This window comes from Spirosoma humi (genome assembly GCF_054776575.1).
Genome location: NZ_BAAHBR010000017.1, coordinates 293593 through 408935, shown reverse-complemented (window position 1 = coordinate 408935; position 115343 = coordinate 293593). Strand labels below are relative to the sequence as shown.

The 115343-nt window shown below is 50.5% G+C and carries 102 protein-coding genes, 1 tRNA gene and 1 riboswitch; of the genes, 46 read left to right on the top strand and 57 right to left on the bottom strand.

The window, feature by feature from the left end:
* Positions 1–81: 81 nt before the first annotated feature.
* Positions 82–1395 (bottom strand): O-acetylhomoserine aminocarboxypropyltransferase/cysteine synthase family protein, encoded by a 1314-nt coding sequence (locus ACYU8Y_RS23915; RefSeq protein ID WP_460940670.1) that lies wholly within the window; start codon positions 1393–1395, stop codon positions 82–84.
* Between the two features lie 210 nt (positions 1396–1605).
* Positions 1606–1709, bottom strand: a riboswitch (SAM riboswitch).
* 189 nt (positions 1710–1898) lie between these two features.
* Here ACYU8Y_RS23915 and ACYU8Y_RS23910 point away from each other — a divergent pair.
* Positions 1899–2225 (top strand): DciA family protein, encoded by a 327-nt coding sequence (locus ACYU8Y_RS23910; protein ID WP_046375863.1) that lies wholly within the window; start codon positions 1899–1901, stop codon positions 2223–2225.
* 71 nt (positions 2226–2296) lie between these two features.
* Here the strand turns inward: ACYU8Y_RS23910 and ACYU8Y_RS23905 are convergent, their stop codons facing one another.
* The 3 genes from ACYU8Y_RS23905 to ACYU8Y_RS23895 all read right to left on the bottom strand — a co-directional run bounded on the left by ACYU8Y_RS23905 (position 2297) and on the right by ACYU8Y_RS23895 (position 5846).
* On the bottom strand, positions 2297–3109 hold the full coding sequence (locus tag ACYU8Y_RS23905) for a polysaccharide deacetylase family protein (protein WP_460940669.1): 813 nt from the start codon (positions 3107–3109) through the stop codon (positions 2297–2299).
* Positions 3064–4041, bottom strand: coding sequence for a glycosyltransferase family 2 protein (locus ACYU8Y_RS23900; protein ID WP_460940668.1), 978 nt, complete (start codon positions 4039–4041; stop codon positions 3064–3066). The genes ACYU8Y_RS23905 and ACYU8Y_RS23900 overlap by 46 nt, the downstream gene beginning before the upstream one ends.
* A 203-nt stretch (positions 4042–4244) precedes the next feature.
* Positions 4245–5846: a Na+/H+ antiporter gene (locus ACYU8Y_RS23895; protein ID WP_460940667.1), complete on the bottom strand. Its 1602-nt coding sequence runs from the start codon at positions 5844–5846 to the stop codon at positions 4245–4247.
* A 103-nt stretch (positions 5847–5949) separates the two neighbouring features.
* Between ACYU8Y_RS23895 and ACYU8Y_RS23890 the strand changes: the two genes are divergently transcribed.
* The 3 genes from ACYU8Y_RS23890 to ACYU8Y_RS23880 are packed head-to-tail and all read left to right on the top strand — an operon-like array spanning position 5950 to position 8695.
* A complete protein-coding gene (locus tag ACYU8Y_RS23890; RefSeq protein WP_460940666.1) occupies positions 5950–6942 on the top strand; it encodes an ion channel in 993 nt (330 codons plus the stop codon).
* A gap of 31 nt (positions 6943–6973) precedes the next feature.
* Positions 6974–7885 (top strand): S66 peptidase family protein, encoded by a 912-nt coding sequence (locus ACYU8Y_RS23885; protein WP_460940665.1) that lies wholly within the window; start codon positions 6974–6976, stop codon positions 7883–7885.
* Between the two features lie 6 nt (positions 7886–7891).
* Positions 7892–8695 carry an SDR family oxidoreductase gene (locus tag ACYU8Y_RS23880; RefSeq protein WP_460940664.1) on the top strand — a complete coding sequence of 268 codons (804 nt, stop codon included), beginning with the start codon at positions 7892–7894 and terminating at the stop codon, positions 8693–8695.
* An 85-nt stretch (positions 8696–8780) separates the two neighbouring features.
* Here the strand turns inward: ACYU8Y_RS23880 and ACYU8Y_RS23875 are convergent, their stop codons facing one another.
* The gene (locus ACYU8Y_RS23875; protein WP_460940663.1) at positions 8781–10118 is read right to left on the bottom strand and encodes an amidohydrolase; all 1338 of its coding nucleotides are present in this window, start codon (positions 10116–10118) and stop codon (positions 8781–8783) included.
* Positions 10119–10406: 288 nt separating this feature from the next.
* On the opposite strand from ACYU8Y_RS23875, the gene ACYU8Y_RS23870 reads away from it, so the two are divergent.
* Together ACYU8Y_RS23870 and ACYU8Y_RS23865 are read left to right on the top strand one after the other, a co-directional pair.
* Entirely contained in the window at positions 10407–13577 is a 3171-nt protein-coding gene (locus ACYU8Y_RS23870; protein ID WP_460940662.1) for a SusC/RagA family TonB-linked outer membrane protein, read from the top strand.
* A gap of 13 nt (positions 13578–13590) precedes the next feature.
* Positions 13591–15186, top strand: coding sequence for a RagB/SusD family nutrient uptake outer membrane protein (locus tag ACYU8Y_RS23865; protein WP_460940661.1), 1596 nt, complete (start codon positions 13591–13593; stop codon positions 15184–15186).
* Positions 15187–15286: 100 nt separating this feature from the next.
* Here the strand turns inward: ACYU8Y_RS23865 and ACYU8Y_RS23860 are convergent, their stop codons facing one another.
* A complete protein-coding gene (locus ACYU8Y_RS23860; RefSeq protein ID WP_460940659.1) occupies positions 15287–16018 on the bottom strand; it encodes a sulfite exporter TauE/SafE family protein in 732 nt (243 codons plus the stop codon).
* Between the two features lie 104 nt (positions 16019–16122).
* Here ACYU8Y_RS23860 and ACYU8Y_RS23855 point away from each other — a divergent pair, with 104 nt between their 5' ends.
* Complete coding sequence (locus ACYU8Y_RS23855; protein WP_460940658.1) at positions 16123–18105, top strand: S8 family peptidase; 1983 nt, start codon at positions 16123–16125, stop codon at positions 18103–18105.
* 160 nt (positions 18106–18265) lie between these two features.
* On the opposite strand, the gene ACYU8Y_RS23850 is transcribed toward ACYU8Y_RS23855, so the two are convergent.
* Positions 18266–18979, bottom strand: a complete 714-nt coding sequence (locus tag ACYU8Y_RS23850) for an SDR family oxidoreductase (protein ID WP_460940657.1) — start codon at positions 18977–18979, stop codon at positions 18266–18268.
* A gap of 157 nt (positions 18980–19136) precedes the next feature.
* On the opposite strand from ACYU8Y_RS23850, the gene ACYU8Y_RS23845 reads away from it, so the two are divergent.
* Positions 19137–19937: a porin family protein gene (locus tag ACYU8Y_RS23845; RefSeq protein ID WP_460940655.1), complete on the top strand. Its 801-nt coding sequence runs from the start codon at positions 19137–19139 to the stop codon at positions 19935–19937.
* Between the two features lie 188 nt (positions 19938–20125).
* Here ACYU8Y_RS23845 and ACYU8Y_RS23840 read toward each other — a convergent pair whose 3' ends face one another.
* The 5 genes from ACYU8Y_RS23840 to ACYU8Y_RS23820 all read right to left on the bottom strand — a co-directional run bounded on the left by ACYU8Y_RS23840 (position 20126) and on the right by ACYU8Y_RS23820 (position 24591).
* Positions 20126–20968, bottom strand: a complete 843-nt coding sequence (locus ACYU8Y_RS23840; protein ID WP_460940654.1) for an SDR family NAD(P)-dependent oxidoreductase — start codon at positions 20966–20968, stop codon at positions 20126–20128.
* 149 nt (positions 20969–21117) lie between these two features.
* Positions 21118–21333, bottom strand: a complete 216-nt coding sequence (locus ACYU8Y_RS23835) for a hypothetical protein (RefSeq protein WP_460940653.1) — start codon at positions 21331–21333, stop codon at positions 21118–21120.
* 54 nt (positions 21334–21387) lie between these two features.
* On the bottom strand, positions 21388–21846 hold the full coding sequence (locus ACYU8Y_RS23830) for a MarR family winged helix-turn-helix transcriptional regulator (RefSeq protein ID WP_460940652.1): 459 nt from the start codon (positions 21844–21846) through the stop codon (positions 21388–21390).
* Positions 21847–22009: 163 nt separating this feature from the next.
* A complete protein-coding gene (gene ctlX / locus ACYU8Y_RS23825; RefSeq protein WP_460940651.1) occupies positions 22010–22939 on the bottom strand; it encodes a citrulline utilization hydrolase CtlX in 930 nt (309 codons plus the stop codon).
* Positions 22940–23085: 146 nt separating this feature from the next.
* Positions 23086–24591, bottom strand: coding sequence for an arginine deiminase family protein (locus ACYU8Y_RS23820; protein ID WP_460940650.1), 1506 nt, complete (start codon positions 24589–24591; stop codon positions 23086–23088).
* A gap of 294 nt (positions 24592–24885) precedes the next feature.
* On the opposite strand from ACYU8Y_RS23820, the gene ACYU8Y_RS23815 reads away from it, so the two are divergent.
* From ACYU8Y_RS23815 to ACYU8Y_RS23770, 10 genes are all read left to right on the top strand, one after another.
* The gene (locus ACYU8Y_RS23815; RefSeq protein ID WP_460940649.1) at positions 24886–27444 is read left to right on the top strand and encodes a hypothetical protein; all 2559 of its coding nucleotides are present in this window, start codon (positions 24886–24888) and stop codon (positions 27442–27444) included.
* A gap of 246 nt (positions 27445–27690) precedes the next feature.
* Positions 27691–28446 carry a Fe-S cluster assembly ATPase SufC gene (gene sufC, locus ACYU8Y_RS23810; RefSeq protein WP_460940648.1) on the top strand — a complete coding sequence of 252 codons (756 nt, stop codon included), beginning with the start codon at positions 27691–27693 and terminating at the stop codon, positions 28444–28446.
* Positions 28447–28513: 67 nt separating this feature from the next.
* Complete coding sequence (gene sufD / locus ACYU8Y_RS23805) at positions 28514–29839, top strand: Fe-S cluster assembly protein SufD (RefSeq protein WP_460940647.1); 1326 nt, start codon at positions 28514–28516, stop codon at positions 29837–29839.
* Positions 29840–29900: 61 nt separating this feature from the next.
* Positions 29901–30818: an esterase-like activity of phytase family protein gene (locus tag ACYU8Y_RS23800; RefSeq protein WP_460940646.1), complete on the top strand. Its 918-nt coding sequence runs from the start codon at positions 29901–29903 to the stop codon at positions 30816–30818.
* Positions 30819–30915: 97 nt separating this feature from the next.
* Positions 30916–32154: a SufS family cysteine desulfurase gene (locus ACYU8Y_RS23795; protein WP_460940645.1), complete on the top strand. Its 1239-nt coding sequence runs from the start codon at positions 30916–30918 to the stop codon at positions 32152–32154.
* Between the two features lie 22 nt (positions 32155–32176).
* The gene (locus ACYU8Y_RS23790) at positions 32177–32368 is read left to right on the top strand and encodes a hypothetical protein (protein ID WP_460940644.1); all 192 of its coding nucleotides are present in this window, start codon (positions 32177–32179) and stop codon (positions 32366–32368) included.
* Positions 32347–32643, top strand: a complete 297-nt coding sequence (locus ACYU8Y_RS23785; RefSeq protein WP_460940643.1) for a type II toxin-antitoxin system RelE/ParE family toxin — start codon at positions 32347–32349, stop codon at positions 32641–32643. Before ACYU8Y_RS23790 ends, ACYU8Y_RS23785 begins: the two co-directional genes overlap by 22 nt.
* A gap of 2 nt (positions 32644–32645) precedes the next feature.
* The gene (locus tag ACYU8Y_RS23780) at positions 32646–33074 is read left to right on the top strand and encodes a SufE family protein (RefSeq protein WP_460940642.1); all 429 of its coding nucleotides are present in this window, start codon (positions 32646–32648) and stop codon (positions 33072–33074) included.
* Positions 33075–33082: 8 nt separating this feature from the next.
* Positions 33083–33394: a DUF59 domain-containing protein gene (locus ACYU8Y_RS23775; protein WP_460940641.1), complete on the top strand. Its 312-nt coding sequence runs from the start codon at positions 33083–33085 to the stop codon at positions 33392–33394.
* A gap of 70 nt (positions 33395–33464) precedes the next feature.
* The gene (locus tag ACYU8Y_RS23770) at positions 33465–33896 is read left to right on the top strand and encodes a BrxA/BrxB family bacilliredoxin (protein ID WP_460940640.1); all 432 of its coding nucleotides are present in this window, start codon (positions 33465–33467) and stop codon (positions 33894–33896) included.
* A 65-nt stretch (positions 33897–33961) separates the two neighbouring features.
* Here ACYU8Y_RS23770 and eboC read toward each other — a convergent pair whose 3' ends face one another.
* Together eboC and ACYU8Y_RS23760 are read right to left on the bottom strand one after the other, a co-directional pair.
* The gene (eboC, locus tag ACYU8Y_RS23765) at positions 33962–34837 is read right to left on the bottom strand and encodes a UbiA-like protein EboC (protein ID WP_460940639.1); all 876 of its coding nucleotides are present in this window, start codon (positions 34835–34837) and stop codon (positions 33962–33964) included.
* A 95-nt stretch (positions 34838–34932) separates the two neighbouring features.
* On the bottom strand, positions 34933–35865 hold the full coding sequence (locus tag ACYU8Y_RS23760) for a TatD family hydrolase (protein WP_460940638.1): 933 nt from the start codon (positions 35863–35865) through the stop codon (positions 34933–34935).
* 238 nt (positions 35866–36103) lie between these two features.
* Between ACYU8Y_RS23760 and ACYU8Y_RS23755 the strand changes: the two genes are divergently transcribed.
* Both ACYU8Y_RS23755 and ACYU8Y_RS23750 read left to right on the top strand, forming a co-directional pair.
* The gene (locus ACYU8Y_RS23755; protein ID WP_460940637.1) at positions 36104–36775 is read left to right on the top strand and encodes a DUF4136 domain-containing protein; all 672 of its coding nucleotides are present in this window, start codon (positions 36104–36106) and stop codon (positions 36773–36775) included.
* A gap of 6 nt (positions 36776–36781) precedes the next feature.
* Positions 36782–37444, top strand: coding sequence for a porin family protein (locus ACYU8Y_RS23750; protein WP_460940636.1), 663 nt, complete (start codon positions 36782–36784; stop codon positions 37442–37444).
* A 69-nt stretch (positions 37445–37513) separates the two neighbouring features.
* Here ACYU8Y_RS23750 and ACYU8Y_RS23745 read toward each other — a convergent pair whose 3' ends face one another.
* The 3 genes from ACYU8Y_RS23745 to rpsU all read right to left on the bottom strand — a co-directional run bounded on the left by ACYU8Y_RS23745 (position 37514) and on the right by rpsU (position 39705).
* Positions 37514–38188: an EboA domain-containing protein gene (locus ACYU8Y_RS23745; RefSeq protein ID WP_460940635.1), complete on the bottom strand. Its 675-nt coding sequence runs from the start codon at positions 38186–38188 to the stop codon at positions 37514–37516.
* Positions 38189–38343: 155 nt separating this feature from the next.
* On the bottom strand, positions 38344–39264 hold the full coding sequence (locus ACYU8Y_RS23740; protein ID WP_460940634.1) for a tyrosine-type recombinase/integrase: 921 nt from the start codon (positions 39262–39264) through the stop codon (positions 38344–38346).
* A gap of 243 nt (positions 39265–39507) precedes the next feature.
* On the bottom strand, positions 39508–39705 hold the full coding sequence (gene rpsU, locus ACYU8Y_RS23735) for a 30S ribosomal protein S21 (RefSeq protein ID WP_046576296.1): 198 nt from the start codon (positions 39703–39705) through the stop codon (positions 39508–39510).
* A gap of 58 nt (positions 39706–39763) precedes the next feature.
* Between rpsU and ACYU8Y_RS23730 the strand changes: the two genes are divergently transcribed.
* Positions 39764–40690 (top strand): Ppx/GppA phosphatase family protein, encoded by a 927-nt coding sequence (locus tag ACYU8Y_RS23730; RefSeq protein WP_460940633.1) that lies wholly within the window; start codon positions 39764–39766, stop codon positions 40688–40690.
* Positions 40691–40842: 152 nt separating this feature from the next.
* Positions 40843–41847 (top strand): bile acid:sodium symporter family protein, encoded by a 1005-nt coding sequence (locus tag ACYU8Y_RS23725; RefSeq protein WP_460940632.1) that lies wholly within the window; start codon positions 40843–40845, stop codon positions 41845–41847.
* 51 nt (positions 41848–41898) lie between these two features.
* Here ACYU8Y_RS23725 and ACYU8Y_RS23720 read toward each other — a convergent pair whose 3' ends face one another.
* From ACYU8Y_RS23720 to ACYU8Y_RS23680, 9 genes are all read right to left on the bottom strand, one after another.
* Complete coding sequence (locus ACYU8Y_RS23720) at positions 41899–43986, bottom strand: PAS domain-containing sensor histidine kinase (RefSeq protein WP_460940631.1); 2088 nt, start codon at positions 43984–43986, stop codon at positions 41899–41901.
* Between the two features lie 384 nt (positions 43987–44370).
* Positions 44371–44667: a hypothetical protein gene (locus ACYU8Y_RS23715; protein WP_460940630.1), complete on the bottom strand. Its 297-nt coding sequence runs from the start codon at positions 44665–44667 to the stop codon at positions 44371–44373.
* Positions 44668–45240: 573 nt separating this feature from the next.
* Positions 45241–45603, bottom strand: coding sequence for a hypothetical protein (locus ACYU8Y_RS23710; RefSeq protein ID WP_460940629.1), 363 nt, complete (start codon positions 45601–45603; stop codon positions 45241–45243).
* A 567-nt stretch (positions 45604–46170) separates the two neighbouring features.
* Positions 46171–46686, bottom strand: a complete 516-nt coding sequence (locus tag ACYU8Y_RS23705; protein ID WP_460940628.1) for a hypothetical protein — start codon at positions 46684–46686, stop codon at positions 46171–46173.
* A 190-nt stretch (positions 46687–46876) separates the two neighbouring features.
* Positions 46877–47431, bottom strand: a complete 555-nt coding sequence (locus ACYU8Y_RS23700; RefSeq protein WP_460940627.1) for a hypothetical protein — start codon at positions 47429–47431, stop codon at positions 46877–46879.
* A 39-nt stretch (positions 47432–47470) separates the two neighbouring features.
* Positions 47471–48874 carry an alkaline phosphatase family protein gene (locus ACYU8Y_RS23695; protein WP_460940626.1) on the bottom strand — a complete coding sequence of 468 codons (1404 nt, stop codon included), beginning with the start codon at positions 48872–48874 and terminating at the stop codon, positions 47471–47473.
* 46 nt (positions 48875–48920) lie between these two features.
* A complete protein-coding gene (gene eboE / locus ACYU8Y_RS23690) occupies positions 48921–50159 on the bottom strand; it encodes a metabolite traffic protein EboE (RefSeq protein ID WP_460940625.1) in 1239 nt (412 codons plus the stop codon).
* Positions 50160–50170: 11 nt separating this feature from the next.
* A complete protein-coding gene (locus ACYU8Y_RS23685; RefSeq protein WP_460940624.1) occupies positions 50171–51358 on the bottom strand; it encodes a 3-dehydroquinate synthase in 1188 nt (395 codons plus the stop codon).
* 145 nt (positions 51359–51503) lie between these two features.
* Positions 51504–52493 carry a glycosyltransferase family 2 protein gene (locus ACYU8Y_RS23680; protein WP_460940623.1) on the bottom strand — a complete coding sequence of 330 codons (990 nt, stop codon included), beginning with the start codon at positions 52491–52493 and terminating at the stop codon, positions 51504–51506.
* Positions 52494–52802: 309 nt separating this feature from the next.
* On the opposite strand from ACYU8Y_RS23680, the gene ACYU8Y_RS23675 reads away from it, so the two are divergent.
* Positions 52803–53555 carry an SDR family NAD(P)-dependent oxidoreductase gene (locus ACYU8Y_RS23675; RefSeq protein ID WP_460940622.1) on the top strand — a complete coding sequence of 251 codons (753 nt, stop codon included), beginning with the start codon at positions 52803–52805 and terminating at the stop codon, positions 53553–53555.
* A gap of 242 nt (positions 53556–53797) precedes the next feature.
* On the opposite strand, the gene ACYU8Y_RS23670 is transcribed toward ACYU8Y_RS23675, so the two are convergent.
* On the bottom strand, positions 53798–54223 hold the full coding sequence (locus tag ACYU8Y_RS23670) for a response regulator (protein WP_460940621.1): 426 nt from the start codon (positions 54221–54223) through the stop codon (positions 53798–53800).
* 286 nt (positions 54224–54509) lie between these two features.
* Here ACYU8Y_RS23670 and ACYU8Y_RS23665 point away from each other — a divergent pair, with 286 nt between their 5' ends.
* A complete protein-coding gene (locus tag ACYU8Y_RS23665) occupies positions 54510–55397 on the top strand; it encodes a sugar phosphate isomerase/epimerase family protein (RefSeq protein ID WP_460940620.1) in 888 nt (295 codons plus the stop codon).
* A 76-nt stretch (positions 55398–55473) separates the two neighbouring features.
* Here ACYU8Y_RS23665 and ACYU8Y_RS23660 read toward each other — a convergent pair whose 3' ends face one another.
* Together ACYU8Y_RS23660 and ACYU8Y_RS23655 are read right to left on the bottom strand one after the other, a co-directional pair.
* The gene (locus tag ACYU8Y_RS23660; protein WP_460940619.1) at positions 55474–57015 is read right to left on the bottom strand and encodes a YifB family Mg chelatase-like AAA ATPase; all 1542 of its coding nucleotides are present in this window, start codon (positions 57013–57015) and stop codon (positions 55474–55476) included.
* A gap of 249 nt (positions 57016–57264) precedes the next feature.
* Entirely contained in the window at positions 57265–59682 is a 2418-nt protein-coding gene (locus ACYU8Y_RS23655) for a PAS domain S-box protein (protein ID WP_460940618.1), read from the bottom strand.
* A gap of 280 nt (positions 59683–59962) precedes the next feature.
* Here ACYU8Y_RS23655 and ACYU8Y_RS23650 point away from each other — a divergent pair, with 280 nt between their 5' ends.
* On the top strand, positions 59963–60439 hold the full coding sequence (locus ACYU8Y_RS23650; RefSeq protein ID WP_460940617.1) for a low affinity iron permease family protein: 477 nt from the start codon (positions 59963–59965) through the stop codon (positions 60437–60439).
* Between the two features lie 25 nt (positions 60440–60464).
* On the opposite strand, the gene ACYU8Y_RS23645 is transcribed toward ACYU8Y_RS23650, so the two are convergent.
* From ACYU8Y_RS23645 to ACYU8Y_RS23630, 4 genes are all read right to left on the bottom strand, one after another.
* Positions 60465–61190, bottom strand: a complete 726-nt coding sequence (locus ACYU8Y_RS23645; RefSeq protein WP_460940616.1) for a DUF72 domain-containing protein — start codon at positions 61188–61190, stop codon at positions 60465–60467.
* A gap of 117 nt (positions 61191–61307) precedes the next feature.
* Positions 61308–62231, bottom strand: a complete 924-nt coding sequence (locus tag ACYU8Y_RS23640; RefSeq protein WP_460941208.1) for a YihY/virulence factor BrkB family protein — start codon at positions 62229–62231, stop codon at positions 61308–61310.
* Positions 62232–62405: 174 nt separating this feature from the next.
* Complete coding sequence (locus tag ACYU8Y_RS23635) at positions 62406–63329, bottom strand: SMP-30/gluconolactonase/LRE family protein (protein ID WP_460940615.1); 924 nt, start codon at positions 63327–63329, stop codon at positions 62406–62408.
* A gap of 91 nt (positions 63330–63420) precedes the next feature.
* The gene (locus ACYU8Y_RS23630; protein WP_460940614.1) at positions 63421–64491 is read right to left on the bottom strand and encodes a glycosyltransferase family 4 protein; all 1071 of its coding nucleotides are present in this window, start codon (positions 64489–64491) and stop codon (positions 63421–63423) included.
* A 256-nt stretch (positions 64492–64747) separates the two neighbouring features.
* Between ACYU8Y_RS23630 and ACYU8Y_RS23625 the strand changes: the two genes are divergently transcribed.
* Positions 64748–65803: a glycosyltransferase family 4 protein gene (locus ACYU8Y_RS23625; RefSeq protein WP_460940613.1), complete on the top strand. Its 1056-nt coding sequence runs from the start codon at positions 64748–64750 to the stop codon at positions 65801–65803.
* A 75-nt stretch (positions 65804–65878) separates the two neighbouring features.
* The gene (locus tag ACYU8Y_RS23620; RefSeq protein WP_460940612.1) at positions 65879–67717 is read left to right on the top strand and encodes an ABC transporter ATP-binding protein; all 1839 of its coding nucleotides are present in this window, start codon (positions 65879–65881) and stop codon (positions 67715–67717) included.
* 164 nt (positions 67718–67881) lie between these two features.
* Here ACYU8Y_RS23620 and ACYU8Y_RS23615 read toward each other — a convergent pair whose 3' ends face one another.
* The 4 genes from ACYU8Y_RS23615 to ACYU8Y_RS23600 form a co-directional block, all read right to left on the bottom strand.
* The gene (locus ACYU8Y_RS23615; protein WP_460940611.1) at positions 67882–69063 is read right to left on the bottom strand and encodes a Shedu immune nuclease family protein; all 1182 of its coding nucleotides are present in this window, start codon (positions 69061–69063) and stop codon (positions 67882–67884) included.
* A 457-nt stretch (positions 69064–69520) separates the two neighbouring features.
* Entirely contained in the window at positions 69521–70750 is a 1230-nt protein-coding gene (locus ACYU8Y_RS23610) for a glycosyltransferase family 4 protein (RefSeq protein WP_460940610.1), read from the bottom strand.
* A 69-nt stretch (positions 70751–70819) separates the two neighbouring features.
* Positions 70820–71470: a glycosyltransferase gene (locus ACYU8Y_RS23605; protein WP_460940609.1), complete on the bottom strand. Its 651-nt coding sequence runs from the start codon at positions 71468–71470 to the stop codon at positions 70820–70822.
* Positions 71463–72650 carry a glycosyltransferase gene (locus ACYU8Y_RS23600; RefSeq protein ID WP_460940608.1) on the bottom strand — a complete coding sequence of 396 codons (1188 nt, stop codon included), beginning with the start codon at positions 72648–72650 and terminating at the stop codon, positions 71463–71465. The genes ACYU8Y_RS23605 and ACYU8Y_RS23600 overlap by 8 nt, the downstream gene beginning before the upstream one ends.
* A 271-nt stretch (positions 72651–72921) precedes the next feature.
* On the opposite strand from ACYU8Y_RS23600, the gene ACYU8Y_RS23595 reads away from it, so the two are divergent.
* From ACYU8Y_RS23595 to ACYU8Y_RS23555, 9 genes are all read left to right on the top strand, one after another.
* A complete protein-coding gene (locus ACYU8Y_RS23595) occupies positions 72922–74094 on the top strand; it encodes a glycosyltransferase (protein ID WP_460940607.1) in 1173 nt (390 codons plus the stop codon).
* A gap of 415 nt (positions 74095–74509) precedes the next feature.
* On the top strand, positions 74510–74956 hold the full coding sequence (locus ACYU8Y_RS23590; RefSeq protein WP_460940606.1) for a cold-shock protein: 447 nt from the start codon (positions 74510–74512) through the stop codon (positions 74954–74956).
* A 120-nt stretch (positions 74957–75076) separates the two neighbouring features.
* Positions 75077–75256 carry a hypothetical protein gene (locus tag ACYU8Y_RS23585; RefSeq protein ID WP_460940605.1) on the top strand — a complete coding sequence of 60 codons (180 nt, stop codon included), beginning with the start codon at positions 75077–75079 and terminating at the stop codon, positions 75254–75256.
* A gap of 113 nt (positions 75257–75369) precedes the next feature.
* Entirely contained in the window at positions 75370–76065 is a 696-nt protein-coding gene (locus ACYU8Y_RS23580) for a response regulator transcription factor (RefSeq protein ID WP_460940604.1), read from the top strand.
* Entirely contained in the window at positions 76062–77429 is a 1368-nt protein-coding gene (locus ACYU8Y_RS23575) for a sensor histidine kinase (RefSeq protein ID WP_460940603.1), read from the top strand. Before ACYU8Y_RS23580 ends, ACYU8Y_RS23575 begins: the two co-directional genes overlap by 4 nt.
* Before the next feature lie 99 nt (positions 77430–77528).
* Positions 77529–78779 carry a TolC family protein gene (locus ACYU8Y_RS23570; RefSeq protein WP_460940602.1) on the top strand — a complete coding sequence of 417 codons (1251 nt, stop codon included), beginning with the start codon at positions 77529–77531 and terminating at the stop codon, positions 78777–78779.
* Between the two features lie 42 nt (positions 78780–78821).
* Positions 78822–79904 carry an efflux RND transporter periplasmic adaptor subunit gene (locus ACYU8Y_RS23565; RefSeq protein WP_460941207.1) on the top strand — a complete coding sequence of 361 codons (1083 nt, stop codon included), beginning with the start codon at positions 78822–78824 and terminating at the stop codon, positions 79902–79904.
* Between the two features lie 20 nt (positions 79905–79924).
* Positions 79925–83029 carry an efflux RND transporter permease subunit gene (locus ACYU8Y_RS23560; protein ID WP_460940601.1) on the top strand — a complete coding sequence of 1035 codons (3105 nt, stop codon included), beginning with the start codon at positions 79925–79927 and terminating at the stop codon, positions 83027–83029.
* A 224-nt stretch (positions 83030–83253) separates the two neighbouring features.
* Complete coding sequence (locus tag ACYU8Y_RS23555) at positions 83254–83652, top strand: LytR/AlgR family response regulator transcription factor (protein ID WP_460940600.1); 399 nt, start codon at positions 83254–83256, stop codon at positions 83650–83652.
* 49 nt (positions 83653–83701) lie between these two features.
* Here ACYU8Y_RS23555 and ACYU8Y_RS23550 read toward each other — a convergent pair whose 3' ends face one another.
* On the bottom strand, positions 83702–84706 hold the full coding sequence (locus ACYU8Y_RS23550) for a YpdA family putative bacillithiol disulfide reductase (protein ID WP_460940599.1): 1005 nt from the start codon (positions 84704–84706) through the stop codon (positions 83702–83704).
* 200 nt (positions 84707–84906) lie between these two features.
* Between ACYU8Y_RS23550 and priA the strand changes: the two genes are divergently transcribed.
* On the top strand, positions 84907–87438 hold the full coding sequence (gene priA, locus ACYU8Y_RS23545; RefSeq protein WP_460940598.1) for a replication restart helicase PriA: 2532 nt from the start codon (positions 84907–84909) through the stop codon (positions 87436–87438).
* A gap of 130 nt (positions 87439–87568) precedes the next feature.
* On the opposite strand, the gene ACYU8Y_RS23540 is transcribed toward priA, so the two are convergent.
* Entirely contained in the window at positions 87569–87871 is a 303-nt protein-coding gene (locus ACYU8Y_RS23540) for a winged helix-turn-helix transcriptional regulator (RefSeq protein WP_460940597.1), read from the bottom strand.
* 262 nt (positions 87872–88133) lie between these two features.
* Between ACYU8Y_RS23540 and ACYU8Y_RS23535 the strand changes: the two genes are divergently transcribed.
* Both ACYU8Y_RS23535 and pyk read left to right on the top strand, forming a co-directional pair.
* The gene (locus tag ACYU8Y_RS23535; protein WP_460940596.1) at positions 88134–89078 is read left to right on the top strand and encodes a ClpXP adapter SpxH family protein; all 945 of its coding nucleotides are present in this window, start codon (positions 88134–88136) and stop codon (positions 89076–89078) included.
* Positions 89079–89338: 260 nt separating this feature from the next.
* Entirely contained in the window at positions 89339–90775 is a 1437-nt protein-coding gene (gene pyk, locus ACYU8Y_RS23530) for a pyruvate kinase (protein WP_460940595.1), read from the top strand.
* A 152-nt stretch (positions 90776–90927) separates the two neighbouring features.
* Here the strand turns inward: pyk and ACYU8Y_RS23525 are convergent, their stop codons facing one another.
* Positions 90928–91437: a DUF5606 family protein gene (locus tag ACYU8Y_RS23525; protein WP_460940594.1), complete on the bottom strand. Its 510-nt coding sequence runs from the start codon at positions 91435–91437 to the stop codon at positions 90928–90930.
* A gap of 116 nt (positions 91438–91553) precedes the next feature.
* The gene (gene yihA / locus ACYU8Y_RS23520) at positions 91554–92156 is read right to left on the bottom strand and encodes a ribosome biogenesis GTP-binding protein YihA/YsxC (RefSeq protein WP_460940593.1); all 603 of its coding nucleotides are present in this window, start codon (positions 92154–92156) and stop codon (positions 91554–91556) included.
* A 184-nt stretch (positions 92157–92340) separates the two neighbouring features.
* Here yihA and ACYU8Y_RS23515 point away from each other — a divergent pair, with 184 nt between their 5' ends.
* Positions 92341–92817 carry a thioredoxin family protein gene (locus tag ACYU8Y_RS23515; RefSeq protein WP_460940592.1) on the top strand — a complete coding sequence of 159 codons (477 nt, stop codon included), beginning with the start codon at positions 92341–92343 and terminating at the stop codon, positions 92815–92817.
* Between the two features lie 30 nt (positions 92818–92847).
* Here ACYU8Y_RS23515 and ACYU8Y_RS23510 read toward each other — a convergent pair whose 3' ends face one another.
* The 13 genes from ACYU8Y_RS23510 to tgt all read right to left on the bottom strand — a co-directional run bounded on the left by ACYU8Y_RS23510 (position 92848) and on the right by tgt (position 109437).
* Positions 92848–93846, bottom strand: coding sequence for an MraY family glycosyltransferase (locus ACYU8Y_RS23510; protein WP_460940591.1), 999 nt, complete (start codon positions 93844–93846; stop codon positions 92848–92850).
* Positions 93843–94760, bottom strand: coding sequence for an NAD-dependent epimerase/dehydratase family protein (locus ACYU8Y_RS23505; RefSeq protein WP_460940590.1), 918 nt, complete (start codon positions 94758–94760; stop codon positions 93843–93845). The genes ACYU8Y_RS23510 and ACYU8Y_RS23505 overlap by 4 nt, the downstream gene beginning before the upstream one ends.
* Before the next feature lie 8 nt (positions 94761–94768).
* Positions 94769–96022: a glycosyltransferase family 4 protein gene (locus tag ACYU8Y_RS23500; RefSeq protein ID WP_460940589.1), complete on the bottom strand. Its 1254-nt coding sequence runs from the start codon at positions 96020–96022 to the stop codon at positions 94769–94771.
* On the bottom strand, positions 96019–97641 hold the full coding sequence (locus ACYU8Y_RS23495; RefSeq protein WP_460940588.1) for a heparinase II/III domain-containing protein: 1623 nt from the start codon (positions 97639–97641) through the stop codon (positions 96019–96021). Before ACYU8Y_RS23495 ends, ACYU8Y_RS23500 begins: the two co-directional genes overlap by 4 nt.
* Positions 97634–99841 (bottom strand): bi-domain-containing oxidoreductase, encoded by a 2208-nt coding sequence (locus ACYU8Y_RS23490; RefSeq protein ID WP_460940587.1) that lies wholly within the window; start codon positions 99839–99841, stop codon positions 97634–97636. The genes ACYU8Y_RS23495 and ACYU8Y_RS23490 overlap by 8 nt, the downstream gene beginning before the upstream one ends.
* Before the next feature lie 74 nt (positions 99842–99915).
* Complete coding sequence (gene wecB, locus ACYU8Y_RS23485; protein ID WP_460940586.1) at positions 99916–101010, bottom strand: non-hydrolyzing UDP-N-acetylglucosamine 2-epimerase; 1095 nt, start codon at positions 101008–101010, stop codon at positions 99916–99918.
* Between the two features lie 185 nt (positions 101011–101195).
* On the bottom strand, positions 101196–102326 hold the full coding sequence (locus ACYU8Y_RS23480) for a glycosyltransferase (RefSeq protein ID WP_460940585.1): 1131 nt from the start codon (positions 102324–102326) through the stop codon (positions 101196–101198).
* On the bottom strand, positions 102323–103345 hold the full coding sequence (locus ACYU8Y_RS23475; protein ID WP_460940584.1) for a glycosyltransferase family 4 protein: 1023 nt from the start codon (positions 103343–103345) through the stop codon (positions 102323–102325). The genes ACYU8Y_RS23480 and ACYU8Y_RS23475 overlap by 4 nt, the downstream gene beginning before the upstream one ends.
* A gap of 7 nt (positions 103346–103352) precedes the next feature.
* The gene (locus tag ACYU8Y_RS23470) at positions 103353–104684 is read right to left on the bottom strand and encodes a hypothetical protein (RefSeq protein ID WP_460940583.1); all 1332 of its coding nucleotides are present in this window, start codon (positions 104682–104684) and stop codon (positions 103353–103355) included.
* Entirely contained in the window at positions 104681–105718 is a 1038-nt protein-coding gene (locus ACYU8Y_RS23465; RefSeq protein WP_460940582.1) for a CgeB family protein, read from the bottom strand. Before ACYU8Y_RS23465 ends, ACYU8Y_RS23470 begins: the two co-directional genes overlap by 4 nt.
* Before the next feature lie 13 nt (positions 105719–105731).
* Positions 105732–107024 carry a nucleotide sugar dehydrogenase gene (locus ACYU8Y_RS23460; RefSeq protein WP_460940581.1) on the bottom strand — a complete coding sequence of 431 codons (1293 nt, stop codon included), beginning with the start codon at positions 107022–107024 and terminating at the stop codon, positions 105732–105734.
* Positions 107025–107037: 13 nt separating this feature from the next.
* On the bottom strand, positions 107038–108153 hold the full coding sequence (locus ACYU8Y_RS23455) for a lipopolysaccharide biosynthesis protein (RefSeq protein ID WP_460940580.1): 1116 nt from the start codon (positions 108151–108153) through the stop codon (positions 107038–107040).
* Positions 108154–108306: 153 nt separating this feature from the next.
* On the bottom strand, positions 108307–109437 hold the full coding sequence (gene tgt, locus ACYU8Y_RS23450) for a tRNA guanosine(34) transglycosylase Tgt (protein ID WP_460940579.1): 1131 nt from the start codon (positions 109435–109437) through the stop codon (positions 108307–108309).
* Between the two features lie 167 nt (positions 109438–109604).
* On the opposite strand from tgt, the gene ACYU8Y_RS23445 reads away from it, so the two are divergent.
* From ACYU8Y_RS23445 to ACYU8Y_RS23430, 4 genes are all read left to right on the top strand, one after another.
* Positions 109605–110807: a glycosyltransferase gene (locus ACYU8Y_RS23445; protein ID WP_460940578.1), complete on the top strand. Its 1203-nt coding sequence runs from the start codon at positions 109605–109607 to the stop codon at positions 110805–110807.
* A 68-nt stretch (positions 110808–110875) separates the two neighbouring features.
* On the top strand, positions 110876–111505 hold the full coding sequence (rsmG, locus tag ACYU8Y_RS23440) for a 16S rRNA (guanine(527)-N(7))-methyltransferase RsmG (protein WP_460940576.1): 630 nt from the start codon (positions 110876–110878) through the stop codon (positions 111503–111505).
* A gap of 105 nt (positions 111506–111610) precedes the next feature.
* Positions 111611–111913, top strand: coding sequence for a hypothetical protein (locus ACYU8Y_RS23435; protein WP_460940575.1), 303 nt, complete (start codon positions 111611–111613; stop codon positions 111911–111913).
* A 97-nt stretch (positions 111914–112010) separates the two neighbouring features.
* Positions 112011–112084 (top strand) — tRNA-Asn (locus ACYU8Y_RS23430).
* A 123-nt stretch (positions 112085–112207) separates the two neighbouring features.
* Here the strand turns inward: ACYU8Y_RS23430 and ACYU8Y_RS23425 are convergent.
* Positions 112208–112615 carry an IS1 family transposase gene (locus ACYU8Y_RS23425; RefSeq protein ID WP_460940574.1) on the bottom strand — a complete coding sequence of 136 codons (408 nt, stop codon included), beginning with the start codon at positions 112613–112615 and terminating at the stop codon, positions 112208–112210.
* Positions 112616–112672: 57 nt separating this feature from the next.
* Positions 112673–112957: an IS1-like element transposase gene (locus ACYU8Y_RS23420; RefSeq protein ID WP_460940573.1), complete on the bottom strand. Its 285-nt coding sequence runs from the start codon at positions 112955–112957 to the stop codon at positions 112673–112675.
* Positions 112958–113187: 230 nt separating this feature from the next.
* On the opposite strand from ACYU8Y_RS23420, the gene ACYU8Y_RS23415 reads away from it, so the two are divergent.
* Together ACYU8Y_RS23415 and ACYU8Y_RS23410 are read left to right on the top strand one after the other, a co-directional pair.
* Complete coding sequence (locus ACYU8Y_RS23415) at positions 113188–113451, top strand: hypothetical protein (RefSeq protein ID WP_460940572.1); 264 nt, start codon at positions 113188–113190, stop codon at positions 113449–113451.
* Between the two features lie 266 nt (positions 113452–113717).
* A complete protein-coding gene (locus ACYU8Y_RS23410; RefSeq protein ID WP_460940571.1) occupies positions 113718–114113 on the top strand; it encodes an SdpI family protein in 396 nt (131 codons plus the stop codon).
* 312 nt (positions 114114–114425) lie between these two features.
* Here ACYU8Y_RS23410 and ACYU8Y_RS23405 read toward each other — a convergent pair whose 3' ends face one another.
* Positions 114426–115322: a 1,4-dihydroxy-2-naphthoate polyprenyltransferase gene (locus ACYU8Y_RS23405; RefSeq protein WP_460941205.1), complete on the bottom strand. Its 897-nt coding sequence runs from the start codon at positions 115320–115322 to the stop codon at positions 114426–114428.
* Positions 115323–115343 lie beyond the last annotated feature (21 nt).

The following is a 115343-nucleotide window of genomic DNA, read 5'->3' as shown; positions in this document are numbered from 1 at the left end:
TTTGTCGTTTGTGATTTGCCGTTGCCTATGCTGCTGATCAATAGAGCCGCTAAGCGCAGGCAACGGCAAACCACAAACGGTTTAACCAAGAACCGGTTCGGCAATTTTGGCGAAAGCCTGCTCGAAGTCAGCTTTAATATCGTCGATATGTTCAATACCCGCCGACACGCGCAGTACTCCTACCGCAACGCCCGCACTAGCCTGCTCCAGTTCACTTAACTGTTGGTGCGTCGTAGCGGCAGGGTGGATAATCAACGTTTTCGAATCTCCGACGTTGGCCAGGTGGCTCACCATTTTCAAATTGTTTACAAACTGATCGGCGGCCTCGCTGCTTCCTTTCACTTTAAAAGAAAAAACACCCCCGAAACCGCGCTTCAGGTATTTTTTAGCCAGATCGTGGTAAGGGCTGCTTTCCAGACCTGGGTAGTTGACGGCTTCGACCTGCTCATGCTGTTCGAGCCATTGCGCCAGCGCCAGCGCGTTCTGCACCGTACGATCGACCCGCAGGGACAGCGTTTCGACACCCTGCAACAACAGGAACGAGTTAAATGGACTAATGGCCGGCCCCCAGTCACGCAGCCCTTCTACACGGGCCCGAATAATAAACTGGATATTGCCAAACGGGCCACCAACCCCAAAAACATCGCTGAATACCAGACCGTGATAGCCTTCTGACGGCTCACTGAACTGCGGGAACTTACCGTTGCCCCAATTGTAGTTTCCACTGTCGATAATAACGCCCCCAATGCTGGTACCATGACCACCAATCCACTTCGTTGCCGATTCGACTACCACGGCCGCTCCGTGTTCGATAGGCCGGAAAAGGTAACCACCCGCCCCAAACGTGTTATCCACGATCAGGGGCAGATCGTGCTCTTTTGCCAACGCAGCAAACGCATCGAAATCGGGAATATTGAATCCTGGGTTACCAATTGTTTCGAGGTAGATCGCTTTGGTTTTTTCATCGATCAGCCTGGCAAACGACTCGGGTTTGTCTCCATCCGCGAAGCGGGCTTCGATACCAAGCCGTTTGAATGAAACCTTGAATTGGTTGTAGGTTCCCCCGTACAGAAATGAGGTCGTCACAAAGTTGTCGCCCGCACTAAGAATGTTGCTCAGGGCAATAAACTGAGCCGCCTGACCCGACGCTACCGCCAACGCAGCCACCCCGCCTTCGAGAGCTGCAATACGCTTTTCAAATACGTCGGAGGTAGGATTCATGATCCGGCTATAAATGTTGCCGAATGCCTTCAGCGCAAACAAATCGGCACCATGTGCCGAGTCATTAAAGACAAAAGAGGTGGTTTGATAAATGGGAACAGCACGAGCGTTGGTTGTCGGGTCGACCTCTTGACCAGCGTGCAGTTGAAGGGTATCAAAATGTAGTTCAGCCATGGTTTTAGAAATAGGTTTGATTTATCGATTGTGGTTCGCAGCAGGCTAGCCGCACTGGCGCTGCATTCCGGCAACGTCAACCGACAACCTGTCGACCATCAAGGTAGTGTTGAACACGACAAACCCTCCCGGTTTTCGTGGCGATTGGTGAAGATTGCTTAGTAAGCCCCGGAGGACATACAGTGCTGCAGATAAAGCATGTGTATTACCGATTTATAGTCCCTAAATAACTTTAGGCAGGAGTTAGCACCTTGCCATGCGGTAGGTTGCCAGCGGTTCACAGAGCCTGATCTCTCCTCGCTTCTTTATAAATCAACGCGCGTCGTAAGGCATAGAAGCGACGCGTTGCTATTGACTTGATGGCGCAAGTATACTAGCCAAACGGCGTGAATCCAAACACCACTTCTTTTTTCTGCACGATTAACTTTTTTTAATACAGCACGCTTACCGCTGCTCAATTAAGTCGATTCATTGTTTACTTTTGTAGTACGAACCCCTCCATCATGAACCAGACGTACCGCTATAATCGTGAAAATGCCACCCGTGTGGCCGGAGTTACGTCTTTAAAAGATGCGATCGGGCAATTGTTGAAAGCCTATCAGCTTCAAACCCGGTTCAACGAAACGTACCTTGAAGCCTTCTGGGGGCGTATGATGGGGCCATCCATTGCCTCCCGTACAAACCGGCTTTATGTTCGGGATCGTAAGCTCTATATTGAAATTGCGTCAGCCCCTCTTCGTAACGAACTCGTCAACGCCAAGCAGAAACTCATTCAGCTGGTCAATAAAGATATGGGTACGGAAGTGATCGACGATGTCATTTTCATCTAGATAGCCATCCCAAACGCAGAAGGGCGCACAGTGTCAATGCTGTGCGCCCTTCTGCGTTTTTATACTTTGCACTACATTACTTTCCCAACGGATGTGTGCAGGCTTAGCGTTTCGGCAAATTCACCCATCGTCATGAACTGGCCGAGCGGTTTCAGGTAGCGCAGCAGTTTCTCGACCCGATCGAGCAATTCGTCCCGCGAATGCCGGCGAACATAGGCCGGAATTTTTTCGTAAGCCGACAAATCCGTAAACTCCCAGGGGTGAACATACAGATTCAGAAAGCCGTCGGAACGGAGCGTTTGGCGGCAAAGCTGTTTGTAATAGGCAAACGGAAAATTTTTCAGGCTTAACCAGAACAGCGGCAAGCGGAGTGTGGGGGTTACCGAAGCTGGAATTTGCCAAACTCCCGATTCGCGGAATGGGTGACGGGGCTCGCCCCAGTGGTTGTATCGACCAGGCAACCAGGTAGGATGCAGGGACGAGTTGTAGCGGTAGCCAGCTTGGTGCACGTCTTCCGGGTCAACGAACCCCATTCTTGCCCGACGGAAACCCGTTACGGGTTGTTTTAGTAAGGCTTCCAGCGCCAATCGGGACTTCAGAAGATCGGCGGGCTCGAACGTCGTATGAAAATAGCCGTGCGAGGCAATTTCGTGTTTTCGGGCCAGGGACCGAATCAAAGCAGGCTCGTGAAGGGCGTAATTAGCCGTTGTAAACAGCGTTGTTCGGGCACCAACTTCTTCGAACCGCTCGGCCAGGAGGGTTAACCCACGCGTTGAAACGGCTACTTGTTCACGTAAAGGAATCGCGTGGCCAAATTCAACGGCGGTGTCAAACTCTTCTACGTCAACGGTGAATAAAATACTTCCTGAATGGGGGCTTGCCATGTTGTTACACTCTCCTCTATCTCGCTCGTGTCGCCGATGATGTAAGCGGGTCGGCCTTTGACTTCTACAAACGTTTTGCCCAAATATACGCCGATGATCCCAATCATAATAAACTGCACCCCGCCAATAAGCACCATCAGCAAAACCAGCGTTGTCCAGCCGGATACCGTTGCATTCGTAAAATAATGTTCATACAGCGCTTCGGCACCGAAGAGAGCAGCCAGAAAAAACATCCCAAAACCGAGTAGCACAGACATGTAAAGCGGCCTCGTGGAAAAAGAAGTGATTCCCATAGCGGCCAGTTGCAGCATTTTCCGGAATGAGTATTTCGACCGGCCAGCGTACCGGGCCGCGGGTTCGTAAAGAATACGGCACTGCCGGAAGCCGACCCAGGAAATGGCACCCCGCAGGAAAAGGTCGTTTTCTTTGAACTGCTTCAGGGTATCTACTACTTTGCGATCGAGAAGCCGAAAATCGGCAGCCCCATCTTCAATCTGTAAGTTGGAAACACTACGCAGTAATTGATAGAAGTATTTCGATGTTTTTCGTTTAAACCACGACAGTTTGGGGTCAGGCTGCCGAACGGTGTAGACCACTTCGTATCCTTCGCGCCACTTGTCAATCAGGGTTGGAATCAGCTCCGGTGGATGCTGCAGGTCGGCATCCAGACAAATAACGGCTTCGCCACGCGCATTGTCGTAGCCGGCCCGTAACGCCATCTGATGGCCAAAATTTCGGGAAAACGACAGGAACCGAACGACAGGATAAACTTGACTCAATTGCCGGAGTACATGGCGTGTCTGATCGGAGCTACCGTCATCAATGATCAGAATTTCGTAAGAATTGTACGGCTTCATGACAGCCATGAGCCGATGAACCAGTACAGATAAGTTTTCTTCTTCGTTGAAAGCGGGTACGATTAAACTGATCATACCTGAAAGACATTTCATATTCTTTTGTGCAGTTAAGGATCGTTACGGACGAGTTCCCTTATTTTCGCACCAAATTAAGTAGTATTACCTAATTGATTGCTACTATATCTATTATTTTTAATAGCAAACTAACATCATTATTTCGCGGGCTGTTCCAAGTATACGATAAATAGAATTTAACATAATAAAGGATACAACTTTTTTCATATAACAGGTTGCACCAGTGAGAGTCGGGCGGCTTCCAGGTCCAGTTCCTGTTCCAGTTTTCGAAGGGTGTCATCATCCAGCAAACTATCTTTACGTTGCTCACTCAACACAGCCCGTTCTACAGACAGCAACTCCAGCTGCAATCGGATAGCTTCCTGGTAAAGTTCGGCGGGCCGATCTGATCCGTTATTGGCCCGAAGCATTCCATTTAGCTCGTTAATGCGTAACTCATACGTGTTTTTCACATAATTCAGCACATCGTCATGAACCGACCCTGCCGAATGGTTGGCTTCCAGATGCGTAATAACCTGTTGCGCCATCTTACGTCTGAGTTTACGCTCTTCCAGCTTTTCATCAACTGGTGCGCGCACATTCAGCTCATCAATCAGGACGGGTAATGTGAGCCCCTGCAACACCAGGGTGCAAAAGATAACACCGAATGTGATGAACAGGATTAAGTCACGACCCGGAAACGGCTGGCCATTGGGCAGCGTAAGTGGTAAAGCCAGCGCGCCAGCCAGGGAGACAACACCGCGCATACCGGCCCAGCTCACGACCGAAACCTGCTGCCAGCTCGGTTTCACTTCCCGCTGGCGAATGCGTTTGCTAAACCATCGGGGCAGGTAAGCACCCGGAAAAACCCAGACAATCCGGCAAACAATAGCTACGGCACTGATAAGCAGGGCGTAGTTGAGCGCCTGCGTGAGCGTATACCCATTTAACTCCGACACAATCGTAGGCAGTTGCAGGCCAATCAAAATAAAGACGAGGCCATTCAGCAGAAACACGACGGTTTCCCACACCGAGCCTGTTTGTAATCGGCTCTGGTAGGTGAAGACGTCTACACTACGGACCGATACATACAGGCCAACCGTTACGACCACCAAAACGCCGGAGATATGCAGTTCTTCGGCTACCAGATAAGAGCCATAGGGAATCAATAACGTGATAGCGGTATTGATAACGGTGTCCCGGCTGATTGCCTTGTGGACAAGGATAGCCACCCAGCCGATAAATAACCCTAACAACACACTAGCCAGCGCAATGCCAATAAACTGCAGTCCAGCCTGCCATAACCCAAACTGGCTGGTCAGAATAGCAATCAGTCCGTAGCGGTAAATTATTAAACTGCTGGCATCGTTTATCAGGCTTTCGCCTTCCAGCACGGTTGTAATGCGCTTAGGAACGTTAAGTCCTTTCATCACCGAGGAGGCCGCAATGGCATCGGGCGGGGCAATGATCGCACCGAGCAAATAGCCCTGTGCCAACGAAAAACCCGGAATGAACAGGTGGGCAACCAGCGCCACAACGGTGGACGTGAACAGGACCAGACCGACCGCTAGAAATGACACGGAGCGGCTATAAAGCTTCAATTCTACATTGTCGATCTGCCAGGCGGCATAGTACAGCAGTGGCGGTAAAAACACCAGAAAAACAGCATCGGGCGATAATATTACGGGGGGCAGGCCGGGAATCCAGCCAATAACTAATCCGGTAATAACCAACAATATAGGATATGATATGCGTAGTCGGCGAGCAATTACCGCCAGTAATGTTGTTACACCGAGTAGCCCGGTTACAATTTCAATTGGGTGCATACGTTGGACAGAATTTCAGCCTGAGCAGTGAAGACCAGGGCAAATTTGCAATAACTTTGTTAACCAGCCTACCTGGCTACTTTCGCAGCCCGACCGATCCAGCATGAATACTGCAAATCAACGTCTTTTCAATCAAACAACTAAAGAAAGCAAATTAGTTGAACAGGAAGTTCGGCGCGACGATATCGGCTTTGGCACTAAATTAACTGATTCACGTTCACGGCTCATTAATCAGGATGGCACATTCAATATTGTTCGGATCAATAGCTCGTTGTGGGATCGCCTGAATGTATATAACCGGCTGATCACGATGGGCTGGGTGCAGTTCCTGAGCTGGCTGCTCGTTTTTTATTTAACCGCCAATACGCTGTTCGCGGGGGTTTACATGCTGGCCGGAGCAGATACCCTTGAGGCCGCCGACAAGAAGGAACTCTACGGTCCTTTCTGGAAATGCTTTTTCTTTAGTTCACAAACGCTCACTACCGTTGGCTACGGCCATATATCACCGGATAGTTTCCTGACCAGTTCCATTGCGGCCTTTGAATCCATGATGGGCTTACTGGCTTTCGCGCTGGCCACAGGGTTGCTTTACGGGCGATTTTCCCGTCCAATGGCCCATATTCGATTTTCGAAACAAGCGGTGATTACGCCTTACCTGGACGTTAATGGCTGGATGTTCCGAATTATCAATACCCGGGCCAATCAGCTTATCAACCTGGAGGTTTCGGTCTCCATGTCGCGGGTAGAACCGAAAGCCGATGGCTCACCATACAGGAAGTATTATAACCTGAGTCTCGAACGGAACAAAGTGTCTTTCTTCCCAACAAACTGGACGCTGGTTCACCCCATTACGGAACACAGCCCCTTGTATGGATGCACCCCCGACGATCTTGAACAATCGGACACGGAGTTTCTCGTTTCTGTACAGGCCCTCGACGACACCTTTATGCAGAATGTTCATACGCGCTTCTCCTACCGATATAACGAAGTAAAATGGGGTCAAAAGTTTCGCCCTATGTTCGACGTCAACGAGCAAATGCCGGTACGGCTTGACCTCAACAAACTCGACGAGACTGAAGAGGCTCCTTTAAATTAAAAACAGTATCGTACAAACCAGACACCGTAACGTGATTTTACCTCCTTTTCTGTCGCCCGGCGATACAGTCGGCGTGGTGGCCCCAGCCAGTTGGTTTCCTTATGATGAGCTTGCGGAAGGATTACATATCTTACGCCATCGCTGGCAACTGAATGTGATTGAAGGCGCTAGTTTACACGCCACGGAAGGTCCCTTTGCGGGTTCGGATGACCTTCGCCGGGCCGACCTTCAGCGTCTTTTCGATGACCCGACGGTGCGGGCGGTCTTTGCGGCCCGTGGCGGCTATGGCTGTTACCGCATCGCTGATGGACTCGATTTATCAGGATTACAGGCAAACCCTAAATGGTTAGTCGGTTTCAGCGACGTAACCGTACTGCTGAGTTTACTGTGCAAACATGAACTGGTGAGTCTGCATGGCCTCATGCCCCGGCAATTTGGTGACCCAGACCGGGCCGAGTCACTGGAGTCGTTACGGCAATGGTTGTTCGGCACACCTCCAACCCATTACGATGCCCCGGTGCATTCCCTGAATCGACCGGGCCGGGCAAGCGGCCAGCTTATAGGCGGTAATCTAACCTTGCTTATCAACTCCCTGGGCACACCAACGGATCTTGACTTTAGCGGAAACATTCTGTTTATCGAAGATATTGACGAAACGCTTTTTTCGCTCGACCGCATGATGACGCAGCTCCGGCGTTCCGGCCGCCTGGCCGACCTGGCCGGTTTAGTTGCCGGTCAATTTACGGATATGCGCGCGAATCTGTCGCTGCCGTTCGGCAAGGATTCATACGAGATCATCGCCGATGCGGTTTCAGGCTATTCCTATCCAGTCCTGTTCGATTTTCCGGCCGGGCACGTCGATTACAATCTGGCTTTACCGATTGGTAAAACGGTTGGCCTGGTCGTTCAGGCTGAAGAGGCCAGTATCCACTTTTCAAGCTAAGCAGCTATGCCTACTTCATTTTTCGATGCTGTAATTTGGATTACGGGGGCTTCATCGGGCATTGGCGAAGCAGTTGCCATTGAACTCGCCCGATGCCCGAGCGTCCGCCTGATTTTATCGGCACGCCGGAGCGATGAGTTAAGGCGAGTGGCTACGCAAACGGGCCTTCCAGAAGCCAACATCATGGTGTTGCCAATGGATATAAGCGATACCGAGCGCGTGTCCAGCTGTGTAGAATCTGTCTACCAGCGTTTTGGCCGAATCGATTACGTTTTTCAGAACGCAGGTATCTCGCAGCGAAGTATGGTTATCGACACCGATTTTTCTGTTTACAAGCGACTTATGGACATCAACTTTTTTGGTGTCGTGGCGCTCACGAAAGCGGTTCTTCCTGTAATGCTGGCCCAGGGGCAGGGACATTTTGTGGTAACGAGCAGCGTAGCGGGTAAACTAGGCACCAAACAGCGTTCGGGCTACTGCGCCAGCAAACACGCACTTCATGGCTTCTTCGATGCACTTCGGGCCGAAACCCATGCTGATGGGCTACGCGTAACCATAGTTTGTCCTGGGTATATACGTACGCCTATTTCAACGAATGCATTAGATGCAATCGGCCAGAAACACGGCCGAATGGATGAGAACCAGGAAAAAGGCATGTCTGCCAGTGAATTTGCCAAACAGCTTTTACGGGCGGTTCGTCAGGAAAAAGAAGAAGTGTATATAGGCGGCAAGGAAACCTATGGCATTTACCTGAAACGATTTCTGCCAGGCTTACTGTCCAGAATACTACGTAACCGGCAGGGAGCCTAAAAAAATATGTCCAGCAAACGAGCGATACCTTCTCCGCCTGCTGGACAAACTCGATGCATCAGTTTCCGTATTCTTTCCTTGTCTATTACTTACCGCTAACGGCCACGCCTTTGGCCGACTGCTCCATGTAATCGGTCGTCAGGCGGCAAAGCGACTTCATACCAAGCACAAAACAAGCTTCGTCGATCTGAAAATCGGGGGTGTGGTGCGGGGCCGCTTCCTCTAGTTTCTTCCCTTTGGTCATACCACCCAGGAAATAGAAAAAGCCGGGTACTTTCTGCTGAAAAAAGGAAAAGTCTTCGGCACCCGTCTGGGCTGGTGTCAGCTTCACATTATTCTTACCCGCTACGGCTTCGAGCGAAGGGGCCATTTGGTCCGTTAATTTCGGATCGTTGTACGTAACGGGGTACATGATGTTGATTTTCACATCCGCCTTCGCACCCGCACTTTCGGCAATGTTCGTAGCAATTTCATTGATGCGCCGATGCACCAATGTCTGTGCTTCAGGGCTGAACGTCCGAATGGTACCAATCATGTTTGCTTCTTCCGGAATAATATTCTGCCGGATACCACTATGCAGCGCACCAACCGTTACAACGGCGGCATTATCAGTGAGGATGACGTTTCGGCTTACGATGGTTTGCAGCCCCATCACTACCTGAGCAGATGTTACAATGGGGTCGACGCCCGACCAGGGAGCCGCGCCGTGGGTTTGTTTTCCTTTAATTTTAATCGCATACTCATCCACAGCAGCCATTGTAGCACCAGGGCGGTATTTGATTGTGCCTACTTCGGTTTGCGAATTAATGTGCAGGCCAAAAATGGCATCCACCTTGGGGTTTTCAAGGACGCCTTCTTTCACCATCAGTTTGGCGCCCCCTTCTTCGCCAGCGGGCGCACCTTCTTCGGCGGGTTGAAAGATAAACTTAACGGTACCGCGCAGATCACTCTTGACGGATGCCAGCACTTCGGCCGCGCCCATGAGCATAGCCACGTGGGTGTCGTGTCCACAGGCGTGCATGATACCCGTTTGCTGGCCATTGTACTCGGTATGAGCTTCGGACTTGAACGGCAGATCGACTCGCTCCGTTACGGGCAGGCCATCCATATCGGCACGTAAGGCAACGACGGGGCCCGGCTTCCCTCCTTTCAGCAGCCCGACAACACCCGTCTTGCCAACGCCGGTTCTTACTTCCATACCGAGCGATTGCAAGTGTGCCGCAATTTTTGCCGCCGTCTGAAACTCACGGTTGCCTAATTCGGGGTGCTGGTGAAAATCCCGTCGCCAGGCAACCACCTTTTTTTCGAGGCTTTCGGCCGCTTTATCCATTCGGGCATTCAGGGCCGAATTTTGGGCAAATAATGGCTGAGAAGCGAACAGGCCGAGGCTCACCAGGCTAGCACAGATAAATGGTTTTTTCATCAAATTATTCAATTTGGTTGTATGTATAGTAAGGAGCGTGCAGTACAGATTTAGCCAAATGAGTGGCACCCAGGAGAGCCGTATTAGTATTCCTATGTACTGACTCATAGGCCAGATATGCACACGTCGTCTAATATGCAGCTATTAAAAGGCAATTCCCAGGAATACTTCTTTTTAACAGTAGTTTCTAAAAAAAATCTCATATTCTTTAACATAGTTTTAATCTCATAGTGTACCTTTGTTACCCATTTTACTTTTTTTTACTATTTATCAAATCTTTACTCACCAATGCAGAAAATTTTATTCGGAAGCTGGTTACTTTCGTTGTTATTCTGTTTGCCATCCATAGCACAGGATATTGCGATTAGTGGCCGCGTCACTTCATCAGACGATGGATCAGGCCTTCCAGGCGTAACAGTACAGATAAAAGGCATCACCCGAGGTACAACCACAGATGTGCAAGGTAATTATCGCTTAAATGCCCCTGCCAATGGTTCACTTGTATTTAGTTATATCGGCTATACGTCACAAGAAGTAACGGTTGGCAATCGTTCGGTTGTCAATGTTGCGCTCGTCAACGATTCGCAGCAATTGAGTGAAGTGGTGGTTACAGGCTATGGCACCCAGCAACGACGGGATGTAACGGGATCCGTTGGAACGATCAAAGGCGACGGGTTTAAAAATATTGCCGTTCCTAGCTTTGACAAGTATTTACAGGGTCAAATTGCCGGCGTTCAGGCATCCGTGCCTGGTGGTATGTTAGGCCAAGCAGCTACCGTACGGATACGGGGTACAAACTCCATTTCGAACGGTGCTGATCCTCTGTACGTAGTGGATGGCGTGCCTTATATCACCGGCAACCAGGGCGCTTCTTCTAGCAATCCCTACAACCCGCTTGGCGACATTAACCCGAACGACATTGAAAGTGTAGAAGTGTTAAAAGATGGCTCTGCCACTGCCATCTACGGTTCTCGGGCGGCCAATGGCGTTATTCTGATCACGACAAAAAAAGGCAAGAAAGGAGCTCCCCGAGTTTCGTATGACGCATGGTTCGCAAGAGCCGAGCCATCGAAACGGTTCAATTTGATGAACGCCGATGAGTTCATCAAGATTTCAAACGAAAAACTGACGAACGCCGGTTTAGCGGCTGCCGCTTTCCCAACCTCCAATACTGCCACGGGACAGAACTACGATACCGATTGGCAGGACGTCATTCTGCGGAAAGGTTTTCAGCAGAACCATGCCCTTTCCTTTAGTGGGGCTTCCGACCAGACAAACTATTATTTCTCGCTGGGCTACGCCAATTTGGAAGGGAATATTGTCTCGAATAATCAGCAAAAATACAGTTTCCGGGCACGGGTAGATCAGAAGGCTTTCAAAGATAAGGTGACATTTGGCGTGAACGCCTTTGTTACGCATACGACAAATACCGGCCTGAACCAGGGCACCAACGCACTGTCGGGTAATATTGCGGGGGCAATCTACGCCTTTCCGAATGTGGCCGTGCAGTTTCCGGATGGATCGTATAATATAGAAGCCCAGAGCTTAGGCAGGGGAGCCAATACGCGTGGTATCTATGGTAACTACACCAACCAGAAGTTTATTCTGGACAACAACATCTACAAAAATCAAAACCTTAACCTGACAGGCAACGCCTATGTCGATGTTGAACTGGTAAAAGGCTTGAATGCTAAAACTCAGATTGGTATCAACTACCTGAACAACGAAGATTATATATACCAGAATCCAGATCACGGCGACGGGGTATCCATTAGGGGGTCGGTTGACCAGACGTATCAGCCTCAGTTCCGGTACAACTGGCAGAATACGCTAAGCTACAACCGCGCTTTTGGCCAGCACAAAATTGGCGCAGTTGTCGGGTATGAGCAGCAGAAAACGACGACGCGATATTTTGAAGGCTACGGCACCGGCCTTTCCGACAAATATTTTGGCACCAACGGCAATATCATTTCTGGCTCCCTGACGAATCAATTTATTTATGGTTCGGCCAGCCAACGGGCTTTCGAATCCTACTTTGCCCGGGCCAACTACTCCTACGGTGATCGTTACTTGCTTAGCGCCACCATTCGTCAGGATAAAATCTCGTCACTTCCTATCGGAAACCAGGCAGCTACGTTGCCCGGCATATCGGTTGGCTGGCGTCTGTCGGAAGAGAGCTTCCTGAAATCGGTCTCCTTCCTTAACGAGTTAAAATTGCGGGGCGGCTATGCCCAGGTTGGTAATGTCGATATCGGCAACTATCCATACGCGGGCGTTTTTGCAGCTACACAATATGGTGACCAGAACGGTATTCGCTACAATCAGGTAGGTAATAATAACCTGAAGTTCGAGACCAGCAACAAGATTAACTTTGGTGTCGACGCTTCGTTCTTCTCCAATCGTATTAGTCTGACGGCCGAGTACTTCCGGAATAATATTGATAACCTGATTCTTCAGGCCCCTACGCCACCTTCACTTGGCGTGCCAGGCGCTGGCGCCAACATCAATACCATTGCTCAGAACATTGGTAAAATGTACAATCAGGGTTTCGAGTTCTCGCTGAACACGGTGAACTATCAGACGACTAATTTTTCGTGGCGTACCAGTTTTAACGTAACGTTTGTTCACAACAAAATTTTACAGTTAGTCAATGGTAACGATATTGTTCCAGCACCAACAGCTCCGTACAATATTCTTCGCGAAGGAGAAGCCATTGGCTCTTTCTGGGGCTATGTCAGCCGTGGTGTAAATGCATCGAACGGAAACCCGATCTTTGAAAAAGCCGATGGTTCGCAGGTGCAATACCTGATTGGTAAAGTCACAACGGCCACCAACAACTTCGCCTGGTCGACCTACGATCCAGCCAATCCGAGCAATGTAACAACGGCGGCCAGCGCGTTAACTACAGCCGACAAGAAAATTCTGGGCGTTGGTAACCCAACCTGGTATGGCGGGTTTAACAATACATTCAATTTTAGAAACTTCGACGCGGCCTTGTTCCTAACGTTTGCCGGTGGCAATAAAATTTACAATATCACTCGTCAGGAGCAATTGAATAATCAGGTTTTTGCCAACGCTGGCCGAGAATTGCTGGATCGCTGGACTTCCGATGGCCAGGTAACGGATGTACCGAAATTATACTTCAATTCCGATGCCAACGTATTGCAGACGGGCAACCTGAACAGCCGTTTTCTGGAAGATGGTAAATTCCTTCGTATTCAGAACATAAGCCTTGGCTATACGCTGCCAACAACTCTTCGGAACAAGATTAAAGCCAATACCTTCCGCGTTTATGTTCAGGTACAGAATGCCCATGTATTTACCAAGTACAAAGGACTGGATCCTGAATTAAACGGTATTACCACGACGAACTTAGCCGCTAATGCGCAGCCTGGTCTGGATAACCGTACCAATCCGGTTCCCCGTACCTACACCGTGGGGCTTAATATGAACTTTTAATTGACCGACATCAATGAAACAATTAACATACTCAGTTAGCCTGGGGAAACTAGCGACGGGTACCTTGTTGGGTACGTTACTGCTCGTTTCTTCCTGCAAAAATTTCACTGAACTTAATCCGTTATCGTCCCTTTCCGAAACAACGGCCTTTACATCGCCTAACAGCATTGAATTAGTTGCCAATGGCGTTTACCAAGCGGCCGCTGTAGGCCTTTACAATGGTGGCGCTGGTCGTGGTTATCCATTCGGTGCAGCCTCTATTGAGCAGGGCGAAATGCGTGGCGAGGATATGGTAAACCTACAGGCGTTCTATGACATAACCTACCGGGCGAACTACACCACGACATCTGCCAACAATGTTAACCACTGGGAGCAGTTGTACGCCCTGATCAACCAAACGAACGTTTTGATCGATGGGGTTACTAAAGCGGGAGCCAGCGGGATCATTACACCGGCAATAGCGACACAGTACGCAGCAGAAGGCCGCTTTTTGCGGGCACTTGCTCATCATGAGCTTCTGATTCATTTCTGCCGCCCTTTCGCCGATGATAATGGCTCAAAGCCGGGCGTTCCCTTTCGGGAAAAGCCAATTACGTCTACAACGTCAGTTGGTGAAGGATTGGCTCAGGATCGTGGAACGGTGGCACAAACGTACGCCAAAATACTGGCTGATCTGGATTTTTCAGAAGCCAATTTGCCTGCGACTCGCTCAGCAAATGGCATTTCCCGAGCTACGGCGGGTGCTGCTATTGCGCTGAAAACGCGTGTTAAACTGCACATGCAGGACTGGGCAGGTGTTGTTACGGAGGGGGCAAAATTAGGGACAGCCGCCACTACCGGTACGTTCACAAGTCCAATTGGAAACTACAAACTTGAGGCTAGCCCAGAAACGCCTTTCACCAGCTTCCAAGCCAACACAGAATCCATATTCTCGATTGCCAACGGGCCAAATTCCAACGGCGGCACAAACGGTGCTTTGCCAGGTATGCTGGGCCCTGTATCATTGGGTGGTCGGGACTTAGTAGCCACAAGCCCCAACCTGTACAATGCTCCTTTCTGGGTAACTGGAGATACACGTCGTACGCTGCTACAAGTAAAGCAATCGACCGGAAGCTATCCGTTCTATTTCAATTACAAATATCGTCTGTACACGACTCGTGCCGACTGGGCCCCGATTCTGCGCTATGCTGAAGTGTTGTTGAACGTAAGTGAGGCTTATGCTCGCCAAGGCACAACTCCTCAGGCGTTCCTGCTGCTGAACGCTGTTCGTAACCGGTCTGTTCCTACTGCCGAGCGCTTCACGACGGCTCCTACCGATCTGATTCAGTCGGTTCTAAACGAACGTCGGATTGAATTTGCCGGAGAAGGGCGTCGCTGGCCAGACATTCACCGTCTGGCGCTGGATACGAAATATTCAACAAATGGCATCCCGGCTAAAGTCGATGTGGCTCAAATCAAATCGACTAGCTATGACTTGACAAACCGCCCGATGATTGCCGGCATCATTGCCGCTGTTCCTTATAACGATTACCGCTTCTTATGGCCTATTCCAACCTCAGAAGTGGCAACGAATAAGACGCTGGCAGCCCAGCAAAATCCAGGCTATTAAGCGCAGGTTTTTTATTTTAACGCAAAAAAGGCTTCCTGATTTTCAGGAAGCCTTTTTTGCGTTAATGGCTTGTCAGGGCATAATGCCTTGCGGCCCATTATCAGGTAAAAATTAACTTTACGCAGGCTATTCCTACACCGAAAGCCAGCATATACCGGAGCGTTGGAACGTTAAAGTGACGGCTCCCCAGATACCCGCCCAAAACACCTCCAGCAAAAGCGGCACCAATCCAGCCATACAGGGTTGGGTCGGGTGAGTAGCCTTTGCTCCATAGGCCAAACAGGCCCGATAGGGAGTTGACAAAAATAAACAGAGCCGATGTAGCGGCAATTTCTTTTAGCCCGGCCCATCGGAAAAGGAGCATCAGCGGACTCAGGATAATGCCCCCACCCATACCAATCATACCGGATAACAGCCCAATGATGCCACCCGTTAGTAGCCCTCCACCCAACGGAATGGGTCGCGTTTCCTCTTCCCGGCCCCGGACTGTCCAGAGCAGCCGAATCACCACCAACAGCAAACAAACCGCCAGCAGTTGTCGGTATAACGTGTCACTCAGGGGTATGCGGGCACCCAGAAAGGCCAGGGGAATACTCGCTACAGCAAAGGGCCAGAACGTATGCCATCGAAAGTACCCAGCCCGGTAAAACTGTATAAATGAGATGGTTGACACGAACAGATTCAGGATCAACGCCGACGGTTTGGCTAATGCGGGGGCAATGCCGAATAGGGCCATGGTGGCTAAATAACCGCTGGCTCCCCCGTGCCCAACGGAAGCATAAACAAACCCAACAACGAATAGGCAAATCAAAAAAGCGAAAGAGTAATCCATAAAACGTGAGCTTTGGACTAAATCAATGTAGACTACCAACGCATTTGCACCGTTAGTATCCACCAATAAAGCGTTATTTTCGACAAAAGTTGACGGAATCGATTATGAATTCAACAAAAGTTCATGTGTTCTTTGTCTATTTCCTGATCGGGCTTGTTTCGGTTACCCAGGCCCAGTTACCGCTGCGTGGCACGCGCTGGAAGGGCGTGCCGCTGGCACCCAAGGCTGGTCAGCTTACCATGACGTTTCAACGGGATACATTACTTATCGTACCAGCAAGTAAGCCCGAATTCCTTGAAGTCCTGCGGTATCAGCAACAGGGTGATACGCTTGCGCTACAGAACATTTCGGGCCAGAGCACCTGCGGCAGCAACATAACGGGTTTATACAAAATCGTTTATACAACTAATGGCGAGAGCCTGACCCTGCAATCCATATCAGATGATTGCCCGGAACGGCAAAAAATCATTGTGTCAAAAGCCCCGTTCGTCCGTCAGCGATCGTCGTTAAATCAGCCTCCGCGCAACTGGCCTTACCTTGATCCCACAGCCGATTCGATAGCGGGTATTAGCCTTTATCGGGCCTACGACTTATTGAAAAATCGAACGTCGGTTCCCGTGATCGTAGGCGTACTGGATTCGGGCGTTGATATCAGCCACGAGGATTTACGCGATGTGATCTGGGTAAATTCAGCTGAGCGGCCCGGTAACCAAATCGACGACGACAAAAATGGCTATACCGATGACCTGAACGGTTGGAATTTTATGGGCGCTAAAGATGGGACGACCTATGAGTACGACCAGCCCGAAATTACCCAAACGTATGTACTCCTCCGAAATAAATACGACAAGGCAAATCCGGCCACACTTAGCCCGTCAGAAAAACGACAATACGCTACCTATCAAACGGCAAAAAAGCAGTTTCTGAAACGTTACGCGGTCGACCAGCCCAAACGAATGGCCTTTGCCGACACCGTGAAATTCTGGACGGTAGCTCGCCAGATTGCCGCCAACTTACCAGATTCGACAACCTCACAGGCCGCAATTCGCCAGGTTGATCTGGGAACTGATTCTGTAGCCATTGCAGTCAAAACTATTTTGGCTGATGGGTATTTTCCTCAGTATGGGCCGTTTTCCTATTACACGCTCCTGGTTCGCCGGAACTGGGGCCGGTTTCGGCAAATAATGGGTAGTGAAGCCACCATTGCCTATAATCCGGATTATAACGCGCGTATAGCCGTGGGCGACAACCCCGCAAATCCAACCGAACGCTACTACGGAAGCCCCCGAATGACCATCGGTGAGTCGCGGCAACTGGCCATGCACGGCAGTCACGTAGCCGGAATTATTGCGGCCAAACGAGGCAATGGTCGAGGTATCGATGGCGTGGCCGACAACGTTCGAATTATGCCCGTTTCTGTGGTGCCTGCCAATGGCGATGAGCGCGATAAAGATGTGGCCAATGGAATTCGGTATGCCGTTGAAAACGGAGCCAAAGTGATCAATATGAGTTTTGGCAAGCGACTATCCCCATTTAAAGAGCAAGTCGATGCCGCCATCCGATTTGCGGAAGAACATGATGTATTGATCGTGCACGCGGCAGGCAACAATGGCGAAAACTCCGACTCGCTTCCGGCGTACCCATCGGCCCGGTACGAGAATGGCAAAACGGCCCAAAATGTGCTGGTCGTCGGAAACAGCACCTGGCGCGTTGGTGAAGGGCTAGCCAGTCGGTCATCGAACTTCGGACCGCAAACCGTAGATATTTTCGCACCCGGCACGGAAATTCTGTCGACGCTGCCCCACAACGAGTACGCCAGTTTTTCGGGCACCAGCATGGCAGCACCCATGACAGCCGGTGTAGCCGCTTTGCTACGGTCCTACTTCCCGAAGCTGACGGCGGTTCAGGTCAAGGACATATTGCTTAGAAGCAGTTACAAACCCGATGTTCAGGTACGTAAGCCAGGTCGGTCAGGGCAGATGACAGCGTTCAAAAACCTGAGTCAGTCAGGTGGATTGCTCAACGCATATGAAGCCGTAAAGCTGGTTCTGTCGGAACTACCCGGCGGCCCGGCAAAGTTCAGGTGATTTGTACGTTGACCCGCTAATTTTCTAGTCTGTATCCTTGCTGACTACAGACTAGAAAATAAAATGGCCTGTGAGGACACAGGCCATGAAGAATTCTCTACGAATTTAAGCCATACGGAAGCTATAATGTCTTCACAAAAATTCCGTCGGGCGGTTCATATTACCACGCAGCCTCCCGCTTATCGTGCCAGAACTTACCGGTTTCAGACTGAGGAGCCTCCGAAGCTAACCACACAACTGTTTCGGCTCCCTTCTCGACAGGTCGGCTGGCACTGGGGCCACCCATATCAGTACGCACCCAACCTGGATCGACACAGTTGACAGCAATATTCTGTCCGTTCAGGGCTCCCGCAAATTGCTTTGTTACGGCATTGAGCGCTGTTTTAGAAATGCTATAGGCGGGCGCATACGTACTCATACCCGCTAACGAGCCAGCCCCACTCGACACATTGATGATTCGGGCGCCAACACGGCTTTTCTGCAGATGTTCCAGGAAATACTGAATGACCATAATTGGCCCGGAAACATTGGTTTTCAATGTCCGATCCAGCATTTCCGGATTCAAGTCTATAATATTTTCACCGTGATCTTCCAGAACGGCCGCGTTGTTGATCAATACATCCAGGTGATCGGCTTTTTGGGATAGGGTGCCACAGGCCGTCCGAATACTAACCGGATCTGTTACATCAAGTTGAATGAACGTTGCCTCATAACCTTGGTGGCAAAGCTCTTCGGCGGTTTCCCGCCCTTTCGTTATATCGCGGGAACCGATAAAAACGGCAAACCCACGCTGGGCTAATTGCCGGGCAATTTCTTTACCAATTCCTTTATTGGCTCCTGTAATGAGGGCCGTGCGCTGGTGTTCCGTTTTCATAGTTACTGATTTACTATCCTTTACTTACTCCGCTTCCGGGTAAAATGTTTGCAAACATAACCGTATCCTCAAACAGATTACCGTTTCCTAAGTGCTGTTAGATAAATTAGTAGATTAGCGGTTAATCTTACACAGTCAATTTCTAATGAAGTATTTAATGAAATCGATTTTTTGCTTTTGGGCACTTACCATTCTGCCGGTTGGACTATCCATCGCACAGAATACCTCAACAACGCCGACCAGTACAACCACATCGGGCAGTACAAACCGCATGCAGGACCTGTACGATGAACATCATGGTATTAACCGAAAAAAAGCAGCGACAACCAATGCGCCTGCTGTTTCGCCATCCGAAAAGTCAGCCGGTGATCAGTCAACAAGGGGGATGAGTAAGTCGAGCCAGGAAGCTATAAATGGTAGCACATCCCGCACCCGAATTGGGATTCGGGGCGGTGTAACGTATCCGTTCTTTACGGAAAAAGCGGTAGGGATCGATCCAGCCCTGGGCTTTGTGGGCGGACTAACGCTTAATTTTGGCACCCGGACGGTATCATTTCAGCCGGAAGTCAACTATAGTCGATATAGCCAAAAAGCGACGTTACCCGGCTTTACTGTCAAGCGCGCTACTGATTTCCTGGAAGTGCCGCTATTTCTAAAAATCTCTTCAGGAACCTATGCGGGAAACCGCTTCTTTCTGAATGTAGGGCCTTATGCCTCCTACGTCATGAGCGCCAGCGAAGATGGCAAGAAAATATCACTTGATGGGGCCAAAGGGCGATTTGGTTTTGGCGCAGCAGCCGGTGTTGGCGCAGCCATAAAAGCTGGCCCCGGGCATGTTACGATTGAGGTCAGAGGTCTGTATTCGCTGGGTGATACAGACAATGGCTTCAATACCGATTCAAAAACAATTCTTGGGCAAGGAACGCTCGGTTATATATTCCCCCTGGGTGGCCGGTAAACAACAACATTTCTCATAGAGTGGGTTTTAAAATGGCGACGGCCGGTTGGTCGTCGCCATTTTTGTTTTTACCCGAAACCGGCCTAATCGCTCAGCTTTGCGTCCAAATCTTCCGCCGGTCCGTCGCTTCCTGCGACGCTACAGGCCGTTTGCTATTGGTATTATGCGTACGAATCAAATCCGTTAGCTTATACAAATTCCATACTTTTAGTCCATAAGTCAGCAGCCCGTTTCTTTGTCAGATCATTGTGCTTCACCAGCTTGGGTCTCGAATCAGCAAAGAAGCCACCCGAGCCACCCCCTTTTCCATCCGTTCCGGTCAGTGCAGCTAGTGGAGCCGTAGCCAGATAGACGGATGTTTCGGCTCCTTGCTCCGGCGTTCGCATAAAGGGACGCGCCAGGCCCATGAGCAAGCTAAATCCGCCCGTAAAATTGCTACCGAAACCTGACTTGACCACGCCTGGGTGTAAGGCATAAGCCGTAATACCAAAATCGGCATAGCGGGTTGCCAGCTCTTTTGTGAATAGTATATTGGCCAGTTTCCCATCGCCATACGCCGACAGAACAGACAGCTTTTTATCCTGCCGAAAGAAACGGGATGCATTCCCCAGGACATAGGCAGCGGACGATAGGTTAATGACACGAGCTTCGCCGGATGCCTTGAGCAAGTCCAACAAGTAATACGTCAATATAAAATGCCCTAGGTGATTGGCATAGAATGACTTCTCGACGTTATCGACAAACTCGATTCGATCTGGCGAGTAGCCCGCATTATTGATCAGCACATCCAGCGTTTGGTGATTACGCTTGATCTGCGCGGCCGCCCGACGAATCGAGCCAGCATCGGTCAGATCGGCCAGCAGGAGTTCAACCGTCACAGCTGGCTTTATCCGTTGCAGACTATTCAGAGCCTCCTCCCCTTTCTCCTGATTGCGGCAAAGTAAAATCAGGTTGAATCCCCGCCGGGCCAGCGCCTTCGCCGTTGCCAGGCCAATACCTACGTTTGCTCCTGTAATCAACGCCGTTTTCATGACCAGCTGCTTATGAATGATTGCCCGCAGAAAAATAAACAAAACCGGGCAGAATAGTCAGCGTATAACTATTCTGCCCGGTTTTATTAAAAAAGAGATAAGGCAATAAATTGATTATGAGTAAGCTAGAGGCACTCTAACAATTCACTTTAGAACATCAGTTTCCAACCATTGAAGAACAGGTCTTTTCCTGGCTGACCCGACCAATGATGCTGATTGGCAGGTTCCTGAACCTCGTGTTGAGTAGCGTCTTTTTGCACAACAATGGTCGAAATACCTTTTTTAGCCAATGAGCGGCAAATGTCTTTCGTAGTTTCCGTCGCATTACTGCTGACTAGTCCGATGGTATCTTCGTTCGTTTTCATGGCTTTTGGTTTGTTGTATGTGCAAACAATATTTCGAGTAAATTTTTTTGCGGCCTAGCCCAATGCCTGGGCCGCTTTGAACACCTGTTGCGTTAACCGGCAAACGTCCGTTTCCCCAATCAACTCCGAGTAGTGTTTTCCTACCCGATCCCAGGCTTCGGCAATTTCCGGTTGAAGGGCTATGCCCTCGGTTGTTGGGTAAATCAGCGTTTTCTTTCCTTCCGACTCCCGCCGGACCAACTGTTTCTGCTCCAGTTTTTCGACCAGCCGCGTAATTGTCGATGGCGTTAAATAGAGCGTTTCACTTAGTTCGGACGGTGTTATGCCCGGCTGACCCACTACTTCACATAACATGTATGCGTGAGAATAGCACATGCCAAATCGGCCAAACTCCTCGTCGCCAATGGCCGTAATCGCTCTTGATAGTGCATTGGCTGAAAACAGCAGACAGGCACTGAAGCGTGTTACGGATTTTTCTTCATCGGCTAGGATAACTGTTTTTTCGTCCGTCATTACGTCCTTCTAAAAGTATGATACAAAGATAAGGCGCCATATTTGTATGTGCAAACAAGAATTAAAAAAAATTGTAAATATATACTCTATGGGTGATCCACATCAGAGAATACACCCTGACTACAAGCCACTTATGAACTAGTACTTACAACTCACTGATTTTTTATTTTCTTGGCAAATGAATTTCTGCCATCATGCAGCGGGCAGACCCGCCCCCATTGCCTTCAATTATGGACAAGTCGAAGTGAAAAAGGGTGGCATAATCATCCAAGAGATCGATCTGCTTGGGCGTTAGGGATTCATGAGCCCGTGTAGACATAACCAGCAATTTCTGGCCTTTCTGGGTTTGTACCATAAGCATGTTGCCGGCAAAACTGGCCATTTGCTCCAGCGAAATATCGATGACGCGCTTCTTTAACTTCTCCAGTTCCTGACGTACCATAAGCCGCTCGTCGGGATCGCTTATAGCGGCCAGACAGACCACGGCAAAGGTATCGGCAATGCACATAAGCACATTGGTATGGTAAACAGCTTTTCCGCTCGCATCTGCCGAGTGGAACGACACGGTTCGGTAGCCGGTCTGCTTGCTGAACTCAGCCAACACATCGGGGTGTGTTCGGGGGGAAAGGCTGGCGAAAGCAACGCGGTTCATCCGGTCAAGGACCAAGCTACCGGTTCCTTCCAGAAATTTACCTTCCTGTTCAAAATGAGTGAGATCAACGACTTTAGCCACATGATACTGTTTGGCCAGATCGTCAATTATATCCTGCCGACGTTCGAGCCGTCGGTTTTCGGCCTGCATGGGATAGAGTACAACCGTTCCGCTGGCATGAAAGGAAACCCAGTTGTTGGGAAAGATTGAGTCGGGTGTATACGGCTCAGCCGTATCGTCATAGATCAGTATGTCTACACCCATGGCCCGGAGTTGCCCGGCCATTTCATCGAATTCACGCCGGGCATCTTCCTGGGCTATATCCTTTGTTTGGGTAGCCAGTTTAATATCCTGAAACGCATTCGATTCGGCGGTTTCGGCATTAAAACCAAAATTAACCGGACGAATCATCAAGATTCGGGAAGTAGCCTGTGATTGCATATACGGATTAGTAAGTGAGTAGGAATTGTAAAGCCCATGAGGCCAAATCTTCCGCAAATTAGCACCTGGTTGTCATTTTGACAATGATTTTCGGACGACCCGTACCATCTCTAAAACGCCCTTAACCGCTTCCCCAACGCCTTCCCTCACACCTCCTCCCGAAAGAGCGGTAAGCTCATGCAGTGGGAGCCGCCCCTCGCCCGGCTCAATTCGGCCGATGGCATCATGATAAAGGTGTTTTCGATGGTGTCGGGAGAGGATTCGCCCGCTTCAAAGCGGGCCAAGAGTTTGGCCGCGCCAATCACCTCGAAACCCGCCTTTCGGAACGCATCGGCCGTTTTCTCATTCCGGTCGTACCCAACCACAACGCCATCCTTTAGCGCCAGCAGATTGCACGAATCCGTCCATTGCTCACGGGTACCAAAAGGAAACTCGTTATTCCCGGAATAGATAAACTGAACTGGTTCGGTGGCACCGAGTTCGTTCTTGCTGATATCGATTAGCAGATCTTCGAGGTTTTCGATTTCGATGGGTTTGTGTTCCTGGCCTCTACTGAACTGCATAATTTTCATATCCTCTGATACATCTTTCGGGGCAAAAAAGTGGATAACGTCACGTTTTTTGGTTTCATCGCCCGTACGAGCCAACGAGCCAAGCAATACCCATATGTTTCGCTTCACTTGGGTGAAAACGGTATCGATGTGCATGTAGTCGCGCTTTTTGGGAATTTGAAGAATGGTAACCTTATCAACTACATTCTTGCTGAATACGAGCCGCATCACCTGCTGAGCCGCGTATAACGTGGTTCGTTCACTAACCCCGACAATCAGATGCCGCTTACTGATCATCATGACATCGCCCCCTTCGAGGGTTGTGCGCGTAACATCACGCATGGTGTCCGCATCTGGGAGCAAAAAAGCGTGCTCATTATCAGGAATTTCCAGTACTTTATCCTGATAATCAACAAAGAGCGGATGATTGAAGAAAATGTATTGTGCCAGCAGCGCTTCGCGGGTACGAGCCAGTTTTGCGGGTTTATTGAGCAGAATATGGTCGTTGATAACAATACCGATGTCCCGCGTAAAAATAAAGTTGGGCAGGGGCGCAAACAGCATCGTCAAGTCGGGAAGCGAACCGGAAATCATGATTTTCGCCAGTTCGACAGGCTCGAATTGGCTCAACTGCTGCTGGGTTCGAAACGACGTGCGCTCGATACCACATATGGCGGCAATCAGACGGGTTCGGATAACGTCGTTCGCCAGAATATCGGAGAGCAGGCATTGAATATCGATGACCTTATCCGATTTAAAATAATCGGCATGGTCGGGCTTAAAAAATGACCGGTCTGCATCGGGTCCGAGGTCTGCTATTTTCCCCTTCACTTTGTCGGGGTCCAGAAAATATAACAGAAGCTTAACGTAATAATCGTACTCATCACGGCGCATCATATCCAGGTGTACGATGTCTTCAAAGAGCCAGTCCTGCGCCTTCGACGGTACCACTTTGCCCAAACCCCGATCGGGGCTGTGGATAAGCAACCGCTTTAATGTACCAATTTCCGATGATACATGGATGCGTGCGGAACGCTGAGCCTGCGTATCGTCATGTGTAGTCGCTAACGCGGCAGCAACATTATTGTCTCCATTCTCCATAGGTGTATCTTACATAAAAGCCAGTAATAGACTGGACGTGCAAGGTACTTGTTTGAGTCAGGAAATAAAAAGCGCTTGTATACCACATTAGTTAGGCAGAAATATGTGCCTACATTTACACATTATGTAAATTTAAACAAAACCATAATACCTCTTTTCACTAAATACAGTTTACTACAATTCACCATATAATATATTTAGTAAATACCGGGGTCTAGTTTTCATGAATACTGGCACACAGTTTGAGTGGGGGTACGCATGGCGCAATTTCATACTGCGCTATACATAGCTTTCATGAACATACACATCAATAAGGTTAGGTCATCCAAACGCATAAGCTTTTCAGCGAAGGATGACCGGCACCGAACTGGTCTTTATAAAACGGCTGGACCGGCTTTGTTCCCGAAGAGGCTATTACTTTTTTTTAGCCTGTTGATAAGCCTGCATAAGGTAGCGGTTGCCCAAACCACGACGCCGAAGTCTGTTAACCTGACAAATTTCGCTGACAAGTCGCAAGCCACCCAAGGACAGACGATCACCCACACGCTAGTCATTACAAACACGGGCACAACTACCGCAAGCGGGCTTATTGTTCGCGATTCGTTATCTACCGGTCTTCGCTACTTAATCAATACAGCCCACACTCCTGCCGGAACTATATTTACGGTTGGCGTCCCCAGCAGTACCTGGTCGGTACCCTCGTTAAGCGCTGGGCAAAGTTTAAGCTTAACCTATCAGGCGGTAGCGGATAGTTCAGGGGTATTGTATAGTATAGCCACCATACCCGGCGATACGGCAGTCTCTTGCACCTCTATCCCCGTTACTGTTTGTAAGGGCGATACGTATCTTTTTCAATTAACCGGCCCTGCCGGACGAAGCAGCTACCGATGGTTCAAGGATGGTACAGCGATGACCAGTCAAACCACCCGCGTGCTGAACGTAACCGCACCAGGCAGCTATAGTCTGGCTATTGATGGTACGGCCGGTAAATGCCCAGACTTTTCCATTTGTCCTTTTATTATCGAGGAATATGCCTTACCTGCTTTTCAGGTCAGTGCCGTATCGGCAAGCTGTTCGGGCTCAACACCTCAGTCCGATGGGCAATTAAAATTGACTGGCTTCAGTGCGACCGATACCTACCAGTATTCTGAAGGAATAGCCTTCAACCCGTCTACTTCGTTAGTCGGAACGCCGACTGCGATTCCGGCCGACGGTCTGATTGCATCGAATCTACAGAATCCGATAACGGACAAAACCTATACCGTCCGGGTTTACAATGCATCGGGTTGTTATGTCGAGAAAACAGTGACACTTGTTCCCGCCCCTTGCTGCAGTCTGGCCGCCACAGCGAGCCCAGGTGCCTGTGATTTAGTGACAAATACGTTTTCTAATACAGTGGTGGTTACACTCGTAAATCCCACAAGCGGTATACTTACCCTAACGGATGGACCACGCAGCCAGACAATGGCCACAACGGGCAGTACAACGTTTACGGCGGTCTTTGCCGACAGTCCATCAGATGGGAATTCCCATACCGTACTAGCTAGTCTGTCAGGTTGTTCTACCTACACGGCCACATACACCGCACCGGCCTCCTGCTCCGTGGCTCCAGCTTTGCCTACCTTAACGTTGAGCGTAACAGATCCCGGCACTTGCGACCCTGGGAGCAATCTTTACACATCGACGGGTGTCATTACCCTTTCGAACGCCCCAGAAGGCGTGGCCACGGTAACCGATGGAATGATCACTACATCCATTTCGGTTAGTGCGGGATCGACCTTCCTTCCCTATAGCCTGACCGGTTTACCAAGCGGTTCAGGCGTGCATCGGGTAACGGTCAGTTTTGCCAGCCAATCTGCCAGCACAACGTATACGGCTCCTGAATCCTGTACCATTGCCGCGCTGGCTCCTGCGGTTCTCGTCCTGGAGCAAGTGGTCGATAAGTCGAGAGCGAAAATTGGTGAACTGATCAGCTATACCGTCGTGCTTACCAACACAGGCGCTAGTCCATCAGCTGAAACAACTGTCCAATTAGCAAAAACGGCCGGTTTGGCTTACGTAATTAACTCGGCGACTCCACCGGCGGGTACTGTTTTTAGTCCGGGGCCCTTATCCAGTAGTTGGACAGTAGCCTCGCTTAGCGCCGGTCAACGGGTAAGCCTGACCTTTCAGGCAGAAGCAGACAGCGTGGGGATTCTTCAAAACACGGCGACCATCCCCGGTGATACCGTCAAGGTGTGTACCTCCGTTCCAGTCAAGGTGTGTGGGAAAGAAAACTACCTATTCAGACTAACTGCCAGTCCCGGCCGCAGTCAATATCAATGGATGCGTACCTTCCAGGGGGTAACCACCGAACTAACCAGCTTTACAACCAATGTACTCGACGTGACCCAGCCGGGTGAGTACAAGCTGACGGCTACGAATCAAACAGGTCAGTGTCCCGATTTTAGCTGTTGCCCTTTCATTGTCGAGCAGGACAGCCTACCCACCTTTCAGGCAAAAGCCTTTTCGGCTTCCTGCGTGAGCAACAAGCCACAGGCCAATGGGCAATTGGTGATCAGTGGTTTCCAGCCTACCAACACCTACCAGTATGCTCTAGGGGCCAGTTTCGATGAGGCTATGTCCTTGTCGGGCGCAACCAAAGCCATTCCGGAAAATGGGATCCTGACAAGTACACTCCCTAATCCAACTGTAGCGCAAGCCTACACAATACGGATTTACAATGAATCGGGTTGCTATCGGGATATGACAGCGATCCTGTCCCCTACAGCTTGTGGTTGTCCGGCGGCAGCGTGCACGCCCTTGCTGCTTACTCAAACGAAACGGGTCAGGCGCATTGGCGACCCACGCTGATTGATGCCTACGGCTTAGCGGACCTCAGCGCTGCTCTTTTACAGGAAGGCAATGGGGACAAAAACTCCTGTTGTGTGCTGACCAGAACGGTTTTAGGCAGCACACAACAGGAGTTTTTTGATTATCAACGAATAAGCCAAATGCAGGCCAACTTTTAACTACCTGATTTTGTTATCAAACAGCGCAGATGCCATTTCATCTGTTAACTTTGCGGCTTTATTTAGCGCTGTCACGATACAACCTATTATGTTATCCATCAGTAATTTACATGCCTCAATCGGCGAAAAAGAAATATTAAGAGGCCTCAACCTGCAAGTCAACGCCGGTGAGGTTCACGCTATTATGGGCCCCAACGGTGCTGGCAAAAGCACATTGGCATCGGTCCTGGCAGGTCGTGAAGACTATGACGTAACGGGCGGCAGCGTGGTATTTGATGGCAAAGACTTATTAGATATGGCGCCTGAAGATCGGGCAGCCGAAGGTATTTTCCTGGCATTCCAGTACCCGATCGAGATTCCGGGCGTCAGTACAACCAACTTTCTAAAAACAGCGCTCAACGAAATTCGTAAGTATCGCGGTCAGGAATCACTTGATGCCGTTCAGTTCCTGAAGTTGATGAAAGAGAAGATGAAACTTGTCAACATCGACCAGTCACTGCTCAGCCGCTCCCTGAACGAAGGATTTTCGGGAGGAGAGAAAAAACGAAACGAGATCTTCCAGATGGCGATGCTCGAACCGAAACTGGCGATTCTTGACGAAACAGATTCGGGCCTGGACATCGACGCATTACGGATTGTGGCCGATGGTGTGAATAAACTTCGCTCACCCGAACGGTCAACCATCGTCGTAACGCACTATCAGCGCTTGCTGGATTATATCGTGCCCGATTACGTGCACGTATTATATAAAGGTCGTATTGTTAAGTCGGGGCCGAAAGAATTAGCCCTTGAACTGGAAGAAAAAGGATACGACTGGATCAAGGCGGAAGCCGAAGCAGCATAAATTCAGTGAAGAATAAAGCGTTAAGAGTACAGTCTACGCTTCATCCTTCACTCTTTACTGAAAAAAAATGACTCCCTCTTACGCATCATATAACGATTTTAAAGAGCAGCTGTTGGCGTCTTTTCGAGACAACGAGGAGCGCATGAACGGCGAGCGAAAATCGCCGTTACACCAGCTTCGACGGTCGGCTCTGAAACAGTTTGAGCAACTGGGATTCCCGACGATTCGGCACGAAGAGTGGAAATACTCGAACGTGAATGGTCTGCTCAAGGAAGAATTTGGCCTCGATACTACGTCTACGCTGACGGCAGACGATCTGAGTCCACTTGAAATACCGAATCTCGACGGTAACATTCTGTATTTCATCAACGGTATTTATCATCCTGAACTATCGCGCATCGTTAGTCCAACCGATCAGGTAAACATCACGAGTTTTGCCGAAGCCATAAAAACAGATGCTGATTTTATGGGCTCGCACTTTGCCAGCTATGCCGATTATCAGGAAAGCGCATTTACGGCTCTGAATACCGCTATGGCCAGCGATGGCGTTGTGATCCGGGTTCCTGATAACGTTACGGTCGAACAGCCCATCATCCTGCGTTTTATCACCGATACTCGGGAGAAAAACATCGCGTCGCAGCCCCGCAACCTCGTCGTCATTGGCAAGAATGCCGAAGTCATGATGGCTGAATCGTTCCGGACGCTGGGTGCGAAAACCAGTTTTGTCAATGTTGTAACGGAGATCGTACTCGCTCGTGATGCCCGGATGCAATACTATAAAGTGCTGAACGAAACCGAAAAAGCATTTCATATCGGTACCACCCAGGTGAGCCAGGCCGACAACAGCCATTTTTACTCGGCATCGATCACGCTTAACGGCAGCTTCGTCCGGAACAACCTGAACATTGTGCTAAACGGCCAGCACGCCGAAGCGTTTATGTATGGGTTGTACATGCCGAACGGCCGACAACACGTAGATAACCACACCCTTGTAGACCACGCCATGCCGAATTCGTACAGCAATGAACTCTACAAAGGGATTCTGGACGATAACAGTACGGGCGTTTTCAACGGTAAAATCTTTGTTCGCCCCGATGCGCAAAAGACCAACGCTTACCAGTCCTGCAAAAACGTAGTGCTATCGCCGGGGGCTTCGATGAACACCAAGCCGCAGTTGGAAATTTATGCCGACGACGTCAAATGTTCGCACGGCACCACGACCGGCCAGCTCAACGACGAAGCCTTGTTTTACATGCGTTCACGGGGTATTCCAAAAGATGAAGCCCGGACCTTACTGCTCTACGCTTTCTCGCAGGATGTGCTGAGCCAGATCAAAATCGACCCTATCCGTACGTATCTGGAAGGAGTTGTGCGGGAGAAGCTAACGAAGTAAGTCTGTTACCTATTGGTTCTGCGGTGTCGGGTTCTTAAACCCGACACCTTTTTTATTTCCCATGCGACTTTTCCACCTGTTTATCTGCCTGCTACTCACCTGCTGCACTTACGCACAACAGGTACAGTTTTCCTTCGAAGGCGACTCGATCACAATGCCGTTTGTTCATGATAGTCTGCGGGGCATTTCAGGTCTTGAGATTGTTCGGGGCACTGGCGAGTGGCATCTGGTAAGCGACCGGGGCTGGCACTTCACCTTTTCGAACATCAGAACCATCCGTGATTTGGGCGATAGCACCCGCCTGTCAGCAGCACAAAAGACACCGTACTGGCTTGAAAGTGTTCGGTTTAACGCACAGACCGGCACCTACTTCTGGACCGATGAACACGAGTATGTGACATCTGTCCACTACGGCCAGACAATACGGGACAGTGCGGCAAACGTTCTCCTGAAAATACCACTGCCCAGCCCGAATAAAGGGCTCGAAGGATTGGCCTTAACACCGTCTGGGGTACTTTGGATTGCCCCCGAAGCGGGCTGGGAGGGCGAAACTCGTATGAGTCAGGACACAATCACTTTTTTTCGATACCCAAATCCGCTCGCGTTGGATCCGATGGTGGAGCGGTACACCTACCCTATCAACCGCTGCCCCTTCGCGCAGGGCGAAGAACGCGTTGGTGGCATTTCGGAAATTGTAGCGGTTGACTCGGCACGCCTGCTGGTACTGGAGCGATGTTACGATGCCGCCCAAAAACGTGTGATGGCCAATCTGTATCTGGCAACGCCCGATCCGGTAACGCATACGCTGCGCAAAGAACTGGCTTTCGACTTTAATCGTCAGTTTCCAGGCACCGTCTGTAATCTGGAAGCTATGGCCTGGCTCGACGACCAACACCAGACGCTGGTGGTGATGGCCGACGATAACTTTCGTCGCAACAAAACCCTTCGCAATCAGGTCATCGTTTTAAAAAGACGGTAACATTTATACGAACCTAACGGCCCTTTGTTTGCGTTTTAAGAGTAACCTTTGGGTGAATGATTCAATCCATTCAGCCTCTTTTCGATACGAACACGATATGCAATCAGCGATAGAAACTACCCTCGATATTCAGCAGATACGCCGGGATTTCCCCATACTTGATCAACAGGTAAACGGCCGCCCGCTGGTTTATTTCGATAACGCAGCGACGACCCAAAAACCAACGGCGGTAATCAATGCCCTGACGGATTATTATGAGGGATATAATGCCAATATCCACCGGGGCATTCACTACCTGGCCGAGAAAGCGACAGCCGCCTTTGAAGCCTCCCGACGGGCCATGCAGGCGTTTCTTAATGCCAAGCACTGGCAGGAGATCATTTTCACTTACGGCACCACCGATGGCATCAACCTGGTAGCCCAGAGTTACGGACGCCGGTTTCTGAAAGAAGGTGATGAGATCATCATCTCGACCATGGAGCACCATTCCAACATCGTGCCCTGGCAAATGCTGTGCGAAGAAAAAGGCTGTATTCTGAAGGTTATTCCGGTAAACGATGCGGGGGAGCTGATTCTGGACGAATACGAAAAACTACTGACGGAGCGTACTAAGTTCGTCTCCTGTGTTCACGTGTCTAACTCACTCGGAACGATAAACCCCGTCAAAACGATCATCGACAAGGCGCACGAGGTTGGTGCCGTTGTGTTGATTGACGGTGCACAAGCCAGCGCCCACCTTGATCTCGATGTTCAGGCTCTGGACGCCGACTTTTATGCGTTGTCGGCTCACAAGCTGTATGGACCAACGGGTATGGGCGTTTTATACGGTAAAAAAGAAATCCTTGATTCAATGCCTCCCTACCGGGGCGGTGGTGAGATGATCAAGGAAGTAACCTTTGCCCAAACGACCTACAATGAGATCCCCTATAAATTTGAAGCGGGAACACCCAATATTGCCGATGTCGTTGCCGTCAAAACGGCCCTTGAATACATGGCCGGCTTGGGTAAAGAGAACATGGCTGCCCACGAAAACGATCTGCTCCAGTACGCTACCGAACAGCTAAGCGAGCTGGATGGGTTGCGCATTATTGGCCAGGCCAAACATAAAATTGGCGTCATCTCCTTTGTGCTGGATGGTATTCACCACCAGGATACGGGCGTTATTCTGGACCAGCAGGGCATCGCCGTTCGGACGGGGCACCACTGCACCCAGCCACTTATGCAACGCTTCGGTATTGCCGGAACTACGCGGGCGTCATTTGCGGTTTATAACACCAGAGACGAGGTCGACAAGCTTGTAACAGGCTTGCGACGGGTTCAGAAAATGATGTCGTGACAGAGCATAAACCATTTGTATTATGATTAGTACTGCTGCTATTATCGAGTCATTCCGTCAGCTACCGGAAAAAATATCGCTTGACGAAGCTGTCGAACGACTTATTATTCTTGACCGGTACGAACGGGCTATGGACGAAATGGGCCAGGATAAAGGACATAAAAATGAGAATGTCATGCGTGAAATGAACGAATGGATACAGGCACGCCGATAATCTGGACAGATGAAGCCAAAGAAGATTTACGAGACATACTTCATTATCTATTAAGGTCATCGTCCGTTTACGCCGAAAATTGGTCGAATGACTTAACAAAGAAGTTAGTTTTACTGGAGTCTTTCCCTGAAACGGGCCGTAGAGTTCCAGAAAAAGAACTAAGTCATCTGAGGGAAATGTTGATCGGAAATTATCGACTTCTGTACATTTACCTGCACGATGCGATAACAATAATAGGTGTACGGCATCAGGCTAGCCAGTTAGGTAAACTTTAAGCATGACTATTAACGAGAAGCAGGACGAGATTATTGAGGAATTTGACTTGTTCGATGACCAACTCGACAAGACGCAATACATTATTGATTTGGGTAAAAAGCTACCGCCAATGCCCGAATCGCTTAAAACCGATGAGAACCGGATTATGGGTTGTCAGTCAAAAGTTTGGGTTGACGCTGAACTGAAAGACGGCAAACTTTATTTCTATGGAGATAGCGAACCGACAGCCCAGATTTCCAAAGGATTAGTTGGTCTCCTGATTCGGGTTCTGTCGGGCGAAAAACCCGAAGACATTGCCAATACCGACTTGTACTTTATTCCGCAGGTTGGGATGGGGAACCTGATTACATCGCTACGGGCTGGTGGCCTGGCGTCGATGATTGAGCGCATGAAAGCATTCGGTCGCGCCTACATGGAAAAAACTGTTTAACAATAGTCATGACAGACGAAGCATTAAAAGAACAAGTTGTACTGGCTCTGAAGGGTGTCTACGACCCCGAGATTCCGGTGGATGTGTATGAGCTTGGTCTCATTTACGACATCAAAATATTTCCGGTCAACAATGTGTATATCCTGATGACGCTAACCTCTCCGTCGTGCCCATCAGCAGGTTCCATTCCGGCTGAAATTGAAGAGAAAGTGCGGGCTATAGATGGAGTCAGCGATGTAAGTGTTGAACTGACGTTCGATCCACCGTATTCAACCGAGCTGATGTCCGAAGTAGCAAAACTGGAACTTGGCTTCATGTAAACAATCAGTCGTAAGCCATTCACGATTATAGACTTACGACTTACTACCTTACGACTAAATTTAACCAATTATGTATCCTCCTCATTTGCTTATCCCCATGCGGGAAGACCTGACAAGTGTCGGGTTTGAAGAACTGACCACTGCTGAAGACGTAGTGGACACGATGGAAAACACGCAGGGCACCATGCTTGTCGTGGTGAACTCAGTTTGTGGCTGTGCAGCCGGTGCTGCTCGCCCTGGTGTAAAAGCTGCTCTGGCCGCCAGTCCGGTGAAACCAGACAAAATGGTGTCGGTTTTTGCGGGTGGCGACCTGGAAGCTACCGCGAAAATGCGGGAGTATTTGCTTCCTTACCCGCCATCATCGCCAGCCATTGGCATTTTTAAGGACGGTGATCTGGTGCATTTCATCGAGCGGCACCACATCGAGGGTCGTTCGGCGCAAATGATTGCTCAGCACCTCGAAATGGCTCTGGAAGAGTTCTGCACACCAGCAAACGCATAAGGTACTCATGGTAAAACGGGGCGATAAGTACATTGAAAGATGTAGCTTATCGCCCCGTTTTTTGTTTACGTTACGGCAAAAATCTTCGCCAGAAACCGGGAGAGAGGTAACAGACAAAAAACCAGCATAGCCAACGGAAAAGATGCGAAAGAAGCCACCCAGGCCGCATTCATGACGATGAGTGATAAAACGCCCGCCCGTACGGCTAATCCAATATTACGACCAACAGGCTCTTTTACGGCCCGCCAGAGCGGTGGAAAAATATAATACCCAAACAGCAGCAGAAAGGGCAAGGCAGTACCCAACTGTTGTTGGCGTTGAGCCAGCGCTGCCACACAGCCAATGACAAGGGCGTATAGGATACCGGCAAACCGTAAGGTGGTCGGACTTCCGCCATGCACCTCGCCCCGGCTAATCATGGTGATGGCGGCAATATAGGCGATAGGTACTATGCCTACCCAGGCCCACGGCAGCACCTGATCGGGCAGAATACTGACGCCGAGCAGTAAATTCAGGCCCCGGCACAGGCCCATGTTAACGGGGCCTAACCAGTTGTGATGCTTACCAAACCGATCATACACGAGCGATGCCACACTGATCCCAATCGCCAGGAAACCTGCTGTCTGATTCACCAGAAACGAGCACACAATGCCAATGGCCAGCAGCGTAGCGCCCAGTATAGTTGCGGTAGATTTACGGATAACACCACTGGGAATTGGACGCTCCGGCCGCTCGATCGCATCCAGCTCTGCATCGAAAACATCATTGAACACAACCCCACCACCATATAGCCCAACGGTGGCCAGACAAAGCCAGCCCACAGGAGCCGGGGCAGGGTCAAACACCTGAAAATAACCTGCAATGGCCATACCCGCCAGCACATCGGCAACGGCCGTAACCAGGTTAGCCGGGCGGGTAAGGGAGAGAAGTGCTTTTACCATAATAAAGAGTGAAAGAGTGGAAGAGCGAAAGAATGAGGGAGCGAAATGCTGGCGAAAGCATCAGTCGCTCTTTCATTCTTTCGCTCTTCCACTCTTTATTTAATAATCGTTGATTCCTTATCTACCCGTGGTGCCTGGCCACCACGCAGGATTGAACTGCCATTGAAGCGCTGACTTTGATCGATACCCAGTGGCTGGGTGAATTCATCGAGGCTGAGCTGTCCGCTTTGCGCAAAAGCCGTTACGGCATTGGTAAACGTAACAAGTTTGATAGCCTCGTCAGAGATACCGCGCTGCTTCATCAGGGCGGCCGTTTTTGGTACTGCCAATGGATCGCTGATACCCCAATCGGCGGCTGAATTGATCATAATACGCTCCGGGCCATATTGTTTCACAATGTCGACCATGCGCTCGTTACCCATTTTGGTAAACGGGTAAATGGTAAAACCCGCCCAGAACCCCCGGTCCAATACTTCCCGTACCGTTTCCTCATTATTGTGGTCGACAATGACCATACCAGGTGCAATGCCGTGCTCAATGGCAATGTCCATGCTGCGGCTGGTTCCCTGCTTTTTGTCGCGGTGGGGTGTATGAATCTGAACCGGTAAATTGGCCTCTTTAGCCAGTTCAAGCTGCGCCCGGTAGTACTTATCTTCGGCGGGTGTCTGATCATCGAAGCCAATTTCGCCAACGCCAACCACGCCTTCTTTATAGATAAACAGAGGCAGAATTTCCATAACCTGCTCGGCTAGTTCTTCCTGGTTTGCTTCTTTGGAATTCAGCCCAATGGTGCAATAGTGCCGAATACCGAACTGGGAAGCCCTGAACCGCTCCCACCCGACCAGACTGGCAAAATAGTCGCGAAACGAATCAATACCCGTCCGGGGCTGGCCTAACCAGAAAGCCGGTTCAATCAGAGCCACTACCCCCGCATCGGCCATAGCCTGATAATCATCGGTGGTTCGGGAGGTCATGTGAACGTGCATGTCGAAAAAGGACATACCACGAATTGAATCCATAAAATCCATAATTGTACTACGTTAAAGGCATTAAGCAAGCGTCAATTGAGTCGTAAAGTTCCGCAAAAAATAGCCCCTTTCTGCACGTTTTTTTAGCAACATTTAATCAATCCAAACAAACTTCACCCTGGTCAATTCGTTTTATAGATAGAGTTTTTAAGGAAGCTTACACGCATTGGCCACTAGCTGATCGTGTAGCGATGTTCTCTGCGAAGACTCAACAACTAATCGTACAACAAATGCAACCATGAAGACGCATCATCAACGTAAAGTAGGAAAGTGGAAACTTGGGGCAGTTTTACTGCTTCTGGGAGCTGGTGCATTGACATCCTGCCAGGAAAATGCGATCAATGACCTGAGCCCCGCCGATAGTCCGGTTTACATTACAAACTACGACCGCTCGGTTAACTTCGGCCAGTACAAAACGTTCAGTCTGCCCGACTCGGTAGTCATTGAGTCGAACGATTCGTATAGCATGACACAAACGGGTGTTTCGAGCCGGTTTGTAACGAATGTAGCCAATGCGATGGCAGCAAAGGGATTTCAGCGGGTTAGCCGGGGAGCAAACGCCGATTTGGGTGTCGCCATCATTCGGGTTAATAACCAGTATACAGGGGTTGCCTCCGATCCATACTCTTATTACTCGAACTACTGGGGTGGATTTGGTGGCTTTGGGGGGTATGGATATTCTCCTTACTATCCCAGTTATTATACGTACCAGGTTACGGATCAATATTGGGAAATCCAGATTGTCGACTTAAAAAATCGTTCGGCAACGGGCACCGGTACCACACAGGCCCAGTTAAATGTCATTTATGATGCCACGATTCGCGGCACCGACATCACCGATCAGCAAGCAGTCGATACAGCCGTGACGGCTATTTTCAACCAATCGCCTTATCTGAAGGCCACAGAGTAAAAACGTATGAAACCGATCATAGCTTTCGTTGCCCTGATGGCGTTGACAACAACGGCCTGGGCGCAATACCAGAACGATAATAAAGGAAACTACGATTTCCCCTCACCTTATCAGCAGTACGTAACGTTCAACGTTTCGGCCCGGTATGGTGTGGCCTTTCCGCTGGGCGGCACCCAGGGGTATATCGATAGAGTCTCGCCAACAAATCTTGCGCTGGAGGGCGAATGGCTCTTCCCGAAGCGATTCTCAATCGGCCTCAAAACGGGGTATCAATACAACAAGCAGCGCCTGCCCCGCCAGGTTTACGAGTATGAGAACCAGTCTATTTCGGCGGTACAAACGCGTACGCTATCGGTGATTCCAGCCATGGTGTCTCTTTCGTATTACTTTGCCGATAACGCTGCGGCACTCCGGCCATATGTGCAGTTCGCTGGTGGTGGCGCCTTTGTCGATTACACGAATTACTTCGGACCACTGGCCGATAAGTCGAGTGGCTTTAAAGGCGCTATTGCGCCCGCTATCGGCCTAAAGTATTACGGCAAGCGCGAACAGGGTCTGGGTGCCGAAATTCAGGCTCAGTACCAGAATGTGTTCTTCAACTACGACCTACTGAAGAATAACAGTCCTTCCTTGATGCTATCGGCCGGCATATCGTACCGGTTTTACTAATTTGTTTCTGTAGTTGGCCTGACGCAGGCAAGCTGGCTGTGTGAGACCAACTACAGATAACAAACCAATCTACATCAGCTCTTCGATATGAGTGGGCAAACTGCGTCCGGCAGCCCGGCGTTCGGCAGCGTAATCGGCCAACGTCTGGGCCAGCCGGGCGTTTTTGCGTTCCTGTAAGCCTGTAATCTGGGATACATCCTTGTCGGTGAAGAATGCTTTCATAATCAACTGATTCCAGGCTGCTTCGCTAAAATAGTCGGCGGGAAAAGGATTACGAAGCATGATAGCCGACTGCACATCGGCGATGTTGTTGCGAATACCTTCCGTGGCCTGAAACGTCCAGGCTTCGGGGTAGGCCAGCACCGGCAACGCTGAATAAAGCGCAACCAGTTCGTTTAACTCCCCGGCTTTGAATAGTTCACGAATCGTTTTAACGTACATGGTCTGGTCATCGGCTGGCAGTTGAAGCAACCACCAAACCCGCGCTAACCGATCGAGTGTCCAACCCTCAACTGTAAATCCGGGGCGTGTCCGTTGGAGCGCAAACTGCAGGTCAGCAGGTACATGGATGGGTTTTTTTCCAACAAAACGGGGAATAGCCGTAAACGTGCGATAAAATAAAGCAACTTGCTGCTTTTCGTTAAATGCGTCGGCTTGTTGGTTGAGGTAACTTACCGCTTTTTCAGCATTTGGTTGCTGCTCTAGTAAATAGAACAGTGTTTGACTCATTGTAAGAATATGCATACCGTAGCGCGGACTTCCGGTCCGCTTTGGGATGTAGATGTAGCAGGTTTCAGTTCGTATACGTTTACCGTATCCGTTTTAGTAAATCTATCTTTTGCTTTTTCACGGCCGTTTTCAGTCCGCTTATGTCAACAAAGTCGGACTGGAAAAGTGCGTTATTTTTTTGCCTTCGGGTGAGCCTGATCGTACGTCTTTTTTAGTTGTTCCAGGCTAGTATGTGTATAAATCTGGGTGGCGGCTAAACTACTGTGCCCCAGCAAATCTTTAATCGCATTCAGGTCAGCTCCCCGATTGAGCAGGTGCGTAGCAAACGAGTGACGCAAGACGTGGGGGCTCTTTTTCTCAAGCGTCGTGACCAGGGCAAGGTGACGAGTTACAATGCGTTGAATCAGCATGGCGTAAGCTGGAACGCCTTTATCACTCACAATCAAATGCACGCGATCGGCCTGTCCAAGAAACGTTTCTTCCTTAAGCCGGCTGTATTGCTGAACGAGCAAAAACAGAGGGTCGGTCAGGGGAATAATCCGGTGTTTATTCCGCTTTCCCAGCACCGTAATTGTCTTTTCGTAAAGATTGACATCAGCCGTCTTCAAACCCGTTAACTCACTCAGTCGAATGCCTGTACCGTACAGTAGCTCAAGGACCAGTTTGTCGCGAACCCCTTCGAAGGTATCCGGAAAATCGACATCGCTAAGCAGCATGTCCATTGGTTTTTCTTCAACGTACTGCGGCAGTTTTTTGCTGGTTTTTAACGCCTGAACCTTCGACATAGGATCAAAGTCGATAACCTTCCGGCGTAGCAAAAAGCCAAAGAAAGCGCGCAGTGTGGCAATTTTCCGATTCACAGAGGATTTATCGGCCTTTCCTTCCACAAGGCTCACAATCCACGAACGAACATGCCGAAAATCAGCGATTTCGGGTTGATCGATATTGCATTCGGTTAACAGAAAGGTGCAGAATTGCTCCAAGTCCTTTGTATACGCCGTCAGCGTGTGGTGGCTCAGTCGTTTTTCGAACCGAATGTGTTGCAGGAAATCTTGACCGCTCTGGCGGCCCGGCTGAGTTTTTTCATTCATTTGATTCCAATGAATTTAATAAGCCAAATCTAACGGATTTCATCCGTCAAAACAGGCGTAACATGTCGAAAGGAAGGATCTTAAAAACCACATACGGCCGACTACGTGGTTGGGACAACAAAAAAAGCAGCAAGCATGGCTGCTTACTGCTTCAGTGTCGTGTCATACCACTTGGCGATTCATCCTCGTTGACTGCGCATTCAACGATTCATCCACAACCAACTTCACACCACCAAACAAATACTATTGTTCAGTATGATTGCCGTACATGCGTTCTTTGTACGTGGCTTTGATGATTTCTGTGCGACGCTTGATGGATGGCTTCTGGAAAGCTGTCCGCGACCGCAACTGCCGCAACACGCCCGTCTTCTCAAATTTCTTTTTGAAGCGTTTTAGGGCCTTGTCAATCGACTCGTTGTCTTTTACGTTAATGATAAGCATGTTCTAAATATTCTGTTTTAGCTAAAAACCGGACGGCAAAGGTAATAGATTTGCAACTATGAAACAAGCCATTATCGACTTAGGTACCAATACATTTCATCTGCTGATCGTTGAAAAAATCGGTTCGGCCAATACAATCTTATTTCGGGAAAGCCTCCCCGCCAAAATCGGGCAGGCGGGTATCAATCAGGGCTTCATCAGCGAAGCAGGAATTGAGCGGGCGCTGGGCGTTCTAACGTATTTCCGGCAGGTACTCGACCAGCATGGTATTGATCCCGGTCAGGTTAAAGCTACGGGTACGAGTGCCATTCGCGTTGCCCGCAATCAGGCTGAATTCATTGATCGGGTTTGGGAAGCAACCGGCATTCCAGTTACCGTTATTTCGGGCGAGCAGGAGGCCGATTATATCTACCAGGGCGTTCGGGCAGCGGGCGCGCTGGATGAGGCCACCTCACTGGTCATCGATATTGGTGGAGGCAGCGTCGAATTTATCCTGGGCAATCAATCGCGGACGTTTTGGAAACAAAGTTTTGAAATTGGGGGGCAGCGGCTTCGCGAACGGTTCATGTCAACCGACCCGATCAGTGCGGGTAGTATTCGTCGACTCCACGACTATTTCCAGGAAAAACTACTGCCGCTGGCTAATGCCATTCATCAATATCAGCCAACAGTTCTGGTCGGCTCATCGGGCTCTTTCGACACGCTGGTCGATGTCTGGTTCATGCACGAGTTTGGTCACCTGCCCGCCCCCGAACAATCGTCGTTTACCTTGCCCGTATCTGAATTTTACCGGGCTTATGAACTCTTCATCACCGGAAACCATACCGAGCGAATGCAGATTCCCGGCATGATCGAACTGCGCGTAGATATGATCGTAGTAGCCGTTTGCCTGATCGACTACGTTCTGAAGACCTACGGCATTTCAGCCATCAGAACCTCTACTTACTCATTGAAAGAGGGCATCCTGGCTTCGCTTCAACATTAATGACTGTTACAACCAGCCAATCGGGCGGCCGGAACCAGCCTGTTTGCGGCAAAGCAAACTGTGTTATCAGAACGGGTAATTTTCGCTGTGTGCAAGCTTTTACTTCCTGATACGCCTACCAGTCACTTATTATCTGTCAGCCCGTTGAGGAGATGAAAGCCGAAACAAACGAACGTTCGTCCTACAGCAACTTAATTTATACGGCCCTCATTATTTCGGCCGTAGCCTTAGCCCTTGCCTTTCCGGGGCTATTCACCCAAATAGGAGACTTCCCGCTAAAAAAATTAATTGTGCCCCTGCTGCAAATCATTATGCTGGGCATGGGTACAACCATGTCGATCAAGGATTTTGAAGGCGTCATCAAGCAGCCACGGGCCGTGTTCGTCGGTGTATCCTGCCATTTCCTTATCATGCCTCTGCTGGGTTTTACGCTGGCCAACGTCTTTAACTTTCCGCCTGAAATTGCGGCTGGGGTCGTACTGATCGGCTGCTCACCCAGCGGATTGGCCTCCAACGTTATGTGTTTCATTGCCAAGGCCAACGTACCCCTATCCATCACCGTAACAACTTTATCGACGTTGCTGGCCCCCTTTCTGATGCCTGCCCTGATGACGCTGTTAGCAGGTCAATTTATTGAAATCTCGTTTTTAAAAATGATGGTTGAGATCATAGAAATCGTCATTCTTCCGGTTATCGTTGGTCTGGTGCTGAACCATATTTTCCATAAATCAGCGGTTGTTTTAAACCGGATCATGCCCCTCATTTCAATGGCGGGCATCGTTCTGATTGTTGCTATTATTACGGCCGCCGGGCGGGATAGCCTTCTGACCGTAGGCTGGACATTGGCCCTTTGCGTACTGATCCATAACCTGACGGGTTTCACGCTAGGTTACTGGAGTGCCCGTCTATTCGGTATGGACGAGCAGAGTTGTCGGACGGTGGCCATTGAAGTTGGTTTGCAAAACGGCGGGCTAGCCTCGGGAATTGCCGTTCAGATGGGGAAAGTGGCGACGGTAGGCCTTGCTCCTGCCCTGTTTGGGCCAATTATGAACACAACGGGCTCATTGCTCGCTACCTACTGGAGTCAGCATCCTCCCAAGGAGGTGTTGTTGAGCGAGGAAACACCCATAAAGTCGGTTTCGTCTCAGAATAGTTGACAACAGACCTTCCGAGCACACCAACCATACTGGTATGGCATTGAACCGCCCTTATATGGGCAGGTAAATACTAAATTTTGCACCAAACCCCGGCTGGCTCATAGCGGTGATGGCTCCACCGTGATTTGTCACTACTTTCTGGCAGATGGCTAGTCCGACACCTGTACCGGCAAATTCATTTCTACCGTGCAGCCGCTGAAAAACCTGAAAAATACGGTCAGCGTACTTCTCATCGAAACCAATGCCGTTATCAGCTACGTCAATTGAATGATAGGCGGCACTCTGCCGGGTAGGCTTCACTCCCGTCGGCATATCTGCGGCCATAACAACGCCCACGGTAAGGCTGATCTGGGGAACGACACCCTGCCGTCGAAACTTCAGGGCATTCGAAAATAGGTTCTGGAACAATTGACCTAACTGTGAGGCATCGCCCAATACAGTTGGTAATGGATCGAGTTTGATTTGGGCGTTCGTTTCGTCGATAGCTACCGACAGGTTTTCCAGCGCTTCGCCAACAACCCGCGATAACGATACCCGAGCGGCTGGCGCCGGGCTGGTCGAAATACGCGAAAACGCCAGTAAATCCTTTATCAAGAGCGACATACGACTGGCCGCCACCTGCATCCGCTCCAAATAAACGAACTCATCGCCCGATGATGAAGAGGCATAGCGTGTTTTGAGCAGATCACTGAACTGTTGAATTTTGCGCAGGGGTTCCTGCAAATCGTGGCTGGCAATGTAAGCAAACTGCTCCAGATTCTGATTGGACCGGGTAAGATGCTGATTGGATTCGGCAAGGCCTTCATTCGCTTCTATCAGCTCCTCATTGGTAGCGGCTAATTCTTCGTTGGTAGCAGCCAGTTCGTCAATCGTAGCGGCTAATTCTTCATTCGTCACTTCTAATTCTTCGGTACGCTCTCTGACCTGCTGTTCCAGAGCTAGCTGGAGTCTCCGTTGTTCGGTAACATCCTGTGCACTACCGCTTAGTGTAACGGGAATACCCTTTTCGTCGTAGAACAGCTGAGCTTGTGCATGAATAATCCGCACCTGACCCGTCAGCCGGTTAATGATGGGATGTTCGTTTTCATAACGGCCGGACGAACCCGGCTGAATAGCCGAACCAATGGCATCGGCAACCCCATCCCGGTACTCTACAGGTATCGGATTAAAGGCTTCGTCCAGCGATTTGGTTTCATGGGTGAAACCAAGCCATTCCATAAACCGCTTCGAATAACTGAATGTATTTGTTTCAATATCTAGGCTCCAGGTCGCTAACTCAGCCAGTTCAATAGCTCCGCGAAGCGTTTCTTCGGTATTGATCAACTTACGGTTTGCCAACACCCGCTCGGTCACATCGACCGCCATGTTCAGGATGGCATACACCTCCCCCTTTTCATTGGTGAGAGGCTGGTAGGTAAAGGTAAACCAGAAACTTTGCAGGCGACCATCCACGACCAGATACACCTCCTGCTCAGTAGTTTGATAAGGTATATTGGTGTCGTAAACCTGCTCCAGTAAGCCAATAAAGGGCTGGCCTTCCAGTTCAGGCAACGCATCGGCCAGTTTCATGCCAATGACCGCCGGTGTTTTTCCCCACACCTTGATGATGGCCTCATTGGCCATATCGATGATGAACTCCCGCGTTACATAAACACCAATGGCAAACGGAGCCTCCTGAATCAACCCTCTGAAACGCTGTTCGCTCAGCTCGACCCGCTGGCGCGCTAGTACGTCGTTGGTCACATCCTGGACCACCCCCGAGAATCGGAACAGTTCGCCGGCTTTGTTGATGTAACTCTGGCCCATAAAACGAACCCAGCGCAGGCGGCCGTCATTGGCTCCAATCGTACGGTAGGTAACATCATACTCACCGCTGCCCTGAGGATTCATGGCGAGTTTAACAGCTTCGTTTACGCGGTCAATATCATCGGGATGAATGTGACGAACAGCCTGATCGTAGGGTATTTGATTGCACTGCGTCATTCCGAACAGTTCCTGACAGCGTTGATCCCAATGCGTAATGAGCGTTACGGGGTCTATTTCCCAAACGCCAAGCCGGGCTGCTTTCAAGGCAAAATTCACATCTAAACGCTCACTGAGTGCCTTATCCTGATCAAATGGCTTTTGCTCGCCGGTCATTGATGAAAATTTGTTATTTACGATATAGTAACGCCGTAGTGTAGTTTTGGGTTTTGGACTTTCTGTATTTCATCCACTTATCCCAACGTTAACTTTTCCGGGAAGGCAGCTAGAATCGTAAACAGCGGGTATACACAATGCATTGACAGACAACCAGCGACTAGCACTCATACGCAGTTTACGTTGATTCGCTCTTCATCAAGGTAGTTGCCTGTGATTGCCATTCGAATGAATGGAGAAGAATCTACAGCGTATTGGATTACAGGTAACAGACTGTGCGACCTTATTACCCCAATAAAGCAAAACCAGACTCCTCTGTGAAAGAATCTGGCCTGGTCAATTATAAGAATATGTTTTATCAATCGGTGTTCCGTTGCTTGCCGACTACATCAGCAACCACTTACAGATATATCCTAAAATGGTCAACCCGACGATAGCACCAGCTGAAAATAGCCAGTTTTCGTTCCGCGTCAGACCGTACATTACATGGTTATTGTCATCCAATCCAAGGCAATCTCTACCCGATGACCAATAAGGGGATGGCTCCTCCATTGAATAAGGTAACCGTAACGCCTGACTATCGACTAATAATTCATCCAGTTTACGAGTGTTTCCTTGCTGATTAGCCGATATGACGACAGTTGATAAAGCAGGACGGAGGGTTGAAATAGTAGGGTTCATAATCGTATGGTTAGGCTTGGTGGTTGGTAGTTTTTTTACCAGCGATTTATAGTACAAGATTGGCGAATAATGAGCCGTAACCGCCTAATATTTCGATGAAGTGTCGATTTTGCCGGTTTTTTGGTTGAAAGTGAGAAAACAGTGTTTTTCCACTGACGTATGATTCAGTTAAAAGCGGCTCATCGGTATAGCCATTAACCCACATTATCGGTGAAGAATAGAACGCAGAATGACGCTTGACGAGGTTTAGAAAAGGATAACGCCGACTTTTAAAGTCGGCGTTATCCTTTTTGATCATGCGTAAATAAACCTGGCAGCTTGGTTTATGAAAAAGCCTGCTTTTCTCGTAGCGGTCAAAACAAGCGGATTTGTCGCTTAACGTTCACGAGTATCTGCGGGGACGATAAATAATTTTTCGTTGGGAAGCCCGTTATAATCTTGACCCTAAAGAGCAGATTTTTGGAGAAGTTCGCACCGAGCGGTGCCGCGTCGGGTGACGTTAACGTATTTACCAGATTACTAACTTATGTATTCTTTAATTTAATGGAATGAATGGACCTCAAAAGCACGTGCCTAGGACATAAACCGGTTCGTACTCAATTCCTGCTGATGACGTGCCCAAATCAGGTCCCGTTTTGCCTGAAAATACATGGACACTTCATTCGACTCTTGTGATTCAGCCTCTGATATGGCCATTTGGGCTGACGGACTCAACGGCCCTACCTGACGCCGAATTTGTTGGTAGTTTTCCCGAACCCGCGCAACAGCCTGGCTCTCAAGTCCGTAATGCTGTTTCCAATCCTGAACGTGCCGCTGAAGAAGTTGAACCCAGGTTTGGGCAGTATCTACTGAGGCTGGAGTAATGGAAGACACATTCATCTCAATAGTCTGTTGCTGATAAGCATCCAGTAACTGGTTAAACGTATCACTAGTCATAATCACCTTGTAGTCATTCAACGGAGCTTACTGTATATAAATAGGCTCCGTCTCTTTCTTGTTTGTAACAAAGTTAAGAAACAAAGACATGCTTTTCTATAGATTGACTAAACGGTACGTTTTTTGCTTTACTTAGCCATCCTTAGCGAATAAGGCTATTTTGCAAACCAGATCAATTCGTGTTTGCGTATTGTCTATTCACCTGAAAAGCATGAAGAATAGTCAGTAGTAGGCATTACTCACGGAAGATTAACTGGTTTCTAACGTTCTCTAGGCCGCACAATTCGCTAGCAAGCCGACGAGGAAAATGGCGGTTTTATTTCTAAAAGCTATCTTAAAAAGAATTAGCGCGGGAATATCCTGCGCTAATTACTCAATTCATTCTTTTTAATTTTAGTTACAAACTAAGCATAAATAAAATGAATTGCCTGTATAACGTTAAATATAGTTGGAAACTAGCACCACGATCCTTTCTCTGTCAACGATTTCCGTAGCTGAACCCACCTATTGAGCCATACATATTACCTTACTTAACCTGTAAGCAACCTGGTAGAGCGTTCAGCTTTTTTATTGATCTTCCCTTTTCTTGATCGTCTGAACAACCTTCCCGTTTTCAACCAATTTTGTCTTTAATACGGTCTGTTGGGGAATCATAACGAGCAACATCGGGTGTATAGCTTCCGACAAAGGTGATTTCGTTACAACACTATCAGCGATACGTATATAGCGAACCGTTAATGTTGAATCCTGAACGAATACTTTGCTAATCGAAAGTTTAGGGGGCGTTTTCGTCGAAGGCAAAGCTATTCCGATGGCCATTTCTTTGTCAAAATTTGGGGCATCGCGCTTACGGACTGAACTCCCTGGAGCAGGTTGAAACATTTGATTAAACGTTTCGGCTTGCTCAAACACAAAAAGTGTGGGCTTTCCTTTGGTAAGCGGGGCATCGGCGCTGAGCGTGTAGCCGGTCAAAAGACGATACTTCAGGTTAACCTGAGCGAGCACCAATAAACTGGAAAACAGACCGATAGCAAGAAAAAGAGGAGTGCGTAAGCGACCATTAAAAGAGGCAAAAAAGGACATAATCAAACAAAAACTAAATGATAACCGTATTTGGTTAACGTCTGACCAGGCCGTTCGGTGTGTAGAGAACTAGAAAAAACCGCCTACCAACCGGAATTAAATAGTATATAGACAGTGCGATTGAATGCTACTAAACTTAGCAATCGTTGGGAACGACGAGCAGAGCCGGCGAACTATTCACTGAAGCGGGTTAGTTCTGTTTCGCTTCTGAATCAAGCGGGTTCTGGACGGTCATGCCCGCTACATTGAAACATGAGTTCAGGTTATCGCTTTTGCACTCAAATAAATCGAATGAGTCAACTCCTTTATCCAGCCGTTCGAAATAGAGAACAAAGCTTACTTTCTCGTCATTCTTAATTTCGCGGCTATCCGGCGACATGGGAATGCCCTCCGTTTTCACCAGCGCATACGTGCGCTTCCCATCGGCCGAGGCCAGCACCGCTTTGGGATTGAACGAAATACTGCTTGTGCCGTAATAGTTGCTATTGCGGTCATCCTTGTTTTTGCCAAACGTCATATACAGCACGGTGTAGCTGGCCGTCAGACGAATATCCGTGACGCGAATATCGGGATCCTGCGCATGACCAAGTCCACCCTGTGGGTCAGGATAAAGCCGGGGCATAACAGCCGATACCGGCTGATTTGGCTGGTAATATTCAGCTCCATCGGCCGGGGCATTGACGGCCACGGGCCGGGTCGACGTACAGGCGGAGACCAGCAGGATGAGGGCGACGAGGGCTTTCATAACGTTAAAGTACGTGCTTTCGTCCGTATAACCAACAACTTAGCCTATCTGTTCTTCACCTATTTCAGCGGATAACGTCTCCCAGATTTTATCGTATACAGCCGTGGCTGTCAACGTTTTACCCACGTTCCGGCTACTCACAAAAACAGGATGGTATTGGGAAGCGGTCCCGATCCGTCCGTGCGACCCTTTCACGAGGGTCGCATCCAGTGAAATAACGTTCATCAAATACCGGAACCCAAGCAGTTTACGGCCCAGTTTATAGCCTGCTTTCAGTTTGATCAGCGGATTGGTCTGGTCCATAAACATCTCGACAGGGTCGAAACCAGGCTTCTGGTGGATAGCCACCAGCCGGGCAAAGTCGGGCGCGCGTGCATCGTCGAGCCAGTAATAATAGGTAAACCAGCTATCGGCATCGGCTACCACCACCAGATCGCCGGAGCGTTCATGATCGATATGGTACTGTTTCTGTTGCTCTTTATCCAGCACGAGTTCAATACCGGGTGTTTTTTCCAGCAATGACCGGACCTTTTCAAAAACCGACCCGGCGGACCGCGACTCATCGTTGATGTACACGTGTGCAATCTGGTGATCAGGGGTAGCAAAGGCAGGCGACGCCCCCGCATCGAACAATTCCAGACCACGCTCTTCCCGGTAGCGGATCATGCCCGCTTCCCGCAGAATCCGGTTGATATGAATTGGTTTGCTTACGTTCGTTATCCCGTATTCCGACAGCACAATGATTTCAGCACCTTGTTTTTCATAATACTGAATCAGGTCGCGGCATACATCGTCGATTTCCCGCAGGTCATTCCCAATTTTCGAGAAATCCTGGCCAAATTTCTGCAGGCAATAATCAAGGTGTGGCAGGTAAATCAGCGTCAGCGTCGGATTGTGCCATTTGTCGACCAGCATAGAAGCATCGGCAATCCAGCGGCTACTTTTAATCGTTGTAGCCGGACCCCAGAACTGAAAGAGCGGAAAGATTCCCAGCTCTTTTGTGAGCCGGTCGCGCAGGTCGCCGGGCTGGGTGTAGCAATCGGGAATCTTCATGCCGTCGGATGGGTACTGCGGCCGGGGCGTGGCCGAATAATCAGCGGAGGAATACATGTTGTACCACCAGAACATTTTCGAGACCGTAAAAGTAGGGTCCAGCTTCCTGGCTCGTTCCCAGATCTTCTCTCCGGCCACGAGTTTATTAGACTGTTTCCAGAACTTCACTTCCGAATCCGTGCGATCATACCAGCCATTGGCAACAATACCCGTTTCGCTGGGCCATTTGCCCGTTACGTAGGTAGACTGCACCGACGTGGTTACGGCGGGGAGCATCGGATCGATGGTCGCCTGGTTTTTATCGGCAAACCACTGCTTCAGAAACGGCGTGTGTTCGCCAATCAGCGAATACGACAGGCCTACAACGTCGAGTACTACGGTCTTTTTCATACTGATGAATCAGGAAGGATAAAAGATGAACAGAAAGCTAACCCATTCATTCTTCATCCTTCAACATTGATGTATACACCCACTTCATTTCCCGTTCAATTGAATCGACCAGATTTTTCTTTAAATCCTCCGGCAGCACGCCCCATGTGTAGGTTTCGACCTCCAGCTGGTTGGTAAACATGCGATCGGCCTGCAACCGGAGCACCTCCCGAATATCGTCCTGGGTGGAGGTCAGTACACCATAATCCGCCACAAAGAGCGGGACATGGAAATGCGCCCGCCATTCCGCATGCGTCTCATTGAAAGCGGCCAGGGCTTCTGGCAAATCGGGGAAGCGAACCAGTTCCCCTGCCTTCGTTCGGGCCACAACCTGATGCAGATAGGTGGGTTCGTTAAATTCCCCAAACGCCTGCCGAACCGTTTCCCGTTCGTCAGCGGCAGCCGGGAACTCCGCTTTTAAAGCCGCGCTAATCTGGATTTTACCGACGCGCAAGCCATAATTTTTGAGTTTATCCAGCACCTCGGCCGGGCGTTCATACCCCACCGCAAAATGGCATACGTCGTAACATAACCGAACGTGCTCACAAATGGCAGCCTCCGCTTCTTCATCGGTCAGCCCGAATTGTTCGCTTAGTTGTTCAATCCCGATCGGCAGCAGGTAATCGGTAAACCAGCTAATGAACTCGTCGGCGGTTTCGATAATGCCATCCGGTTCAGGTTCCAGATCGAGGTGCATGAGCCGGTCGGTCTGCTTTCTTAATCGAACCAGTTCCGCTACAACCTCCAGTACATTTTGGGTGGTTTGGGAAAAGATATAGTCACGGGCGGCCGGTTGCTCCCACTCGAACCAGAGCCGGTAGGTTAGTGGAGAGGTAGACACGCCCCCCTGGATAGGGTTGCCCAATTCATCGACGGGCAACAGAACCGACAAAATACGAAACAGTCGTTTGGTATACTCAACCCTGGCTTCGGTTGTCCAGTCAGGTGCGTGCACCTGATCTTTAACGACGGTGTCGTGGAACCCCCCGAACGGAAAGCCATTCATCGTAAAAACATAGCAGTCATTCTGAGCTAACCAATGCTGGAAGGCTACCAGATTTTCGGGAATTTCCAGTTCCTCGCTCGCTATGTTCGACAGCCGCAACCCGATGCCAAAGGGAGCCTCCGGCGACAGCCGTTTCTTCAATTCTGGAACAGACTCCTGCAGCGCAGCGAAATGATCCGTCCAGGTTTCACCGGCATGAATATTGGTACAGTAACCGAGGTGGCCGAGGGAAGTTTTCATAAGAAAAAAACCTACAAGGTTTCAGAAACTTTATAGGCTTGAGAAGCTAATGTGTCCGTTTGTCGTAACGTTGCGATGGCCTGCCGAATACGGTCGGCATCCATCTCGTGCACTTCTACACCCCGCCCAAGGCCTTTCAGCAGCATAATAGTCAGTTGGCCACCTAGATGTTCACGAAATTCGGAGAGCCCTTTCAGCACACCGGCGCTGTTGTCAGCGTCGAGCATGGGTTGGTACAGGGCAAAGCCAAGGGTACGGAGCGTTGTCAGAATACGGTTCGTGTCCGTTTCGGTGAGCCAGCCGAGTTGTTGCGAGTACAGACTATCGAGCGCAATACCAATGGCAACCGCTTCGCCGTGCCGAATCTCAAAATTGGTAAGTTGTTCCAGTTTGTGCGCGCTCCAGTGACCAAAATCAAGCGGCCGGGAAGAGCCCATCTCAAACGGATCACCACCCGCAATATGCTGTAAATGCATGTCGGCGCACCGGTGAATGAGATAATGCATAGCCGTCATATCCCGGGCGGCCAATTCTTCGGCATGTGCTTCGATCCATTCGAAGAATGTCTTGTCCTTGATAAGCGCTACTTTGATGGCCTCCGAAATCCCCGCCCGCCAGTCGCGATCGTCGAGTGTCGTTAGAAACGCGCTGTCGTTGAATACCGCAACGGGAGGAGCAAAAGTGCCTAGGAAATTTTTCTTTGCCCGGTAGTTGACACCATTTTTGACGCCTACCCCCGAATCGTTCTGCGAAAGCACCGTCGTCGGAATCCGAATGTGGCGAATACCCCGATGTGAAATGGCGGCCGCATAGCCCACTAAATCAAGCACCGACCCGCCCCCGATAGCCGCCACATACGAGTGACGGTCAATGCCATACCGATCGACGGCATCAACGATCTGTTCGACAAAATCGGGATCATTCTTGGCAAGTTCACCACCCGGAATAATCAGAAAATCAGCGATAAGATCCACGATATCAGCGTGTTTCTCAAAGTATGTTCTGATGCCGTCGAGTAAGTCGGTATGTGTATCAACAACACCTGAATCAACAATAAAGAGAAGCTTTTTTCGAGTGGTGGCGGTGGCTTGCTGGCTAAAGAAGTCAGCGAGTAACGGATTTGTATAATCGAAAAGACGTTCGGTAAAAAGGACACTGTAAGAAAACCGAACGCTAAAAGTTTGATGCAAGTGATCCATGAAAAGTTGAAACCAGTTGAGTAGTACCGGCTCCATCCTTCAAAAATACAATCAAATCGCTAATGGTTCCTTATTGTGTCGTTTATACACAGGAAAATAGGTGTCAGCCCGTATATTTTACACACAGATAATCAGTACCGGCTGGCTACAGATAGAGAACTCTGTATTTTACCGCCCCATACAGTCGCCAATAGACCGATAGAAAAGGCGTTGCAACAGCCGTGAGAATAACGTACTTAAACGTGAGCCAGGTCAAGGGTGCACTGGGTAAGTGATGCAGCACACGATCTGCCAACAGAATTGTCCATGTACTCAACCCCATGATGGCCACGTTTACCTGACCACTCAGCAGGCCAATCAGCCCAAGAACAATGCTCACAACGGAGGCATAGTAGCCAATGATCTGCTGCCGGTAAGTTGGAATCCGCTCCCGAAACAAATCGGGATGACGCTTGTAGAGCAGCGCATCGTAGCAATTATTGCGTTCATCCTGCAACAATTCATACCAAAGACCCGTACGAATCGGATACACGACAATGGCTTGGGAGCATTTCGCAATGGGAATTCCGGCCTGAAGAAACCTGAACTGCAAATCACTATCCTCCCGCCAGTCGGTATCGAACGCTTCGTCGAACCCGCCAACGCGATCCAGCGTGGATTTCCGGCAAAAACAGTTGGCAGCCATAAACTCGGCCCGTTTCAGAAACGTAGCCGTGCGGTCGAGGGGTGTCGGCTGGTCGGGCAGGTGGACCCGCAACTGCCCGCTCACCACCTGCGCTCCGCGCTGAAAGCAGGTTAACGCCGATGAAAGCCATGTCGGTTCGGGCAGGCAATCATCATCCGTAAAGGCAATCACCCGGCCACGAGCCGCCCGCCAGCCCCGGTTACGGGCAGCGGCTAAGCCCCGCCGTTGGGGCTGGCCCAGGTAACGCACTTCGATAGGCGCACCAGCGCGGGCTATTTGTTTGGCAAAAAGTAAAACGGCCGTTTCCGTTTCGGATGAGTTGCCTTCATCGACGACAATGATTTCGAACTGATCGTGTGATAACCGTTGACGGCCCAGTGCATCAAGGCATTTGAGCAACAAAGCGGGTTGCTGGTAAGTTGGGATTACAACCGAGAATTCAGGTAACATAACACCGACAGGTAATTATTTATAAAAAAGAGGAAGCATTGATTCATCTGGCGAGTATGTATCCAAACCTGATTAGAGACAGCCTTCATCTCCCTGAAATCAACCCATACTCAGTTTGTTGCAAAAACCTGACCAAATTCACCATCCGTTTTTTTTGAGCAGAAACATTTTTATTAAATGCCTAAAAATCAACAGTCTATAGCAAAAAAACTCCGTTTAATAGACTTATATGGGCGGAATAATATCCTATAGGTCGTAAACCTGGTTACCCCCGTTTATCTTTGCCGAATCATTTATTTTCGCCTTTTTATGTCTCGTATCGCTCTCATTACCGGTGCAACTTCTGGCATTGGTCACGCCACTGCCAAGGCCTTTGCCGATCTCGACTACCGGCTCATTCTCTGTGGTCGTCGGCAGGAACGGCTGGACGAAGTGGCCGAACAGCTGGGTACACAGACCACTGTGCTAACCCTTACCTTCGATGTGCGTAACTGGAACGAGGTCGATGACGCAGTCAGCACCTTACCCGATGAATGGAAAGCCATTGATATTCTGGTCAACAACGCCGGCAATGCGCACGGCATGTCGCCGATTCAGGATGGGGACCCGGCCGACTGGGATCAGATGATTGACGGCAATGTGCAGGGGTTGCTGTACGTATCCAAAGCCGTCATACCCGGCATGGTCGAACGCCAGCGGGGGCATATCGTGAACCTCAGTTCGATAGCGGGCAAACAGACCTATGCCAACGGGGCGGTCTATTGTGCCAGCAAAGCAGCGGTGGAGGCCCTCAGCACGGGCATGCGGCTGGACTTGACCCCGCACGGCATCAAGGTGACCAATATTGCGCCCGGTGCCGTCGAGACGGAGTTTTCGGTTGTGCGGTTTAAAGGAGATCGGGAACGGGCGGCTAAAGTATATGAAGGCTATGCCCCGTTAACCGCCGATGACATTGCCGATTCGATTGTGTATGCGGTAACGGCCCCCGCCAATGTCACCATTGCCGATATGACCATTCTGGCGGCTGCCCAGTCGGCCGCAACGACCATCAATCGCAAATAAGTCGTTCAGGCTTTTTCGTCACAATGCTGTCGGTTAGGGGTAGCCGACAGCTACGATTGCGTTCGCTGCCGATCAAAAAATACCTAGCTGAACCGTTTATTTATTCTGAGCCGCAGAAGCCTGTATCATGCATACTTCAGGCCGATGCGTAAACGTATAGCTAAACGCTAAGCGGAATAAGTTTCTGCCGTTTGTGGTGCTGGAAACGAAGCTAATCAGGTGCATCCAGTCACCGATCAGCGTTAAAGCTGACTGTTGGGGTGCAGACAGTTCTGCCAATAGTCGATAATAAGCTTGAGTTGCTGATTGAGTCCGGCATAATCAATGGATTTTTTATAAAAACCCTGCACCATAGTCTCGTAGGCTTCTTTAATCAACTGGCTGTTGGCGGCTGTTGTCAAGTAGACAAACGGAATTGATTTAATCCTTAAATAATCATTCTGGTTGATTTCTTTCCGCAATTCCAGTCCATTCATAATCGGCATGTTAATGTCGCAAAGAATCAGAAACGGCTGTTCAACGGTGGTTCTCAGATAGTGCAGAGCCGCTTGTCCATTTGAAAAAAAATGAAGCGGATTAGGAAGATTTAACTGGCGAATGGCTTCACCAATCAGGTACTGGTCGTCTTCATCATCCTCCACTGAGATAATAGGCCCCTTTAGTGACATACGCTGCGTTATGGATACGATTTAGAACCAAATATACGATTGTCGATGCACTAAATGCTCAAAAGTCGCCCCTCACCCCACGGATTCGTCCTCCTTGTGACGTTCAATAAACGGGTAAACAGGCATACAGGCAAGGCGTTTGGAACGACGGCTTCGGTTAACGCTCTGTAGATCAATGGTATTCAATAAAACAAACCATTATTTCAACGGCCTAACAGGAAAAACAGACCGGCTAACGCTTTACTGGGTTAGATGATACACGTAGTTATCCTAACCTTATCCTTCCATGTCCGAAGCAGCTACAGCTACCAAACCGACGGCAACGTCTCCCATTGGCTTTAATGTCTTGGCCTGGTCGGCCGTTATGTCAGAGAAGCTGAATCCAATAACTGAACGCCTGAAGACCATTGGGTATGACGGGATCGAATGCTTTATCGACGATCAGGACGTTGCCGCTTACCGCCGGTTTGGTGACCACCTGACGCAACTGGGCCTACAGCGGACGTGCGTTATGGTGGTTGGACCCGATCAAAACCCGGTCAGCGAATCGGCAAAAATCCGGGAGCAGGCCGTGCGCTTCCTGAAAGAAGCCATTGACCGGGCGCACGCCATGGGCGCTACGGTTATTTGCGGCCCTATGCACTCGGCCTTTGCTACCTTCAGCCGACGTGAGCCACAACCCAGCGAGTATGCCTACAGCGCCGATGTGCTCCATGCCGCTGGTGAGTATGCCCGGCAGGCCGCTATTATTCTGGCCCCCGAAGCGCTGAATCGATTCGAATGCTATCTGTGCAACACCATGAGCCAGTTACGGGATTTAATTCGTCGGGCCGATCACCCCAATGTTCGGGCCATGTTCGACACGCATCACGCTAATATGGAGGAAAAACGTTTTCCAGACGCCATTCGGACAATTGCGCCTGTATTAGCCCATGTGCATATCAGCGAAAACGACCGCGGCACCCCCGGCGATGGGCACATTCCCTGGGATGATACCTTCCGAACGCTGGCCGAGCTAAACTACAAAGGCTGGATGACCATCGAAGCCTTCACCCGAAACGATATTGATTTTGCCAATTCGATCAACGTATGGCGGGAGTACAACGACCCCTGGGATATTGCCGAAAATGGCCTGAAATTCATTAAAATGATGCAGGCTAAATACGCCCGCTAAGCCGGTTCAGGCTTTCCCGGTCGGTAATCCAAGCCCCCTATACATTCCAGTGCTGACAGGACCTGATTTGGCCTGTCTAGCCAGCCCAGTTCTCCCGATCCAGACTCCGGTACTGAATGGCTTCGGCCAGGTGCTCGATACGAATCTCGTCACTGGCTGATAAATCGGCAATGGTGCGGGATACTTTCAGAATGCGATCGTAGGCGCGGGCCGATAAGCCCAGGCGTTCCATAGCCGTTTTGAGCAACGCCCGGCCGGGGTCATTGATCACACAGATTTCCTTCACCAGTTGCGAGGGCATCATGGCGTTGGAGTAAATGCCCGGCTGGCTGGCGAAGCGGGTCGTTTGAATCGCACGGGCCCGGATCACGCGTTCGCGAATGGCTTCGCTGGTTTCGGCGGGGCGATTGGCCGTCATCTGGTCGAAGGAAACGGGCGTTACCTCAACGTGCAAATCAATTCGGTCGAGCAGGGGGCCGCTTATTTTGGCCAGGTAGCGCTGCACGACACCCGGTCCGCACACGCATTCTTTTTCGGGGTGGTTATAATAGCCGCAGGGACAGGGGTTCATGCTGGCAATAAGCATAAAACTGGCGGGGAATTCGACTGCCCATTTTGCCCGCGAAATACTCACTTTCCGGTCTTCGAGTGGTTGACGCATTACCTCCAGCGCCGACCGTTTGAACTCGGGCAGTTCGTCCAGAAACAACACCCCATTGTGAGCCAGCGAGATTTCTCCCGGCTGCGGAAAGCTGCCCCCACCCACCAGAGCAGCATCGGAGATCGTATGGTGCGGTGACCGGTAGGGGCGGGTGGCAAGCAGGGTAGCTTTGGTCCCGAGTTTCCCCGCCACCGAATGAATTTTTGTTGTCTCCAGTGCTTCCTGCAACGTGAGCGGAGGCAGGATACTGGGCAACCGCTTGGCCAGCATGGTTTTACCCGCGCCCGGCGGGCCGATCATAATAACATTGTGCCCCCCAGCAGCCGCTATCTCCATAGCCCGCTTTATATTTTCCTGCCCTTGTACATGCGAGAAATCAGCATCATACGCATTGATCTGGGTCATAAACAAATCGCGCGTGTCGGTTTCTAAAGGCGCAATCTCTTTCTTTCCTTCGAAAAACTCGATGGCATCCTGAATAGTCGCTACGCCAATGACATCCAACTGGTTGACGATAGAAGCCTCCTGGGCATTTTCGATGGGCAACACAAAGCCTTTGTAGCCTCGTTTTCGGGCTTCGATGGCAATGGGCAACACCCCTTTGATGGGCCTTAATGTACCATCAAGCGCCAGTTCGCCCATGATAACGTAGTCTTCCAGACTACGGGTCGTAGTAATTTGTTCGGAAGCCTGCAAGACGCAAAGCCCAATGGGCAGATCGTAGGCCGACCCTTCTTTCCGGATATCGGCGGGAGCCAGATTGACGACTACTTTCTGACGGGGCATTCGGTAGCCAAAAAATTTCAGCGAGGCCTCCACCCGCTGTTCACTTTCTTTGACCGCACTATCGGGCAAACCTACCAGGTGAAAATGCAGGCCCTGTGCCACAACGACTTCAATGGTGATCAAACTGGCATTTACGCCATACACGGCAGCGCCGAACGTTTTGGCTAACATAAAGAAATAAGTAAACGGTTGTAGTCGATGGGTTTCAAAACTACATTTCTACGGGATAATAAAAAAACGGGGAGGTATCTTTCGTGATCAACTTGTTATGTGATGTCATGCTCCTCCAGTGGTGGCGGTTTCTCAAAACCTCGTACGGTTGGTTAATCTATGAGGTTTTGAGAAACCTCGCTTGTCAGTTTTAAGAAACTGCCATCACCGCGACATCACAGCAATTGCCAAACTACCACCTGTCTTGTATTAACTCACCGGCAAATACACCGAGAACGTAGACCCCTGGCCGAGTTGGCTGGTGGCCGTTATGGCACCACCATGATTGGCCGCTACCTTGTGAACAATGGCCAGTCCAATGCCGGTGCCAACATACTGGCTTCTGGTGTGCAGGCGTTGAAATACCTGAAAAATACGATCCAGATACATTTCATCGAAGCCAATACCGTTGTCTTCGATATCAATCTGGTGGTACTGTGCGGCCTCCCGGGTTGGTTTGACAATAGCTGGCAGGTCAGCCTTTGCTACGAGCCGGGCGCTGATTTGCACCTGTAAGGCCACATCTGGTCGGCGAAACTTAATGGCGTTGGACAATAAGTTTTGAAAAAGCTGCCGCAACTGTGATTCATCTCCTTTTACGGCGGGCAGCGAGTCGATATGAATAGTTGCGTCGGCTTCTTCGATTACAAAGTCCAGATCATCAATAACCCGATGGATCACCCGCGACAACGGAATATCGACGGCAGAAGGGGGCTGCGTTGTAATACGTGACAGCGTGAGCAGATCTTTGATCAAAATAGACATGCGTTCGGCGGCCACCTGCATCCGCTGAATCAGATCCGTTCCATCGCCCAGTCGTTCGGCATACTGCTCCAGCAAAAGCGTACCGAACGACTGAATTTTCCGTAATGGTTCCTGCAAATCGTGCGAGGCTACGAACGCAAACTGTTCAAGGTTGTTATTGGCTTCCAGCAAGTCTTTGTTGAGCGCTTCGAGTTTGAGCTGGGTCTGCTTCAGTTCGGTAATGTCGAGAAAAGACAAGACCAGCAGTTCGCCCTGGCGGACCCCCTGCACCTGATACCAGATATCGTACCCGTCCTGTGTATAATGGTTGTAATAGCGCAGGGGAGCACCCGTTTGGGCCAGTTCGATGTACCGCTCCCAGATACTGTTCTCTCTCATACCCGGAAACACCTCCAGCATGGTGTGGCCCAGCAAATCGGCTGCCTGGCGTCCCGTCATGCGCTGCGCCATCTGGTTGATTAGTTCGTATCGCAGATCGACGACCTCACCCGTCGTTTCATGGCGGATGATGGTGTACAGGGCAATCGCGGTTAACGAACTGTCGGTCACAAACCGAAGTTGATCGGCCTGGTTTCTGCCCAGTAAATTGGCTCGCTCCAGAGCCTGCGTACGGCCCTGAACCTGCCGTTCCAGGTCCTGGGCATATTGCCGCTGGGCCGTTATGTCTTTGGCAATGCCCCGGACTAAAGGCGACGCCCTGTTCAGGCCATTTCGCACGGCTCGCCCCTGCGCATGATACAGTCGCTCCTGACCCGTTTGCCGATTGACGGCCCAGAACTCAATATCGACGGCCGTATCCAGTCCATTGGCTACGGCCTCCCGGAGGGCTGTTTCGACTTTATTCCGATCCCGAATCGTGTCGAGAACCTGATCCAGAGAGGGCATCTCGTCTGGTTTAAAACCCAGCCAACCTTTGGCCCGCCCGGAGAGCAGGATGGTGCCATCGTCAGGGTTTATTTCGTAGGTACCCAGTTCGGATAGTTCGATGGCGTCTCGCAGACGTTCTTCGCTGGCTTTCAGCAAAGCCATCAGCGTCTTCTGCTCTGTCTGCGCCTGTAGTTCGGCCGTAATATCCTGTACGATGCTGATAAAGCTGTCTGGTTTTCCCTCCTGGTCCCGAATCAGGGCCGAGCTAACCTGCGCCCACACGATGGTGCCGTTTTTATGCCGATAGCGCTTATTGAAAATATACGAGTTCGACTCTCCCCGTATAAGTTGCTGAACCAGAGCCACGTTTTCCGCCACATCGTCGGGATGGCTAATGGTACCAAAATGCTGGTCGAGCAGCTCATCCTGCGTATAACCGACCAGATCAGCAAATGCTTTATTGATAAGCTGAATGTTGCTATGTGTATCCAGAATGACAACACCAACAGAGGCATTCATGAAAGCCGACTGGAACCGCTGTTCTACTGTTTTCAGCGTTGCCTCTTTCCGTTTTTCGTCGGTGATATCCTGGGCGGTACCCGAGAAACAGTCGCCCATGCCCGATGGCTGCGCAGCTACCCGGCCCGTGATGCGTATCCAGCGCAAAACCCCGTCTACGGGGCTGGTAAAGCGATAATCGACGGTTGTTGGCTTCTGCGTTTTTCGACTGGGTGGATTCGTTACCAGGGCCTGCAAATGGGCGAGATCCTGAGGATGAATCTGCCGGAATAAGTCATCCAGTGAAACCGTTGCGGCTGGCCACCGGTAGATTTTCTGGCACTGCTCATCCCAGTCGATCCGGTGCTGATCGGGATACATGGCCCATAAACCAATACCAACAGCTTCCAGCGCAGAAGCCGTTTGTTGCTTAACTCGCTGGAGTTCTTCCTGGAGGGCGCGTACCTCCTCGTCAGTACTTTTCTTATTGCCCGTCATCCGTTCAAGTAGGTAATGGCAATCCAAAATACAGGAAAAAGAGATGCAGTAGTTTACTTCCCTATAGATTAAACGATTGATCGGTTATCCTACGGTTGCCGGTATCCGGCCTATGTCACCGGCAACCGGTGTTACGCCTTATCTGATCGCAACTCTTTCTCGGTGTAGATAAATCGTAACTCGACAATCTGCCAATTAAAAGTTCATTAAACAAAGCGAAACGTACCTTTATTCTAGTTAATAGGTGGGACGATCGATGTTAGCCTCGTCTTAACCGAACATGCAAACGCAGCACCCCTCCACCAAAAGTATCTTCGAACGGTTTTCATCGGCTGTCACGAAAGCCACAGGCAGCTCAGCAGCTTTTCTGTTGGCCCTCGGCACGGTTATTCTCTGGGCTGTAACGGGTCCTGTTTTTGGCTACTCCGAAAACTGGCAACTGGTTATTAATACGGGAACAACCATCGTCACCTTCCTGATGGTTTTCCTGATTCAAAAAGCGCAGAACAAAGAATCGATGTCGGTCCAGTTGAAGCTCAATGAGCTGATTGCGGCTACCAAAGGAGCCAGCAACCGACTGGTGTCGGTAGAAGACCTAACCGAAGAAGAACTGTGTGTGTTGCAGCAGCACTACCAGACTCTTGCCGAGATTACCCAGAAAGCCTCCGATCTCCGAAAGTCGCATTCGGTGGAAGAAGCCATCAAGGATGCCTCCGAAAAACTGGAAGAAGAATCAGGATTTGGGCATACGGTATAACACCGACAAGGGGGTGACCAATTGCTTAAGCCACCAGGTACTGTAACGTTTGGGCATTTCGCACAGCGTTGCCGGCCCCGTCGTTGTTAAAGTAAACGAATATGTCCTTTCCCATGTCTGCCCATTCTCGAATTCGTGCGGCCCACCAGTGCAGATCGGCGTCGGAGTACGAGCCGCCATACAGGTGGTTGGTATCCGGGCCATGTAGCCGAACGTAAACGAAAGGAGCCGTAACGCGCAGTATGCAGGGCAACTGCGCACCACTCATGATGCAGTAGGCAGCCTGGTGTTGCTCAAGCAGGGCAAAAATAGCGTCGTTGTGCCAACTTGGATGCCTGAATTCAACGGCGACGCGCATCCAGCGGGGCACCTGCTCCAGAAAATACGCCAGACGCTGGTAATCGCAGGCCTGCTGCGGAGCCAGTTGAACAAGCAGAACCGCCCGTTTATGCAGTAGCTCATGCCAGCAGGTTTTTATACGCTCCATCCAAATCTCGGGCTCAAGGAGTTTTTTGGCGTGGGTCAGTCCCCTGGGCGCTTTCACGGTCAGCAGAAACCCATCGGGCAAGCGTTGCTCCCAACCGGCGAAGGTGCTCTGTTTAGGCCAGCGGTAAAAGCTACTGTTGAGTTCAACCGTCTGAAATTTTTGTACGTAATACGCCAGCCGTTGCTGAACCGGCGTCGGATACGGGTACAGAACGCCCTGCCAGTGATCATAGCTCCAACCCGATGTGCCAATGTGAATCCCCATAGTAGTTACGTTTCGGATAGGATAAAACCGGAATCTTCTCCAGTAACCAATCCCGCTGAATCCTGTTGGATAAGGCCGAAAAAATCCAGCTACTTACACCCGTTCCGGCCTCCGCTGTCAACCGGTTCCTTCGTTCGTTGACTCCGTGGGGTCGATCTCGGTAATGGTGTAGGCAACAGCATGGCTGCTGGGCTCCGCGGACAGATGTGTCCATTCGCTGAACCGACGGGTGAAGGCGGCTCCGTAGTAAAACATCAGCGACGCATAAAAAACGAATAACAACAGGAGAATAATAGCCCCCGCGGTGCCGTAGAGCGAGCCCACCTGACTATCGATGAGCAGGTAATTCAACACGCCCTCCCCTAATTTAAAAAGGCAGCTTGTAAAAAAAGCACCCAGCCAAACGGCCCGCCAGGCAATTTTGACATCCGGCAGAAACTTGAATAAAAGAGCAAACCAAACCGTACGGATCAGCACCGACGCCACCAGATGAGCCATACTGACCAGTCCTTTGTAATAAGCCAGTGACGACAGGGCCATCGCTCCGCCAAGTTGAGTCACACGTTGCTCCACCGCTAGAAATGCACTGAACAGCAGCCCGGAACCCAAAATAATGGCCAGGGCGATGAGCTTGTCCGTCAGAACATTCAAGACGCCCCGTCCGGCTTTGGGCTTAACGCTCCAGAGTTGGTTGAGCGAATTTTTCAGGATGGCAAACAAGGTCGTAGAGGCCATAAACAATAACGCAAAACTAAGTACCGTTAACAGCAGGCTTGGTTTGGGAAGTTGAAGACGATGCGAAATATCTTCCAACTGATTGGCACTTTTAGGCCCGAACAGATCCGCCAGTTCATCGAACAGCTGGCCGCTCACGCGCTGGTAACGATCGTTGAAAAGCTCGCTCAGTACGCTGCTGAGAATAATAATGATGGGCGGCAGTGCGAAAAAGGAAAAGAAGGCCGTTGCTCCGGCCATGCGAACAGGGTCGTTGGCCTGCAGGCTGGTAAACGCCTGCCTGAGCAGCAGAAAAACCGGGATCACTTTTTTCAAACACGTACTTAATCTGGCGACTCTCACGTAACCCCATGTTGGGCCATAGGGTTCTGGCAACGTCCGTTTGTGCAATGCAATGGCCAGCATTCTGCCTAGTAGTATACCTAAAACGGCCCCGACTAGTGCCGGGGCCGTTCAATGAAGGCAATGACTGTATCTCCTCTATTTGGTGCCTTTCACCTGCGTCTGCAGTGTATACACCGACTCAGATGCCGTGATGAAAAGCATATCCCGATCTTTGCCACCAAAACAAATATTACCTACCCAGCCCGACGGAACCGGGATCGTCTGAAGCTTCACGCGATCAGGTCCATACACGGTAACGCCCTTGCCCGTCAGGTAAAGATTTCCCCGGTTGTCGAGTGTCATGCCGTCAGAGCCCTGGCTAACGTAAAGCAGGCGATTTTTCAGGCTGCCATCAGCCTGTATATCATACCGATACGTCTTGTTATCGCGGATGTCGGCCACATACAGGTATTTTCCGTCAGGGGTACCAATGATACCATTCGGCTGTTTCAGATCGCCGTCGACGAGGATGGCTTCTTTTTTACCCTGGGGCAAGTAATAGACCTTCTCTCCGTCGATGTCTGGTTTCTTGCGCTCCCAGTAGTCCCGCTGGTAATACGGGTCTGTAAAATAAATTCCGCCTTTGGGGTCAATCCACAAGTCATTGGGACCATTGAGCCGGTGCCCCTGAAAGTTGGTTAGCAGAACCGTGATTTTTTTGTTGGGACTGATGGCCCACAATTCATCTTTCTCGTCGGCGCACGTGATCAGATTACCTTTTTTGTCGAAATACATGCCGTTGGAGCGGCCGGCCTTATCCAGAAAAAGCGATAGTTTACCATCGGTATCGTACTTCCAGATTTTGTCGTTGGGCTGATCCGTAAAATAAACAGCGCCGTTTTTATCGACGGCTGGCCCTTCGGTAAACTTGAACTGGCTCGATATTTTTTGAAGCGTCGCGTTGGGCGCAATGATTGTTTCCGAATCAGTGCGTGGCATGGTGGTCGACTGGCCAAACAGAGTCCGGGATACAGCCAGCGAAATCGCCATCATCAGGCCCACCCTTTTATACTTGTTCATAAATAAACTGGATAGTTCTTTTTTAGATTCATCAAGCCAACGAGCTGGCTTCAGTTATAAAAGAACGCTTCCCGGATACCATACTCACGGGTCAACGCATCAACGACTGATAAACGGCTATATACTGCCGGGCACTTTCTTCCCAGGTGAACCGGGCGGCATTTCGGCGAATGGCTTCGGCTCTGGGTGTGCGCTCGTATGTTTCCATCCCCTCCCTATACACCGCCTGCACCACGTCAGCGGCAAAGCTCGGAAAGTAAAAAGCCGAATCGCCCCCCACCTCGGGCAGCGACGTTGCCATTGACAGAAATACCGGCTTGCCAAACTGCATTGCCTCGATAACGGGCAGCCCAAAGCCTTCGGCCAGCGAGGGGTGCAGGAAGGCTTTGCAATGCTTCAGGTACCAGATTTTATCGGTTTCCGAAACGGTACCCAGCCAGTGCAGGCGCTCGCCAACACCCATGCTTCGGGCCAACTGCCGCATCTGATCCACGTAGGCCGGGTCGTCATGATGGCCAACCAGCAGCAGTTCCAGATCCGGGTTCGACTGCAATAAAGGCAGCAGAACGTGGAAATTTTTTTTCTTATTCTGGTAGCCGATGCCCAGCAAAAACTCGCGGGCGGGCCTGTATCCGATGGGTTCTCCGGCTTGTTCCGGCAATGTATTGAGGCCGTTGTAGATGACGTGTATGGGTGTATTGCCGACATGACAATGGTCCAGAACGTTGCTCCGGGTAAATTCGGAAATGCAGACGATCGCATCGCTCTGATCGATCAGCGACTGCGTATGAGCCAGGCTTTGTTGCTGAACAGCCTCCGGTTTGCCTTCGTGCAGTACGTTCAGATCGTGGATGGTCAGCACAACTTTCAGGTTCGGGTAGTCCTTCTTTTTGGGAAAAATACGCCCGGACTGAAACGGCGCATGCCACACCCGACAGTCTCTCAGAAACGGTCGAAACAGCTTATGCCAGCGCGCTTCCACCAGATGATACGGCTCAGGATCGATCTGTAGTTTTCGACGGGGCGGTAAATACATCTGCATGAATGGCCGATTTTCTGCTTTAAGCAACTGATTGACATGGTCGCCAAGTTGCTGACAATAATGGTACAACCCAGAATGTGAATACTTCATCAGGTCGCAATCCAATATGATTTGAGACATGGATTAAAAGAGCAGGTTTATGGGGCAATTACCCGCAGATTTTGCTAGCTTATACAACATTATCAGGTTCAGGCCTGTTTTATAGGACAGGAAATACTGCTCAAACAGTTTCCAACCCTTTCACAAGGTTTGATACTCATCACCTATAGACGAACTGTCATGCCTGTAACTTATACAGGTATGCACTTATTTTTCGCGATGACGCTCGTTCTAAACTCTTCTGTTCAGTTAACCAACGTTATAAAGCGATTTCTTTATGCATCGAACCGTTTTTGATTGCGAGCGAATGAAGTACACCAACACAGGCCTGTACTACTTTTGTCTCAATCTGGGGAGGGCTCTCCAGCAAAATATGAGTCAGGAGAAGCTATCGGTATTCATGCCGAGCCACATGCAATCGGCGTTTGGCCCCTCCGTAGCTACCCTGCCGCAGCACTCGTTGCAGAAGTTTTTAATGCCGTCGGTTAGTCAGTATCACTTATGGCATTCTACATATCAGAATACCAATTACCTGCCCCGGCAGAATAAGAAAATAAAAGTCCTGCTCACGATTCACGACCTTAACTTCCTGTACGAAGATAAGTCTGATCGGAAGAAAGCCCGCTGCCTTCGCCATTTACAGGAAAACATCAACCGCAGCGACGCTATCGTTTGTATTTCGGAATTTACCCGCAACGACGTGCTGACCCACTGCGAAGTCGGAAATCGGGCCGTACACGTGATTTATAATGGAACGAACGGGTTGCCTAAGCCCGCGCTGGAAGAAAAATCCTACCGGCCCGCCGTTCCGTTTCTGTTCAACATTGGTGCCGTTACCCGCAAAAAGAACCAGCATCAGATTTTACCGCTGCTCCAAAGTAATCCGAGCATGGAACTCGTGCTGGCGGGCCGACACGAAGATAAGGCGTACGCGGATTTTATCCGGCAGCAGGCAACGGCGCTGAACGTTTACGACCGAACGCACCTGGTCAATGAAGTGACGGAAGGCGAAAAATCGTGGTATTACCACAACTGCCAGGCGCTGGTTATGCCGTCGCTGGCCGAAGGATTTGGCTTGCCCATCACCGAAGCGATGTCGGTTGGCAAGCCCGTATTCCTGTCGAAACACACGGCCATGACGGAGATCGGTAAGGATTTCGCCTTTTATTTTCAGGATTTCGACAACATGCACGACGACTTTCAGTCCGGAATGCAGCATTACCAGAAAGCGGGCAACAACATCCGGGAAGCAATGAAAGCCTACAGCGCTACGTTCAACTGGGAAGATTCGGCCCGGAAATATCTGGACGTTTACCGATCTTTGCTCGGGTAAATTACCCGTTCTGATCCAACTAGGGTCAGCTTTCCCATAGCGGATGGCTGGCCGTATACACGTTAAAACTACCGAATGAAGGTTTATAGACGGCTGATGGCGTATGCCAAGCCTTATGGAAAATTTATTGTTCCGTTCTTTTTCTTCACCATTATCAGTGTGTTTTTCAACGTCTTCCAGTTTGCGTTGATCATCCCATTGCTTAATTTCCTGTTCAATCCGACCAACACTGCCGACGCGGCCAAGTACGCGTCGATGCCGGAATTTCATCTGACCGGGAATTACTTCAAGGATATTTTTTACCACCTGATCTACCAGTTCAAAACGACGAACCCGATCTACGCGCTGTATTTTCTGGCGGGCATGATTGTGGTAGCGGTGATCATGACCAACATCTTCCGGTTTCTGGCGCAGCAGTGCCTGCTGGCCGCCCGGACGTTGCTGGTCAAACGATTGCGGGAGGCCCTGTTCGCCAAGATCAACAACCTGCACCTGGGCTATTTCACCAAGGAACACAAAGGAGACCTGCTTTCCCGGCTCAACGGCGACGTGTACGTCATCGAGAGCGTAGCCGGCAGTTCGATCGAGGTGGTCTTCAAAGAACCGTACATGCTCATTGGCTATTTCGTGGCGCTCTTCCTTATTTCGGCCAAGCTGATGTTATTTACGCTGGTAATCATCCCGATCTCGGCCGTGGGCATTGCAGCCGTCACCAAGCGACTCAAGAAGGAAGCCCAGGACGTTCAGTCATCGATGGGCCGAATGCTGACGCTCATGGACGAAACGCTGATGGGGATGCGGATCATTCGCTCCTTTAATGCGACGCCGTTCGTTCTTCAGCGGTTCAGCCTCGAAAACGATTTTTACCGCAAGGCCAGCCTGGAAGGCTTCAAACGTCGGGAACTGGCCCCTGCCTTCTCCGAAGCATCGGGCGTTTTTGTCGTGGCCTGTATTCTGGTGTACGGCGGCAGCCTGGTGCTAAACAGCGATAGCAACCTGCAGGCCAGTTCGTTCATTGCGTTCATTGCCATATTTTCTCAGGTGATCCGGCCCGCCAAGGCGATGGTGGTGGCCATCACGAACATTCAGCAGGGACAGGCCGCCGGTGAGCGTATCCTGGAGCTACTGGACAAACCCATCGAGATCAAAGACAAGCCAAACGCCATACCGATGGAACGCTTCCAGCGGGATGTCGTCTTCGAAAACGTCAGCTTCCGGTACGGGGATAAACCCGTCCTGAAAAATGTCAGTTTCCGGATGGAGAAAGGGCGAAAAATCGCGCTGGTTGGCCCGTCGGGCGTGGGCAAATCGACTATTGCTGACCTGATTCCCCGTTTCTACGAACCAACGCAGGGCAGCGTTACCATCGATGGCATCGATGTGAGCGACTACACCATGGAGTCGTTACGCAAGCAGATGAGCTTCGTGACGCAGGAAATCATCCTGTTTAATGACACGATATTTAACAACATCGCTCTCGGCCAGCCGGACGCCCGCTTGGAAGACGTCATTGCTGCGGCCAAAGTGGCTAATGCCCACGCGTTCATCATGGACACCGAAGACGGATACAACACCAACATCGGCGATCGGGGCATACGCCTAAGTGGCGGACAGCGGCAGCGGTTAAGTATTGCGCGAGCGGTATTCAAAAAACCGTCTATCCTGATTCTGGACGAAGCGACCTCGGCCCTTGATGTCGAATCCGAGAAATCCGTTCAGGAAGCCTTGAACAACCTAATGGAAGGCCGCACAACGCTGGTGATCGCCCACCGCCTGAGCACGATCAAAGAAGCCGACGAGATTCTGATCATGGAGGGCGGGGAGATCGTGGAGCGCGGCAACCACTACGATCTCATCAACCGCACCGACAGTATTTACAAGCGATTAAATAATATACAGGAGGTTTTGCAGTAGGAATGGAGGTTAGACTTAACGGTAAATACTTTCAAGTCTAACTTCTATTTCAATTAAATTACAAGACATTTATACTATATCCTATATTTTTTATGCTTACCTACTTATGAAAACTATAGAGCCAATATTACATCTCAACAACTAGTCAATTCTTCGATTTCCAGTCAAGTATTGGAATCTATCTCATGTGATACGATAAATTTAGCCCGTTCATATAACTCGTCATACATAACAATCTCGATATTGCGCTGACTACGTCTAAATAATTCAAATGTTTCTAGCTTTATTTCCTTCTCTAAATCTGTTCCTTTTATTTGCGATGAGCATCCAATTATTAATATTGCTTTAGGGTCAACTGTCCGTTGCAATATTCTTGCTCCAGATTTATTAAACATACTAACAGCATTACGACTTTTAATCTGCCATTCTGCTTTTTGTTCAAGTATCTGAGAAACAGCTTCAATTAAGTCTTTAGATAAACTCCAACTTCCTGATCGGTTTTGAGAAGTGTTAAATAAATTTGTTTCAGGCTTTTTCAGTTCAACTAATACTGTGAAATTTTTGTCACTTAACAAAAAGTCAGCAGTAACCGATTCTTTACCCGCAATTGTCGTAGTAGATACAGAAGCTTCACGTTGTAGTATAGACAGAAATCTGTAGTCTAATCCATACCCAAATATCCACGTATTGCGTTCGAAAAAGGCCTGCCATTCTTTTTCATCCCAAGTTGCTTCCTTTTGAAGTTGAGTTTTAAATTCATCTAGTGCTTGCTTACGCCCAGTTAAAATATTAATATCTTCTTTTGTTAAATGTTGACTACGAAGGGCATTTAAAAACGTTTCTCGCCCAGTAATTGACAATTCGTTTAACGCTTGTGCTGCATCTATAACACTTTGTTCTGATATTCCTTCTCTGCTATTATCCTTACTATCGTCCTCACTTCTAATTATATAAATTTCCCCAGGATGATCAGGAAGCATTTCCCTATAAATTAACTCTAAAAAGTCATACAAGGCCCTTATTTCGCCTTGCGTATCATTTATAGAAAAACGTTTCTCAAAGTCAACATAAAATCCAACCTTTCTTTTAACTACTGTATGAATGATCAAATCATATCCCTTAAATTCACCAGTATCATGATGTACAATTACGAAAAGTGTAGCTATTTTAAGAACTTTAGATCCATTTCTTAAAGTAGCATTGTGCACAAGCTTCAAACCAGGTTTACCTTTAAGCTCCATCGTTACTAAGCGAGTAACAATTTCTTCAGATGTAGTATTGGCAGGGAAGTCTGGTATTCCTTTAAAATCTCGTCGTGGTAATTCTGATTCTGGGAATGAGTCCATGTGAATAGTTTTAGATCCTAAATTAATAGAATTTATAGTATTTATGCTTTATAATTTTGACTTTTTACATTGGGCATTGACATAAACTATGATATCTAATGATCAGCTTGTACGTTTTAAAGCACTCATTAACATAAGTTATGTTTAGTAAATACATTTCAAATAATTTCTAAGTCTATCAATGCTTACTTAAGTTCTTATAGTCACAGTGTATGTCATTTATTACTGATAGCCAGTGAAGATCTCTAGGCTAGATTTACCCGTATTTTCATTGTTAGAATACATATTCTTTTAGCACTGGCACTTTAGGGTTAGCGAGCTCACTTCTAAGTTCGTAGGCGAGGTGATTTAATGAGTCATAAACATTGCCTCTTTGCGATGCTAATGATTCGCAGGGTTCTTCAATCTCTTTACCCATCATGTCATCCTCACCAATGGTTTTCTGCTTCCAACTGCTTCACCCCGCCACATACGCCACCGCTTTGTTAAACTTCGCCAGGACGGTTTCCCAGGTGTAGTACTGACGGACGTAAGCGCGGCCGTTACTGGCCATCTCGGATGAATCCTGCGTTAGCATTTGATGGATGGCTGCTGCGAACTCCTCGTAGCTTCGGTACAGCAGGCCCGCCTGGCTGCCCACGATGTGGTCGCGGAGGACGACGCATTCAGCGGTGGCAATGACGGGAATGCCCACAGCAAAGCTTTCCAGCGTTACCATCGACAGGCTTTCGTAGGGCGATGGCATGACCAGCGCTTTGGCGTGTTGCAGTAGACTCGCCTTCACCGGCTCGTCCACGAAACCAACCGGCAGCAAATCGGGGTGCTCGGGAATGGGCATGAACGCCTGCCCAACCAGAACCAGCTTCAAGGGCGATGGATGCTCGGCTTTGTAGCGCATAAAGAAATCAAACAGGGTGTCGCAGCCCTTCGCCGTGTCGATCCGGCCGATGTACAGCAGATAATCGGCATCGGTACCCAGTATCTCGCTCACCGGTTTTTCCGCCAGCGCAGTGGCTGGTTCGATACCCACGCCGACGATGTCATTGTAGATCGATTCATTTCTGAATAACTGGTGTACAAAGCTCCGCTCGGCCGGGGTATTGAACAGAATGGCACGCGGCTTCTTGAATAGTGGTCGGAAAACGGGTAAGTAAATAGGAGCCTCGTCGTGCGCAGTGGGAATAAGAATCGACTTGCGGGGCGCTACGTTTAAACCGGCAATGGTTGGATAATACAGGTACGTAATGAAAATCAGCGCGTCGTATTGTCGGTGGTTTCGCTTCAGGTAAGTGATCAGGTCGGGGGTGTAAGGCCCCTGATAGACAGCCCATAAATGACTATAGCGCCGGATCGTTTTTCCCGCCAGTGCCCGCGCCCACATATTGAGTCGGTTCAACCCCTGCCACTCTTCGGGCCGGGACCATTTTTTGAGTTTTCGCTCGACCTCCCAGCCCTCTTCGACCAGCCGTTCGTGCGCCGTGGCAAACCGGTGAACCCGCACCCCGTTGATGGTGACGGTTTCGGCCGGATACCAGTTGGTCCACATGGCGTACTCCAGCGCGCAACTGGTCAGAACGTCGACGTCGTAAGTATTCGCCAGCCGCTCGGCCAGCAGTCGACAGTGATATTCGGCACCTCCATTAACCTCAACGCCGTACCGCTGCACGACAAACGCTATCTTCTTCATAGAACTAAGCTAACGGATAATACCTGGCTACTGGTGTATTCCCGATTCATCCCGCCGGAGTAACTCCGCTCAGTCGAGTGTTTGGTAAAATTCGTTTTGTCTTTTCTGTCGCTCAATGTCTTTTCGGTGCAAAAGGCAAAAATCGTCCGTATCCGACGGCAGATAATGGCAATTCTGCTGGCCGTCCAGTTCTTCGTGTACTTTATTTTTCCAACGGATGGTCTGGTTCAGTTTAACTACGCGCAGTTGGTAATCCGGATAGTTTACTCGCCCCTGCTCATCCACCTGCCATTGCCAGGCATCGATCCATTCCTGCGTCAGTCCCTTCACCAGATTGATGCGGGGGACGGCCACACAATCTACTTTGGGGTGTTTTCGTAGTACGCCCTTCAATAAACGGAGCAGGTTTTCGCTGGGTAGTTCATCGGCGTCGATCTGAAACAGGTATTCGCCCGACGCCATCGGCAACAAGTGGTTCTTGAACGTGGCGAAATCGCCGTCGAGCCGTGCCGACTGGTGCGTTAATTTGCCCTGGTATCGGCTCAGCACGTCGGTAACCCAGTCGTCGGGCCGGGTGCTATCCTGCAACACCACGATCTGGTCGTGCGGATCTTTGTGAAGCAGCAGGAAAAGAATCAGCCGTTCCAGTTCCACCGCTTCATTGCAGACGGTAATCCCGTACGTCAGCCGGATACGACGGGCAAGCAATCGGTCAAGCATACGTTAGTTCTTTGTGAATCAACCGCGCTTCGCGCGTAGTCGGGTCAATGATCTGGATGCGATACCCTCGCCAGCTAAACGCCGGGAAAAGGCCATACCACAGTCGCTTCAGCAAAGATCGGGGTTTGGTGATTCGATGGTGTATAATCTCCTGCAGAAACATGACCTGCTCCAGTTGGGCCGCATCGGCCTTCCGGGTATCCAGCGAAACCAGGATCCCGTTGGTACGCGCGGCCGTCAGTGGTTTTATCTTCTTCGTCAGGTCGATAGCGGTAAAAGGCTGCTCCTCCTGCCTGTATAACGTTGGATCGAGGTCCGTGTAGATGGTCGACGCCCAGGGCTCCAGCTCTCGTAGTGCATCCACCGTGCCGTTGGTCAGCACCAGACCGATATCGTACGTCTGCCGAAGAAAAGCACGGTTGCGGAATCCCCATTTACGAATAAAATTTCGATTGGACTGCCGCTCAATTTGCCTCGTTCGGGATACATACTCGTCCGAAAACCGCGAGGTTTTACTGACGAAATGATAGCACAGCACATTGAACGCAACAATCATTTCGAGTCCTTTCAGGCTGAGTCGCAGCAGCAGATCATCGTCTTCGCAGAACATCGGATTGAATAATGGATCCAGACCACCCATTTCCAGCAGCACCTGCCGGGACGCCACCAGGAAAATGCCCTGGCTGGTCGTTACGGCTAGATGGTCTGCCTGCTTAGTTCGTTGTTGTTCAGCCAACGCAAATTGAAAGAAAGCCTGCCGCTGAAACGTCGTTATATCAGCCCCAAAATCCCGGACAATTTTTCCGGGGCGTGGATCATCCGCAAAGGTGGGTGGCTCCACAGTCGTGTAGAAAATCACCCGCTGCTGGGTTTGAAGCACTGTTAGTTGTTCAATGAAGCCGGGTGCCAGCACCATGTCGTTGTGCGCAAAAATGACATAGTCCGACGTGGCCAGCTCGATGCATTTGTTGTAGGTATCCGACAGGGTTCGTTCCCGTTCCTCGTAATAATACGCAACGTGGTCATCCTGCAGGGAATCGAGCCATTCGTGCGTCCCATCGACACTATTGAAACTGACGAAGACCATCTCAAGGGTTGGATACAGCCGACGCGTCTGGGTATAGACGTGCTGTGTGTAAACCAGGTTGTTTTTTACCCCCACCAATACCGAAAATGTCATGCTACTGCTCCTATTCTTACGACGCTGTGCAAGGTAAGGCGAAAGCAGACAAAAAGGCTACTGAGGATGACCAAACCCCTACAGCCGACTTCGAGAACCTGACCATGCTTGTGCCTTTTTTCTCCGGATAGTCAAACATAGTTGACCAAAAAAGGTAATTTTAGTCCCTTTATTGGTCAAGAACCACTTATTCGTTCGACCAGACGACGGGTGTGCAGGCTGGCAGTCAGCCCACCCGTGCGGATTGGCCACCACGCTTCCCTTGTTCCTGATGCGCATCCTGATTGTTCATAATATTCTCTGGGCTCACTACAAATCCAGTGTTTTTCAAGCCTTACAACACCTTACTGATCAGCAACCAGCCATCAGCCTTACTGTTTTACAAATCGCCCGTAACGAGAAATCCAGGGCTAAATTAGAAATTGCCCCCGCGAACGGGCATGCTCCAGCCTATACGTACAACTACGAACTTCTGTTCGATCGCTTTGTGGAAGAGGTTACTCTGCGCGAGCGATTCAAGGCACTCTTGACACGCGCCCGCGCAGACAAGCCTGATGTCATCATCCTTACGGGCTACTATGACCTCGCTCAGGTGTTTCTGTTGGGATGGGCCAGGCGGAAGGGCATCCGGGTAATCATGCAAAACGAGAGTACGGCGGCCGATCATGAGCGGGGCGGCTGGAAAGAGCACATCAAACGCTGGATTTTCAGTCAGTGCGATGGTTTCTTCTGTTTCGGCACGCAGTCGGCCAACTACCTGATTCAACTGGGCGTCAGCCCGGAAAAAATTCTGCTGCGTAAAAACGCGGTTGACAACAATACCCTTCAGATCGCTTATGAACGCGCGTTGGTCAACCGGACGCAGGAGCAGGCCCGGCTTGGGTTACGACCCAAAAACGTCGTATTTGTGGGCCGGTTTATTGCCTTCAAGAACTTACCCACTCTTCTGCGCGCGTTTTCTGAGGCCCTGCACCAATCCCCCCATTCGGCCGAATGGGGCCTGATTTTGTTGGGCGAAGGCCCTGACCATGACGCACTAACGCACCAGATCGACACCCTGCCCGTAGCGGATCAGGTAAAGCTGATGCCGAGCCGCCCCTGGTATCAGGTTCCTGATCTGTTGGCCCTGAGTGATGTGCTGGTCTTGCCCAGCCTGTCGGAACCGTGGGGACTGGTCGTCAACGAAGCGATGGCCTGCGGCCTGCCCGTTATTGTATCAGACCGTTGCGGCTGTGCTTCTGATTTGGTTCGGGAAGGTGAAAACGGTTTCGTCTTCGATCCTCAAAACCAGTCCCAGCTCACGGCCCTTCTCCTTCGATTTATGAATAATGAACTGAATTTGGCGGCTATGCAGGCGGCCTCGAAAAAGATTATCGCGCCCTACTCGCCCGAAGCCGTAGCCAACGATATGCTCGATGGCATTCAGAAAGTGATGCACTCCTGAGCCGCTGTAAACCAAATCCCATGACCTCAGAAGTTCCGTTAAATAAAGGCTTTCCAGAAAATGAAGGAAAAGGAAATAGGTTTATTCAGATTACCGTATGTTTATCACTTGATTTAACAAAAATTAGGTATAGTAACATAAAGCCCCCCTACTCTGTAAGGAGGCTTTATTATTTAAACTTAGTAATGGACCCCGCTACGTTAACGTCGCTTCTCTTTCCCTCAAAAACAGAAGTAGTTGACAATATCCCGTCATTCACCAGCGACGATCAACTTATTTCACTTCTTTTTGGTTCTTAATAAGGTGGGGCGTCTGCAGTCGCCACGTATATCCATTTTCAATCTACCTAGCCACCTCTTTCCGAAAATACCTTACCTGTTCAGGTAGGTTAACCTCACACGAATAAAACCAAAGAATGGAGACATTTAGTAAAAAAGAAAAAGAGAAGGCTAGACAAAAAAAGAGAAAAGATAAAGAAGAAAAACGAGAAGATCGGAAAGCCAATGCCGTTAAAGGCCTGGGCCTTGACGACATGATGGCGTATGTGGATGAGAACGGAAACATTTCGTCGACTCCTCCTGACCCCAGAAAAAAGAAACGCATTGATCAGGAAGATATCCAGATCGGCGTTGCTAAACAGGAACCGACCGACCCGCAGGATCTGATCAGACAGGGGGTGGTTACCTTCTTCAATGATTCGAAAGGGTACGGTTTCATCAAAGATCTTCAGTCGCAGGAAAGTATTTTCGTGCACGTCAATGGCTTGAAAGATCCTATAAAAGAACACGATAAAGTGTCATTTACCATTGAAATGACGCCCAAAGGTCAAAGTGCTGTTGGGGTAGCCAAACAGGTTGCGTAGATTTTTTGACTTATTCCAAGGGGTCTTTGTCTATCAATGACACTAATTGGCAAGAAACGGGGTTGTCTGGATAGACATGTACCAATACGGTCGCATGAACCCATTATTATCCCCTAGGTTATGAGCCAACAGACGTACACTTCCATCCCCCCAACTACTGATAGCGTCTACTGGATGCTCAAATCGTCGGATGGCAAAACAAGCATCTTTGTACCCCGCGATAAAGAGCTTGACCGGAAGTTAAAGGTGAAGTTTCAGGCCGAAGTGGCAGCCAGAACATCCGTGAAGCGGAAGCGATAAGGGACGGACTTAGTGACTTATTTGGTTGAAATACCGCAGCCCGGCTCCACATGCCGGGCTTTTTTTATTCAGTTTTGTGTTGGCAGCCTGTTTACAACACTAGGTTGAAACCCATGAAAACGATCCTGCTTGTAGAAGACGACCGACGTATTGCCCAGAACATAAGCCGTGGCCTGACCGATGAAGGGTACACCATCACCACGGCATACGATGGGCTCGAAGGCAGACAACTGGCGCGCGCCCATGCCTTCGATTTACTTATTCTGGATATAAATCTGCCGGGCCTGAACGGGTATAATTTGTGCCGCGAGGTACGGGCTGAAAACCCTTATTTGCCCGTACTGATGCTGACAGCTCTCGGTGAAATAGAAGATAAAGTAACCGGACTGGGCGTTGGGGCGGATGACTACCTGGTGAAACCATTTGATTTTCGGGAGCTTCTGGCTCGGGTGGCCGCCTGTCTGCGCCGGGCTGATTTACGCACGGAGCCCGCTGATTCCGAAGACATTATTGCCGTAGCCAATTTGACCCTGAATCGTACCACGCGGGAGGTATTCCGGGATCAGACCGTGATTGAGCTGACCACCAAAGAATTTGTGCTGCTGGAATACCTCATGCAACACACGGGCCGGGCCATATCGCGGCTCGAACTGACCGAACACGTTTGGCGCATCCCGTTCGACACCGGCACAAACGTGGTGGAGGTTTACGTAAACTACCTGCGTAAAAAAATAGACCGCGATTTTTCACCCAAACTTATCCACACCCGCTCCGGCTATGGGTACGTTCTGAAAGAAGAAGAGGCATGACGATTCGCAACCGCATATCGGGCCAGTTTACGTTAATCGTCGCGTCAATTCTGATCGGGTTTTCGTTGCTGATCTACCTGGTTTCAGCTACTTACCGGCGGGAAGAGTTTTACGAACGACTCAAGAGTAAAGCCCGAACCACGGTCCGGTTTCTGGTCGAAGTGAAAGAGGTTGACCAGGATCTGCTCCGGATCATCGACCGAAATACCCTGACGGCCATGATCGACGAAAAAGTTTTGATTCTGGATGACAACAACAAGCTGGTTTACAGCAGCGTCGACGACTACCCCGTTCGTTACAAGCCTGATCTGCTCGACGCCGTTCGCCGGGAGCGGGAAATTGAGACAACCAATGGCGAAAATGAACTGGTCGGCATTCTGTACGAAGCCAACGGAAAACGCCTGGTCGTGCTGGCGTCGGCCTACGACCGATTCGGGCAAAGCAAACTGGAAAACCTGTACCTGACACTCGTCTGGGGCTTGCTGGGCGGCATCGGTCTAACGATCGGGCTTGGCTTCTTCTTTGCCGGGCAGTCGCTGCAGCCCATTGGTAACATTAACCGACAGGTACAAACCATTACGGCCCGTAACCTGCGCCAACGGCTCGACGAAGGCTCCCGACAGGATGAGATCGACCAGTTGGCCGTTAATTTTAATGCCGTCCTACAGCGGCTCGAGCAGGCGTTTGAGCAGCAGCGGAGCTTCGTATCGCATGCATCGCATGAGCTTCGAACCCCATTGGCTGCGCTCAAGTCTGAAATTCAGTTGGGTCTTCGCCGACCGCTTTCGGTGGAGCGTCATACCGAAATTCTACAAAACCTGCTTTCCGACACAGATCGGCTGATCGCTCTGTCCAACAGCCTCCTGTTGCTGGCCCGTACGCTCGAAAACCTGGAAGCCGTAACCATGACCTCGGTCCGGCTGGACGATGTGTTCTTTACGGCTCAGGAAGAACTGCTCACCGCCCATCCCCAGTACGCGGTGTCGTTTCAGTACGATCAGGTTCCTGACACCGAAACGGAAATGGTCGTGCTGGGCAACGAATCACTACTGGTTCGGGTCGTGCTGAACCTACTCGACAATGCCTGTAAATATGCCGCCGACCAACGGGCCAGCGTACGCATCGGGACAACGGCCCAACAGGTTTGGCTCAGCGTGGCCGATGCGGGTATTGGGCTGAGCATCGATGAGCAACGCCATATTTTTGAACCCTTTTACCGGGCACCGGGTGCCGTCCGCTTCGACGGATTCGGCATTGGGCTAGCCGTCTGCCAGCGCATTATGGAACTACACAATGGCCAGATCAACGTAGAGAGCGAGCCCGGCGCAGGAAGTACGTTCACGATACGACTACCCCGGTCTTAGCACCGATTAATGAAATCTAATTTTTTTCTAATCGTTTAAAATCGGTCGTCCTGATTAGTCTGAGCAATTTTGTGGTTGATATCAACACAACCATCCGTAATGCGTTCCTGGCTTTTTCTTTTATTTCTTCTTCTCGCTGGTCAGGTCAGAGCGCAGGATTCTCTGCGACTCACCCGACAACAGGCCGACAGCCTGTTTATAAAACATAACCTCCTGCTACTGGCCGAACGATTCCAGATCGATATTGGTCAGGCGCAGATTATACAGGCTGGCCTACGCGACAACCCCACCGCCAGCGTAGAGATCAGCACCTACAACAATCAGACAAACCGAGTGCTGGATGTGGGGCGCGGGGGCCAGAAGACCATAGCCATTCAGCAATTATTATACACCGCCGGCAAGCGCAACAAACGGATTGCCCTGGCCACCGAAGCGGCTCACCTGACCGAACTCGAACTGCTTGATCTGCTACGAAGCCTCCGGTTCGAATTGCGCAGTCGGTTCTACGCCATTTACTTTCAGCAGCAAACGCTGGCTCGCTACGACCGGCAGATTGCCACCATACAAACGACCGTTACGGCTTACGAGCGCGAATATGATCGCAACAATGTATCCCTGCGGGAGCTGCTTCGGCTCAAAGCCCTGCTGTTTCAACTGAGCAACGACCGAACCGAAATCCGGTTTCAGGTCGCCGAAGACCAGCGAACTATCCGGACGTTATTATCCACGGACCAGCCAATACGGCCCATTGTTCGCAACGAAGCCCTGACCCGCTACCATATTCCGTTGCAACCTGAAGATTCGCTTCGACAACTGGCATTACGCAATCGGCCCGACTTACTGGCGGCCCAGTCGTTGAGTAAACAGGCCGAATTGAATTATACGCTGCAGAAAGCACTGGCCAAACCCGACCTGCGCGTGGGTGGCAGCTACGACCAGAATGGTAGCTACATCCCCAACTACGTAGGGCTGTCGGTGGGTATGGATCTGCCGGTATTTAACCGAAACCAGGGTGCCATTCGGGCCGCCCGCAGCCAGGTCGCTTATCAGAGCCAGCTTCAAAAACAGCGGGCCGTGCAAATAACGAACGAGGTATCGACAGCGCTACAGAAAGTCAGGGATGTAGAGCAAATGGTTCAGTCGGTGGAAGGACGCTTTACCGACCAGTTCGAGTTGCTCAACCAGGGCGTCGTGACAAGCTTCCAGAAAGGGAATATCTCCTTGCTGGAGTTCGTCGATCTGATCGAAACCTACAATGAGAGCGTTCGACAGCTCAACCGCCTGAAAGCCGACCGTGTCAACGCGTATGAGGAGCTCAACTACCTCCTCGGCGACGACTTATTCAACTAATAACACTTCCCGTTTTTACCGATCATGAACGCTACGCTAGTTATGCGCTCCCTCATTCTTTTTTGTCTGGCAGGTCTTACGTATCTGTTGCCGGCCTGTAACCCTAAACCCGCCCCTCAGGAGGCCACGGCGTTTATGCTGTCGGATACGATGCTGCGTAAAATTCAGATCGACACCGCCAAAATTCAGCCATTACGCAGTGAATTGACGCTCGTCGGGCGCATTATAGCCGATGAAAACCGGGTCATTGAGGTATTTCCGCTGGTTGGTGGGAACGTCGAAAGCGTAAACGTAGAACTTGGCGATTACGTCCGGAAAGGGCAAACACTGGCCACCATACGGTCGGGGGAAGTTGCTGATTTCGAACGCCAGAACACCCAGGCCGAAGCGGATTTATTACTGGCCGAAAAGAACCTTCGGGTAGCGCAGGACCTGTTCGAGAGCAAACTCAACTCCCAGCGTGAAGTCATTGCCGCCCAGAAAGAAGTGGAACGAGCGCAGGCCGAAGTGAACCGGATCAAAGAAGTCTACCGAATTTATGGCGTCAGTAAATCATCGACCTACATCGTCAAAGCACCCATCGCGGGCTACATCATCCAGAAAAACGTAAATCAGGGAACGCAGCTCCGGTCGGATAATGCCAATAGCCTGTTTACGGTTGGGCAGATCAGCGACGTATGGGTACTCGCCAATGTCAACGAAAGCGATATTGGCCGGGTGAAGCCCGGCATGACGGCCGACATGCAGACGCTGGCGTATCCCGATGAGCTGTTTCGGGGAAAAGTCGACAAGCTTTATACCGTGCTCGACCCCGGCACCAAGGCCATGACGGTACGCATCCGGCTCCCAAATCCGGGTCTGAAATTACGTCCCGAAATGCACGCGACCGTAACCATTCGCTACGAAGACGGCGGGCAAATGGCTACGGTACCCGCCGGATCGGTCATTTTTGACAAATCCAGGCACTATGTCATGGTGTTCCGCAGCCGCACCGACATTGAAACCCGCGAAGTAACGCTGCTAAAATCCCTGGGCGACGTGGCGTATATCCGCACCGGTATCAAACCGGGCGAACGGGTCATCGCCAAAAATCAGCTTTTGGTGTACGATGCGCTGAATGACTAACCCACCCATCCAACTCAGCTATGAATGCTTTCATCCGTAACGTAGTTGGTTTTTCGTTGAAGAACCGCTTTTTCATCTTTTTCATGACCATCGGCCTTATCATTGCCGGTGTTGCCAGTTACCTCACTACGCCCCTCGAAGCCTTTCCCGATGTCACAAACACCCAGATTATTGTTGTAACGGAATGGAAGGGTCGCTCGGCCGAAGAAATCGAGCGCTTTGTCACCGCGCCCATCGAGATTGGCATGAACTCCGTGCAGCGCAAATCCAGCGTTCGCTCCGTCACCATGTTCGGGCTGAGTGTCATCAAAATTATTTTTGATGACGACGTCGACGATTTTTTTGCCCGGCAGCAGGTCAATAACCAACTCCGGTCCGTATCGCTGCCTGAAGGCGTCGGTCCGGAGGTGCAGCCTCCGTACGGCCCTACCGGCGAAATTTTCCGGTTTACGCTCAAATCGCCCAACCGCGACAGTCGCGAACTGCTGACGCTCCACAACTGGGTCATCGACCGCCAGCTCCGTAGTGTACCGGGTGTGGCCGATGTGGTCGCCTTCGGTGGACGGGAAAAAAGCTACGAAATTCGGGTCAATCCGACCCAGCTCGCCAAGTACGACATCACGCCCCTGGAAGTTTACCAGGCCGTAACCCGCAGCAACATCAATGTGGGGGGCGACGTGATCGAGCGAAACGGGCAGGCCTACGTTGTGCGGGGCATTGGCCTGCTGACGTCGATTGCCGATATTGAAAACCTGATCGTTGAAGATTTAGGCGGAAATCCGGTACTCGTCAAAAACGTGGCCGAAGTGGCCGAATCGAATCTGCCGCGCGTTGGGCAGGTAGGGCTCAATACCGACGACGATGTTGTCGAAGGCATTGTCGTTATGCGCAAAAATGAGAACCCCAGTGAGGTACTGGAACGGGTAAAAGCCAAGATCGAGGATCTGAATACCCGCGTGCTGCCCTCCGATGTCAAGATGGTTACTTTTTATGACCGCGACGACCTGATCTCGTTCTGCACCCGAACGGTACTGCATAACCTGACCGAAGGGATCGTTTTGGTAACGGTCGTCGTGTTTTTGTTCATGGCCGACTGGCGCACAACCATCATTGTCTCGATTGTCATTCCGCTGGCCCTGCTGTTTGCCTTTATGTGTCTCAAGTTGCGAGGCATGTCGGCCAACCTGCTCTCTATGGGTGCCGTCGATTTTGGCATCATTGTCGACGGGGCGGTGGTCATGGTCGAAGGTATTTTTGTGGCGCTCGACCACCAGGCGCATCGCGTCGGCATGACTAAATTTAACAAAATGGCCAAGTGGGGGCTGATCAAAAAAACCGGCGGTGAGCTGGGCAAAGCCGTTTTTTTCTCTAAACTGATCATTATCACCGCGCTGCTGCCCATTTTCTCGTTCCAGAAAGTGGAAGGAAAAATGTTTTCTCCACTGGCCTGGACGCTGGGCTTTGCCCTGCTGGGCGCGCTGCTGTTCACCCTGACGCTCGTTCCCGTTTTGTGTTCAATCCTCCTTAAAAAGGATGTTAAGGAAAAGAACAATCCACTGGTCAATTTCTTCGACCGAACCGTCATGGCGGGTTTTACCTGGTGTTTTTCCCGTCGGCGGCTGAGTTTATTCGCCAGCATCGCCTTCATGGCTGCCACCTTCTTCTCTTCGACGCTGTTAGGCTCGGAATTTCTGCCGACCCTCAACGAAGGGGCGCTGTGGGTAACGGCCGAAATGCCAATGAGCATGTCGCTGCCCGAAAGTATCAAGATGGCGCATTCGATCCGGGAAGATCTTCAGAAGTTTCCGGAAGTAAAGCAGATTCTCTCGCAAACGGGTCGCTCTAACGACGGCACCGATCCTAACGGGTTCTATTTCTGTCAGTTTCAGGTCGATCTTCAGCCCAAAACAACCTGGAAGCGTACCATTACGGTCGATGGCCTGATCGAGGAAATGGACACAAAGCTGAAGAGCTACCAGGGCATTAATTACAACTATTCGCAACCCATCATCGACAATGTAGCCGAGGCCGTAGCGGGTTTCAAGGCCAGCAACGGAATCAAGATCTTTGGCAGCGACCTCGACGAACTCGAGAAGTATGCCAACCGGGTAACGGCGGCCATACGCGATGTGCCGGGGGTGAAAGACGTGGGGGTGCTGCGGAACATTGGCCAGCCGGAAATCAGCGTGCTGTTTGATGACCGGAAGATGGCGCTGTACGGCGTGACGACGGCTGATGCCCAGTCCGTTATCGAGATGGCGATTGGCGGTAAAACGGCGTCTGTCTTATACGAAGGCGAACGCAAATTCGACATTCGGGTTCGCTACGGCGAAGATTACCGGCGCACCGGCGATGACATCATGCGGCTGATGGTTCCGACCCTGCGCGGGGATAAGATACCGCTGCGCGAAATTGCCACCTTGCGGGAAGTGACGGGACCGGCCTTCGTCTATCGCGACAATAACAAACGGTTTGTTGGGGTGAAATTCTCGGTGCGGGAGCGCGACCTCGGCAGTACCGTTGCCGAGGCCCAGCAACGGGTCGATAAAGCCATCAATGATCTGCCCAAAGGCTATAGCATCAGTTGGACGGGCGAGTTCGAAAACCAGGTTCGGGCCACGGGCCGTTTGGGGCAGGTTGTTCCTATCAGTCTGGCAACAATTTTCGTGATCCTGTTTGTTCTGTTCGGAAGTGCCAAAGATGCGGGGCTGGTGCTGCTGAATGTTCCGTTCGCGCTCATTGGTGGCATTCTGGCGTTGCATGTCACCGGCATGAACTTTGGCATTTCGGCAGGCGTGGGTTTCATTGCCCTGTTCGGCATCTGTGTGCAGAACGGCGTCATTCTGATCTCGGTGTTTAACAACAACCGTAAGGCCCGGATGCCGCTCGACGAAGCCATACGAGAAGGTGTCCGATCCCGGATTCGGCCCGTGGTCATGACGGCACTCATGGCGGCCATCGGCTTGTTACCGGCGGCTGTTTCGACAGGCATTGGCTCCGAAACCCAGAAACCGCTGGCCATCGTTGTCATTGGCGGGCTTATTACAGCTACGATTCTCACGCTGCTTATCTTCCCCATTATTTACCGGATATTCAATCGGAAGCATCACGCGCTAACTATTTGACGGATCGATAAAGGTAAACAACAGAACGCCCATCTATAGCCATTGCTGTAGATGGGCGTTCTGTTGTTTACTTACGCTGGGCAGTCATTCAACTACGATTTTCAACGATTGACAACATAAATTCTATCCGGTTTTTAGCGCAGGTTATTTTTGAGCTTTCTCAGATAAGTATACTCCATTTTTTCTTTAAGCGACGTGTTTAACTTTTCCTTGCGCGCAAGCCTATGACGACTAACCTTTACCCTAACCCTACTCCACTGATTACCCTGCCTACCGGCGCACTGAAAATGTACGTACGGTCCAGCGGGCAACATGACTTTCCGATATCAGACCTCATGTTTTTACAGGCTACCGGCAATTACAGCTGGCTTCACTGGAAAGATGGTCAACGTATACTGATGCCGCGCACCTTAAAATATTACGTACCTCAGTTGCCGAATAACTGGTTTGTGCGCCTGCACCGTAACTGCATTGTTAACCTTCATTATATCGATCGGATGGAACGCATCGAGCCGGATAAGGGGGGATTTGTTCACTTACGGTCGGGCGTTGTTCTACCCGTGTCGCGTCGCCGTTGGTTTGCCGTCAGAAAGCTGTTTGCAAAGCATGTTCTGTCTAATTAACCCATGCAATTTACTGGGGTCGCGCCGTAGCCCGGCCCCGGTAATCCACTCAAATGCGTTGAATCAGCTCGGCCACTTTGTGTACCTCCCGGCCCATGATGTGATCGACTATAGCCCGGGCATGTTCCCGGCCATTTTCGATAAACACCTTCTCCGTATAGATGCCGGCCATAACCGTACCGCATACGTACAGGCCCGGCACGGTCGTTTCGAAGTTTTCCTTGTTATACGTGGGTACCTGCGTAACCGGATCGAGTTCGATACCGCACCGACGCAACAGGTCCGCATCGGGAATGTAGCCCGTTAAGACCAGGACAAAATCGGCGGCAAGTTCGGTTTCTTCGCCCGTTTTCAGGTTGTTGATGGTGACAGATTTCTCGCTGATCTGCGTCACCGACGCGTTGAAGGCTGTTTTTATCTTCCCTTCTTTCACCCGGTTTTTCACATCAGGAACCAGCCAGTATTTTACCGTACTCCGGAAATCATCGCCCCGGTGTACGACCGTTATGTTCACATCGTGCCGGTATAGCTCCAAAGCCGCTTCGACCGCCGAATTCGACCCGCCAATGATCACCACATTGGTAAACGAATATTTGAAAGGCTCGTCGTAGTAATGAGAGACATGCGGCAGGTTTTCGCCGGGAATATTGAGCCAGCGGGGCCGGGTGAAGTAACCCGTTGCCATGATGACTTTGCGTGCCCGGAAGTGGTCATTCGCCGTCGTTGTGACGATAAACTCATTGCCTTCTTTCCGCACGGCCCAGACTTCCTTGAACAGTTCAAAATTCAGGTGATAATAGGCGGCTACCTTGCGGTAATATTGAAGGGCTTCGTCACGCCCGGCTTTCACATCCGAAATGGCAAAGGGAAGCCCGCCAATTTCAATATTTTCGGCGGTTGAGAAGAACCGCATCCGGCGCGGGTATTGCCGGATCGACTCGGTCAGGCTACCCATCTCCAGAATCAAATGACTCAAACCAGCTTTAGCCGCTTCAATGCCAGCCGCCAGCCCGCAGGGGCCTCCGCCAACAATAATGACATCGTATGTTTGCATATAGTGCTCAATAAAGCGCGATTATTCGTAAGCGTGTGCCCAAACACAACGCATCTCATTAACAAGCAAAAAGTCCCCAAAGGTTGCGTTACTCAGGTCTTTTGCGTGATTATAAGCCAATAATGTTCGCGAATTTAGGCAGCAGGTTTACCCGTGGCGAGCGGTTTTGTACCTATATTTACTAGACGTTCGTCATCCTTGTGGAAAATAAAGCCGATACATTATTCTTATCATTCGAAAGTGAGGAAGTTACCTTCTTCGCCGATTTGATCTTACCTATCCCTGTTCCCAAACTATTTACCTACCGGGTTCCTCGTGGGATGGCGGAAGTTATTAAAATTGGTGCCCGCGTTATCGTTCCCTTCGGAAAAAGGAATGGGCGTGTGCTCACGGCTATTGTTGCCAAACTCCACCATACGCCACCCACTGGTTATCAGGCCCGTTACATCAATGAAATACTGGATGAATATCCACTGACTACCGGCTACCAGTTGGAGCTTTTCAAGTGGATTTCGGAATACTACATGTGCTGTATCGGTGAGGTCATGAACGTTGCCTTACCGTCAGGACTAAAAATTTCGAGCCAGTCGAAGGTGCAGTTCAATCCCGATTTCGATTACCCTGAGCTACTTACCGAGTTCGAGACAACGTTGCTTACCGAGTTAAAAAAACACCCGGCCTTATCGTACGAAGAACTCGAACGGCTCCTAGGCGAAGGCAGTAACGTAGCCGCCCTGATCAAGTCATTGGTGGGCAAAAAAGCCATTATTGTCTTTGAAGAAGTGCGGGAAAAGTACGTCCCGAAAATGATTCGGAAGGTTCGCCTGCACCGCACCTACGAAGAACGGGAGCAACTGCTGGTCCTGCTGCAACGGCTCGAAAAACTGCCCAAACAGCAGGAGGTCGTAATGCGCTACCTGAGCCACGTTCCGATGCAGCGCACGCCCGCGCTCAACCAGAAGGGACTCGATAAAACGATTCTGAACCAGGATGACGAACTCTCGCAGTCATCCCTGACGACACTGATCAAAAATCAGGTGTTCGAAACGTTTGAGGTTATCCAGCCGCGTTTTGCCGATAACGACGCCGGAACGCCCCAGGCAGAAATCAAATTGACGGATGCCCAGCGGGCTGCTTCGACCCAGATCATGAGCCAGTTCGATAGCCAGAACATCGTACTGCTCCACGGCATTACCGGCAGTGGCAAGACCGAGGTATATATCGACCTTATTCAGCAGGCCCTGGCCAGCGGATCGCAAGTGCTGTACCTGCTCCCCGAAATTGCGCTGACGACCCAGATCGTGGTTCGTCTGCAGCGCGTTTTCGGCGATAAAATGGGCATTTACCACTCCAAATTCTCGGATAACGAGCGGGTTGAAGTCTGGAAAGGCGTTGTGTCCGGTCAATACCAGTTTGTGGTTGGGGTGCGGTCGGCGGTCTTTCTGCCCTTCGACAACCTGGGCCTGATCATCGTTGATGAAGAACACGAAACCAGCTACAAGCAGCACGACCCGGCTCCCCGCTACCACGCCCGCGATGTGGCCATCATGCTGGCCCACTGGCAGCAGGCCAAAGTCCTGCTTGGCTCGGCAACCCCCTCACTGGAAACTTACTACCAGGCCAAACAGGGGCGTTATGGGCTGGTTGAACTCTTTCAGCGGTTTGGCGCGGCCACACTGCCCAATATCGTCCTGGTCAACGTGCAGCAGGAGAAAAAGCAAAAGACGATGAAAAATGAGTTTTCATCGGCGTTGCTGGGGGCGCTGGAAGCCAATATGGAGCGGAAAGAACAAAGCATTCTTTTTCAGAACCGCCGGGGGTATTCACCTTATATGCAGTGCGAAGACTGCGACTGGACGGCCGAGTGTCCCAACTGCGCCGTTAGCCTGACCTATCACCAGCGCGACGCGGAACTGCGCTGCCATTACTGCGGCCATAAAGAAGGCGTGCCACGCACCTGCCCTACCTGCGGATCGACGAAGGTGAAAACCATTGGCTTCGGGACGGAAAAGCTGGAAGACCAACTACAGATTTTCTTCCCGCAGTCGCGGGTATTGCGCATGGACCTGGATACGACGCGGGCCAAAAATGCGTACCAGCAAATTATTCAGGAATTTGAAGGGGGACAAGTCGATATCCTGGTCGGTACGCAGATGATAACCAAAGGTCTCGACTTCGATAACGTTAGTTTAGTGGGTATTTTCGATGCCGACCGGCTTATTCACTTCCCCGACTTTCGCGCTACGGAACGGGCGTTTCAAATGATTACGCAGGTAAGCGGGCGAGCCGGTCGACGGGCAGGGCGCCAGGGAACGGTACTCATCCAGACCAGTAATCCGCAGCAGCCGGTTCTACAAAAGGTAATCGAAAATGATTATAAAGGCCTTTACGAGGAAGAGCTTCAGGAGCGACAGAATTTCAATTACCCCCCCTTCTGCCGCCTGATCAAACTAACCGTCCGGCATACAGACCGGGCCATTAGTCAACAGGCAGCCAGCCGACTGGCCACCGAACTAACGGATGCGTTGGGAGGAAGCCGCGTTTTAGGGCCTGAAGAACCACTGGTGGAACGAATTCGGAATCAGTTTTTATACGATATCCTGATTAAGATCGAGCGGGATAAAGTCAATATGAAAGCGGTGAAGACATTCATTCAGGACCGTATCAACGACATTCTGACCGACAAGGGTTTGCGGCAAGTCAGCATCGTGACGGACGTGGACTGTTTGTAGACCGTTACCGTATTTTATCCCGAAAAATCAAGATTCGAATAAAGAAGCCGCTTGCTTGACGCAGCAAAATCAACGGGGTCGTACAATACCCACACTCGTTGTGGAGACACTCGGGTGGAGGGAGGCTATATTATAGAATTTCTAGTTGCTCAAAAACGGGAATAAGCATCTTTCCTTTCTCGGACAAGGAATATTCGATATGCAGGGGCTTGGCCTTTATCACCACTTTGTCCAGATAACCTTCATCCACGAGTTCTTTCAAGCTGGTAGCCAGCGACTGTTTATTAGCCCCTTCCACTTGGCGCAGTAATGCACCAAAACGTAATGGCCCATCCAGCGCCAGCTTGAAAAGCTGAGGCTTCCACTTTCCGGAAAGTATTTTCAACAGCTCTTCAGCCGGGCAACGGTTTTCACTTTTTTGTTTTTTTTCCATAGTCAACTTTTTTTGACTAATTGACTCATCCGTATACACTGCCCAACTTTGCTGCCAAGTTACTCATTTAACACGACGGCAACTGGACGATCAGTCTTTACTAAAATGGAGATTCCGAATGCCCGGATCAACAATTTATTTCGTAGAGAAATAGAGTAGTCGTTTCCAAAGTGAACAGCGCAAAAGTAAGACAAACGGAAAAATTGTAAGGCAACACGGGTCGCTGGCAGGTGAATGCAGGACTCCATCAACTAAAATCAAAATGGACAATCAAACTCAAAATCCGCTTTTGTGCGATATAGAAACCGGGATGTGTGAACTCCCTGATTCAACATCGGCGTCACCCATGCAGGTCGTTTCAGCGGTTGAAAAGCCCGTTAAACTTATTTACTATACCGACCCGATCTGTTCGTCGTGTTGGGGCATTGAACCCCAATTGCGCAGGCTAAAACTCGAATATGGTCATTCCCTGGAAATAGACTACCGAATGGGAGGGTTACTTCCCGACTGGAGCTACAACAGCGGTGGCATTAGTAAACCATCGGATGTGGCTCATCATTGGGATGACGTGAGCCGTCATTACGACATGCCCATTGACGGAGACGTATGGCTGGAAGATCCGCTTAATTCCTCTTACCCGCCTTCCATTGCCGTCAAGGCCGCCCAGATGCAGAGCCCAGAGAAAGCGGTCTACTTTCTGCGGAAAATTCGGGAGATGGTTTTCCTGCAAAAGAAGAACATTACCAAATGGGAGCACCTGGAAGAGGCCGCCCAATGGGTTGGGTTAGACATTGCCAGACTGAAAACAGACTACGAAGGGGAGGCTCAAACCCTATTTGCAGACGACCTACAACTTGGGCAGAAACTAAGTGTACGGGGGTTTCCATCCATGTTTTTCGGCGATGAATCGGGTAAGCAGGAATTTGTTTACGGGTCCAAACCTTACAGCGTATACGAGAATGCGCTCAAAAAGATTGACGATTCGGTTCAGAAGAACGAGATTGACACGCAGTGGCAGCGTTTATTTGCTCACTACCCTTCACTGACCGCCCGTGAGTTTTCGGAACTGTCGGGTGTTCCGCGACAAGACAGCGAAGCCTATTTGCAGAGCCTGACTGAACAGGGACACTTGTCCAGCATCCGAACGAAGAATGGCGACTTATGGCTACGTGAGCAGACCAGAGAGGCCATACAAAACGTCATCTGACAATTTTTCCTTGAGGGGGTCAACGTCTGAACACAACCACGTACCGTTCGCCCATACGGTGTCGACTACCAGCGGATGGCCTGACAATCGGTTGATCGGATCACAATTTTATGCGTCACCACGCCCGCATTAAAGCCATTTGGTAACGAAGTCGGGCAAGGCATCTCGTAAAATTTACACAAATACCACCGTTTATCAGACCATCCGGTTATTTTTGCACTGGCTATTGGCCAATTTTGCCCAATTTTTTTCCGCCCCTCATGTCTAAGAAAACCAAGATCGTGGCTACTGTTGGCCCCGCTTCCGAAACAAAAGAGCAACTACTGGCCTTAGCCAAAGCAGGAGTAAACGTATTCCGGCTCAATTTTTCCCACGGCACCCACGAAGATCACCTGATGCGGCTCAACCGCATTCGCGAACTGAACGCAGAGCATAACCTCAACCTCTGTATACTGCAGGATTTACAAGGGCCTAAAATCCGGATTGGTAACGTTGAAAATAAAGATGGCGTATTGATCGAAGCGGGTCAGGAACTGGTCTTCACCAACGACGATATCATTGGAACATCCCAGCGCGTGAGTACCCCGTATAAAGATATGTATCGCGATGTGCATACCGGCGAACGCATCCTGATGGACGACGGTAAACTGGAAGTGAGGGTACTCCGGACAGAAGGCACCGATGTCGTTACGGAAGTCGTGTATGGCGGCTCCATGAAATCGAAGAAAGGCGTGAACCTGCCGAACACGAAGGTATCCATGCCTGCGGTTACGGAGAAGGACTGGGCCGATCTGGAATTTGGTCTGGAACATGATGCCGAGTGGATCGCGCTGTCGTTCGTCCGCGAAGCATCCGAAATTCTCGAGATCAAGGAATACATTCGGTCGAGAGGGAAAAAAAGCCGGGTTATCGCAAAAATCGAAAAGCCGGAAGCCATTCAGAACATCGACGAAATCATTGCCGCTACGGATGGCTTAATGGTGGCCCGGGGTGACCTTGGCGTTGAATTGCCCGCCGAAGAGGTACCCATGATTCAGAAAATGCTGGTGGAAAAGTGCAACCGGGCAGCAAAACCGGTTATTGTAGCCACGCAGATGCTCGAAAGCATGATTGATTCCCCCCGGCCAACCCGCGCGGAGATCAACGACATTGCCAACTCGGTGATGGACGGCGCCGATGCCGTTATGCTAAGCGCCGAAACCGCATCGGGAAAATACCCAACGCTGGCCGTCGAAAGCATGGCCAACACCATTCTACAGGTTGAAACCTCTACGGATAAGATCTATTATCGCTACCACGCGCAGGTTAACGAGCACCCAAGCGAAAACGCCATCAACGACAATGTAGTGATGAGTGCCTGCCGACTGGCGCGTGACACGAAAGCAAAAGCCATTATCGGGATCACGAATTCCGGTTATACGGCCGTTCGCCTGTCGCACCACCGCCCGAAAGCCGACTTGTTTGTCTTCTCCAACGACGCCCAACTGCGCAATACCTTGGGGCTGTACTGGGGGGTTCAGGTGCTGCCTTACGAGCCAGATCTGAATCTGACCATCGATCAGACGGTTGAAGGTATCAAGCAGACGCTTGTTAGCCAGAAACGTCTGTCCTCGGGCGATATTTTCATCAATACGCTCAGCATGCCGCTCACGCAGGCCCGTCGTACCAACACGGTCAAACTGAGTACGGTCGATTAACATCAGGGTAAGCGATCGCTTACCCTCTATAGGACACTAAAAAGCCGCGAAACCAAGGGTCATCGCGGCTTTTCTGTTCTCACTGAAAATGAAGATTTTTATTCGTCTTACCTGATTACCTAACCCGGTACGACAAGGTATGTTTAAGCTTTTTACGCTTTTGTCGTCTGCTTTTCTTCAGCAACAGGCGCTTCGGTAGCGGGCGCTTCGTCATCGGCTGCCGCAGTTGCTTCTGGTGCAGCTTCGGCAGGCTCTTCAGCGGTGGCAAATACATCAGGAGCAAACTGCCGCAGAATACCGTACCAGATAATGAGTTTCTTGATGTCGGTAGGGCGAACACGGTCGCGATCATAAGCCGGCACAACCGATGCCATAAACTCGGCTAACTCTTCGTTCGACCCTTTTGGATCGACCAGTAAGGTCTCACCATATTTTGAGTTAATTTCGGTCAATACGGCGCTCAATGGCATCGATTGCTCCTCATTATCATCTACGTAAATCGAAATATCACTCAGAACGGATACACGAGCTGTTGGGCCCATCATCGTTTTTGCCTTCTTTTCATCCAAAGACTCAACGATAACACCCGCCCGACCGGGTTTCAAAATTCGGTAGAGGCCGCTGTAGCCAGCTACATTGGCAATTTGTTTTAATGCTTCCATAGAGATATAAATTGGTAACGTGTGTTCTACTGCGTGTATTGTCTTTTTAAGGATAAAAGCCCGAAAGGTTACTTAGTCCGCTCGTCACCTTATTGGCAAATTAGGCTCTTCCTTCGTTATTTTTTGTATCCTTCGTTCAACGGTCGAATAAACGAAAGAAGGTCTTCGCGTCCGGCGGCTGTAACAGCGGAGGTAACAAAAAACTGCGGAGCCTCCTCCCATTCTTCCAGCAGTTTTGTACGGTAATTGGCCAGCGTAGTCTGTAATTTGCTTGCGTTTAGTTTTTCTGTTTTCGTAAATACAATGACAAAAGGCAGTCCCCGATCACCCAGATTAGCCATAAAGTCGAGATCTATCTTCTGCGGCTCAATGCGGGCATCGACCAGTACGAAGATGCACAACAGATTCGGGCGGCTCGTCAGGTAGCCATCGATTAAGGCGGCAAACTTCTCCCGCTCGGCTTTACTTACCTGCGCGTAACCATAACCGGGAAGGTCGACCAGATACCACTCATTGTCGATGAGGAAGTGATTAATCAACTGAGTTTTACCGGGTTTGCCCGAAATTTTGGCCAACGAAGACCGGCTCGTCAGCATATTAATCAGCGACGATTTGCCAACATTCGAACGGCCAATAAAGGCATACTCGGGCCGGTCGGGTTTGGGACAGAGGGCCGGGTCGGAGTTACTGACGAGGAATTCGGCTTGCTTAACAGGCATAGTATGATGGACTAAAACGGCCGCAAAGTTCGGAAAGATTAAGGAGAATGGCACGTGATTTGCAATTTGCCGTTCTATCCATTAATTATGTTCTCTAAAAGGGCGCGCCAGCAGAAACGAAAGTTGCCGGTTCGTTCGTTATCATCCCGAAAACCATAAAGACCGCCGGTTCTCCGGTTCGACTATGAAAAAAGTTATTTGGCTACTGGCGATTCTGCTGGTGGGAGTCCACTCGTTATCGACTCAGGCTGCCCTCAATCCACCAAAAGTGCATCGCACAAACGATAGCAAGCGTGTGTTGAGCGACGATGCTGCAGGCATTCAGTTTACAGAGGCTTCCTGGAAAGAAATTTTAAAGAAGGCGAAAGCCGAGAAAAAGGTAATTTTCCTGGATGCCTACGCTAGCTGGTGCGGCCCCTGCAAACTGCTCCAGAAAAACGTATTCACCAAAAAAGCCGTTGGTGACTTCTACAACGAGAAGTTTATCAACGTTAAAATGGACATGGAAAAAGGCGAAGGTCCAGCCTTGTCACAGGTGTATCCGCTGGAAGCCTACCCTACCCTGCTGTTTATTGACGGTAACGGAAAAATATTGAAAAAGGTCCTGGGTCTTCAAACACCCGAAAATCTGATTGCCATTGGCAAAAGCGTGAAGCAGTAAAGTCGGACATGCCCTGGCATCGAGCCGGTTTTATAAGTACTGTGAGGTCGGTTTTTCGAAACCGACCTCTTTTGTTTTGCCCATCTTATTTCTTGCCCATACACACGCCAACGTCAAACTACCAACAACAGTCCCCGCCAACAAAATCTGGCTTGTCAACGACCCGTTGCTGGCCACCATCACCAGGACATTAATGCTTGCTTGGATGGCGGCATAAAGGGCCGACACCCGCAGATGCGGCCAACGCTCCTGGTGAACCAGCAACTGAAAAAGATGCAGTCGATGCCCTTGAAAGATGTTTTGCCGCAAATACAATCGATGGAGCATGGTCGTTCCTGCATCGACGCCGTAAACCGCCAGGAATAAGATGGGCAGGTAGGTATCACTCCGGTTTATCGTCTCCAGAAGACCATACAAGACAGTAAAACCCATCGTGATACTGCCCACATCGCCCGCAAAGCATATGGCCTGCCGTCGAGCGTTGACGTAACTGAAAATGAGCAGCGCAATACACAGACAGGGAAATAGAGAATCGGCGCCTTCTGGCCGTTGGGCCTGCCAGAGCCAGAGGGTTACCACCGTAACCAGGCTGTAAAAGGCCGTCATCCCATTGATGCCATCCATAAAATTATAGCTGTTCACCATGCCGACGCCCAGCACCAGTAACCCGGCCACAACATACCAACTAGTATACGCGTCTCGCTCCTGCATCAACAGTAAGCCTACGGCGAGCCCGTGAATACCCAGACGGTAACGTTTGGAAACCGGCGAGACATCATCCCAAAAGCTGACGATCATGACCGCCGTTAGCCCCAATCCAAGATACAACCGGTTGGCTTCACCAGACCCGATAGCCACTAGAGCCGCCGGATAAAATAGAAAGCCCCCCGCCCGAACGATCGTTTGGGTTTGGTGAGCACTCCGCTCATTGGGTCTGTCGAACAACCCAATCGAACGCGCGAACAGGATGTAAAGCGCTTCGGCACCGATCAGAAAAAGAGCTAAGGCTACATAGTGGAGTAAGCTCATCGGAATAAGTCAAGTACCAGTCGTGGACGCCAGTTAAGCTGCTGGCGAGCCGGTTCGTCGGAGAAGGTCAGCGTACTCGTTAGTTTCCGTAGCGTAATCGAGTCAACTGGGAACCATCGACTACCAACGGCATTGATCCCATCGCCAAGACGAGCAATGGGGTTGACCAGCGACAGGGGAACGGCTGGAATTGGTTTCTTCCGGCCAAGCTTTCGGGCAATTGCCTCTTCCAGTTCGCGAACGGTCGGATGATAACCATCGGTCAGATTAAACGTACCACCCACGTTGGCTGCCCGGGTAATTACAGCCGCTACATCGTCGGCCCTAACCATACTTCGACGCGCCAATCCGTTGCCAATCCGAACATAATACCCCCGCCGAATAGCGCTTTCCAGCGTAGCCAGATTCCCGTTTAGCGGCTCCGCAACAACCAGCGGTAAGCGCAGAATGGCCAGCCTGACGCCCGTTCGATGCGCCCATTCCTGCAGCAGCATTTCGGCGTCAGCTTTGCTGGCTCCATAGGGATCGGTAGCCAGACGTGGCGTCGTTTCCCGAAGCCCTTGTCCCGAGGAGCAGCCATATACCAGTACTGTACTAAGGTAAACGAGGGCTATCGGCAGAACGGGTTGTTTCTCCAAGGCGCTCAGCAAATGCCGGGTACCCTGCACATTAACATGCTGGTATTCGGCGCGCTCGGCAACGGTACGGGGCGTGGCATTGGCTTTCCCGGCCGCGTGAATAACCAGGTCGAACCGGCTGACCGGTAACTGAGGCACCTGTGCGGCCAAATCGCACTGGATATGCCGGGGACTGCAGGGCGTTCGGCCTAGCGTAGTAATCGAATGCTCCGTTACTAACTGCTGATAAATTCGACTCCCCAGAAAACCGGATGCACCCGTCACTAAAATAGTCATGCCGTGGCTCAGTTAGGTATGTTTGATGGATGCTGCCATTTGTCGGCTAGTGTTTTGAGCAGTTGCCGAACCATAGCCCGACTGATCGCTTCTCGTCGGAAGGTTGTTCTAAAGTCTGTTCTGGTTGAGGTATAATAAGGCGTTTCACGTATTTGCCTGACTAAATCCTCGACATCGCCGGGAGCGAAAACGATCGCATTGGTCAGGTGTTGACGGACAAACGAAGCTGCATAACCCACCACACCAGCAACGATGGGTTTATCTGTCGCGCCATATTCGAACAGTTTTGACGGCAGAACCCGAGTAAAGGCCGACAGATTATTTAGGTGAACAAACAAATAGTCGGCTTTTTGATACTGAAGCATTAGTTCTGCCTGACTGACGGGTTCACGCACGTCGACATTGCAAACGCTCCTGGCCTGAAGCAGGGAGTCAAGTTCATTCTTCGCACCACCACTGCCAAAAATGACGAACCGATAGCCTTCGCCCAACTGTTGGGCCGCCTGTGGAATAATTTTATGCAGGCCCTGCCCCTGGCCAATGTTACCCGCGTAAAGAATGGTTTTAACATCTGAAGGGGGATTCGGACCACTACTGGGGATGGTCAAAAAGACATCGTCGATCCCGTTTGTAAAATAACTGTATGTGGCCTGTCGAAAAAGTCGAAAATAGGGTTTAAAGCCCTCCGAGACCAGATTGATATGACTGGCGCGGCTGAATGTATACCATTCGACTGGCCACAAAAGTATATTCAACAGGAAACGAATTAGTGAATTTTTATGCATCTCCAGCATAACCTCCCGGAATAAATCCCGAATATCGAGATACAAGGGGGTTCGCCGGGCAAATCCACGGTGGGCAAATCCATGCCGGCCAAATCCACGGTGGGCCAGTACAGCTCCCAGAAAAGCCGTGAATAAACGGGATGAGGACGCAATAACCAGGTCATATCGCTGTTGCCGGGCAAGTCGGTACGCGGCTCGAAAGTATGTCCAGAAGGATCGTAGTTGATCCAGTTGGCCACTTTTATGGGCTGGAATCTGAATGCGCTCAATCGTAACCGGGCAACCTCCGTAGGATCGTGTTTCGCGTTCAGGAGCGGTGGGTGTGTACACCTGATACCGGTTTGGCCGTGTCGTGATGACGTAGATGGTATCACCCGAACGCAGTTGGCGGGATAACTCCTGCACCAGAGCCGTATTCCGAAACGAACCGGGCCCGATATCCGGTTCAAAATAGAAGGTTAGGTAAAGTACATTCATTCGATAAGGCGCATGGTCGTTTCTAGCCAGTTTGTAAACTGGACCTCCAGGCATTGACTAACCCGTAACCGGTTGAAGCCTTCGGCCATGTCACAATTCACAACGGACACAACCGGTTTAATTTCTGACGAAAACGACAGGTGCAGTGGTCCAATAAGAATCCCATCGTCAGGAAATTGTACCCGAACGTCGGGATGGATATGAAACCGGGCCATTCCCGACGGATTTTTTCGGTTTCCAATCAGACGATCAGTCAGTAGCAGTTGATTGGGCTCAACCAACCACGTCCGTTCATGGATAACGCCAAGCTTGCGATACCCGTCGTGCTGGGCTGTCAGTTTGGTTGGGGTGTCGATTTTTACGTTTGTCTTGGCACGCCGACCCACCCGAAAACCCGCCCAAACCTCGGAAGAGTTTTGCCCGTTTATGTTTACCGTATTGTGGGCAGCTGTACTGCGCTCCAAATCCCGACGCGGACCAACCTGATAAGTCGATACGGCCTTATCCACAATCAGCGGAAGGTTATCCACATGGAGTATGAAGGAAAGCGTATCCGCATGGGCATGACCGGGTTGGTGGTCAGGTCCAATCGGGCCGACATCGGCAAAGAGTTCATACCGGGCCGTCCGAAACATGCGGTAGCCGCTATCCCTTAGCGGGGTTTCCATTGGCCAAATTTGTGAACTATTCATCGACCCCAAATGGGCATCTAACACCCGTTTTGCTTTCGACTGTAGTTGAGCTGTTGTGGGGGCAATGCCACTAGCTGAGTCATTCACCAGGGGAACATCGCCGTTACGAAACGTAATGGCCGTTAGCCAGTTGAGCATTTGACCCGCTTTGTCGGACAAACAGCGAAGAAGCGTAGAATCCTCATACCAGGTGTCGTGTTGTAAAGCCAGTACAACCGTCAGCAACCGGTCGAGCAGGAGTTGGTGATACATAGGGCTACGCTCATCATGACCACCATCGGCTAGAACCTGTCGGTTCAGTTCAGAACGAACAAGTTCTGCGGCCAGTCGAACCCACTGCCGATGCCGAAAGTAAAGGGAGCCAAGTAACAAGGCATACCCATTTTCGAGCAGGTGATTTCCCCCAATATGGTACTCCAGCCGATGGCGTACCAAGGTTACCTGAGCGAACAAATGGCAGTTAATAATTGCTTGCCGAATTTGATGTCGGCTCAAAAATGCTACCCAGTTCATTACCCGCAGTGAGGTTGGGTAAGCCTCCAGTCCATCGCGCAGCGAATCGGTTTTCTGAATAAAATCGTGAATCAGACGCAGCCCGCTATCAGGGCTCATACCCGGCTGATTCAGAAAGTCGAAATAGTTTAAATTGTATGTCCAGAGTTTACCGTAATCGATTTTTCCGTCATACCGATAGTTCCAGTTGATTGGTTCCTCCTCCGGTGCGTATGCCCTATTGAGAAACACAAACGTCCCATTTTGCCACGATAGAGGCTTATCGGCTTCAGGAACCGTCAAAAAATAAGCCGCTGGAGCCGTCCTGGGCAAACGTAGCCGTGGTCGCGCACGCAGCCGAGTCAGCACCTGAAAGAGTAATTGACGAGCGGTCAGGTACCTCAGGGTTCGCCAGTGTAGTCCGGGCTTACTCATGTTTATCGGGTCCATCCGGTGTCTCAGGAGTCATTCTTATACCCGCAACGGCCACAAACCGCCTTTCCCGCAAGCTCTGTAAGGCCGCAAACATGGTTTGCGTCGTGTTGATGATCTCGTCAAAGGGAATCAGCGATTGACCTGATTCAAGCTGTTCATTCGGCTGCAGTTGCCCCATCCGTACTTGATTAATTAAGCGGGTCATCTGCTCGACATGACCTTTATTCTGTCGCCCTGATACGCTAGAGAACCCTTTAAATCCATAGCCCGTCAACGTCCGGAAGTTGTCCAGCACCAGGGTTCGCTCATGCCAGTAAACCTCTACCCGCTCTTTGGCGTAGACTTTGCTGCCATTGCTAAAGTAATTGATCGTGCCCGTCGAGCCGTTTTCGTACTGCAATAGTATAGCCGCGGAATCGCTTGTTTCGGTGGGTTGCCGCCCCATTGCATTCATGCATACGCTCACGACCCGACTACCCGTCAGAAACGTAATCAGATCGACGAAATGACAAGCCTCGCCCAGAATCCGCCCACCCCCAATATCCCGATCATGTAGCCACGACGTAGCCGGGATGCATCCGGCGTTGACTGTCGCAACAATGTTCATGGGCAGATCAGCCGACCGATTGCCGCCTAGCAACGCCTTCATTTTTTGCGCATAAGGCGAAAAGCGCCGATTGAAACCCACCATCACGAGCCGACCTGCCTGTTGCTGGTGTTCGATCAGCGCGGGTAATTCGGCTGCATAAATAGCCAGCGGTTTTTCAACAAACACATGTTTACCTGCTTTCAGAGCTTCGATGGCTAGTCGGGTGTGGCTATCATGCCGGGTTGTAATTATGCATACATCAATGGCAGGATCGTTCAGCAGTTGCCGGTAGTCGGTGGTGCTTTGTAAAATGCCGAACTTTCTGGCCAGTAGCGTTGCGTTCAGGCCACCGGCACTGGCAATGGTTTTGAGTACTCCGCCAGCCGCTTTCAGGGCGGGCAAGAGTATCGCACCCGTGAAATTTCCGGCTCCAATAATTCCAATGGTTGCAGAACCCGGCGCATAGGCCTGTTCCCGCAAGCTGAGCACCGGGCTCAGGTCGACCTGTTCGGGATACGTGAGCAGCGAGGCAATCCGCCCCGACGCCTGTAGAGTACTGTATATTTTTCGGTAATCTGCCAACGGCACCGTTTCGGTAATGAACGGTTTTACCCGTAACTGCCCTGTCGCCAGAAAGTGGAGAACTGCCTGGAAATTGCGATTAGCCGTCCAACGCACGTAGGCTAGCGGATAATCCTGCCCCTTTTGTTCATAGGCATCGTCATAACGACCGGGCCCATACGAACGCGCGACCCGCAGAGCAATCTCCTTTTCATACAAATCGGCCCGGCTTATCGTCAGGTCTGCCACGCCCACAAGAACAATCGTCCCTTTCTGTCGGCTCATTCGAACAGCCTGTGACAGAAGTTTATCCGTCTGAGCAGAAGCGGTAATGATTACCCCGTCCGCCCCTACTCCATTGGTCAGTGTCCTAACCGCGGAGATCGGCTCCGCTCCCAATGCCGGGTTGATGACCGTTATGCCATTCGTTGCTGCCAACTGGCATTTTGCTTCGTTGATCTCAATGCCAATGACCTGGCAACCGCTTATTCGAAGCAGTTCTGCCGTGAGCAGGCCGAGTAGTCCTAACCCAATAACGACAACCGTTTCACCGACGGCTGGGGCAAGGAGCCGAATGCTGTTTAAGCCTATGGCCCCCATAACGGTAAAGGCCGCTTCGTCGTCGCTTACCGCATCGGGAATCCGGGCGACCAGATTTCGGGGTACACAAACGACTTCGGCATGACAGCCATTAGAGGCCACCCGGTCGCCAATGCGAATGTCATTTACGCCATCGCCCACGGCCAGTACGGTGCCGACATTACAGTAACCTAGCGGCATCGGCCGATTCAACTTACGAATGACCGCTTCCAGCGTTGGTCGTATCCCATCCGCCTGAATTTTCTCAATAACCTGCTTCACCTTATCGGGTTGCTGACGGGCCTTGTTCAGCAGGCTGGCTTTCCCAAATTCAACCAGCATCCGTTCCGTACCCAACGACACCAGCGACCTCCGCGTCTGAATCAACACGTGCCCCGGTTGGCTCTGGGGCGCTGGCACATCCGTAAGCAGCGTCTCGCCGGTTTTGAGGTTCTGGATGAGTTGTTTCATTCGGAATCAATTAATACATAAACAAGGCGTACAGAGTCAGGCAACAAGGTGCTATTACCGCGTTGTCTTTCTGGTCAAGTCAACGAGCGCATTATTTTCGCGATGCGCTCAGACGCTTTACCATCCCACAACGGCGGCACTTGCCCGGTTTTCACGTGCCCCGCCAGAATGGCCATTACCGTCTGTAGTGTTTTTTCGGGATCAAGGTCAGCGAGCAGTTGGTTTGTACCCAAGTCAATGGTTACCGGTCGTTCGGTCGAGTTGCGAAAGGTCAGACAGGGCACATTCAGATACGTCGTTTCTTCCTGAATCCCACCCGAATCCGTAATGACAAGGGCCGCCTGTTCCAGTAGATTCAGAAACTCCAGGTATCCCTGCGGCTCCAGAAGCCGAACCCCCTGAATGGCCGCCAGGCGGCTCATCAGGCCATATTGAATCAGGCGGGCCTGGGTCCGCGGGTGAATCGGGAACAGCACCGTTGTCTGCCGGGCGATAGCCTGCACCAGTTGCAGAAGTTTTTTCAGGCCCGTTTCCGTATCCACATTCGTTGGTCGATGCATGGTGACGAGCACATACCGTTGTGGGCTTACTCCCAGCAGCGCCAGCGTGTTCAGCTCAGCCGCTTTCTGGCGATACTGCACCAGCGAATCAATCATGACATTGCCAACAAAATGAATTCGTTCACTGGAGATGCCTTCGCGTCGGAGATTATCCAGTCCAGCCTGCTCGGTTACAAACAGTAAATCGGCGATCCGGTCGGTTTCAATTCGATTGAACTCTTCGAGCATCCGGCCATCGCCCGACCGCAGGCCCGCTTCGACATGCGCCACCCGAATACCCCGCTGAGCAGCCGCCCGTGCACAGGCCAGGGTACTGGTCACATCGCCTACCACCAGCACCCAATCGGGTTGCTCGACATGGAGTACCGCGTCAAATTTGTGCATGATGTCGGCCATCTGCTCAGCCGGTGAGCCGGAGGAGGCATATAGGAAATAATCTGGTTGAGGCAAATCGAGCTGACGAATGAAAATATCACTCAACTGACTATCGTAATGCTGGCCGGTATGAACGAGTTTAGACTGGATGTTCGGTTGAGTTACAAAAGCCCGATGCAGCGGAGCCACTTTCATGAAATTCGGACGAGCGCCAACGATGCTAAGAATCTTCATATCCAGTGCGTTTCGAGCAGAAGGTAGCCAGTCTCCCTACTTATTTTCGGGCTATGCTGCTTTGACGAACCGGTTCCTGCCAAGTAACTAATCTGACCAAATTGACTATGACCGAAAGCCCGAACCCATGTGTCGGAGAAATCCACCTGATGTTACTCTCCAGCTACTGAATTGCGAGATGTAGTTTACGAGGGTACGATCCGCTGGCTGGCAGACTGATAAAAATCTACCCAAACAGTTGGGTTAACGGAGCTGTCATAATCCCGGCGGGACAGAGAAAAAGCTCGTTCTCTGTAGCGTTCATAATGCTCGGACGGCATCGTCAGGAAGGATTCGATAGCCTGCCGAAGGCAAGCCGGTTCGTTGGGCACCCAACAGCCAGCTCCCTCCTGCTCAAGCACTTGCCAGGGCGTGTTGGCAGAAGCGATAACCGGTGTTCCCTGCGCCAGCGACTCGATAACCACGTTACCAAAATTTTCGGCATGCGAGGGCAGAATCAGCAATCGGGCATCGGCATAAAGTTGTTCTTTGCGTTGGCCCTGTACGGCCCCAACAAACGAAACCTTTCCAGAAAGCCCCAGCCTTAGGACGGATGCCTTCAGTTCCTGGGCGTATAGGGCATCCGTTTCAGGGCCAGCCACCACCAGTGAATAACCGCTTTCCCGGAACAGTGTAGACGTACCAAGGGCTTCCAGTAGACGGTCGATCGCTTTTATGCGGTGCAATCGGCCCATGAACAGGAAATAAGGTTGAGCTACCCGAACGGCTACAGTCGGCAGTTCCATCGTTGTTCGACGCTCACCGACTCGTGCGCTAGCCCCAAAGTGGTGCCGGATTTGACTGGCCTCTTCCGCACAGGTTGCATGAAACAAAACCCCCGGACAGCATCTTTTGAAAATGATCAATAAAAATCGCTTCAGGCGTGGCCGGAACCGGAGTGCCGCCGGACTCAATTCGCCGTGGGGCGACCAGACAACGGGCTTATTCAGTAAGTGACACAAGACGATCCAGACAAACGAAGCGGGGTAAAACAAGCTGTTGACATGGACCACATCGGCTTGTCGGATGGCCTTCCAGCCGTACCAGATGTGCTTGAGGGGCAAATAAAAATGCGGATTTCGCGTATAAACCACGCGTCCAAAATCGCGCACCAACCAGCTATCCCGTTGTATGAAGGCGGGTAAGTTTTCCGACGTGGCAACCACCGTAACTTCATGCCCGGCCCTGGTCAGCGCGCTGGCCTGCCAATGAATGGTGCTGGCAGCCCCGCCTGCCGGAGCTGGATAAAATCGATCGGCCGACATAACTATTTTCATAAAATAGCTGGCGGATAAGCGTGAGTAAGCCCGTATTGTCGATCATACAGCGCCTTGTAGCGATCAGCGGCCAGGCCAATCGTGTATTGCTGAGCGTTTGTCAATCCGGCATCGATCAGGGTTTGCCGGTAGCGATCATCCTGAATAAGCCGTTCAATACCCGTCCGAATGGCAACTATATCGGTTGGATCAACCCGATGAGCTGCGTCGGCGGCCAACTCCCGCATTGGCGAAACATCGGCAGTAATCACCGCACGACCCGTGGCATTCGCTTCAAGGATGGGCATACCGAAGCCCTCCCGAGTCGAGATAAATGTGACGATATCACATTCGTGATATAATTGAGCGACTTGCTCTTTGGATAAGGCAACATACTGCCGATACTGAATCTGCCGCTGGTGTAGTTCGGCAGTGATTTTATCGGTTAGCGGCCCGACGATGAGAAGCCAGCAGGGAAGTCCCTCGATGGCCGCGATCAGACGAGATAAATTCTTATGCGGAGCCGTTCCCAGTTGCAACAACCTTGGCATCTTGCGGCTAACGGCACCGGGACTATACCTGAACACAGGGTCATAACCATTGGGAACGACCTGCACCTTATAGGCAATGCGCCCAACATACCGGATCAACTCCTGCCTGGTTTTCTCCGAAACGGCCGTTACAACGCCAGCCCGACGAATGGGCAGGTAATACCAAAGCAGCCAGAAAACCAGGTAGCGGACGGGGCGTTTACGGTTATTCGTCAACAAAAAACAGTCGTGAATGGTCAATACCGTACGCGACGCAGGTAAAGCCAGCGCAACATAATGAACATCGCCCGTGATGTGAAAAAGATCGGCCGTAAGCTGTTTTGTAAAATGCAGATTTTGCCAGACCGTTCGTAGCCCCCGACTTATGTACGGCAGTCGAACTGCCTTCGTGTTTAGGCCCAGCCGTCCCACTTCAGCGCAAATTGTATCGAACAATTGATCAATACTATAGCCCGTACCGGGACTTCGAAACAGGTAAAGAATGGTCATCGGCGGGTTACAGAAGAATGCTTATTCGCTTTAACGTCCAAAAGAGCAGCGCTATAAAAATGGCATTGCTCAGCAGGCTCCCCCAGGTTGAGAGCAGGTCGGTTTCCATCGTTAGACAGTCGATGTACAGCATCGGTAACCAAAGGACAAGCGAAGGCATCTGGTCGGCGAGGTGCAGCACAACGTAAAAAACGCCACCCAGCAACAGCCCATAGAACAGAGCGAAAAGCACACCGCCGTACCCGAAATTCACGTAGCCCTCGCCCAGCGGAGACAGATTAATGCTCGTATTTTCGAACTGTCGCAGGCTCGTAAAGCGCCGTATGTTTTCGTATCCACCCGTCTGCGGTTTATTGCTCCATAACAGCCGGGGAACAATCGGGTAGATCAGCGACAGGAGCACATCCCCGCTGGCAAAGTCTTCGTGCAGTGGCACTTTCGCCATGGCACTTCCAATCATAATGCCCTGATTAAACCGAACGAATGAGAGAAAGGCATGATCGGCGTTCAGCAATTTTTCGGGATGAGTAAGCCGATCCGCGAGCAGTTCAGCCATCAAGGCTGTATTTGCCGTTCGCTCGGTCCGATTATAGCCCCAGGTGTTGTACCGATACTCTCCCTTGATTGACTGGATCAGCAACAAAAAGGCAAAAGCCGAAACGACGACGGTCGTTTTCAGCGAAGTGGTTATCCGTTCCGGTATACCACCCGCCAGGAAAATAGCCGCCAGCAGGAGCCAGAAGAACAGGTCGCCAAACATGCCCGTCCGAACCGTATTGACCAGTAGCACTCCCCCGGCTATACCGATAACGACAAACCGGTAGGCGCTTCGGGAATAATAGGCATAAAACGCACTGATGCACAGGCAATGCGACGGTATCGTACCGATCATGGCGGGTACTGTCGGCAGAGCCGATTTTATGGTAAATCCCAGCAAACCAACGCTTAACAGAATGATGCAGGTCTCTGGCTTTGTTTGGAGGTAAGCGGTCGCAGCCTGGATATAGGCTACGTGCGGTCGCTCCAAACGACGATGACGAAACCAGTTTGCACCGGCATAAAACGCTAGAAAAGCAGGTAAGGCATAGCTAAAATAGACCCCTGATTCAATCGGCATCGACGCGGGAAACACCCAGTACGTTACGGCAGGAACGAGTAAAACCTCCAGCGATGCGATGAAGCTGATACAGGTCAGCAACGCTATCGTTTTGCCAATACCCGCGATAAACACCAGAAATACATAGATCGATAGTGCCACGGCCGAGGCTTCCAGAATCGAACTATCGACAAAGTAAATGGCTAGCCCAAAGGCGACACTGCTCGCTGCCAGGTAGTTCATCGGGCTATCCGTTTTGGTCCTATCGAACTAGCCAGCGAAGACATTCCCAGCGTATGGAGCAACTGCTCAACGCGGTGATCGAGGGTGTGGTACTGCTGAAAATGAGTATACTGCCGGGCCGCCAGTTCATGCCGTTCGCTGGTATGAGCCAGATAATACCGGATTTTATCAATGGCCTCGTCAATCGTTCGAAAAGTTACCGCATCGGCCGGAACGCCCGTATAGTCGGCAATGGTTGGCTTGTCGTCGCACAGTTGAAACCCGCCAATACCATTGATCTCAAAGTATTTCTGATTGACGGAGGTGATTTCAGCATAGTGCAGGTTGTTAAAGACGATTCGGGCACTATACAGCAACCGGTTTTTCTCCGCTCCCACCAAATACTGCCCCCGATAGGCTGACTGCACAGTCCTACGCAAATAGGGTCCTCTGGTACCAAACACCGCAACCTTGATACCGGCGCGGATGAGTTGGTCAATCATACGGGCACGATACGCGTATAAATTGCCATAGACCAGTACATCAATATCGGTTTGCTCTTCGGCAACACCCTTGTCAAAAGTTGGTTTCTGGTGAATACGAGGATTGAACCCTTCGGGTAAGTAATGCGCCTTTGCGCCAAGTTTGGTCCGCAGGAAATCAACGATATAGGGCTCTTTCGAGAAATAACAATCGAAATCGGCCGCAAGAATCTGCTGCTTTTCCAGGTTCGACAGGGCATCCGGATTCATCTGAACTACGGGCACAGCGGGCAAATGCCGCTTGATATGTTCGACAAGGATCGGGTGCAGATGGCGGTAAACGACAATCACCAGCTCGGGCCGAAGTGCCGCAACGGTAGTGGCCAGCCGAGCGCTAACCAGCCGATCACAGGATTCATTAAACCGGGATAGCCAGTAAGTAAAACGCACTGATACTGGCAAGCCATCCGTGATATCGAGTATTGACGCGTCATGTCCCAGCGTTCTGAACGAATCGCACAGGTGGTATTCAACCGAATCGAACAGTCGGCTCCCAACAATGGCTACCTTCATCGTATCATCCCGTTTAGAGTCGCCAGTAGTCTATTTCATCGCTTTTTTGTACGGCATACAACCCCTTCAAATCCAGCAGGATCGGAGCGGTTTTCATTAGCGATTTAAAGTAAGCGACATCGAGCGTCCGATAGGCATCGTGTCCAACAGCCACCACTACGGCATCGTACTGAGTAGACGGCCTATCCAGCAGACTCATATTATAGGTCTGGGCCACCTCATTTGGCGACGCATGTGGATCGACAACATGAACGTTGATAGCGTACTTCATCAACTCCCGTACCAGGTCAGCGACTTTTGAATTGCGTATATCGGCGATATTTTCCTTGAACGTCAGTCCCATAACCAGCACTTTCGTCTGGGCGGGATTGGTATCGCGATGCAGCAGCATCTGTACCAGTTTGGTGGCGATAAATGCAGGCATACCGTCGTTGATCCGTCGGCCGGAATTGATTACCTGCGGGTCGTAGCCAAGCTGTCGGGCTTTGTAAAGCAGATAATACGGATCAATGCCGATGCAATGTCCGCCGACCAGTCCCGGCGTAAAGGGCAGAAAATTCCATTTCGTCGATGCCGCTTTAAGAACCTCCTGGGTGTCAATACCCATCTTATCAAAAATGATGGCCAGCTCGTTCATCAGCGAAATATTGAGGTCACGCTGAACATTTTCGATCACTTTGGCCGCTTCCGCTACTTTGATACTCGGTGCCGTATAGATACCCGCCTGGATAATGCAGCCGTATACATCCGCAATGGTTCGGGCAGCTTCGGTATCATTCCCCGAAACAACTTTCAGGATATCCGTCAGCGTTCGTACTTTGTCGCCGGGGTTGATCCGTTCGGGCGAGTAACCCAGTTTAAACCCATCGCCTAGCCTCAAACCCGATTGGTGTACTAGCAAAGGCAGGCAATCATCCTCGGTACAACCCGGATAGACCGTCGATTCATAAACGACGTAATCACCGGGCTTCAGCGCCCGACCAATCAGTTCTGACGCTCGCTGCAAGGGTTTCAGATCGGGCACTTTGTAATCATCGACGGGTGTAGGCACCGCGACGATAAAGAAATGAGCTTGTTGCAGATCACTGGCCTCAGCCGTAAACATAATATCAGCCCCTTCGAATGCGTCGGCCTCTAGCTGCCGGGATGGATCTTCGCGTCGACGCAAACGGGCTATCCGGTCGGCGTTAGTATCGAAGCCAATGACCCGAAACTGGCGGGCAAAGGCAAGCGCAAGCGGCAGGCCTACGTAGCCCAGGCCGATGACGGCAATTTGTTTTTCTTTCTGTCGAAGCGCGTTCAGCAACGGGTCGGGTTCGTTAAACGGGTAAAACTTTTTTCGGGGACGTATCGGCGATCATCGCCTGCCATTGAGCAGCTACATCAGCCTTCCGGACAAGTACAGACAACGCCCCGGACACGAACCCGACTAGTGCAAAAAGCAGCACAATCACTGTTCGCCTGGGCGATACTCGGTTGAGCGGTACGCCCGGTGGTTCAAGCACTTTAAAGATTGGCGTTCGTGCCCGCACCCTGAGTTTCGACTGCTCAAACTGGTGAGCCAGCTCCGTATAAACGCTCTGAGCAATGGTCAGTTCAGCTTCCATCAGGTGCCGGTCCATGGTTGTCGCCAGCATCACGATATTTTTATGGTTATCATTGTATTGAAATACAGCCAGTTGCGCCTGGCGGTACCGTTTCCGGGCTGCGTTTACCTGCCCGCTGTAAAAAGCCGAATCTTGCCGGGCTTTCTCCGTGCGATAGGTCGTTACATAGGTTGTCAGATACCTCATGGCCAATGCGGCTACGGTTGCCGCCACGTTTGCGTCAGGCATGGTAGCCGTAATGGTGATAATGCCCGAACGCGTATCGAACTTAGCGCCCACGCGTTCGGCGATTTCTTCGGCAAACGCCTGCTGATGAACCGACAAATGGACAGTACCACCCATCTGCGGGGTTACCGGCGAGCGGGTGCGTTCTGCTTTACCGAACGACGGCAATTTCCAGAATGACCATTTACTATCGGACAGCAGAAACTGACCAATCGTTTGCGGCTGACCCGCCACCGTGTGGCTCGGCTGATCGATAAGGTACAATATAAACGGCGTACTCTGCAATACATTAGGGTACAAGTCGGGCCGAACGGCGTCCATCTCTTCGGCGTCCGAAAAATCGACACCGGCAAAGCCCGCTATGGATGCCAGCCGCTTGAGTACATCGCCCGACCCATTGTTCATTTCGGGCATCAGCCGGGCTTCCGACCTGAACTCTGGCGTTAGCATCAGGGAAATCACGACGCCAACCCCGGCCGTCAGAACCGTTGCCAGCAGGAGTTTGTACCGCTCCAGCCAGAGCGTTCGAACGACCACATCGGCGGGCAAACGCAGCCAGCGGTGGGTCGATAACATCGTTCTGGATTCAGGTGAACCGGTCATGTAACGCGTTTAGAGATAGCGACGTTAACAATTCGCAGGGGTTAAAAATGACCCTATGACGGCGAATCAACAAAAAAGTCTCCGACTAGCTAGTTCAGGAGACTTTTTCTACCCTGCTCGGGCATAATCTTCAGCCGAAAGCCGTTTATAGCGTTATAAACGCTGCATCAACCGGACAACCATCTCATTCTTCCAGCTAACAAAATCACCCGCGGCAATGTGTTCACGGGCCTGGCGCACCAGCCAGAGGTAAAACGTCAGGTTGTGCAGGCTGGCAATCTGGCCACCCAATAACTCTTCCGACTTGACCAGGTGCCGCAAGTACGCTTTTGAATAAAAGGTGCTGGCGTATCCGCCCAGGCCGGCGTCGATGGGGGTAAAATCGCGACTCCACTTTTCGTTCTTGATGTTGATAATACCTTCCGTCGTAAACAGCAGGCCGTGTCGGGCGTTGCGCGTCGGCATCACACAGTCGAACATGTCCACACCCAGCGCAATCGCTTCCAGAATGTTGGCGGGTGTGCCCACCCCCATCAGATACCGGGGTTTGTCGGCGGGTAGAATGCCATTTACCAGCTCGATCATGGCGTACATATCCTCAGCGGGTTCGCCCACGGCCAATCCGCCAATGGCGTTCCCTTCGCGCTCTTTGCTGGCAATGACCTCCGCCGACTGACGGCGCAAATCGGCATAAGTGCTTCCCTGCACGATCGGAAACAACGTTTGTTTATAGCCATACAAGCCTTCCGTTGCATCGAAACGATCGATGCAGCGGCCCAGCCAGCGGTGGGTCATCTCCATCGACTGCCGCGCGTAGCCGTATTCGCAGGGGTATGGCGTACACTCATCGAAGGCCATGATAATATCGGCCCCGATGGTTCGCTGAATATCCATCACGCCTTCGGGCGTAAACGTATGCTTGGACCCGTCGATATGCGACTTGAACGTAACGCCTTCTTCCTTAATCTTTCGGGTATTCGACAGCGAGTACACCTGGTATCCACCCGAATCGGTCAAAATAGGACGGCGCCAGCCATTGAAGCCATGCAATCCGCCCGCCTGGTTAAGCACCTCCAGCCCCGGCCGCATGTAGAGGTGATACGTATTCCCCAAAATAATTTCGGCGTCGATGTCCGTTTCAAGTTCGCGCTGATGAACAGCCTTCACGGTGCCGGCCGTGCCAACGGGCATAAAAATGGGGGTTTGAATAGGGCCGTGGTCTGTCGTCAGCGTTCCCGTTCGAGCCTTTGACTGTGGGTCGTTGGCAGTAATCGAAAATGTCATAGTGCAAAGATACGCACCTAAGCTCGTTCAACGGTCGCCGGTAGGCGTTCCGCATCAAGGTTCCCTCTTTATGCTTCCTCAGACCTTGACCATCGAAACAATCTTCTTTACGTATCTTTGCCCATTGGATCAACATCAACGCCTTAACGAGTAAACGTCTCCCCTTTGTGATTACTGTCCTGCTGATAAGCTGGCTACTGATAGTCGGCATTCAGCTTATTTACATTTTACTTGTTTATTCAAGAACAGCCTTTTACCGGCAGCCCCACCGAAGCGATCCTACTTTACAACCAGTTCCATCGGGTAACTCCACTGATCCGGCCCCAACCGGCGTCACCATCATCGTGTGCGCCCGCAATGAGCGGGCGAATCTGATTGAGTTACTCCCGCTGCTGAACGACCAGCAGTATCCTGCCTTCGAGGTACTGGTCATGGACGACCGCTCAACCGATGGCACGCAGCTCTTTCTGGAAAACGACATTGCAGAGCTGTCGCGGGTTCGCTTCATCCGGATCGACCGGGAACACGAGCATGTGACACCCAAGAAATACGCCCTGACGATTGCGCTGAAAAAAGCCATTTACCCTACCGTACTGCTTACCGATGCCGACTGCCGCCCGGCCTCTCCCGACTGGCTGGCGGGTATGGTGTTCCCGTTGCAGGATCAGCAAAAGGAAATCTCGCTGGGTTTTTCGCCCTACGATTATCAACCCGGCTTTCTGAACTTGCTGATCCGGTCAGAAACCCTGATGACGGCGGTGCAGTATTTTTCGCTGGCCCTGGCGGGTAGCCCCTACATGGGCGTTGGCCGGAATCTGGCCTACCGCAGCAGCGTGTTTTTTGCCAATCGTGGCTTTTACACCCACAAGAATGTAGTCGGTGGCGACGATGATCTGTTCATCAATGAGGTAGCTACCGCCCACAATACCGCCGTTTGCCTTTCCCCCGATACCTTCATGTGGTCGAAGCCCAAAGAAACCTGGGCGGACTGGCGAATCCAGAAACGGCGTCACCTCAACGTGGGCAAATACTATAAACCAGGGCATAAGTTCAGGCTGGGGCTACTAACGGGTTCGCATGTACTAAGCTGGCTGCTTGGCCTGATCGTTGGTCTTGTCGTTCTATTTTATGAAGTACAGCACCATTCCTTTACCGCCAACGAATGGTTACTTTTGCTGATCGGCACGGGGCTGTTCGTTTTCCGGAAACTCGCTTTTTGGGGCATCGTCGGACGCATTAGTTACCGGCTCGCGCATACCGTGCATTGGGCCATCATTCCGTTTGTCGATTTGTTACTGGCCGCGTATTATGGCATGGCCGGTCTGAAAACCGTGTTCAGGCGTCGTAAAAAACGTCTTTACTGGCGGTAAAGAAGCCCGGACGGCCACGTCCGGGATACGTTACCTTACATCCGGACGTGGCCGTCCGGGCTACAACCATGCATATCGATCTTATTTTAAAATACTTTCCGAACCTGACGGATGAGCAGAAAGAGCGCTTTGCGGCTTTGGATGGGCTGTACCGCGACTGGAACGCAAAGATCAACGTTATTTCGCGGCAGGACATCGATGCCCTCTACGAGAAGCATATTCTGCACTCGCTGGGTATTGCCAAGATCGTATCGTTCAAGCCCGGCACCGAAATCCTGGACGTTGGCACGGGCGGTGGATTTCCGGGCATTCCCCTAGCCATTCTATTCCCAATGGCCGACTTTCATCTGGTCGACAGCATTGGCAAGAAAATAAAGGTCGTGCAGGAAGTTTCCGATGCGCTGGGCCTTAAAAATGTGAAAGCCGAACAGGCCCGTGTCGAGCAGCTGAACACGACCTACGATTTTGTGGTTAGCCGGGCCGTTACCCGTTTAAAGCCTTTTCTGGGCTGGGTGCGCTACAAAATTCACAAGTCGGGTAACAACGACCGGCCAAACGGAGTTTTGTACCTCAAAGGGGGTGACCTGACCGAGGAGCTGGCCGAAGTGCCGGACCGTTACCGCGCATACGACCTCTCCGACTATTTTGAGGAGCCCTTCTTTGAAACCAAAAAAGTAATCTACATACCTAAAAAATAATCGGAATCTTTGTGATTTCATTGATTATGCTGATTTTACGGCTCGGCTTTCCAGGAACGCAAAATCGAAAATCCAGGAAATCAAAAAAATTCCGTTTTAGACATCATGGCAGAAAAATTCCGTTCCAGTAGTTTCAAAGACCCACTCAACCCTGATGAGGTTGAATTCAACGACAAAGGGGTTACGTTTCGGGCCCGCAAGTTGATTGGCGGCACAGACAATTTCGTCTTCTACTCCGACATCTCGGGGGTTGAGATCGACAATGGTGTCTTTTTCTCAACGATCCGGGTAATTCCACGCGCCCGGCCCGAGATAATCATCCGGAATTTCTCGAAAGGTGACGCCCGGCGCATCAAAGAGTTGATTCTGGAGAAGGTACCCAGCAATCGGCCCGACGCCTTTCGCTAAACCACAGCCTGATTATCATACGATTGAGAAATAAGTTGTTTTTTTTTCGGCTGATGCTTGCGCAATATGGTTCTACGGCCTACTTTTGCACCACGATTCCCGAATAGCTCAGTCGGTTAGAGCATCTGACTGTTAATCAGAGGGTCGCTGGTTCGAGCCCAGCTTCGGGAGCAAAAAGCCTCAAATCTTACGATTTGGGGCTTTTTTATTGTTTTATGTATAGATTTTTGTTACGTAATAGTTAAGAACTATATTCAAACTTAAAACTACCTCACTAGAAATCTCGGTAGTGGCTTAATTGCGTTGATCGGCGAAGAAGAACTGATTAATGAATAGGCCGATTATGGTATCGTGGACCGTCACTGATTTAGAGAAGCAAATGGTTCGGCGGGTCAGTCGCTTTAAGCGTGTTCGAAGAGTAAGATGCTTCCGTTCAAGCCCTTGTAATGCCGCCTTACGGACTAAGCGTAAGCGTTGATCTAAGCAATCAAAGTAAGCCCACCAAGAGTCTGTTATCCACCTAATTATTTCAATTTTAGCCTGCTCTAAAAGGCTAAGTAGGTGGCGAAACGTTTGGTGGGTACGTCGTCCGAAAACGAAGGCAATGATTTCGCCTGTCACGGCATCCTCGACCCACCACAGCCACCGGGGTTGTTTTTTCTTACCCACATACGACCGCCCCGGCGGCCCGGCACATCTCATCGACTTTAAGACTCATTTTCAAGCCTCTATTGACGTATAAGGGGTTGACATGGATGACTAAACTACCGCTCGGGCGGCCCCGTTTTTTTTAAACTGAGCGCTGACGGTATTGCGATTGACGTCTAAAACACGAGCTGTATCACGTATGCCTGCTCCGTTGAGGACCATCTGAGTGATCTGCTCTTTGACCAAGGGGTCCCGGGCTTTATGGGTGTATGTCTGGACGAAAGTCCGGCCGCAGTCAAAGTATCGGTAGCGTTGGGTGCCTGCACGGGTAGTGCCATACCGTTTGACGTGTTGGGTTTGGCCACAATGTTTGCAGGCAACAGCTTCTAAGACCATTCACAAAGATACCCTATTCAACGCAGTTAGGCCACTACCGCTCATTATTATATTGATGCCAGTGAATTTACACTTTATGCAATTAAAACGAGTGTTGATATAGATGTTATTCCTAACATAGGATGGCTCAACTATATTCACACAGCATTCCAGGAGTAAGCTCTGTTCGGTTTCCACTTGCTCCATCAACCAGTAAGGCCAATCTGAGCCAATCGTTCTGTCAAACAGCAATGTTTATTATCGTATTTACCGGCACCACACCCCAGGGGGATGAGCAGACAACCAGCTTTGGCTCAATTGATTTAATCGATTGTCTGGAAGTGGTGACCAACATAATTAGGATAGGTTGGACAATGCGAAGTATTCACTTGTTAGACCACCATCACCCCATCATGAATTTACCGGTTGAAGCTTTTGATAGCTGCTCTTTCATTGGCCCCTTTGGAGAGCTTGAGCGACAGTGGAACGAGCAATTGAACATTAGTCAGTCCTGACAAATTGAGAAGTGCGCTATCCTGGTTGGGTAAATTAAAAAATAGACCGCCCTGGCCGGTCCGCCGGTGGGGGACCATCAAATTCGCTGCTTGATTTTGCCTCAACGGTGGATAATTTATGATTAGCCACAGGAAAAGTTATTGCGACGAAAGAGCGATTTGCGAGATTAAGTATCGAAAAGCTAGGAGCCTATCAAAGCCTATACTCCTGGTATTTAGTATGTCCGGTAGATGGAAATCTTTTCGGTCAAAAACGCATCATAAAGATGGATACGTTCGATAATGCTCGATGGCTGATTCCCCTTCTGATTATGCCCACCCTGATGGTGCTCATGGCTACACTTTTTTACTATAATCAGCCCAAACAGATTAACCGACTCTATGGCTATAGGACTGGACTGTCCATGAAAAATCAAGATACGTGGATGGTCGCTAACCGCATCGCCAGTGAATGTTTTCTCTATTCTTCAATGGGTTTTATGGGGGTTCTACTTCTGCTGCTCTTGCTAATTGGAAAGGCGAACTTGATTAGTTGGTTCGGCAATTTCCGATCCTTATTCTTGAGTATAGTTGTGCTCTCGACGGGTTTATTACTATTACCTCTTGTTGTAACCGAATATAAATTAAGCCAGCTTTTCACCTCAACTGGCGTAAGAAAATAAAGGCCCTTTTCTGGAATTGGTTACTTGTAGCTTCTATCGTCTCAGCTGGGAGCGTTTCTATGAGACTGATCTTTTAAAGCCTATTAGCTTGACGTTTCGTACTTGGTCTAACATATAAGATGGTGGCTGTTGCAAAAGTCAACAGGGCTACAAAAAGCCATGTTAGGTAAGCCGGTTTGGCCTAGTAAACGGGGTAAACTTGGCGACTTATTTAAGGCGATTACACCCGTTTCAGACTTTTGCAACAGCCAATGCCGTTATGTTAATCTGGAGTGAAAATATAACGTTGTCCTATTATCTTACATACTAAGTCTATAACACCTGTCCTAATCCAAATAAAATAACGAACAACAACGTGGTCAGGGCAAGCTGCCCAAGTCGGGCGTTAAGCTCCGCCGGGCGTTTGTGCGTCGCAATGGCGCGACCATTCAGGATAAATAGCGGGAAAGACAGCACATAAAGATAGCCAATGGCTGCAGCATCGGTCAGGAATGAATACGCAACAGCACAGGCCATGCCCGTGATGAGTAAGCCCCAGTGGTAACGAATAGCCAGTGGCAACCCAAGACGCGCTGGAATGGAGCGTTTACCCGTCATCGTATCGGTTTCAATATCCCGAATATTATTAACGTTCAGGACGCCCGTGGCGAACAGGCCAACGCTTGTTGCGGGCAGGAAGAGTAAGGGGCTGAATGACAGGGTGTACAGGAAGTATGTCCCTAAAACCCCAACCCAGCCAAAGAAAATGAGCACGGCAATGTCGCCAAAACCCGCATATCCATAAGGGCGTTTGCCATTCGTATAGCCAATGGCAGCCGCAATACTCAGCAGGCCCAGCACAAAGAAGAACCAGAATATTTTCGGTCCTGCATCGTAAAAAGCCACGGTCAGCAGGCCGACTCCACACACCAATGCCAACACCGACATCAGGATAATACCCCGTAGCATGGCTTCTCGTGTGATGTCGCCGGTAGCAACGGCCCGACGAGGACCTACCCGCAGTTCGGTATCTTTACCCGAAACCGCATCGCCATAATCATTGGCAAAGTTGGACAGGATTTGAAGGAAAATAGTGGTCAGTATGGCCAGAACAGCAATCTGCCAGCTAAAATGGTGGTCAGCAAAGGCGAGAAAACTCCCGAGGATAATACTGGCTAACGCCAGCGGTAATGTACGCGGCCGTGCAGCCGCAATCCAGCTCTTTGTCATAAGTGCAAAGAGCGAAAGAGC

What these genes read in the sequence shown, in the direction of transcription:
- ACYU8Y_RS23915 (WP_460940670.1), bottom strand. Translation starts at nt 1,395, where the DNA reads ATGGCTGAACTACATTTTGATACCCTTCAACTGCACGCTGGTCAAGAG.
- ACYU8Y_RS23910 (WP_046375863.1), top strand. Translation starts at nt 1,899, where the DNA reads ATGAACCAGACGTACCGCTATAATCGTGAAAATGCCACCCGTGTGGCC.
- ACYU8Y_RS23905 (WP_460940669.1), bottom strand. Translation starts at nt 3,109, where the DNA reads ATGGCAAGCCCCCATTCAGGAAGTATTTTATTCACCGTTGACGTAGAA.
- ACYU8Y_RS23900 (WP_460940668.1), bottom strand. Translation starts at nt 4,041, where the DNA reads ATGATCAGTTTAATCGTACCCGCTTTCAACGAAGAAGAAAACTTATCT.
- ACYU8Y_RS23895 (WP_460940667.1), bottom strand. Translation starts at nt 5,846, where the DNA reads ATGCACCCAATTGAAATTGTAACCGGGCTACTCGGTGTAACAACATTA.
- ACYU8Y_RS23890 (WP_460940666.1), top strand. Translation starts at nt 5,950, where the DNA reads ATGAATACTGCAAATCAACGTCTTTTCAATCAAACAACTAAAGAAAGC.
- ACYU8Y_RS23880 (WP_460940664.1), top strand. Translation starts at nt 7,892, where the DNA reads ATGCCTACTTCATTTTTCGATGCTGTAATTTGGATTACGGGGGCTTCA.
- ACYU8Y_RS23875 (WP_460940663.1), bottom strand. Translation starts at nt 10,118, where the DNA reads ATGAAAAAACCATTTATCTGTGCTAGCCTGGTGAGCCTCGGCCTGTTC.
- ACYU8Y_RS23870 (WP_460940662.1), top strand. Translation starts at nt 10,407, where the DNA reads ATGCAGAAAATTTTATTCGGAAGCTGGTTACTTTCGTTGTTATTCTGT.
- ACYU8Y_RS23865 (WP_460940661.1), top strand. Translation starts at nt 13,591, where the DNA reads ATGAAACAATTAACATACTCAGTTAGCCTGGGGAAACTAGCGACGGGT.
- ACYU8Y_RS23860 (WP_460940659.1), bottom strand. Translation starts at nt 16,018, where the DNA reads ATGGATTACTCTTTCGCTTTTTTGATTTGCCTATTCGTTGTTGGGTTT.
- ACYU8Y_RS23855 (WP_460940658.1), top strand. Translation starts at nt 16,123, where the DNA reads ATGAATTCAACAAAAGTTCATGTGTTCTTTGTCTATTTCCTGATCGGG.
- ACYU8Y_RS23850 (WP_460940657.1), bottom strand. Translation starts at nt 18,979, where the DNA reads ATGAAAACGGAACACCAGCGCACGGCCCTCATTACAGGAGCCAATAAA.
- ACYU8Y_RS23845 (WP_460940655.1), top strand. Translation starts at nt 19,137, where the DNA reads ATGAAATCGATTTTTTGCTTTTGGGCACTTACCATTCTGCCGGTTGGA.
- ACYU8Y_RS23840 (WP_460940654.1), bottom strand. Translation starts at nt 20,968, where the DNA reads ATGAAAACGGCGTTGATTACAGGAGCAAACGTAGGTATTGGCCTGGCA.
- ACYU8Y_RS23835 (WP_460940653.1), bottom strand. Translation starts at nt 21,333, where the DNA reads ATGAAAACGAACGAAGATACCATCGGACTAGTCAGCAGTAATGCGACG.
- ACYU8Y_RS23830 (WP_460940652.1), bottom strand. Translation starts at nt 21,846, where the DNA reads ATGACGGACGAAAAAACAGTTATCCTAGCCGATGAAGAAAAATCCGTA.
- ctlX (WP_460940651.1), bottom strand. Translation starts at nt 22,939, where the DNA reads ATGCAATCACAGGCTACTTCCCGAATCTTGATGATTCGTCCGGTTAAT.
- ACYU8Y_RS23820 (WP_460940650.1), bottom strand. Translation starts at nt 24,591, where the DNA reads ATGGAGAATGGAGACAATAATGTTGCTGCCGCGTTAGCGACTACACAT.
- ACYU8Y_RS23815 (WP_460940649.1), top strand. Translation starts at nt 24,886, where the DNA reads ATGAACATACACATCAATAAGGTTAGGTCATCCAAACGCATAAGCTTT.
- sufC (WP_460940648.1), top strand. Translation starts at nt 27,691, where the DNA reads ATGTTATCCATCAGTAATTTACATGCCTCAATCGGCGAAAAAGAAATA.
- sufD (WP_460940647.1), top strand. Translation starts at nt 28,514, where the DNA reads ATGACTCCCTCTTACGCATCATATAACGATTTTAAAGAGCAGCTGTTG.
- ACYU8Y_RS23800 (WP_460940646.1), top strand. Translation starts at nt 29,901, where the DNA reads ATGCGACTTTTCCACCTGTTTATCTGCCTGCTACTCACCTGCTGCACT.
- ACYU8Y_RS23795 (WP_460940645.1), top strand. Translation starts at nt 30,916, where the DNA reads ATGCAATCAGCGATAGAAACTACCCTCGATATTCAGCAGATACGCCGG.
- ACYU8Y_RS23790 (WP_460940644.1), top strand. Translation starts at nt 32,177, where the DNA reads ATGATTAGTACTGCTGCTATTATCGAGTCATTCCGTCAGCTACCGGAA.
- ACYU8Y_RS23785 (WP_460940643.1), top strand. Translation starts at nt 32,347, where the DNA reads ATGGATACAGGCACGCCGATAATCTGGACAGATGAAGCCAAAGAAGAT.
- ACYU8Y_RS23780 (WP_460940642.1), top strand. Translation starts at nt 32,646, where the DNA reads ATGACTATTAACGAGAAGCAGGACGAGATTATTGAGGAATTTGACTTG.
- ACYU8Y_RS23775 (WP_460940641.1), top strand. Translation starts at nt 33,083, where the DNA reads ATGACAGACGAAGCATTAAAAGAACAAGTTGTACTGGCTCTGAAGGGT.
- ACYU8Y_RS23770 (WP_460940640.1), top strand. Translation starts at nt 33,465, where the DNA reads ATGTATCCTCCTCATTTGCTTATCCCCATGCGGGAAGACCTGACAAGT.
- eboC (WP_460940639.1), bottom strand. Translation starts at nt 34,837, where the DNA reads ATGGTAAAAGCACTTCTCTCCCTTACCCGCCCGGCTAACCTGGTTACG.
- ACYU8Y_RS23760 (WP_460940638.1), bottom strand. Translation starts at nt 35,865, where the DNA reads ATGGATTTTATGGATTCAATTCGTGGTATGTCCTTTTTCGACATGCAC.
- ACYU8Y_RS23755 (WP_460940637.1), top strand. Translation starts at nt 36,104, where the DNA reads ATGAAGACGCATCATCAACGTAAAGTAGGAAAGTGGAAACTTGGGGCA.
- ACYU8Y_RS23750 (WP_460940636.1), top strand. Translation starts at nt 36,782, where the DNA reads ATGAAACCGATCATAGCTTTCGTTGCCCTGATGGCGTTGACAACAACG.
- ACYU8Y_RS23745 (WP_460940635.1), bottom strand. Translation starts at nt 38,188, where the DNA reads ATGCATATTCTTACAATGAGTCAAACACTGTTCTATTTACTAGAGCAG.
- ACYU8Y_RS23740 (WP_460940634.1), bottom strand. Translation starts at nt 39,264, where the DNA reads ATGAATGAAAAAACTCAGCCGGGCCGCCAGAGCGGTCAAGATTTCCTG.
- rpsU (WP_046576296.1), bottom strand. Translation starts at nt 39,705, where the DNA reads ATGCTTATCATTAACGTAAAAGACAACGAGTCGATTGACAAGGCCCTA.
- ACYU8Y_RS23730 (WP_460940633.1), top strand. Translation starts at nt 39,764, where the DNA reads ATGAAACAAGCCATTATCGACTTAGGTACCAATACATTTCATCTGCTG.
- ACYU8Y_RS23725 (WP_460940632.1), top strand. Translation starts at nt 40,843, where the DNA reads ATGAAAGCCGAAACAAACGAACGTTCGTCCTACAGCAACTTAATTTAT.
- ACYU8Y_RS23720 (WP_460940631.1), bottom strand. Translation starts at nt 43,986, where the DNA reads ATGACCGGCGAGCAAAAGCCATTTGATCAGGATAAGGCACTCAGTGAG.
- ACYU8Y_RS23715 (WP_460940630.1), bottom strand. Translation starts at nt 44,667, where the DNA reads ATGAACCCTACTATTTCAACCCTCCGTCCTGCTTTATCAACTGTCGTC.
- ACYU8Y_RS23710 (WP_460940629.1), bottom strand. Translation starts at nt 45,603, where the DNA reads ATGACTAGTGATACGTTTAACCAGTTACTGGATGCTTATCAGCAACAG.
- ACYU8Y_RS23705 (WP_460940628.1), bottom strand. Translation starts at nt 46,686, where the DNA reads ATGTCCTTTTTTGCCTCTTTTAATGGTCGCTTACGCACTCCTCTTTTT.
- ACYU8Y_RS23700 (WP_460940627.1), bottom strand. Translation starts at nt 47,431, where the DNA reads ATGAAAGCCCTCGTCGCCCTCATCCTGCTGGTCTCCGCCTGTACGTCG.
- ACYU8Y_RS23695 (WP_460940626.1), bottom strand. Translation starts at nt 48,874, where the DNA reads ATGAAAAAGACCGTAGTACTCGACGTTGTAGGCCTGTCGTATTCGCTG.
- eboE (WP_460940625.1), bottom strand. Translation starts at nt 50,159, where the DNA reads ATGAAAACTTCCCTCGGCCACCTCGGTTACTGTACCAATATTCATGCC.
- ACYU8Y_RS23685 (WP_460940624.1), bottom strand. Translation starts at nt 51,358, where the DNA reads ATGGATCACTTGCATCAAACTTTTAGCGTTCGGTTTTCTTACAGTGTC.
- ACYU8Y_RS23680 (WP_460940623.1), bottom strand. Translation starts at nt 52,493, where the DNA reads ATGTTACCTGAATTCTCGGTTGTAATCCCAACTTACCAGCAACCCGCT.
- ACYU8Y_RS23675 (WP_460940622.1), top strand. Translation starts at nt 52,803, where the DNA reads ATGTCTCGTATCGCTCTCATTACCGGTGCAACTTCTGGCATTGGTCAC.
- ACYU8Y_RS23670 (WP_460940621.1), bottom strand. Translation starts at nt 54,223, where the DNA reads ATGTCACTAAAGGGGCCTATTATCTCAGTGGAGGATGATGAAGACGAC.
- ACYU8Y_RS23665 (WP_460940620.1), top strand. Translation starts at nt 54,510, where the DNA reads ATGTCCGAAGCAGCTACAGCTACCAAACCGACGGCAACGTCTCCCATT.
- ACYU8Y_RS23660 (WP_460940619.1), bottom strand. Translation starts at nt 57,015, where the DNA reads ATGTTAGCCAAAACGTTCGGCGCTGCCGTGTATGGCGTAAATGCCAGT.
- ACYU8Y_RS23655 (WP_460940618.1), bottom strand. Translation starts at nt 59,682, where the DNA reads ATGACGGGCAATAAGAAAAGTACTGACGAGGAGGTACGCGCCCTCCAG.
- ACYU8Y_RS23650 (WP_460940617.1), top strand. Translation starts at nt 59,963, where the DNA reads ATGCAAACGCAGCACCCCTCCACCAAAAGTATCTTCGAACGGTTTTCA.
- ACYU8Y_RS23645 (WP_460940616.1), bottom strand. Translation starts at nt 61,190, where the DNA reads ATGGGGATTCACATTGGCACATCGGGTTGGAGCTATGATCACTGGCAG.
- ACYU8Y_RS23635 (WP_460940615.1), bottom strand. Translation starts at nt 63,329, where the DNA reads ATGAACAAGTATAAAAGGGTGGGCCTGATGATGGCGATTTCGCTGGCT.
- ACYU8Y_RS23630 (WP_460940614.1), bottom strand. Translation starts at nt 64,491, where the DNA reads ATGTCTCAAATCATATTGGATTGCGACCTGATGAAGTATTCACATTCT.
- ACYU8Y_RS23625 (WP_460940613.1), top strand. Translation starts at nt 64,748, where the DNA reads ATGCATCGAACCGTTTTTGATTGCGAGCGAATGAAGTACACCAACACA.
- ACYU8Y_RS23620 (WP_460940612.1), top strand. Translation starts at nt 65,879, where the DNA reads ATGAAGGTTTATAGACGGCTGATGGCGTATGCCAAGCCTTATGGAAAA.
- ACYU8Y_RS23615 (WP_460940611.1), bottom strand. Translation starts at nt 69,063, where the DNA reads ATGGACTCATTCCCAGAATCAGAATTACCACGACGAGATTTTAAAGGA.
- ACYU8Y_RS23610 (WP_460940610.1), bottom strand. Translation starts at nt 70,750, where the DNA reads ATGAAGAAGATAGCGTTTGTCGTGCAGCGGTACGGCGTTGAGGTTAAT.
- ACYU8Y_RS23605 (WP_460940609.1), bottom strand. Translation starts at nt 71,470, where the DNA reads ATGCTTGACCGATTGCTTGCCCGTCGTATCCGGCTGACGTACGGGATT.
- ACYU8Y_RS23600 (WP_460940608.1), bottom strand. Translation starts at nt 72,650, where the DNA reads ATGACATTTTCGGTATTGGTGGGGGTAAAAAACAACCTGGTTTACACA.
- ACYU8Y_RS23595 (WP_460940607.1), top strand. Translation starts at nt 72,922, where the DNA reads ATGCGCATCCTGATTGTTCATAATATTCTCTGGGCTCACTACAAATCC.
- ACYU8Y_RS23590 (WP_460940606.1), top strand. Translation starts at nt 74,510, where the DNA reads ATGGAGACATTTAGTAAAAAAGAAAAAGAGAAGGCTAGACAAAAAAAG.
- ACYU8Y_RS23585 (WP_460940605.1), top strand. Translation starts at nt 75,077, where the DNA reads ATGAGCCAACAGACGTACACTTCCATCCCCCCAACTACTGATAGCGTC.
- ACYU8Y_RS23580 (WP_460940604.1), top strand. Translation starts at nt 75,370, where the DNA reads ATGAAAACGATCCTGCTTGTAGAAGACGACCGACGTATTGCCCAGAAC.
- ACYU8Y_RS23575 (WP_460940603.1), top strand. Translation starts at nt 76,062, where the DNA reads ATGACGATTCGCAACCGCATATCGGGCCAGTTTACGTTAATCGTCGCG.
- ACYU8Y_RS23570 (WP_460940602.1), top strand. Translation starts at nt 77,529, where the DNA reads ATGCGTTCCTGGCTTTTTCTTTTATTTCTTCTTCTCGCTGGTCAGGTC.
- ACYU8Y_RS23565 (WP_460941207.1), top strand. Translation starts at nt 78,822, where the DNA reads ATGCGCTCCCTCATTCTTTTTTGTCTGGCAGGTCTTACGTATCTGTTG.
- ACYU8Y_RS23560 (WP_460940601.1), top strand. Translation starts at nt 79,925, where the DNA reads ATGAATGCTTTCATCCGTAACGTAGTTGGTTTTTCGTTGAAGAACCGC.
- ACYU8Y_RS23555 (WP_460940600.1), top strand. Translation starts at nt 83,254, where the DNA reads ATGACGACTAACCTTTACCCTAACCCTACTCCACTGATTACCCTGCCT.
- ACYU8Y_RS23550 (WP_460940599.1), bottom strand. Translation starts at nt 84,706, where the DNA reads ATGCAAACATACGATGTCATTATTGTTGGCGGAGGCCCCTGCGGGCTG.
- ACYU8Y_RS23540 (WP_460940597.1), bottom strand. Translation starts at nt 87,871, where the DNA reads ATGGAAAAAAAACAAAAAAGTGAAAACCGTTGCCCGGCTGAAGAGCTG.
- ACYU8Y_RS23535 (WP_460940596.1), top strand. Translation starts at nt 88,134, where the DNA reads ATGGACAATCAAACTCAAAATCCGCTTTTGTGCGATATAGAAACCGGG.
- pyk (WP_460940595.1), top strand. Translation starts at nt 89,339, where the DNA reads ATGTCTAAGAAAACCAAGATCGTGGCTACTGTTGGCCCCGCTTCCGAA.
- ACYU8Y_RS23525 (WP_460940594.1), bottom strand. Translation starts at nt 91,437, where the DNA reads ATGGAAGCATTAAAACAAATTGCCAATGTAGCTGGCTACAGCGGCCTC.
- yihA (WP_460940593.1), bottom strand. Translation starts at nt 92,156, where the DNA reads ATGCCTGTTAAGCAAGCCGAATTCCTCGTCAGTAACTCCGACCCGGCC.
- ACYU8Y_RS23515 (WP_460940592.1), top strand. Translation starts at nt 92,341, where the DNA reads ATGAAAAAAGTTATTTGGCTACTGGCGATTCTGCTGGTGGGAGTCCAC.
- ACYU8Y_RS23510 (WP_460940591.1), bottom strand. Translation starts at nt 93,846, where the DNA reads ATGAGCTTACTCCACTATGTAGCCTTAGCTCTTTTTCTGATCGGTGCC.
- ACYU8Y_RS23505 (WP_460940590.1), bottom strand. Translation starts at nt 94,760, where the DNA reads ATGACTATTTTAGTGACGGGTGCATCCGGTTTTCTGGGGAGTCGAATT.
- ACYU8Y_RS23500 (WP_460940589.1), bottom strand. Translation starts at nt 96,022, where the DNA reads ATGAATGTACTTTACCTAACCTTCTATTTTGAACCGGATATCGGGCCC.
- ACYU8Y_RS23495 (WP_460940588.1), bottom strand. Translation starts at nt 97,641, where the DNA reads ATGAGTAAGCCCGGACTACACTGGCGAACCCTGAGGTACCTGACCGCT.
- ACYU8Y_RS23490 (WP_460940587.1), bottom strand. Translation starts at nt 99,841, where the DNA reads ATGAAACAACTCATCCAGAACCTCAAAACCGGCGAGACGCTGCTTACG.
- wecB (WP_460940586.1), bottom strand. Translation starts at nt 101,010, where the DNA reads ATGAAGATTCTTAGCATCGTTGGCGCTCGTCCGAATTTCATGAAAGTG.
- ACYU8Y_RS23480 (WP_460940585.1), bottom strand. Translation starts at nt 102,326, where the DNA reads ATGAAAATAGTTATGTCGGCCGATCGATTTTATCCAGCTCCGGCAGGC.
- ACYU8Y_RS23475 (WP_460940584.1), bottom strand. Translation starts at nt 103,345, where the DNA reads ATGACCATTCTTTACCTGTTTCGAAGTCCCGGTACGGGCTATAGTATT.
- ACYU8Y_RS23470 (WP_460940583.1), bottom strand. Translation starts at nt 104,684, where the DNA reads ATGAACTACCTGGCAGCGAGCAGTGTCGCCTTTGGGCTAGCCATTTAC.
- ACYU8Y_RS23465 (WP_460940582.1), bottom strand. Translation starts at nt 105,718, where the DNA reads ATGAAGGTAGCCATTGTTGGGAGCCGACTGTTCGATTCGGTTGAATAC.
- ACYU8Y_RS23455 (WP_460940580.1), bottom strand. Translation starts at nt 108,153, where the DNA reads ATGACCGGTTCACCTGAATCCAGAACGATGTTATCGACCCACCGCTGG.
- tgt (WP_460940579.1), bottom strand. Translation starts at nt 109,437, where the DNA reads ATGACATTTTCGATTACTGCCAACGACCCACAGTCAAAGGCTCGAACG.
- rsmG (WP_460940576.1), top strand. Translation starts at nt 110,876, where the DNA reads ATGCATATCGATCTTATTTTAAAATACTTTCCGAACCTGACGGATGAG.
- ACYU8Y_RS23435 (WP_460940575.1), top strand. Translation starts at nt 111,611, where the DNA reads ATGGCAGAAAAATTCCGTTCCAGTAGTTTCAAAGACCCACTCAACCCT.
- ACYU8Y_RS23425 (WP_460940574.1), bottom strand. Translation starts at nt 112,615, where the DNA reads ATGAGATGTGCCGGGCCGCCGGGGCGGTCGTATGTGGGTAAGAAAAAA.
- ACYU8Y_RS23420 (WP_460940573.1), bottom strand. Translation starts at nt 112,957, where the DNA reads ATGGTCTTAGAAGCTGTTGCCTGCAAACATTGTGGCCAAACCCAACAC.
- ACYU8Y_RS23415 (WP_460940572.1), top strand. Translation starts at nt 113,188, where the DNA reads ATGTTTATTATCGTATTTACCGGCACCACACCCCAGGGGGATGAGCAG.
- ACYU8Y_RS23410 (WP_460940571.1), top strand. Translation starts at nt 113,718, where the DNA reads ATGGATACGTTCGATAATGCTCGATGGCTGATTCCCCTTCTGATTATG.
- ACYU8Y_RS23405 (WP_460941205.1), bottom strand. Translation starts at nt 115,322, where the DNA reads ATGACAAAGAGCTGGATTGCGGCTGCACGGCCGCGTACATTACCGCTG.